Source organism: Endozoicomonas sp., assembly GCF_965196975.1.
In the GTDB taxonomy this organism is placed as follows: Bacteria; Pseudomonadota; Gammaproteobacteria; order Pseudomonadales; family Endozoicomonadaceae; genus Endozoicomonas.
The window spans coordinates 4,747,672-4,863,014 of record NZ_OZ239981.1 but is presented as its reverse complement, the minus strand read 5'-3'; the positions used below and the strand labels follow the sequence as shown (position 1 = coordinate 4,863,014).

At 46.4% G+C, this 115,343-nt stretch carries 113 protein-coding genes and 1 pseudogene (1 of these 114 running past the window's edge); 51 read left to right on the top strand and 63 right to left on the bottom strand.

Translation table 11 applies throughout. From position 1 onward, the window contains the following. Positions 1-215: 215 nt before the first annotated feature. Positions 216-620: an acyl-CoA thioesterase gene (locus ACOCLE_RS21860; protein ID WP_419534233.1), complete on the top strand. Its 405-nt coding sequence runs from the start codon at positions 216-218 to the stop codon at positions 618-620. Between the two features lie 30 nt (positions 621-650). On the opposite strand, the gene ACOCLE_RS21855 is transcribed toward ACOCLE_RS21860, so the two are convergent. Next, on the bottom strand, positions 651-1,049 hold the full coding sequence (locus tag ACOCLE_RS21855; protein WP_419534232.1) for a response regulator: 399 nt from the start codon (positions 1,047-1,049) through the stop codon (positions 651-653). Between the two features lie 108 nt (positions 1,050-1,157). Then, a complete protein-coding gene (locus tag ACOCLE_RS21850; RefSeq protein ID WP_419534231.1) occupies positions 1,158-1,820 on the bottom strand; it encodes a fumarylacetoacetate hydrolase family protein in 663 nt (220 codons plus the stop codon). Between the two features lie 243 nt (positions 1,821-2,063). Between ACOCLE_RS21850 and ACOCLE_RS21845 the strand changes: the two genes are divergently transcribed. The 4 genes from ACOCLE_RS21845 (at position 2,064) to ACOCLE_RS21830 (ending at position 4,849) form a co-directional block, all read left to right on the top strand. Next, complete coding sequence (locus ACOCLE_RS21845) at positions 2,064-2,324, top strand: DUF4404 family protein (RefSeq protein ID WP_419534230.1); 261 nt, start codon at positions 2,064-2,066, stop codon at positions 2,322-2,324. 322 nt (positions 2,325-2,646) lie between these two features. Further along, a complete protein-coding gene (serA, locus tag ACOCLE_RS21840) occupies positions 2,647-3,876 on the top strand; it encodes a phosphoglycerate dehydrogenase (RefSeq protein WP_419534229.1) in 1,230 nt (409 codons plus the stop codon). Between the two features lie 62 nt (positions 3,877-3,938). Continuing rightward, on the top strand, positions 3,939-4,418 hold the full coding sequence (locus ACOCLE_RS21835) for a CreA family protein (RefSeq protein ID WP_419534228.1): 480 nt from the start codon (positions 3,939-3,941) through the stop codon (positions 4,416-4,418). 56 nt (positions 4,419-4,474) lie between these two features. After that, a complete protein-coding gene (locus tag ACOCLE_RS21830; protein ID WP_419534227.1) occupies positions 4,475-4,849 on the top strand; it encodes a DUF5329 family protein in 375 nt (124 codons plus the stop codon). 36 nt (positions 4,850-4,885) lie between these two features. Here the strand turns inward: ACOCLE_RS21830 and ACOCLE_RS21825 are convergent, their stop codons facing one another. Together ACOCLE_RS21825 and ACOCLE_RS21820 are read right to left on the bottom strand one after the other, a co-directional pair. Further along, positions 4,886-5,320 (bottom strand): SDR family NAD(P)-dependent oxidoreductase, encoded by a 435-nt coding sequence (locus tag ACOCLE_RS21825; protein ID WP_419534226.1) that lies wholly within the window; start codon positions 5,318-5,320, stop codon positions 4,886-4,888. Then, positions 5,277-5,636, bottom strand: a complete 360-nt coding sequence (locus ACOCLE_RS21820; protein ID WP_419534225.1) for an SDR family oxidoreductase — start codon at positions 5,634-5,636, stop codon at positions 5,277-5,279. Before ACOCLE_RS21820 ends, ACOCLE_RS21825 begins: the two co-directional genes overlap by 44 nt. A gap of 153 nt (positions 5,637-5,789) precedes the next feature. Between ACOCLE_RS21820 and ACOCLE_RS21815 the strand changes: the two genes are divergently transcribed. Then, positions 5,790-6,224, top strand: coding sequence for a lysozyme inhibitor LprI family protein (locus ACOCLE_RS21815; RefSeq protein WP_419534224.1), 435 nt, complete (start codon positions 5,790-5,792; stop codon positions 6,222-6,224). A 30-nt stretch (positions 6,225-6,254) separates the two neighbouring features. Here the strand turns inward: ACOCLE_RS21815 and ACOCLE_RS21810 are convergent, their stop codons facing one another. Then, positions 6,255-7,442, bottom strand: coding sequence for a hypothetical protein (locus ACOCLE_RS21810; RefSeq protein WP_419534223.1), 1,188 nt, complete (start codon positions 7,440-7,442; stop codon positions 6,255-6,257). 134 nt (positions 7,443-7,576) lie between these two features. On the opposite strand from ACOCLE_RS21810, the gene ACOCLE_RS21805 reads away from it, so the two are divergent. Together ACOCLE_RS21805 and ACOCLE_RS21800 are read left to right on the top strand one after the other, a co-directional pair. Then, a complete protein-coding gene (locus ACOCLE_RS21805) occupies positions 7,577-7,942 on the top strand; it encodes a RidA family protein (protein WP_419534222.1) in 366 nt (121 codons plus the stop codon). A 202-nt stretch (positions 7,943-8,144) separates the two neighbouring features. Further along, complete coding sequence (locus tag ACOCLE_RS21800; protein WP_419534221.1) at positions 8,145-8,480, top strand: hypothetical protein; 336 nt, start codon at positions 8,145-8,147, stop codon at positions 8,478-8,480. Here the strand turns inward: ACOCLE_RS21800 and ACOCLE_RS21795 are convergent. After that, complete coding sequence (locus ACOCLE_RS21795; protein ID WP_419532972.1) at positions 8,475-9,755, bottom strand: ISKra4 family transposase; 1,281 nt, start codon at positions 9,753-9,755, stop codon at positions 8,475-8,477. The genes ACOCLE_RS21800 and ACOCLE_RS21795 overlap by 6 nt on opposite strands. Before the next feature lie 123 nt (positions 9,756-9,878). On the opposite strand from ACOCLE_RS21795, the gene ACOCLE_RS21790 reads away from it, so the two are divergent. From ACOCLE_RS21790 to gltS, 6 genes are all read left to right on the top strand, one after another. Beyond that, the gene (locus ACOCLE_RS21790; protein ID WP_419534220.1) at positions 9,879-10,646 is read left to right on the top strand and encodes a DUF2059 domain-containing protein; all 768 of its coding nucleotides are present in this window, start codon (positions 9,879-9,881) and stop codon (positions 10,644-10,646) included. An 85-nt stretch (positions 10,647-10,731) separates the two neighbouring features. Then, on the top strand, positions 10,732-11,148 hold the full coding sequence (locus ACOCLE_RS21785; RefSeq protein WP_419534219.1) for a VOC family protein: 417 nt from the start codon (positions 10,732-10,734) through the stop codon (positions 11,146-11,148). A gap of 135 nt (positions 11,149-11,283) precedes the next feature. Beyond that, entirely contained in the window at positions 11,284-11,769 is a 486-nt protein-coding gene (locus ACOCLE_RS21780; RefSeq protein WP_419534218.1) for a GNAT family N-acetyltransferase, read from the top strand. A gap of 85 nt (positions 11,770-11,854) precedes the next feature. Further along, positions 11,855-13,126 (top strand): exonuclease subunit SbcD, encoded by a 1,272-nt coding sequence (sbcD, locus tag ACOCLE_RS21775; RefSeq protein ID WP_419534217.1) that lies wholly within the window; start codon positions 11,855-11,857, stop codon positions 13,124-13,126. Continuing rightward, complete coding sequence (locus ACOCLE_RS21770) at positions 13,126-16,806, top strand: AAA family ATPase (protein WP_419534216.1); 3,681 nt, start codon at positions 13,126-13,128, stop codon at positions 16,804-16,806. Before sbcD ends, ACOCLE_RS21770 begins: the two co-directional genes overlap by 1 nt. A gap of 21 nt (positions 16,807-16,827) precedes the next feature. Continuing rightward, positions 16,828-18,054: a sodium/glutamate symporter gene (gltS, locus tag ACOCLE_RS21765; protein ID WP_419534215.1), complete on the top strand. Its 1,227-nt coding sequence runs from the start codon at positions 16,828-16,830 to the stop codon at positions 18,052-18,054. A gap of 30 nt (positions 18,055-18,084) precedes the next feature. Here gltS and ACOCLE_RS21760 read toward each other — a convergent pair whose 3' ends face one another. Next, positions 18,085-18,525 carry a hypothetical protein gene (locus ACOCLE_RS21760; protein ID WP_419534214.1) on the bottom strand — a complete coding sequence of 147 codons (441 nt, stop codon included), beginning with the start codon at positions 18,523-18,525 and terminating at the stop codon, positions 18,085-18,087. Between the two features lie 74 nt (positions 18,526-18,599). Between ACOCLE_RS21760 and tnpC (ACOCLE_RS21755) the strand changes: the two genes are divergently transcribed. Next, the gene (gene tnpC / locus ACOCLE_RS21755) at positions 18,600-20,105 is read left to right on the top strand and encodes an IS66 family transposase (protein ID WP_419532963.1); all 1,506 of its coding nucleotides are present in this window, start codon (positions 18,600-18,602) and stop codon (positions 20,103-20,105) included. On the opposite strand, the gene ACOCLE_RS21750 is transcribed toward tnpC (ACOCLE_RS21755), so the two are convergent. Beyond that, positions 20,072-21,253, bottom strand: coding sequence for a glutathione synthase (locus ACOCLE_RS21750; protein WP_419534213.1), 1,182 nt, complete (start codon positions 21,251-21,253; stop codon positions 20,072-20,074). The genes tnpC (ACOCLE_RS21755) and ACOCLE_RS21750 overlap by 34 nt on opposite strands. A 173-nt stretch (positions 21,254-21,426) precedes the next feature. Between ACOCLE_RS21750 and ACOCLE_RS21745 the strand changes: the two genes are divergently transcribed. After that, a complete protein-coding gene (locus ACOCLE_RS21745) occupies positions 21,427-21,780 on the top strand; it encodes a hypothetical protein (protein ID WP_419534212.1) in 354 nt (117 codons plus the stop codon). Between the two features lie 57 nt (positions 21,781-21,837). On the opposite strand, the gene ACOCLE_RS21740 is transcribed toward ACOCLE_RS21745, so the two are convergent. Then, positions 21,838-22,869: a permease gene (locus ACOCLE_RS21740; RefSeq protein ID WP_419537251.1), complete on the bottom strand. Its 1,032-nt coding sequence runs from the start codon at positions 22,867-22,869 to the stop codon at positions 21,838-21,840. Between the two features lie 486 nt (positions 22,870-23,355). Here ACOCLE_RS21740 and ACOCLE_RS21735 point away from each other — a divergent pair, with 486 nt between their 5' ends. After that, positions 23,356-23,739 carry a hypothetical protein gene (locus ACOCLE_RS21735; RefSeq protein ID WP_419534211.1) on the top strand — a complete coding sequence of 128 codons (384 nt, stop codon included), beginning with the start codon at positions 23,356-23,358 and terminating at the stop codon, positions 23,737-23,739. Between the two features lie 159 nt (positions 23,740-23,898). On the opposite strand, the gene arsB is transcribed toward ACOCLE_RS21735, so the two are convergent. Further along, a complete protein-coding gene (gene arsB, locus ACOCLE_RS21730; protein WP_419534210.1) occupies positions 23,899-24,930 on the bottom strand; it encodes an ACR3 family arsenite efflux transporter in 1,032 nt (343 codons plus the stop codon). A 289-nt stretch (positions 24,931-25,219) separates the two neighbouring features. Further along, positions 25,220-25,549, bottom strand: coding sequence for an ArsR/SmtB family transcription factor (locus ACOCLE_RS21725; RefSeq protein ID WP_419534209.1), 330 nt, complete (start codon positions 25,547-25,549; stop codon positions 25,220-25,222). Positions 25,550-25,701: 152 nt separating this feature from the next. Between ACOCLE_RS21725 and ACOCLE_RS21720 the strand changes: the two genes are divergently transcribed. Then, positions 25,702-26,199 carry a protein phosphatase gene (locus tag ACOCLE_RS21720; RefSeq protein ID WP_419534208.1) on the top strand — a complete coding sequence of 166 codons (498 nt, stop codon included), beginning with the start codon at positions 25,702-25,704 and terminating at the stop codon, positions 26,197-26,199. Positions 26,200-26,460: 261 nt separating this feature from the next. Here the strand turns inward: ACOCLE_RS21720 and ACOCLE_RS21715 are convergent, their stop codons facing one another. The 3 genes from ACOCLE_RS21715 to ACOCLE_RS21705 all read right to left on the bottom strand — a co-directional run bounded on the left by ACOCLE_RS21715 (position 26,461) and on the right by ACOCLE_RS21705 (position 28,671). Then, positions 26,461-27,645: an iron-containing alcohol dehydrogenase gene (locus tag ACOCLE_RS21715; protein ID WP_419534207.1), complete on the bottom strand. Its 1,185-nt coding sequence runs from the start codon at positions 27,643-27,645 to the stop codon at positions 26,461-26,463. Further along, positions 27,642-28,178, bottom strand: coding sequence for an SCP2 sterol-binding domain-containing protein (locus tag ACOCLE_RS21710; RefSeq protein WP_419534206.1), 537 nt, complete (start codon positions 28,176-28,178; stop codon positions 27,642-27,644). The genes ACOCLE_RS21715 and ACOCLE_RS21710 overlap by 4 nt, the downstream gene beginning before the upstream one ends. 112 nt (positions 28,179-28,290) lie before the next feature. Beyond that, positions 28,291-28,671: a DoxX family protein gene (locus ACOCLE_RS21705; protein WP_419534205.1), complete on the bottom strand. Its 381-nt coding sequence runs from the start codon at positions 28,669-28,671 to the stop codon at positions 28,291-28,293. 143 nt (positions 28,672-28,814) lie between these two features. Between ACOCLE_RS21705 and ahr the strand changes: the two genes are divergently transcribed. The 4 genes from ahr (at position 28,815) to poxB (ending at position 33,067) form a co-directional block, all read left to right on the top strand. Further along, positions 28,815-29,825 (top strand): NADPH-dependent aldehyde reductase Ahr, encoded by a 1,011-nt coding sequence (gene ahr, locus ACOCLE_RS21700; protein ID WP_419534204.1) that lies wholly within the window; start codon positions 28,815-28,817, stop codon positions 29,823-29,825. Next, positions 29,812-30,747, top strand: coding sequence for an NmrA family NAD(P)-binding protein (locus ACOCLE_RS21695; protein WP_419534203.1), 936 nt, complete (start codon positions 29,812-29,814; stop codon positions 30,745-30,747). Before ahr ends, ACOCLE_RS21695 begins: the two co-directional genes overlap by 14 nt. Positions 30,748-30,869: 122 nt before the next feature. Continuing rightward, the gene (locus tag ACOCLE_RS21690; protein WP_419534202.1) at positions 30,870-31,346 is read left to right on the top strand and encodes a hypothetical protein; all 477 of its coding nucleotides are present in this window, start codon (positions 30,870-30,872) and stop codon (positions 31,344-31,346) included. 2 nt (positions 31,347-31,348) lie between these two features. Further along, positions 31,349-33,067 carry a ubiquinone-dependent pyruvate dehydrogenase gene (gene poxB / locus ACOCLE_RS21685; RefSeq protein WP_419534201.1) on the top strand — a complete coding sequence of 573 codons (1,719 nt, stop codon included), beginning with the start codon at positions 31,349-31,351 and terminating at the stop codon, positions 33,065-33,067. Between the two features lie 7 nt (positions 33,068-33,074). Here poxB and ACOCLE_RS21680 read toward each other — a convergent pair whose 3' ends face one another. After that, on the bottom strand, positions 33,075-33,836 hold the full coding sequence (locus tag ACOCLE_RS21680) for a glutathione S-transferase family protein (protein WP_419534200.1): 762 nt from the start codon (positions 33,834-33,836) through the stop codon (positions 33,075-33,077). A 197-nt stretch (positions 33,837-34,033) separates the two neighbouring features. On the opposite strand from ACOCLE_RS21680, the gene tnpC (ACOCLE_RS21675) reads away from it, so the two are divergent. Beyond that, entirely contained in the window at positions 34,034-35,539 is a 1,506-nt protein-coding gene (gene tnpC, locus ACOCLE_RS21675) for an IS66 family transposase (RefSeq protein ID WP_419532963.1), read from the top strand. Positions 35,540-35,564: 25 nt separating this feature from the next. Here the strand turns inward: tnpC (ACOCLE_RS21675) and sigZ are convergent, their stop codons facing one another. The 5 genes from sigZ to ACOCLE_RS21650 form a co-directional block, all read right to left on the bottom strand. Further along, positions 35,565-36,125 carry an RNA polymerase sigma factor SigZ gene (gene sigZ / locus ACOCLE_RS21670; protein ID WP_419534199.1) on the bottom strand — a complete coding sequence of 187 codons (561 nt, stop codon included), beginning with the start codon at positions 36,123-36,125 and terminating at the stop codon, positions 35,565-35,567. 109 nt (positions 36,126-36,234) lie between these two features. Then, on the bottom strand, positions 36,235-37,305 hold the full coding sequence (locus ACOCLE_RS21665) for an SPFH domain-containing protein (protein WP_419534198.1): 1,071 nt from the start codon (positions 37,303-37,305) through the stop codon (positions 36,235-36,237). Between the two features lie 278 nt (positions 37,306-37,583). After that, a complete protein-coding gene (locus ACOCLE_RS21660) occupies positions 37,584-38,864 on the bottom strand; it encodes an ISKra4 family transposase (RefSeq protein WP_419532972.1) in 1,281 nt (426 codons plus the stop codon). A 566-nt stretch (positions 38,865-39,430) separates the two neighbouring features. Further along, positions 39,431-40,711 carry an ISKra4 family transposase gene (locus tag ACOCLE_RS21655; protein ID WP_419532972.1) on the bottom strand — a complete coding sequence of 427 codons (1,281 nt, stop codon included), beginning with the start codon at positions 40,709-40,711 and terminating at the stop codon, positions 39,431-39,433. A 137-nt stretch (positions 40,712-40,848) separates the two neighbouring features. Next, a complete protein-coding gene (locus tag ACOCLE_RS21650; RefSeq protein WP_419534197.1) occupies positions 40,849-41,829 on the bottom strand; it encodes a hypothetical protein in 981 nt (326 codons plus the stop codon). Positions 41,830-42,028: 199 nt separating this feature from the next. Here ACOCLE_RS21650 and ACOCLE_RS21645 point away from each other — a divergent pair, with 199 nt between their 5' ends. Continuing rightward, complete coding sequence (locus tag ACOCLE_RS21645) at positions 42,029-42,397, top strand: Lrp/AsnC family transcriptional regulator (RefSeq protein ID WP_419534196.1); 369 nt, start codon at positions 42,029-42,031, stop codon at positions 42,395-42,397. Positions 42,398-42,660: 263 nt separating this feature from the next. On the opposite strand, the gene glmS is transcribed toward ACOCLE_RS21645, so the two are convergent. Both glmS and glmU read right to left on the bottom strand, forming a co-directional pair. After that, on the bottom strand, positions 42,661-44,493 hold the full coding sequence (gene glmS, locus ACOCLE_RS21640; protein WP_419534195.1) for a glutamine--fructose-6-phosphate transaminase (isomerizing): 1,833 nt from the start codon (positions 44,491-44,493) through the stop codon (positions 42,661-42,663). A gap of 88 nt (positions 44,494-44,581) precedes the next feature. Next, the gene (gene glmU / locus ACOCLE_RS21635) at positions 44,582-45,958 is read right to left on the bottom strand and encodes a bifunctional UDP-N-acetylglucosamine diphosphorylase/glucosamine-1-phosphate N-acetyltransferase GlmU (RefSeq protein ID WP_419534194.1); all 1,377 of its coding nucleotides are present in this window, start codon (positions 45,956-45,958) and stop codon (positions 44,582-44,584) included. A gap of 374 nt (positions 45,959-46,332) precedes the next feature. On the opposite strand from glmU, the gene ACOCLE_RS21630 reads away from it, so the two are divergent. From ACOCLE_RS21630 to ACOCLE_RS21600, 7 genes are all read left to right on the top strand, one after another. Further along, a complete protein-coding gene (locus ACOCLE_RS21630; RefSeq protein WP_419534193.1) occupies positions 46,333-47,073 on the top strand; it encodes a TrmB family transcriptional regulator in 741 nt (246 codons plus the stop codon). 334 nt (positions 47,074-47,407) lie between these two features. Beyond that, positions 47,408-48,151: an outer membrane protein OmpK gene (locus ACOCLE_RS21625; RefSeq protein WP_419534192.1), complete on the top strand. Its 744-nt coding sequence runs from the start codon at positions 47,408-47,410 to the stop codon at positions 48,149-48,151. Positions 48,152-48,567: 416 nt separating this feature from the next. Next, positions 48,568-49,458 carry a hypothetical protein gene (locus tag ACOCLE_RS21620; RefSeq protein WP_419534191.1) on the top strand — a complete coding sequence of 297 codons (891 nt, stop codon included), beginning with the start codon at positions 48,568-48,570 and terminating at the stop codon, positions 49,456-49,458. Between the two features lie 236 nt (positions 49,459-49,694). After that, on the top strand, positions 49,695-50,999 hold the full coding sequence (locus ACOCLE_RS21615; protein WP_419534190.1) for an OprD family outer membrane porin: 1,305 nt from the start codon (positions 49,695-49,697) through the stop codon (positions 50,997-50,999). Positions 51,000-51,254: 255 nt separating this feature from the next. Then, complete coding sequence (locus ACOCLE_RS21610; RefSeq protein ID WP_419534189.1) at positions 51,255-51,896, top strand: DUF4377 domain-containing protein; 642 nt, start codon at positions 51,255-51,257, stop codon at positions 51,894-51,896. A 247-nt stretch (positions 51,897-52,143) separates the two neighbouring features. Further along, a complete protein-coding gene (locus tag ACOCLE_RS21605; RefSeq protein WP_419534188.1) occupies positions 52,144-53,631 on the top strand; it encodes an AAA family ATPase in 1,488 nt (495 codons plus the stop codon). A gap of 242 nt (positions 53,632-53,873) precedes the next feature. Continuing rightward, positions 53,874-55,385, top strand: coding sequence for an AAA family ATPase (locus ACOCLE_RS21600; RefSeq protein ID WP_419534187.1), 1,512 nt, complete (start codon positions 53,874-53,876; stop codon positions 55,383-55,385). 128 nt (positions 55,386-55,513) lie between these two features. Here ACOCLE_RS21600 and deoD read toward each other — a convergent pair whose 3' ends face one another. From deoD to deoC, 4 genes are all read right to left on the bottom strand, one after another. Then, the gene (deoD, locus tag ACOCLE_RS21595; protein WP_419537250.1) at positions 55,514-56,164 is read right to left on the bottom strand and encodes a purine-nucleoside phosphorylase; all 651 of its coding nucleotides are present in this window, start codon (positions 56,162-56,164) and stop codon (positions 55,514-55,516) included. Positions 56,165-56,322: 158 nt separating this feature from the next. Beyond that, a complete protein-coding gene (locus tag ACOCLE_RS21590) occupies positions 56,323-57,558 on the bottom strand; it encodes a phosphopentomutase (RefSeq protein WP_419534186.1) in 1,236 nt (411 codons plus the stop codon). A 23-nt stretch (positions 57,559-57,581) separates the two neighbouring features. Then, entirely contained in the window at positions 57,582-58,901 is a 1,320-nt protein-coding gene (gene deoA / locus ACOCLE_RS21585; protein WP_419534185.1) for a thymidine phosphorylase, read from the bottom strand. 1 nt (position 58,902) lies between these two features. Next, entirely contained in the window at positions 58,903-59,679 is a 777-nt protein-coding gene (gene deoC / locus ACOCLE_RS21580; RefSeq protein ID WP_419534184.1) for a deoxyribose-phosphate aldolase, read from the bottom strand. A gap of 747 nt (positions 59,680-60,426) precedes the next feature. On the opposite strand from deoC, the gene ACOCLE_RS21575 reads away from it, so the two are divergent. The 4 genes from ACOCLE_RS21575 (at position 60,427) to ACOCLE_RS21560 (ending at position 64,107) form a co-directional block, all read left to right on the top strand. Next, on the top strand, positions 60,427-61,593 hold the full coding sequence (locus tag ACOCLE_RS21575) for a glutamate decarboxylase (RefSeq protein WP_419534183.1): 1,167 nt from the start codon (positions 60,427-60,429) through the stop codon (positions 61,591-61,593). 51 nt (positions 61,594-61,644) lie between these two features. Continuing rightward, on the top strand, positions 61,645-61,821 hold the full coding sequence (locus ACOCLE_RS21570) for a hypothetical protein (protein WP_419534182.1): 177 nt from the start codon (positions 61,645-61,647) through the stop codon (positions 61,819-61,821). 122 nt (positions 61,822-61,943) lie between these two features. Continuing rightward, complete coding sequence (locus ACOCLE_RS21565; RefSeq protein ID WP_066015287.1) at positions 61,944-62,894, top strand: LysR substrate-binding domain-containing protein; 951 nt, start codon at positions 61,944-61,946, stop codon at positions 62,892-62,894. 343 nt (positions 62,895-63,237) lie between these two features. Next, the gene (locus ACOCLE_RS21560) at positions 63,238-64,107 is read left to right on the top strand and encodes a metallophosphoesterase (protein WP_419534181.1); all 870 of its coding nucleotides are present in this window, start codon (positions 63,238-63,240) and stop codon (positions 64,105-64,107) included. Between the two features lie 6 nt (positions 64,108-64,113). On the opposite strand, the gene ACOCLE_RS21555 is transcribed toward ACOCLE_RS21560, so the two are convergent. The 3 genes from ACOCLE_RS21555 to ACOCLE_RS21545 all read right to left on the bottom strand — a co-directional run bounded on the left by ACOCLE_RS21555 (position 64,114) and on the right by ACOCLE_RS21545 (position 67,203). After that, complete coding sequence (locus ACOCLE_RS21555; RefSeq protein ID WP_419534180.1) at positions 64,114-65,133, bottom strand: zinc-dependent alcohol dehydrogenase family protein; 1,020 nt, start codon at positions 65,131-65,133, stop codon at positions 64,114-64,116. Positions 65,134-65,293: 160 nt separating this feature from the next. Then, positions 65,294-66,511, bottom strand: a complete 1,218-nt coding sequence (locus ACOCLE_RS21550; RefSeq protein WP_419534179.1) for a BCCT family transporter — start codon at positions 66,509-66,511, stop codon at positions 65,294-65,296. Positions 66,512-66,630: 119 nt separating this feature from the next. Continuing rightward, on the bottom strand, positions 66,631-67,203 hold the full coding sequence (locus tag ACOCLE_RS21545; protein ID WP_419534178.1) for a GMC oxidoreductase: 573 nt from the start codon (positions 67,201-67,203) through the stop codon (positions 66,631-66,633). Between ACOCLE_RS21545 and ACOCLE_RS21540 the strand changes: the two genes are divergently transcribed. Beyond that, a complete protein-coding gene (locus ACOCLE_RS21540; protein WP_419532972.1) occupies positions 67,202-68,482 on the top strand; it encodes an ISKra4 family transposase in 1,281 nt (426 codons plus the stop codon). The genes ACOCLE_RS21545 and ACOCLE_RS21540 overlap by 2 nt on opposite strands. A 30-nt stretch (positions 68,483-68,512) precedes the next feature. Here the strand turns inward: ACOCLE_RS21540 and ACOCLE_RS21535 are convergent. Both ACOCLE_RS21535 and betB read right to left on the bottom strand, forming a co-directional pair. Then, positions 68,513-69,730, bottom strand: a pseudogene (locus tag ACOCLE_RS21535) (choline dehydrogenase); the annotation flags it as partial. Between the two features lie 19 nt (positions 69,731-69,749). Further along, a complete protein-coding gene (betB, locus tag ACOCLE_RS21530; RefSeq protein WP_419534177.1) occupies positions 69,750-71,204 on the bottom strand; it encodes a betaine-aldehyde dehydrogenase in 1,455 nt (484 codons plus the stop codon). Between the two features lie 519 nt (positions 71,205-71,723). Between betB and ACOCLE_RS21525 the strand changes: the two genes are divergently transcribed. The 4 genes from ACOCLE_RS21525 (at position 71,724) to ACOCLE_RS21510 (ending at position 75,008) form a co-directional block, all read left to right on the top strand. Next, positions 71,724-71,873: a hypothetical protein gene (locus tag ACOCLE_RS21525; protein WP_419534176.1), complete on the top strand. Its 150-nt coding sequence runs from the start codon at positions 71,724-71,726 to the stop codon at positions 71,871-71,873. Between the two features lie 33 nt (positions 71,874-71,906). Then, positions 71,907-72,371 (top strand): hypothetical protein, encoded by a 465-nt coding sequence (locus ACOCLE_RS21520; RefSeq protein ID WP_419534175.1) that lies wholly within the window; start codon positions 71,907-71,909, stop codon positions 72,369-72,371. 406 nt (positions 72,372-72,777) lie between these two features. Then, on the top strand, positions 72,778-74,058 hold the full coding sequence (locus tag ACOCLE_RS21515) for an ISKra4 family transposase (RefSeq protein ID WP_419532972.1): 1,281 nt from the start codon (positions 72,778-72,780) through the stop codon (positions 74,056-74,058). 71 nt (positions 74,059-74,129) lie between these two features. Next, positions 74,130-75,008, top strand: coding sequence for an SDR family NAD(P)-dependent oxidoreductase (locus ACOCLE_RS21510; RefSeq protein WP_419534174.1), 879 nt, complete (start codon positions 74,130-74,132; stop codon positions 75,006-75,008). A gap of 9 nt (positions 75,009-75,017) precedes the next feature. On the opposite strand, the gene ACOCLE_RS21505 is transcribed toward ACOCLE_RS21510, so the two are convergent. From ACOCLE_RS21505 to ACOCLE_RS21475, 7 genes are all read right to left on the bottom strand, one after another. After that, positions 75,018-75,473, bottom strand: coding sequence for a nucleoside deaminase (locus ACOCLE_RS21505; protein WP_419534173.1), 456 nt, complete (start codon positions 75,471-75,473; stop codon positions 75,018-75,020). Between the two features lie 569 nt (positions 75,474-76,042). Next, positions 76,043-77,323 (bottom strand): ISKra4 family transposase, encoded by a 1,281-nt coding sequence (locus ACOCLE_RS21500; protein ID WP_419532972.1) that lies wholly within the window; start codon positions 77,321-77,323, stop codon positions 76,043-76,045. Positions 77,324-77,387: 64 nt separating this feature from the next. Next, entirely contained in the window at positions 77,388-77,678 is a 291-nt protein-coding gene (locus ACOCLE_RS21495; RefSeq protein WP_419534172.1) for a hypothetical protein, read from the bottom strand. Between the two features lie 77 nt (positions 77,679-77,755). Next, entirely contained in the window at positions 77,756-79,036 is a 1,281-nt protein-coding gene (locus ACOCLE_RS21490) for an ISKra4 family transposase (protein ID WP_419532972.1), read from the bottom strand. Between the two features lie 68 nt (positions 79,037-79,104). After that, on the bottom strand, positions 79,105-80,304 hold the full coding sequence (locus ACOCLE_RS21485; protein WP_419534171.1) for a hypothetical protein: 1,200 nt from the start codon (positions 80,302-80,304) through the stop codon (positions 79,105-79,107). A gap of 57 nt (positions 80,305-80,361) precedes the next feature. After that, complete coding sequence (locus ACOCLE_RS21480; protein WP_419532972.1) at positions 80,362-81,642, bottom strand: ISKra4 family transposase; 1,281 nt, start codon at positions 81,640-81,642, stop codon at positions 80,362-80,364. Between the two features lie 64 nt (positions 81,643-81,706). Beyond that, positions 81,707-82,363, bottom strand: a complete 657-nt coding sequence (locus tag ACOCLE_RS21475) for a hypothetical protein (RefSeq protein ID WP_419534170.1) — start codon at positions 82,361-82,363, stop codon at positions 81,707-81,709. 282 nt (positions 82,364-82,645) lie between these two features. Here ACOCLE_RS21475 and tnpC (ACOCLE_RS21470) point away from each other — a divergent pair, with 282 nt between their 5' ends. Then, positions 82,646-84,151 carry an IS66 family transposase gene (gene tnpC / locus ACOCLE_RS21470; protein WP_419532963.1) on the top strand — a complete coding sequence of 502 codons (1,506 nt, stop codon included), beginning with the start codon at positions 82,646-82,648 and terminating at the stop codon, positions 84,149-84,151. On the opposite strand, the gene ACOCLE_RS21465 is transcribed toward tnpC (ACOCLE_RS21470), so the two are convergent. Both ACOCLE_RS21465 and ACOCLE_RS21460 read right to left on the bottom strand, forming a co-directional pair. Further along, entirely contained in the window at positions 84,152-84,922 is a 771-nt protein-coding gene (locus tag ACOCLE_RS21465) for a DMT family transporter (protein ID WP_419534169.1), read from the bottom strand. It lies immediately after the preceding gene. Positions 84,923-85,095: 173 nt separating this feature from the next. Beyond that, entirely contained in the window at positions 85,096-85,365 is a 270-nt protein-coding gene (locus tag ACOCLE_RS21460; protein WP_419534168.1) for a hypothetical protein, read from the bottom strand. 215 nt (positions 85,366-85,580) lie between these two features. Between ACOCLE_RS21460 and ACOCLE_RS21455 the strand changes: the two genes are divergently transcribed. Beyond that, positions 85,581-86,180, top strand: coding sequence for a glutathione S-transferase family protein (locus ACOCLE_RS21455; protein ID WP_419534167.1), 600 nt, complete (start codon positions 85,581-85,583; stop codon positions 86,178-86,180). Between the two features lie 544 nt (positions 86,181-86,724). Here ACOCLE_RS21455 and ACOCLE_RS21450 read toward each other — a convergent pair. From ACOCLE_RS21450 to ACOCLE_RS21440, 3 genes are all read right to left on the bottom strand, one after another. Further along, the gene (locus tag ACOCLE_RS21450; RefSeq protein ID WP_419534166.1) at positions 86,725-86,955 is read right to left on the bottom strand and encodes an IS66 family transposase; all 231 of its coding nucleotides are present in this window, start codon (positions 86,953-86,955) and stop codon (positions 86,725-86,727) included. Between the two features lie 304 nt (positions 86,956-87,259). Next, positions 87,260-88,150 carry an IS982 family transposase gene (locus ACOCLE_RS21445; protein ID WP_419533099.1) on the bottom strand — a complete coding sequence of 297 codons (891 nt, stop codon included), beginning with the start codon at positions 88,148-88,150 and terminating at the stop codon, positions 87,260-87,262. Between the two features lie 53 nt (positions 88,151-88,203). Beyond that, on the bottom strand, positions 88,204-89,487 hold the full coding sequence (locus ACOCLE_RS21440) for an IS66 family transposase (RefSeq protein ID WP_419534165.1): 1,284 nt from the start codon (positions 89,485-89,487) through the stop codon (positions 88,204-88,206). Positions 89,488-89,790: 303 nt separating this feature from the next. On the opposite strand from ACOCLE_RS21440, the gene ACOCLE_RS21435 reads away from it, so the two are divergent. Then, complete coding sequence (locus tag ACOCLE_RS21435) at positions 89,791-90,531, top strand: hypothetical protein (RefSeq protein WP_419534164.1); 741 nt, start codon at positions 89,791-89,793, stop codon at positions 90,529-90,531. Between the two features lie 40 nt (positions 90,532-90,571). Here ACOCLE_RS21435 and ACOCLE_RS21430 read toward each other — a convergent pair whose 3' ends face one another. Beyond that, positions 90,572-91,363, bottom strand: a complete 792-nt coding sequence (locus ACOCLE_RS21430) for a hypothetical protein (protein WP_419534163.1) — start codon at positions 91,361-91,363, stop codon at positions 90,572-90,574. Between the two features lie 161 nt (positions 91,364-91,524). Between ACOCLE_RS21430 and pyrF the strand changes: the two genes are divergently transcribed. Continuing rightward, the gene (gene pyrF / locus ACOCLE_RS21425) at positions 91,525-92,352 is read left to right on the top strand and encodes an orotidine-5'-phosphate decarboxylase (protein ID WP_419534162.1); all 828 of its coding nucleotides are present in this window, start codon (positions 91,525-91,527) and stop codon (positions 92,350-92,352) included. Between the two features lie 67 nt (positions 92,353-92,419). Here the strand turns inward: pyrF and tnpC (ACOCLE_RS21420) are convergent, their stop codons facing one another. Beyond that, on the bottom strand, positions 92,420-93,925 hold the full coding sequence (tnpC, locus tag ACOCLE_RS21420) for an IS66 family transposase (protein WP_419532963.1): 1,506 nt from the start codon (positions 93,923-93,925) through the stop codon (positions 92,420-92,422). Between the two features lie 178 nt (positions 93,926-94,103). On the opposite strand from tnpC (ACOCLE_RS21420), the gene ACOCLE_RS21415 reads away from it, so the two are divergent. Continuing rightward, positions 94,104-94,712 carry a hypothetical protein gene (locus ACOCLE_RS21415; protein ID WP_419534161.1) on the top strand — a complete coding sequence of 203 codons (609 nt, stop codon included), beginning with the start codon at positions 94,104-94,106 and terminating at the stop codon, positions 94,710-94,712. Between the two features lie 29 nt (positions 94,713-94,741). On the opposite strand, the gene ACOCLE_RS21410 is transcribed toward ACOCLE_RS21415, so the two are convergent. The 3 genes from ACOCLE_RS21410 to ACOCLE_RS21400 are packed head-to-tail and all read right to left on the bottom strand — an operon-like array spanning position 94,742 to position 98,019. Further along, positions 94,742-95,590, bottom strand: coding sequence for an ABC transporter ATP-binding protein (locus ACOCLE_RS21410; RefSeq protein ID WP_419534160.1), 849 nt, complete (start codon positions 95,588-95,590; stop codon positions 94,742-94,744). Positions 95,591-95,607: 17 nt separating this feature from the next. After that, positions 95,608-96,636 (bottom strand): ABC transporter permease, encoded by a 1,029-nt coding sequence (locus tag ACOCLE_RS21405; protein ID WP_419534159.1) that lies wholly within the window; start codon positions 96,634-96,636, stop codon positions 95,608-95,610. A gap of 42 nt (positions 96,637-96,678) precedes the next feature. After that, positions 96,679-98,019, bottom strand: coding sequence for a CmpA/NrtA family ABC transporter substrate-binding protein (locus ACOCLE_RS21400; protein ID WP_419537249.1), 1,341 nt, complete (start codon positions 98,017-98,019; stop codon positions 96,679-96,681). A gap of 491 nt (positions 98,020-98,510) precedes the next feature. Between ACOCLE_RS21400 and can the strand changes: the two genes are divergently transcribed. From can to ACOCLE_RS21380, 4 genes are all read left to right on the top strand, one after another. After that, positions 98,511-99,167, top strand: a complete 657-nt coding sequence (gene can, locus ACOCLE_RS21395) for a carbonate dehydratase (RefSeq protein ID WP_419534158.1) — start codon at positions 98,511-98,513, stop codon at positions 99,165-99,167. A gap of 115 nt (positions 99,168-99,282) precedes the next feature. Then, positions 99,283-99,741 carry a hypothetical protein gene (locus ACOCLE_RS21390; protein ID WP_419534157.1) on the top strand — a complete coding sequence of 153 codons (459 nt, stop codon included), beginning with the start codon at positions 99,283-99,285 and terminating at the stop codon, positions 99,739-99,741. A 58-nt stretch (positions 99,742-99,799) separates the two neighbouring features. Next, on the top strand, positions 99,800-100,198 hold the full coding sequence (locus ACOCLE_RS21385) for a hypothetical protein (protein WP_419534156.1): 399 nt from the start codon (positions 99,800-99,802) through the stop codon (positions 100,196-100,198). A gap of 110 nt (positions 100,199-100,308) precedes the next feature. Then, positions 100,309-100,842, top strand: a complete 534-nt coding sequence (locus ACOCLE_RS21380; protein ID WP_419534155.1) for a cytochrome b — start codon at positions 100,309-100,311, stop codon at positions 100,840-100,842. A 57-nt stretch (positions 100,843-100,899) separates the two neighbouring features. Here ACOCLE_RS21380 and ACOCLE_RS21375 read toward each other — a convergent pair whose 3' ends face one another. From ACOCLE_RS21375 to ACOCLE_RS21350, 6 genes are all read right to left on the bottom strand, one after another. Continuing rightward, positions 100,900-102,000 (bottom strand): extracellular solute-binding protein, encoded by a 1,101-nt coding sequence (locus tag ACOCLE_RS21375; protein ID WP_419534154.1) that lies wholly within the window; start codon positions 101,998-102,000, stop codon positions 100,900-100,902. A 96-nt stretch (positions 102,001-102,096) separates the two neighbouring features. Beyond that, entirely contained in the window at positions 102,097-103,134 is a 1,038-nt protein-coding gene (locus ACOCLE_RS21370; protein ID WP_419534153.1) for a histone deacetylase family protein, read from the bottom strand. A 119-nt stretch (positions 103,135-103,253) separates the two neighbouring features. Further along, positions 103,254-104,315 carry a Fic family protein gene (locus ACOCLE_RS21365; protein ID WP_419534152.1) on the bottom strand — a complete coding sequence of 354 codons (1,062 nt, stop codon included), beginning with the start codon at positions 104,313-104,315 and terminating at the stop codon, positions 103,254-103,256. Positions 104,316-104,584: 269 nt separating this feature from the next. Continuing rightward, positions 104,585-105,019 (bottom strand): hypothetical protein, encoded by a 435-nt coding sequence (locus ACOCLE_RS21360; protein ID WP_419534151.1) that lies wholly within the window; start codon positions 105,017-105,019, stop codon positions 104,585-104,587. A 46-nt stretch (positions 105,020-105,065) separates the two neighbouring features. Then, entirely contained in the window at positions 105,066-105,803 is a 738-nt protein-coding gene (truC, locus tag ACOCLE_RS21355; RefSeq protein WP_419534150.1) for a tRNA pseudouridine(65) synthase TruC, read from the bottom strand. A 70-nt stretch (positions 105,804-105,873) separates the two neighbouring features. After that, on the bottom strand, positions 105,874-106,761 hold the full coding sequence (locus ACOCLE_RS21350; RefSeq protein WP_419534149.1) for a DMT family transporter: 888 nt from the start codon (positions 106,759-106,761) through the stop codon (positions 105,874-105,876). Between the two features lie 395 nt (positions 106,762-107,156). Here ACOCLE_RS21350 and ACOCLE_RS21345 point away from each other — a divergent pair, with 395 nt between their 5' ends. Both ACOCLE_RS21345 and ACOCLE_RS21340 read left to right on the top strand, forming a co-directional pair. Continuing rightward, complete coding sequence (locus tag ACOCLE_RS21345) at positions 107,157-107,396, top strand: hypothetical protein (RefSeq protein WP_419534148.1); 240 nt, start codon at positions 107,157-107,159, stop codon at positions 107,394-107,396. 145 nt (positions 107,397-107,541) lie between these two features. Next, on the top strand, positions 107,542-108,408 hold the full coding sequence (locus ACOCLE_RS21340; protein ID WP_419534147.1) for a hypothetical protein: 867 nt from the start codon (positions 107,542-107,544) through the stop codon (positions 108,406-108,408). 14 nt (positions 108,409-108,422) lie between these two features. Here the strand turns inward: ACOCLE_RS21340 and ACOCLE_RS21335 are convergent, their stop codons facing one another. From ACOCLE_RS21335 to ACOCLE_RS21295, 9 genes are all read right to left on the bottom strand, one after another. After that, positions 108,423-108,767 carry a hypothetical protein gene (locus tag ACOCLE_RS21335; RefSeq protein ID WP_419534146.1) on the bottom strand — a complete coding sequence of 115 codons (345 nt, stop codon included), beginning with the start codon at positions 108,765-108,767 and terminating at the stop codon, positions 108,423-108,425. Positions 108,768-108,871: 104 nt separating this feature from the next. After that, complete coding sequence (gene yieH, locus ACOCLE_RS21330) at positions 108,872-109,498, bottom strand: 6-phosphogluconate phosphatase (RefSeq protein ID WP_419537248.1); 627 nt, start codon at positions 109,496-109,498, stop codon at positions 108,872-108,874. 104 nt (positions 109,499-109,602) lie between these two features. Further along, positions 109,603-110,568 (bottom strand): acetyl esterase, encoded by a 966-nt coding sequence (gene aes / locus ACOCLE_RS21325; protein ID WP_419534145.1) that lies wholly within the window; start codon positions 110,566-110,568, stop codon positions 109,603-109,605. Positions 110,569-110,735: 167 nt separating this feature from the next. Beyond that, positions 110,736-111,332, bottom strand: coding sequence for a carnitine operon protein CaiE (caiE, locus tag ACOCLE_RS21320; RefSeq protein WP_419534144.1), 597 nt, complete (start codon positions 111,330-111,332; stop codon positions 110,736-110,738). A 121-nt stretch (positions 111,333-111,453) separates the two neighbouring features. Next, the gene (locus ACOCLE_RS21315) at positions 111,454-111,741 is read right to left on the bottom strand and encodes a 4Fe-4S dicluster domain-containing protein (RefSeq protein WP_020582002.1); all 288 of its coding nucleotides are present in this window, start codon (positions 111,739-111,741) and stop codon (positions 111,454-111,456) included. Beyond that, positions 111,738-113,024, bottom strand: coding sequence for an FAD-dependent oxidoreductase (locus ACOCLE_RS21310; RefSeq protein WP_020582001.1), 1,287 nt, complete (start codon positions 113,022-113,024; stop codon positions 111,738-111,740). The genes ACOCLE_RS21315 and ACOCLE_RS21310 overlap by 4 nt, the downstream gene beginning before the upstream one ends. Before the next feature lie 78 nt (positions 113,025-113,102). Beyond that, a complete protein-coding gene (locus ACOCLE_RS21305; RefSeq protein ID WP_419534143.1) occupies positions 113,103-114,701 on the bottom strand; it encodes a sodium:solute symporter family protein in 1,599 nt (532 codons plus the stop codon). Further along, positions 114,698-114,895, bottom strand: coding sequence for a hypothetical protein (locus tag ACOCLE_RS21300; protein ID WP_419534142.1), 198 nt, complete (start codon positions 114,893-114,895; stop codon positions 114,698-114,700). The genes ACOCLE_RS21305 and ACOCLE_RS21300 overlap by 4 nt, the downstream gene beginning before the upstream one ends. A gap of 127 nt (positions 114,896-115,022) precedes the next feature. Then, positions 115,023-115,343: the 3' end of an FAD-binding protein gene (locus tag ACOCLE_RS21295; protein ID WP_419534141.1), read on the bottom strand. Its footprint extends 627 nt past the window's final position; the window shows 321 of its 948 coding nt (coding positions 628-948); its start codon lies off the right edge, out of view; the stop codon is at positions 115,023-115,025.

The following is a 115,343-nucleotide window of genomic DNA, read 5'->3' as shown; positions in this document are numbered from 1 at the left end:
AGTTGTGCAATGAAACTAATCACATAATAAATACTACAAGCCAGACTGGACCCACCTTTGACACATCAATAGTTATGAATCAGGTTCTCTAATTAAGAATATATTATTACTAATCGCTATCAAAAAAATGAAATAGAATCAAAAAAGAGATAAAATGCTTGGAAAAATACCTGTTCAGATACAAAAATAAAAAATACGCTTGGAGTACCCCTCTCATGAGTGCCAGCAGTGAAAGCCTTGATAATGCTCCTACCCCCCAGGGAGAGATGACTCTGAAAGTTCTGGCAGACCATCGCTCCGTTAATAGCAGTGGGGATGTATTCGCAGGCTGGGTGGCCATGCATCTTGACCAGGCAGGTGAAGTTTGCGCCCGTAAAGCCTCCAATGGTGCCAGAGTGGTGACCGTCAGTATTGGCAGTATGAATTTCCTTAGGCCAGTTCAAACCGGAGATTTAATCGGTTTCTTTACCCGTATCACCGAAATAGGAAAAACATCAATCAAGGTTGTCGTTGAGGGCTGGATAGAAAACCATCATGGTTGGGAGAAACTGACTGAAACCACTATGGTATTTGTTGCCATTGATCGCGGCGGAAGAACCCAGCGGGTCAGAAATGTCTAAATTAAAGACATATGCCCACAAGCAAGAAGGTCAGGAGCCCCTGATCTTCTCTGCCCACTCTGAAAGAATATTCTTCATCCGTTCGAGACTTACCGGCTTATCAATATAGTCGTTCATTCCCGCATCCAGGCATGCCTGCTCATCGGCAGCCATCGCCTTGGCGGTTAGTGCAATGATTGGGATATCAGCACAGTGACCACCGGAAGCCCTGATTTTCCGGGTTGTCTCATAGCCGTCCATTTCCGGCATCAGACAATCCATAAGAATCAGATCATATTGATCGTTTTTGAGGCTTTCAAGGCACTCAACACCATTGCCAACCACTGCATAGTGGCAACCGAGCTTCTCCAGAAGCTTGCCTGTCACCATCTGATTAACCGGATTATCCTCTGCTAATAATATATAAAGGTTGAGTTCAGTACCGGACATAGTCACCAGAATTCAATTCCAGAGTTACCTTATCTATATTCATATCTGAAATAATCATCAGGACTTTAGGGCCTGCTTGCTGCCAATGCTAAATTTTGCACCGACCCCTTAGATACATCGGGTTTGGGTAGAAAAGGTTCCAGTCATAGAAAGTTCCAGCTCATCACCGGGCTCAAGCGGCCCAACACCAGCGGGTGTCCCCGTCAGTACAATATCTCCCGGGAGTAAGGTGAAGTGCCTGCTGATATAACTTAATAGACCAGGAATTGAGGTCAGCATATGTTCAGTTGTCCCCTTCTGCCGAGGCTCTCCATTCACTGACAAGGCGAACTCAAGATTTTCTGTATTCTTAATATGCTCAACTGCCACAAACCCAGATAGAGGACAGCTGTTATCAAAAGCTTTAGCTACCTCCCAGGGCAGGCCTTTGGACTTTTGCTGAGCCTGTAGCTCACGAAGTGTCAAATCCAGACCAAGACCAATAGCCATGATAGCCTGATTGGCTTCATGTTCACTGGCATTGGTCAGCGGCTCCTTAATCAACAGACTCACCTCTGTCTCATGATGAACTTCACCACGGTTACGGGGCAATTGTATGGGCTGATCAAGATTTACCATTGCTGTGCTTGGCTTAATAAACAGCACTGGGTCATCAGGCAGTGGATTATTCAGCTCCTGAATATGAGCCGCGTAATTGCGTCCAACACAAACGACCTTTCCTACCGGAAGATCAATACGGTCGCCACTGATCCAGCGGTGCCTGTACTTCATAGTGCATCCCTTGTTAATTCAAATGATGAAACATCACATGCATGATGTAAGCCAGCATCATTCAACATTTATTATTGGTTTCACTGAGCCTGAAGCTTTTGCGGGGTTCAGAAAATCCTTACCAATCATATCATTCCCCTAATGGGCTATTGTCCCACGGCTCAAGTTGCAATAAAAGCATCTCACTTTTAATACACTGTAGTACTATCATAAAGACTGGCCGCACAGTGGAAGGAGCATAGTATGTCAGAAGAGCTGCGACTCAATATCCAGAGCCTTCATGATGTTCTTGAGGACTCACCCGTTGATGAATGTACAGCTGGAGCCTTGAAGCAGATAACTGAAGAAATCAAAATTGCTGTTGCTCAGGCAGAAGGGGATATTCCCATTCAGGGATATAACGATCAACTGGAGCAGGAAGCCATCCGCTTCAGTGAAGACCACCCAGCCCTTACGCAAGCCATACGGCAACTCATGATTACCCTCTCCAGCATGGGTATTTAAATACTGTCGTGTATACAGCTTACGTTCTAACACATCTGGTCGGTTTCACTGATGTTAAACCGACTACCCTTCCGAACTGTAATTACGAATTCATAGCCTTTTAGTAAGTACCATCACACACAGCCTATGCTATGATGTCCCGCCTGACGCAGCCGGGATCAACCTGTCATGCGACATGAAAACGATTGGCGGATATAAAAACAGCCATGAGTTGAAGCACTACTTGCCGGTACTCGCCTCCAAAAACAAGAAAGCAGCAGTGCTTCCACAGTAAAACAGCCTTGAGCCAGTCAGCCATGAGCTAACCAATAAAGAGACTGATATGCCCGAAATATCGCTGGATAAGAGCAAGATTCGTTTTCTCCTGTTGGAAGGTGTCCACCCATCTGCTGTCGATATTCTGAAAGCATCGGGTTATACCAATATCGACTATGTCACCACATCCCTGCCTCCTGAAGAGCTGAAAGAGCGAATCGCTGACGCTCGTTTTGTTGGTATCCGATCCCGGACACAGCTAACCGACGAGATTTTTGAGGCGGCAAAGAAACTCTGTGCTGTTGGCTGTTTCTGCATTGGTACAAATCAGGTAGAACTGCCCGCTGCGACAAGACGGGGCATTCCTGTTTTTAACGCACCTTATTCCAATACTCGCTCAGTGGCTGAGCTGGTTCTGGCAGAAGCCATCCTGCTTCTTCGCGGAATCCCTGAAAAAAATGCCTTGGCGCACCAGGGAGGCTGGCAGAAAACAGCCGCGAACTCCCATGAAATCCGGGGCAAAAAACTGGGTATTATCGGCTACGGAAATATTGGCAGTCAGCTCAGCATCATGGCTGAGTCCCTGGGTATGGAAGTCTATTTCTACGATGTAGTGACCAAGCTTTCCATGGGCAATGCTACCCAGGTCAATAATTTGAATACACTGCTTGGCATGTGTGACATTGTCAGCCTGCATGTTCCGGAAACCCGTGACACCCAATGGATGTTCGGTGAAGCACAGTTTGCCGCCATGAAGGACAACAGCATTCTGATCAACGCCTCCCGTGGCTCTGTAGTGGTTATTGAAGCACTGGCTGAGTATCTTAAGAATGGCAAACTGCTGGGGGCAGCCATTGACGTATTCCCGGAAGAGCCACGGGGTAACGATGATGAATTCATCAGCCCTCTGCGTGGCATGAAGAATGTCATCCTGACGCCCCATATTGGAGGCAGTACCCAGGAAGCACAGGAAAATATCGGCCGGGAGGTTGCGGAGAAGTTCATTATGTACAGCGATATTGGTACTACATTATCGTCTGTAAACTTCCCGGAAGTCGCCCTGCCTGCTCACCCCGGTAAGCACCGCCTTCTGCATATTCACCAGAATATTCCTGGTATTCTGGGCCAGATCAACCAGATACTTTCTGAAAACAGGATTAACATCAGTGGTCAGTATCTGCAGACCAATGAGTCCGTTGGTTACGTCGTTATCGATGTTGATGCTGAACACAGTGATATGGCCATGCAGAAGATAAGAGAGATCGAAGGCACCATCCGCTGCCGTGTTCTTTATTGATTCATGTCTGCAAATGCTCAGCCTGACTCTCAGGCTGAGCTCGCTATCTGACGGTTAAAAACATGCGTACGTTAGCTTCCGCCCTTTTCATCACACCGCTTCTGCTAACCGGCTGCTCAGACAATGAGGTAGGCGATGTCAGTCTGGGCCTTTTCACCACCAAGGATATCAAGATTGAAACCTTTACCGATCCGGTGGTTACCGGTGTCACCTGTCATATCTCACACGTAAAGGGGAATCTGGATCTGTCTGACCCTTCCGACATGGGTATCTCCTGCCGACAGACAGGGCCTATTACTCTGGATATGATCAACAACATCAATATGTCCAAGAGCGGTGAGGTGGTTTTTAAAACATCGAAAAGCATTCTCTGGAAGCATCTGAAAATACGGCGTATCTGGGATGAGAAAAACAAGACCCTGATCTACCTCAGCTATTCGACAAAAGAAACTGCCGGTAGTGCTAAACACTCCATGACTACCGTTCCTCTATGGGGCAACTCTGCCTGGGAACAGTTAAACAAGCCTGATACGCCTCAATAGCTGGAACCAGTTTCACATTCCCTATGGTTTCCACAGTTTTTGATAGTCACATCCAAATGAAAATTCTCAGTCTTCTGTTTATGTTCCTTACTCTTCCATACAGCATAGACAGAGCCTATGCCGTTTCCGTTTCCGTTTCCGTTTCCGTTTCCAGTGAAATAGATCACCTGATTGCTTATGTCACTGCATCCGATTGCAGCTTTATCAGAAATGGCAGTGTTCACCCCACCTCAGAAGCGGTTGAGCATATGAAAAAGAAGTATCAATACTTCAAGAAGAAGATTAACAGTGCAGAGCAATTTATCGAGCTGAGTGCCAGTAAGAGCACCATGTCTGGCAAGCCTTATTTTATAAAGTGTCCGGGAGCTAAACAGAAACAGTCCCGTATATGGCTACTGGAGGAATTACACCATTACCGGCAGAACAAATAATCTCAAGAAGAGTTCACCTGTCTAATAGGGCAGCTTCTAAACGTGCTCTCCACCATTGATATGAATCTCAGCTCCTGTCATATACGCCGCTTTTGAAGAACAGAGAAAATAGATCAAGGCAGCTACTTCTTCAGGCGTTCCTAGTCGCCGCAATGGTATCGACTGGACCAGATTTTCCGTACCAGGAGAGAGAATAGCAGTATCAATTTCACCTGGCGCAATAGCATTGACCCGAACACCTTTTGGTCCAAGATCAGCGGCCATCTCTCTGGTCAATGCAGCCAGCGCAGCTTTTGATGTTGCGTACGCAGGGCCGGCAAACAGATGAACCCGCGTTCCGGCAATGGAGGTCACATTGATAATGGAACCCTGTACCCTGGCCAGGGTATCAAGCAGCCCTTTGGCCAGAAGCAAAGGTGCAAAAAAATTAACCTGAAAAACCTGATGCCACAGGGCAGCTTCCGTTTCCACAAAACCAAGCCGCCCCCCCCTTGGCACTCTTAGGAGAAATCGCTGCGTTATTGACCAGCGCATCAAGAGCACCATGCTCGAGTAACTCCCTTATCTTTATTACTCCCTCTTTAACACCCTTTTCAGAAGCAAGGTCTATCTTCATATGATTTTCAGGACCTGACACCCAGGGACATTCCTCAGGAAAGTCATGCCGAGAGCAGGTAATCACGCGCCAGCCAGCCGCAGAAAAGGTTTTCACGGTTGCATGACCAATACCCCTGCTTGCACCAGTAAGCACCAGAGTTTTCCGTCTTTCCTCCGATTCACCAGACATCCAGCTGCACCTCTTCATTACAGGCGATTTCAGTCTAGTACACAGAGATAAGAGCCTTTCAAGTCATTGAGATCAAATTTAAAAGTTTCACCAATGCATAACAGAAGTCACTATATTATTTTTCAGTGAGCCAGACCGAAGAAACTTAACGCAATGAATACAAGCCAAACCATAGCGATCATGATCCGAATACTGATACTCCCCTTTCTCTTTACTACTGCGTTTGCTGATGATCCAACAGGTGGTTACTTTGAAGGCTATGAGTCTGACTGTTCAGAGATAAAAGAGCACGCTGAATCCAATGTCGTTAACTGCAATATGATCACTTTAAAAAAGGCAAACGAGGCACTGGATAATGTTTACAACGACCTGATAAAACAGGCAGATAAAGATCAGAAGACGTATCTGGAAGACATGCAGGCTGCGTGGGCAAGCATGAAAGAGGCCCAGTGTAACCTGGTGAAAACCTACTATGTTGGAGTGACCTATGACAAATGGGCATCACATTGTCAGGCAGTGATGACCATCAGGCGAGTTAAAGAGCTTGAACAACTTGGAACCGGTATTATGTGGGGTGTTTATGACTGAGCGGATCATGCTCAAATCAGTTTTATCCAGCTACCTCCTTTTCAACCGATCAAGCCTTCGCTCAAGCATCCCGGTCAATGTTTTATCGCGAAGAGATAATATTTCGTTCTTCGCCCTTCGGTCACCCTGAAGTGCATAGTCAATAAAGCCTTCATGTAAGTCGCCGGCAAAATCGGGATTTTTTGCCATGCCTCTTAGTACAGCACTTAATGCCCCCTGATACTTCCCTTGCTCAGCTGGCGTGATATTTGTTGCCGCTCTGTTTGCAACAACTGCCTTTAAGTCATTGATCGATGTAATCTGGGTAAACTGCCTGTGAAGTTCTCGATAAGAGCAATCGGGCTGAGGCTTGATGAATGGTGGGGTGTAGACCTTACCCTGCTTTAACAGGTCGTTTCGCTCAGCCATATGTGCAACATCAGCCTTTTCCCAACACATGATAGTGTGTGATGCCGTACTTTTATCTCTACTCAATGCCTGCTCTATAAATGAACGGTCGATCTGATGGGCTGTATCCGGGTTACTTGCCAGATTCATGACAGCTCTCTTAAGTGCACTCTGATAGCGCACATAATCCTGGGAAGATAGTCGCGATACCTGACCATCCGCAATAGCCTGCTTAAGATCCCGTGGAGAATAAGATGCTCTTAATTGATACTGAAGTTGCTGAAGTGTTCTCGGGGTACCTTTAAAGCCGGATAGAAAGCTCTGTTTATTATTGGACGGCAGCTTTCCTGGCCCACCCGGCCCGCCACCAGATCTCAGTTTTGCAGTCTGTGAACGATTTGTGTGATTACTTTGGGTGTTTTGTAAAGGTCCTGCATTCTGTGCGATTTTAGACTGTCGTGCCGGACGACCTATATTCTGGTGTCTTTGCTGACGCGCTTTTTGCTTTTGAACTAAAGCCGCTTTACTTGCTTTTTGCTTAGCGATCAGGTCTGTTTTCATTTGATTCAGGTCTTTAACTCCCTGAATAAACTGCTTTGCCTGTGCATACTGAGCATTACGACTTTGTACTGCTTTATTGTATTGCGCGGGCATCTTTTGAAGATGATGCATATGTCGCTTAGGCTGAGTAGCCATAACCGAGGTCCAGGGAGCGGGTTTAGTAGCTTTGTTCGATATGCCTCCAGAATGCCTTAAGTGGCTATAACCAGCATGCCCCTGATTATTAGTATTAGGAATCACAATTGCTCCCCCTCCATGGCTCAATTCCAATAAATTCCATTATTTATCTACCATAGCACTCTCTCTATAATTCTCTGGCCCCAGCAAGAGCAATAAATTGTTTTTCCTTGATTTGTCAATGAATTACAAACAAACCCATTGAACCATCCGTCAGGCAGGTAATCATGAAGATACACCGAATCAACCCTTGTAAACGCTGGTCAGATATTACCATCTTCAATGGCATCGCTCACTTTGTTGAAGTTGCCGATTCAGATACTAACGAAGACATTAAAGGACAGGTAAATCAGATATTTAGCCAGGCAGATCAGGCTCTGGAGAAGATCAACAGTGACCGGTCACGTAAATTATCCGTAACAATCTACATCACTGACTTTGCTAATTTACCGGCATTGAATGAGGTCTGGGACGCATGGTTCCCTGAAGGCTGTGCCCCCAGCAGAGCCTGCGTTAAAGCAGAGCTGGCAGACCCGGATTACCTTGTAGAAATGGCTTTTGTCGTAGCAGCAGGCGAAGGTTACCTGAGCTAACCATACTCTAGGGCTACCTTGGAGCGATTAACTATTACTCTAACGGATAGTCCTATTTTTTAGCGGTCGATCTAATCCATTGTTTTTAAATAATGTAATTGACCAACATCTCATTACTAAGAGCTGAAAGCCACTTCTTTGACACTTTGAAATAAACATCCAAAAGCCATTCCATGCAATAAACTAGAAGTAATATCAATCAATGGAGCTGTTAAACATGGAGTACCGTTTATTACCATTGATATTGCTAATACTCTCTATCAATATCTCTGCTGCACCACTTAACACGGAACAAGATACCCTTCGGCTATGCGAGAAATCAGTCAGCTTATTCAGTCCCGGAAAAGCCGCTGACTCCTTTGATATTCTGGCAAAACACTGGCTACTTCCCAAGCACGAAATCACAAACCTGGTGTACCAAACAGACTCCCAGCTCAATGCCATTGGTTATCGCTACGGGAAAACAATTGGAATTGACTACATCAGTACAGACCGAGCTGGCGATGGGTGCTCTCTCAATTTGATAACTGACTCATAGGTTAGCTTCAACCTTTCCAGTCATGAACTCAGACCAAAGTTGTTCCCAGCGCCCCTTACTCTGGATCAGTGCTCTTGTTGTCAAAAGCACTTCCGCTCCTGTTGCTTTCCACCTCATTCCAGAACCACATAATCGTTGCTTTACCAGAGTCTTACAAGCCGCTTCAGTAACTCCTGAACCTATTGGCCAATGGCGTTTAAGCGCCTGATGATAATTCATTAACTGGTGATTGTTTGTAAAATAGCTCACAGCTTTGTAGCGCTTCTCTGTCAGTGCGATTGTCTTTTTCGGGAGCTCGGCTGATTCAATTTCCTGAAGGATTTTTTTGGCTGCTCCACGCTTGTTTTTCAAACTATGTAGCCTGTCTTCAAGCCACTGGTGTCGCTTCGCCTTACTGGTTGGAAACAGTGCTTCCGCTGCTCCAGCTAAATATTCAGATGCATGATAAAAATCGAGTATCTGCCCAGAGGTATGTTGTTTCAAATAACTCCAGTTTTCTCTAGCCCCGTCAGCTACCCCGATGTATGTGGCATTTGGGTAGAGTCGTTTTAGATCTGCAATCTCCTCGTCGAGCTTGCTCATAAAGCTTTGTTTACCATACTCTGGCGAACTGGCTGTATATATCGTGTGGAGCCTGTCTCCATCTGCAGAATATAGGCTCAATGTCCCACACATGGCTTCCCTCCAGCCTTCTTCACAAAGCAGCATGCAGGTTCCATCCAGACCAATGGCTATTGTTTCAACAGGCTCTTTTAGTGGAGGAAGGTGGTAGTGAGTGTCTTGCTGGTCTTCAATTAATGCACCTACTCTGTCCGATAAATGCTTGATATAAGAATTTGAAAGCGTCCTTTGATGGTTGGTCTCAAAATCTTCTTTTACCGCAGGCGCTGGCATCTGGCTGTATTTCCAGGCGATAGACTTGGCAAATTTGGGGGTAGCTGAACCAATAATACCGGCACGAAGATCAAGTGCTGCCAGAGTACTGCCACCTCTGACACCCTGATATACGGAGCGCTCCAAAGGTATACGACCGTATAAGGTTTCATAGTGCTTAAGAACCTTTCCTTTGTAGTTCCACTTCTGCTGATTAACGACGATAGGTTCTTTATTGGGTGATTCAAATAGCCCCAATAACTCTTTTGTTCCAAGCTGCCCGGCTTCATTGAGTGCACGCTGTAAACTATCTTCAAGATTCAGCATGTTGCCTGAATCTATAGAAACTTCAATTTGCAAAACGATGCTTTTGGTAGAGCTGGAAATAACAGAAGCGGGCATGACAGTTAACTATTATGAGTGGTGTTCCCATAGTAGCTGTGAAAATAGAGCACTATTGTTTCAATCATTCAGAGAGAGCACCCCAGCTTACTGTTAAGTATAACCTGTTCACTGCTATCAACAGTGATTAGTGCAAATAATAAAAATCAACTGGAAAAACAGCTATTAATTGAATCACTCTACATTGATAGTCAGATGACCAAGCGTGCAACCTTTATGATTAATAATAAAAAGAAGAATTTATCAGATGGCCTAATCAGTTTCTATCAGGAAAAAACCGAGGAAGGTATCAAACTAAAGCCGATTGAAGAATCTCAAAAAAACATAATGAGTAATATCAACCAACATATGACAGTTGATGCTATTCGACTGGAGTTTACTGCAATCCTTCAAAACGAGCTGACCCTCAAAGAGCTGAAATCTCTTTTCAAGTGGTTCTCTTCTAGCGCAGGTAAAACATTCCTTAATGATGAGCTAAACAGCGTTCTCTCCGGTGGAGCTTCAGACCAACTTATGGCAGCCAATGCCGGTCACCCACAGCCCAGCCAGCAGTCATTGAGAAGTGCACAGCAACTTATAAAAGTTATGGGTGACAGCGACTCTTTTGTCCGTGACCTTGCACTCGATTTTCAAAACTCTTTTCAGGTGATTCTTCAAGAATTCCCTCAGGTAGACCAGCAGCTGCCACCCATAGATAAAATGACTGAAGTAATGGGAGCGGTAATGATCCCAGCCTATACACAAAAACTTGCAACACGCCTGCAATTAATGACTCCCCAGCAAAAAAATGAGTTACTTTCATTTGCCAAGAGTTCACCTGCATTGAAAAAATTCTATGCTGCAATGAGTCAGTCTTATATCAACGTAATTCAAAGAATGGTTAATAAATAATGTTCACCAGAGAATTACATTTTTTTCACAGCAAGTGCCAAATTAAGCTAGCTTGACTGCTTATTAGTCAAAAATGGTAATAGCTATGAATCCCTGTATCAATATGATTACGTTGGGTGTTCATGACTTCAAAGTCTCACTGGATTTTTATAAAAACGGTCTGGGTTTCCCGCATTATGCATATGAGGGAGAAGAAGAGGTTGCTTTCTTTGAACTGACAGGAACCTGGCTGAGTATTTATCCCATTCAGTTATTGGCAGCTGATGCGGGTATCACAACAACACCTCCCAAGTCTGAATTCAACGGAGTTACTATCTACCATAATGTTAAAACACCTGCGGAGGTTGAAACCATTTATCAAATGGCCATAAGTGCCGGTGCAAAAAAACTCAGGCAACCCGATCAGGCTGGCTGGGGAGGCTATACCGCCTACTTCAGTGATCCGGATGGTCATGTATGGGGGGTAATACATAACCCTTTTTTCTGGCCAGGTCCCGTGTAAAACAGTGATGAGCTACAAAAATGTCCCCTGCAAAAAATACTTCGGACAAAACAACCAGAATCGGGTAAAAAGAAATATTCCAAGATCATACTCACTGCCCCCATGTTTAGAAATATAACAACAGAAAGGCTGATATTGAGGCCATTTACCCTTGAAGATGCCAGCCGAATTCAGGCTCTTGCGGGAGACAGGCGCGTATCAGAAATGACAGCCAATATTCCCTACCCTTATCTGGATGGGATGGCTGAGTCATGGATACGAGAACACCGTCGGGAAATGAAAGAAGGACATGCTCTGGTCTACGCGATAACCATGCTGAGTTCGGGCGAACTGGCTGGTGCTATTAGCCTGACGGAAATAACCGGTCATGATGCTAACCTGGGTTACTGGCTTGGAGTACCTTACTGGGGAAAAGGTTACTGCACTGAAGCAGCAAGGCCATTCCTCAGATTTTGCTTCAGTGAACTCAAGCTTCCGATGATCTATGCCCGTCACCTTGTTGAGAATCAGGCGTCCCGCAGTATTATCCAGAAATGTGGCTTCCAATTCATAAGAGAGGTACACCCATCCGGGCAGGGGAAGTCACAAATTCTTAAGCATTATGAGCTGTACAACCCATAACCGGGCTCAGATCATTGGTCATAATCTACTTCTGGTGTAGTTTTCCTTTCTCATTTTTCACAAGCTTCCTGAAGCTTAGGTCATCATGCGTATTCTTCACACATCTGACTGGCACCTTGGCCAGCACTTTATGGGCAAAAGTCGTGAGTCAGAACATCAGGCCTTTCTGGACTGGCTGATCGAGCTGGTGAAAGAGCAGCATATTGATGCCCTGATTATTGCCGGAGATATCTTTGATACCGGTACACCACCGAGCTATGCACGAAGACTGTACAGCCGTTTTATTGTCAGCCTGCAAAATACGCCCTGTCAGCAGCTCGTGGTGATTGGCGGTAACCATGACTCAGTGGCCACACTGAATGAATCAAAAGAGCTGCTGGCCTGCCTGAATACCTTTGTGGTTGGTGGCGTCAGTAAAGAATCGCAAGACCAGGTTCTGGTTTTGAAAAACAGTCAGGGCGATCCTGGTGCCGTCATCTGTGCTATTCCTTTCGTCCGCCCCCGGGATGTTCTGGAAAGCCAGGCTGGAGAGTCGGGTGAAGACAAACAGCAGGCTCTTCAACAGGCGATTGCCACTCACTATCAGGCAATATACACAGAAGCTGAAAAACTGGCAGGAGACCAGCTTCCCATTATTGCAACAGGTCATTTGACGACAGTAGGCGGACAGCTGACCGAATCTGTTCGTGAGATTTATATCGGGACCCTGTCGGCATTTCCGGTATCCGCTTTTCCCAAAGCTCACTACATTGCACTCGGCCACCTGCATCGACCTCAAATCGTGGCAAAGCAGGAGCATATCCGCTATTCAGGCTCACCTATCCCGCTGAGTTTTGATGAAGCCGGCACCGACAAGCAAGTCATTATTGTCGACTTCAAGAAAAATGAGCTGAATAAAATTGAGTCCGTTATGGTGCCAGTCTTTAGACCCCTGATCAGCCTTAAAGGCTCGCTGGACAGCGTTGATCTGCAGCTGGCTACAGTGGCTGGTGAGAAACATCAGTCGGAGCTCAACCCATGGCTGGAGATTGAAATCACCACCGAAGCTTACCTTCATGACCTGCAAAGCCGGGTCGAACAGCTGATTCTTGCCAGAGAGGAGCTGTCTTCATTTGAACTGCTGAGAGTAAGAAGAAAACGGGAAAAGACAGCAGCATCATTAACGGTTGCTGACCAGGAGAGTCTGGCTGAGTTGAATGTTGAAGACGTATTCCAGCAACGACTTCAACAGGAAGAGCTTACGGACGAACAGTTACAGCAGCTGACCAGCGCTTTTCAGGAAGTACTCGAAAACGTGTTTGAAGCCGATAAAGAACCTCCCCTTCTGGCGCAGCATGATCAGGAGGACAATGCCTGATGAAAATCCTCAGTCTGCGCCTGAAAAACATTAATTCCCTCAGGGGCGAGTGGAAAATAGACTTCCAGAAGGAACCGTTTACCAACAGTGGTTTGTTTGCCATTACCGGCCCTACCGGCGCCGGAAAAACCACACTGCTGGATGCCATCTGCCTTGCCCTTTACCATCAGACTCCCCGCCTGACCACGATCTCAGCATCCGATAACGAACTGATGACACGGCACACCTCTGAGTCTCTCTCAGAAGTTGAGTTTGAAGTGAAAGGCAAAGCCTATCGTGCCTTCTGGTCGCAACGCAGGGCCAGAGGAAAGGCGGATGGCAAGTTACAGGCTCCACAGGTCGAGCTGGCCGACAGTGACGGTACGATTATTACCACTCGTATTAACGATAAATTGAAAAAAGTCAGTGAGCTGACCGGGCTGGACTTCGGGCGTTTCACCAAATCCATGATGCTCGCCCAGGGTGGCTTTGCTGCTTTTCTGGAAGCCAGCGCCAATGACCGGGCAGAACTGCTGGAAGAGCTGACAGGTACTGAGATCTATGGAGAGATCTCACGACGGGTCTTTGAGCGCATGCGTACCGAAGAGCAGAACCTCAGCCTGCTAAAAGCCAGAGCGGGAGGCATTGCTCTACTGAACGACAATCGACTGTCAGAGCTAAAAGAAGAACAGAATCAGCTGACCGAACAGCAACAGGAAACCAGCAACGAACGACTTTCCTTTACGCATCAGAAGCGCTGGCTGGAAGAGCTGACCAGCAGAGAACAGGAACAGGTTAAAGCCCGGGAGTCATTGAACCTTGCCATTCAACAGGGCGCAGAACACAGCGAGCAATTAAACCGTCTTGAGCAGTCCCTCCCTGCAATGGAACTTCTGCCGGGCTGGGAACGGCTGAACGAATATAAGCAAAAGTATCAACTGATACAAAAGACATTGGCTGACCATCAACAGGAAAAACTGACCACTGCTGAAAAGGCAGAAACAGCCCAGAAGCAGTATCAGATTCAGTTAAGTGCCTGGGAAAACCATCAACAGGAACAGGAGCAGACTGAATCTCTGCTGGTAGAGCAGATCATCCCCCTGGATTCCGACATACAGAGGCTTACTAACGAGCAACAGACCACCAAAGGCAAGCTGCTGGTGGCTGAGCAAGAACAGGAAGTACTGAAAAAAAATATTGCTGATGACCAGCAGACCCAGCAGCAACTGATTGACCAGCTTCAGGTGGCTAACCGCTACCTGGAACAAAATACACACCAGCAAAAGCTGGGAGAACTGCTGCCGGTATTACAAACCCTGTTTGAGCAGCGGGAGTCAGCCAGCCAGAGTGAACAACAATATATTCAAGCCATTCATACGTTGGAGCAGGAGAGTCAAAACCTAAACGCTCAACATCAGAAGCTGGAAGACCACATTCAGTCGCTGACCAGAGCAATCGAGCAACGCTCCATCCAGAATAAAACGCTGCTTGAGAACAAAGCAGCCATATTAAATGGCCAGGAAGAAGAGCAGCTTCAGGCAGCTCATCAACAGTGGAATGACCAGAACCCACTATGGCTGCACCTGAATAACCTTAACCAGCAATTTGTAAACTACACCGGTGATTTACAGAAAGAGCAGGACCTCCATATCAACCTGCAGCAATCGCTAGCGCAGCACACTAACAAAATTGAAGGGCTGAGAGCCGAGTACAGGAATGCCAAGCAGCACTGTCATGATCTAGAACAGCTGCTGACTCAGGAGCGGCAGATCACCAGCCTTAAGGAGTATCGGAATAAACTACAGGCGGGAGAAGCCTGCCCTCTTTGCGGTGCTAAAGAACATCCAGCGATTGAGCATTATCAGCAACTGAATATTTCAGACACCGAGCAACGGTTAAAAACCAGACAGCAAACGCTGGAGCAGCTACAGACTAAAGGAGAGAAGCTGAGCAAAGAGGCTGCGCGTATACAGGCACAGCTGGAATCTTCAGAACAGACCATTAACAGGCTGCAGAATCAGATTTCTCAGGTCACATCAGACTGGTCCGCTACCAGCAATGCACTGTCTCTTACATTCTCGATAAACAACACGGAAGAATATCAGAGCCTCTGTAAACGGTTTACAGAAAGTGGAGAGACCCGAAAAAAGCAGCTGGAAGAATTGAGTCAGTTCAATCGCAGTATTCAACTTGAGCAGCAGCAGCTGGATCAACTCAATAAAGACATTACCCAGCACAACCATCGACGGGATGTAAACCAGCATCAGAAAAACCAGACTGACCAGCAGCTGTCCGATAAACGCCAACAGCTTGAGCAGAGCAAACACACAAGCCAGATTTTGGAAGAAAAGATCAGGATCAGAATTCAACATGAGCTGCATCTTCAGGCACCAGTCCTTTCAGAGCAGCCAACATGGCTGAGTCAGCAGGAAAAAAACTGGCAGCAATGGCAAAACATCTCAACTGAGCAAAAAGTACTGAGTGAAAAAATTCAGGCCGCTACCCTGCAGCTCAGTAATAACCATCAAAATCAGCAAAAAGCCGACGAGCTCGTTCGTGAATTTCAGAAAACCCTGGATAACACCAACGCTCAGTTACAACACCAGCAACAGAAACGGCACGAGCTGTTTGGCCAGAAAATAGTGAATGAGGAGCGACAGCGACTCAAGTCACTGGTTGTTGAAGCCAAGGCACACTACCAGCAAAGCCAGAGCCAGTTGAAAGCGATTGATGAACAACTGGGTGAGCTGACCGGAATCATTCGTCAGCAGACCATTGAACAGGAAGCGTTGAGCGAAGGGCTGAAAGTCGCAGAGAAGACGTGGCAGACATTATTAAATGACAGTCCATTCCAGGACAGTGAACATTTCCAGAAAGCGTTGCTGGATAAAGAAGAAAGAAAGACGCTGACAGAACTCAAGCAATGTCTTGAACAGCAGTTGCATGAGGCAAAAGGCAAGGTTGCCTCGGCTGAAGCCAACCTGAAAGCACATATTGAACAACCAGCGACTAAACTGTCCTTGGATGAATTAACTGAAAAACTGACCGAGTTGGATAATCATATTCGTTTAATCAATCAACGACAGGGCGAAATTACTCAGGCACTGAAAGACGACGAAGAAAAACGTCTTGGCCAGGCAAGCCTCTTTAAGGATATTGCAGCACAAGAGCATCAATACCAGATTTGGGCTCAACTCAGTGGCCTGATTGGCTCCAGTAAAGGTGACAAGTTCCGTAAATTTGCCCAGGGTCTGACGCTGGATCATCTGATTCTTCTGGCCAACCGACAGCTTGAACAGCTCCATGCCCGCTATCTGCTCAATAGAAAGAGCAACGATGAACTCAGCCTTGAAGTTCTGGATACCTGGCAGGGTGACACAGCACGGGACATCAAAACCCTGTCTGGTGGCGAAAGCTTCCTGGTCAGTCTGGCACTGGCACTGGGGCTTTCGGACCTGGTCAGTCACAAAACCCGTATCGACTCGCTGTTTCTCGACGAAGGGTTTGGTACACTGGATCAGGAAACACTGGAAACCGCACTCAGCGCCTTGGATAGCCTGAATGCCAGTGGGAAGATGGTTGGTATCATCTCCCATATCGAGTCCCTGAAAGAACGGATTCCCACCCGGATAGAAGTGATAAAAGAAACCGGACTGGGTTATAGCAAATTGGATAGACGCTTTGCCTGTATCTGCGACTGATCACTTTTATTCTGAGGGTTTATGAATCAACTATTGACTGTTGGCGCTCTTGAGTCGTTTCTCATTGCCATATTTGTGCTGTTCCTGGGGCATTTTATCAATGCCCGAATTCCTGTATTGAAGAAGTTCAATATTCCTGAGCCCATTGTTGGTGGGCTGATCGTTGCAGCGGCTATTGCATGGCTCCATTTCAACGGTACCGAAGTTGAGTTCCACCTGCCCTTGCAGGACACCTTCATGCTGATGTTCTTTGCGACGGTTGGTCTGGCCGCCAGCTATACCCAGCTCATTAAGGGAGGGGCTAAGGTACTGGTTTTCCTCGGTGTGGCATCGGCCTACATCGTGCTGCAAAACGGCATAGGCATGTCATTGGCTACCATGCTGGGACTTGATCCTCTTATGGGATTGATTGCCGGTTCCATTACGCTTTCCGGTGGACATGGAACCGGTGCAGCCTGGTCTCAGACATTCCAGGAAGTCTACGGCATGAACAATGTACTGGAAATTGCCATGGCATCGGCAACATTCGGCCTGATCATGGGCGGTATTATCGGTAGCCCGGTAGCCCAGAGACTGGTGGATAAAAATGGCCTGAAATCCCAGTACGGCAATAGCAACAGAACCCACGATCAGTTTCCTGAGCTGGTAACGTACAACGAGAATGAAGAAGACAGTGTTACCTCAAAAAAGATGATTGAGTCACTGTTCATGATTCTGATCTGTGTGACCGGTGCTAAATATCTGGAAATCTGGGTCAATGGCTTTGAGATCAAATGGCTGATGATTCCTGATTTTGTCTATGCATTGTTTATTGGTGTCCTCATTACCAACACCTTGGAAGTCACCAAGGTGAAAAAGCTGGATATTGAAACCATTGATGTTCTGGGTACCGTTTCACTGGCTCTATTTCTTGCCATGGCCCTGATGAGCTTGAAGCTCTGGAACATTCTTGACCTGGCGATTCCATTCCTGATCATTCTGATGGTGCAGTCCGCCATGCTGGCAATATTTGCTTACGTTGTCACCTTCAGGGTGATGGGTAAAGACTACGATGCTGCCGTTATATCCAGTGGCCACTGCGGTTTTGGCCTGGGCGCAACCCCGACAGCGGTGATGAACATGGGCTCAGTGGTTAATCGCTTTGGCCCTTCCCCTCAGGGCTTTATGGTGGTGCCTATTGTCGGCGCTTTCTTTATTGATATTGTAAACCTGATTATTCTGCAGACCACGTTATCGATTTTTGGGTAGCAAGGACTATCCAAAAACTACGGCGGTTTCTTAAACCGCCAATTCTGAGCCATAAACCTCTATATCATGATCACTCATTGATACAGCCTGACTGAAGTGCGAGAAAGAAGTCAGCATTTTTAATAGCTCATCTCTTCTTGGTTTACTGCTTTCTGAATGCTCTTCACTGCTCCAAGCCGATAAAGGCTCCTCACTCACTTCCAGGCTGTCCAACCGATCTACAGGCAATCCGCTATATAGCAATTCATCGGTCTGAATCACCAACACAATGGCCGCCACTGATTTATTCGACAGCAAAGCAACACAACGGGCAAAGAGGCCTTCTACCGGCATAGGAACAGAATTACCGGATGGGTCAACCGTCACCTCATGGCTTGTTATGAAGCAAGCTACACCGTTTTCAAACCAGGCTTTTTGGCGATTGCTGGCGCGATGAAGCGCCTTTATTCCACCAACGTAACTATTCAGCACCCTTCATATAAATCTGGAATTTTCTGATTTTTCGACCATCATCTTATACTCAATTTTTCTAACAAATCTCCAGTATGGAACCAGACTTCCCAGCTACTCCGTTTACCGAAGCTCTCCTTAAAGAGAATGAAGAGCTTCGGACCGAGAATGCGCTTTTACGGGAACGTTGCAGCGAACTGGAAGAAAGGGTTAATAAAAACAGTCAAAACAGTAGTAAGCCACCATCGTCAGATGGTTATCAAAAGCCCAGTAAAAAAGGGAGTGATAAAGGTGATACATCTTCCAAAGAAGCCCCCTGCTCCTCACAGGAAACACCGAACCCCAAAAGCCTTAGACCATCTTCAGGCAATAAACCAGGTGGCCAGAAAGGTCATCAAGGCTCTTGTTTGAGACGTGTCGCCTTACCCGATTATGTCAGGCATCTGAAGGTTGAAAAATGTTGCTGTTGCCAGTCTTCGCTTATCGATATTAAACCCACCAAATACATTGAGCGACAGGTTTTTGATCCAGGTAGACCCGGAGAATTTGAAGTTACCGCGTACTGGGCAGACGTTAAAGTATGTCCTTGTGGTAAACGGAACACCGCTGAGTTTCCCCAAGGAGTGAAAGCCGCTGCTCAATACGGAGAAGTGACTCAGGCAATGGCTGTTCATTTAAACCAGTATCACTTCATCCCATATCACCGGGTGTCTGAGTATTTCAATACTATTTATTGCATGAGTGTCAGCGCAGGCTCTGTTGCCAATTTTGTTGCCTATACCCATGAGAACCTGGCCTCTACTGAGCAGAGTATCCGCGATGCTTTACAAGAAAGTCCGGTTGCAGGAGCGGATGAAACTGGCATGCGGGTTGACGGTTCACTGTGGTGGTTACACATTATGCGAGATGACCAATGGACGCTTTACTACCTCTCAGAAAGGCGAGGTTGTGAAGCAATGGATGCAATGGGCATCCTGCTGACTTTTGCAGGCATTCTGGTTCACGATCATTGGAAGTCCTACTTTGCCTATGCGGCAGTGCATGTGCTTTGTAATGCCCATCATCTGAGAGAGCTTCAGGGAGTTGTCGATAGGGATGCGAATAAGCTGGCTCTGCGGCTGATGAAATTGCTTACGCTCTCCTGGCACTTCTGCAAGAAATACAAAGCAGCCGGTCTGACTCAAATGCCTGGTGCAATACAGCTTCGCATTGAGACGATATACGACCAAATCCTTCAAAGGGCTCTCACGAAGGAAACCGCTTATATGGAAAAACAACGACAGGTGCTTGGACGTAAGAAGGTCAGGAATACCAAGGCCTACAACCTGTTCAAAAGGCTTATTGAGTTTAAGGTTGAAACGTTGCGCTTCATGTCGGACTTTTCAATTCCCTTCGATAACAATGGCAGTGAACGTGATGCCAGGATGGCCAAACTTAAGCAGAAGATCTCAGGCTGCTTCAGAAGCGAAGACGGAGGTACCATGTTTACCCGAATCCGAAGCTATTTATCATCTGCTAAAAAGCAGGGGTTGAACATATTTCAGGCGCTTCTTAAAGCGGTTCGAAATTACAACAATACGCCTTTGCTGGGTGCTGAATAGTTACGAATGTCATGACCAAATACACAGTGGCCGCCGCCCTCTCCCTGATTTTTCAACACCCAGTCTCTTGGGCTCTGATGCTCAAACCAGGCTGCAGACTGATCATCAACCGGCCTCATTTCTCCCAGGAAAGGCTTGATTCGACTGGCCTCATCCAGAGTCAGGCCAAACGCAGTCAGCTGTTCAACCGTCATTGAAGACAGCAACATCTGCACCCGCTTGCTGGTAGCCAACTGCTGACTGACCGTAGCGTTAACAGCAACCCGATGCTGCTCAATCATTACCCGAGTTTTCCCCAGTGCCTGGCAGCAGTGAACCTCTTCCAGATCATGGGCAACGTAATCGCAATGCTGGTAGCCGGCACGCAGATAAATAGCATCCACCCCACCAAGACCTTCCAGTAATAGCCGTTTATTGTTACCCGAAGATAGCTGGTCGTAGAGCTGTCGGAATGTCCTGCGAACCGTTTTCACACCCTCCTTCTGGATAGCTTCTTCCAGAAGATGCTGGTCATAGACATTATCTTCATCAGGCTGAACCACCATGAGAAATAGTGGCTGACCCGACTCCCCAGATTGGGCCCTAATGGTTTTGGCCGCTCCGGCAATGCCTTTGGCAAGATTTTCAATGCAATGATTTGGTACCAGCTCCATTGAATCCGTTTCTGACCAGCTCTGAAAAGCCGCGGGCCACTGATACTCAAGGTAATGATGTAATTCATGAGCCCGCTGCCCAAATGGCCCCATGCCAGCTGCAATACCGTTAAACTCGATCAGCTTGGGTCCATGTTCCGCATCATCCATAAAATCTGTTCTCATCAGCAGCATGGGAGTGCGCTCTGCTGGCTCAGAGCTGCGATGAATGGACTGGTGAAGTTCCAGCAAGCTGGCAAAAAAAGCATCTGCACTGCAAAGAGGTTCAATGGCCTCGATCAGAAATTCATGATTTTCAGAAACTCCATGAATCAGTTTACCCATCAGCGGAACAATAGCTTTCAGCAGCTCAAAGCGCTCACGCCGGATCAATGTGGGGGCAAAGCTGAAAGCACAGTGCATTGCCGACTCTTTCGAGGTTTTCAGCGCCATTCCATGCAGTAAAGACCACTCAATAGCATCCTGTACCGCAAAAGCAATCATGGTGTCTTTCATGGTTTTATTCCCGGAGGCATGAAAAGAGAAAGTGATGAATTATCCAGTAATTTAATACTAATCAAAGGAATAGATAATGAGAGATGGGCTTTAGAAGGGGAAATAGTTCAATTTCGACTTCCTCCCTGCCGATGCACCAGTTAGGGCTCATTAACAAACTCAGGTAAAAAGTCATGACTAATAGAAACAAGAAAATGATCAGAGTGTTAACCATTATTCTTTCTACAATCAGTCTTTCACAGGTATTTGCAGGGCCATCACCTAAAGCGGTAGAAGATTTTGAAAACAGCTTCAAACAATGTACAAAAAGCAACTCTATTATATCTTCAGGCCCTATGGGCTTGTCAGTTGAGCACCAGGTACTTGGACGGAATTCAGGAGGGTGTCAGGTTGAGATTCAACTTTCCAGCCCCGCCACTCCTGGCGAGCGGACCATCGTAAGATGCATCATGAACCCCAAAACACCTTATACTCATCAGGTTAGTGACCTTTTCAATAATGATTTCGAAGGTTGCTCCCAGCAATAATCCTTTTGCCTTCACGGCCAACGGCAGGCTCCCTGAAAAGAACCTGCCGGTCTTGCACTAGATAAAGGTCATGACCAGCCCCGCAGAGATTGCCATGGTGAAAATCACCACCAGGAAGGCAACAATCATCGGGTTACGGAACAGACTCTTCAGCAGAATCACCTCCGTCAGGCTGGCACCGGCACTACCGATAATCAACGCCATCAGGGCACCCATTCCCATACCTTTGGCAGCTAGAGCAGCAGCCAGGGGAATAACCGCTTCAGCTCGAATGTACAGAGGTACCCCAATGATCGCCGCGAATGGAATCGCCAGCGGATTATCCGGGCCTGCGTACTGGGCAATAAAGTCCGCAGGAATGAATCCATAAGTAAAGGCACCAATACCAACACCCAGCATCAGAATCGGGAAGATCTTCTTGAACTGGCTCCAGGTTTCATCCCAGATACGGCCCCAGCGATCATTACTCTTGGGCTTGCTGTCGCCACAGGCGGTTGCACAACCGGAAGCAGCCGGAGCTGGTTTGCTGTCACAACAGCCGCTGCTTTTTTCAGAAGAAGGGGCTTCTACTGCAGGCTTGGCATCGCAACAGCTGGCCTTTGGTGCAGGCTTACTGTCACAGCAACTGCCTACTTCAGTTTCACCGTATATCACATCTTTGCGAACGTAACGCTCAAAGCCCAGTTTCTCCAGAATGTAACCACCGGCGACAGAAACGGTCAGCGCAATAGCGAAGTATATGACCGTCACCTTCATACCAAAGGTTGCCAGCAACAGCCCCATAATAATCGGGTTCATCAGTGGCGAGGTAAACAGGAACGTGATCGTCGGACCAAACCCTGCCCGGGCTTTAAGAAGACCGGTCAGCATCGGAATGGTAGAGCAGCTGCAGAACGGTGTCAGCGCCCCCAGAAGGCCAGCTGAAACGTAGCCTTTACCACCCTTGGAACCGAGTATCTTTTGAATTTTCTCTGCTGGCATATACTCCAGGATCACGCCGATAATAAAGCTGACAATCAGGAACAGAATGGTCAGTTCACCAGCCAGAAAAACAAAGGTACCCAGTGCATCAACCAGATTCTGGGCCATATCAGCGCCAATACTGGATTCCAGTGCCGGTTTTATGACCGGACCGATAAAATCGGTTATCTGCTGCTGTATACTCATATCAATAATTCCAGAAAAATAGAAACATAAACTTAAAAAAATTTCCTCTTGCTGACCAGTCCGATCTTCTTATGTGGATAAGATCAGTGATCACTTCCTTTCATGCGATCATCAGCACGTAGCTTGTCGATGAGCGTATATTAGGTGAATGAAAAAATAGATTCAACTATAATTCTAAAAATATAGAAATGTTTATACCTACAGACTCGCGCAGCCCTTATTAGCAGGACGTCCATAATCCTGCTGGCCTCATGGAGGGATGGATTTAAAACATTCCATGTTGGTTTGGGATTGGCTATAACAGGCTGTCACTATCGAATTTTTATGGTGCTCCCTACTTGAACTCGACTGCATACATCATTGTCCCTTCTACACCAAGATCACACCTTAACAACAGAACCGGTGTTTATGACATTTTCATGCTGCCTTTGCTCTTATAAAGTTTTAGATAATTCCTACGAAATCCCCGATAGAGAACACTCATCCACACTGACCGATAGTCCACCTGCTCCACCAAATAGAGACCAAGATAATAAGCCACTAAACCAGACCGAACAGGCAAAATTCGCAACTTACCGGTTGACCCTTGCAGAGTGCAGCCAACTGACAAACTTAATAAACAAAGTCCATCAAGATGGCTTAGTATTTAATGACAATGAACTCAGCCTTTTTCGCACTCTGTCAATGCGTTATTGCAGCCATATTAAAGTTAAAGAAAAAGATAGAAACGCTTTTGAAGTTAGTGTGCAAGAGCTGGACGTCATCATCAAACTGAAGGCCCAACTCTCTTAAAGACTTCTTCCACCATCTAAAGTCGGTCATGCCCTGTCGACACTATATCAATGAAGTACATAGCCGGCTTCGTCATTTTTCTCATCTCCTTTTATATTCCCACGGGATTGGATGACTACCGAAGCTTATTGATCGGTAGTCGAGTAAACGGGAAGATAATTAAGCTGCGTGAGCAACCGGGAAACGATTGCGGGTACGATTTGCGTAAGCCACCAGCGCAAGCATGATAGGCACTTCAACCAAAACACCGACCACTGTTGCCAGTGCCGCTCCGGAGTTCAGACCAAACAAGCTGATCGCTACGGCGACTGCCAGCTCAAAGAAGTTGGATGCGCCAATCATCCCACCGGGAGCAGCAATACTGTGAGGTTCTTTCCACTTGTACATCCAGTAGTAGGCAATGGCGAAGATGAGTACGGTCTGAATAATTAATGGAATAGCGATCAGTACAATATCCACTGGATTGGCCAGGATCCGTGGAGCTTGAAAACCAAACAGCAGTACTACGGTCAGGATCAAACCAAGAATTGATAACGGTTTCACCCGTTGGCCAAAGGTTTGTAGCGCCTGCTCAGATCGCAGAGCTTTCCGAGTAAGCAAACCTGCCAGCAGGGGAATCACGATAAACAAAACCACGGAAAGAAAGAGCGTGCTCCAGGGTACGATGACATCCGTAACTCCCAGCAGGAAAGCAGCAATTGGAGCAAAAGCCACAACCATAATCAGATCATTAACCGCCACCTGAACCAGTGTGTAATTGGCATCCCCGCGGGTCAGCTGGCTCCAGACAAAAACCATCGCGGTACAGGGAGCAACCCCAAGCAGGATCATCCCGGCAATGTATTCATCACCCAGATCCGGAGAAATAAGGCCAGTAAAGCTGCCGAAGAGATAGCGAATAAACAGGATCGCCAGAAGCGCCATGGTAAATGGCTTTATCAACCAGTTGACGGTCAGCGTGACAATCAAACCTTTTGGGCGACGATGGATGTTTTTTACTGCAGTAAAATCGATCTGCATCATCATCGGATATATCATCAGCCAGATCAGCACCGCAATCACAAAATTAATGCTGGCGTACTCCCAGCTTCCCAGGATAGAGAAGATAGCTGGAAACAGTGTTCCACCGACCAACCCTGCAAGCATGGCCAGAGCCACCCAGACACTTAAATAACGTTCAAAAATACCCATGATTTGAACCTCTACAAGATATCGACAATCGTCGAAAAACGATAATAAAGCACAAAAAAAATCAAGATTCTCGTTCCCATGTTCAGCATGGGAACGAAGCAGATCATTTTGTGTTAATACCAATTCCGCCTTCTAAATATGCTATCGATTAAGCCATTTTGGACGGCTGGGCAATGCGGAATGACAAGTAATAGCGGGGCTATTGCGAGGAATTCCAACGAAGAACCAGCTGTGCAAAATAGCTGCGCAGTTCATGTTTAGAGGGTGGAATTGGTATAACTACACCTGGTTAAACACCACCGATGTCTGCCAGTAACTGCTGTACACGCTTGATGGCTTCCGGGCGAAGACTGAAACAGGTTTTGGGATGCTTCACTTCAGCGTTGACCAGCCCTGCTTCCCGCAGGATCCGAAGATGTTCTGAAACCGTGGACTGGGCAAGACCAAGCTGCCCTACTAAATCAGAACCCAGACACACCCGACCAGCGAGTATCCGTAACAACCTTACCCGTGCCGGATGCCCAATGGCTTTGGCATAAGCAGCCAACTCCTTCTCTTCAGACTCGTTAAACTGAAAATCAGTGAGACTTTGAAGGCACTCCGTCATTACTACACTCACTTGTACATCACATTAATCGTTAAATCACGATGAACGATACGCCTGTATTTTTCCCCTTGCAAGTACCCATGACAAAAATAATAAAATAGCAGTAATGTGTGCAATAAAATTGGTAATCTACCGTCTGCATTTCTGCAATATAGAGCATTCACATGTCCCCCCATCCTTTTGATATTCTGTCATTGCCAAATGGTTCAACCTTTATTTTCACGCCTTGCCCTGGCACCAAAACGGAAAATCTCTCTGACTCACTGAGCACGCTGAAAAAGGCAGGAACTGATGCTGTCGTCACCATGCTTCCGGATACTGAAATCAAAGCTCTTGATGTTGCCAGTCTTGGTCAAAAGGCTAAAAATTTTGGAATGCAGTGGTTTCAACTCCCGGTAGAAGATGACTGTGCACCGGAAGAAAGCTTTGAAGTCGCTTTTACAGAGGACAAAGCCCCACTGCTCGCTTTGATTGAGAAAAAGGCGACAATCGCCATTCACTGTAAGGGCGGCTCTGGACGCACTGGGCTGATGGCAGCAATACTTCTGCTGGAAAGCGGGATGCAATGGGAAGATGTAAAAACACTGGTTCAATCTATTCGGCCAAACGCCTTAACCTTGCCCGTCCATCTTGAATTTTTGCAGAAGCACTATGCTCTCTGAACAGAGATAAGCATAACGAGATAGACTCATTAAAGCTGGGTACCGGGTTTATCCCAGTACCCAGCAGGTTACAAAAGCTTTAGAGGCTGTCGCAAAAAGGCTGCACTTGCCAATACGGCGTTAAAAAATGGCTCAAAATGCTCATTTGCTACCTGTAAACTGCGCTTTCTTACTCATGGGCTACTGCTCAATAGAAATATCAGTACTAGGTTCTGTTGATATAAGACCTAACCCAGCACTGATACCTCTTTGAAATAACGGTCACCAGGCTGACTTCAAAAGCCCAAGCACCTGCTCATAACTGGCATCGACCCGATTATAGAGCAGTGCTCCATCGTCAATACTCATACGGGCAATGTCTTCCAGTTGCGACTCCTGAACCTTGCCACTTTCTGACAATGTTCTTGGAAGCTTTGTTTGCTCAAAGAGCTCATCCCGCATGGCTCTAATGTAGATAATGGTTTCAGCAGCCCGTCGCTCTTCAGGGATTTTGCTGTAAAAGTCAGCACCGGCCAAAGGAAGCAACAGTTCACCAATCGCCTTTTCGCACTCGGGAAGGTTGTATTCCAACACATAAGGCAGCATCAGGCTCATGCAGACTCCATGGGGAAGATGGGTTATCGCCCCCAGTGAATGTCCTATGGCATGAACCAGCCCAACCATGGAGTTGGAAAAGGCAATGCCTGCCATGGTTGCTGATTCCGCCAATTTTAATCGAACATCTTTACTGTCCGGTGTAGCAAGCACGCGAAGCAGGTTTTCCCGTATGCCTTTAATGGCTGCAACGGCATAGGCATCACTGAGCGGATTCTTGGCCGTACCAATAAACGCTTCAATTGCGTGAGTCATTGCATCCATGGCCGTTGCTGCTGTGATATGCGGAGGCAACGTCAAGGTCATCCGGGGATCAAGAACCGCTACATCGGGCATCAGGAATGAAGAACCATAAGGCACTTTACGACCACTGGCATCATCGCGAATCACCGCAACCTTGGTCACCTCTGAGCCAGTACCCGCTGTGGTCGGTAGAATAAATAACGGCTTTAGTCGTTTAGTAAGAGCACCAACACCACTGTATGACAGAAGGTCATTGCCACCTTCAGACACAAGAATGTTGACCGCCTTCGATGTATCAATCACCGACCCACCACCAATAGCAATAATCCCATCCGCGCCGTTTTCACGATAAAACTGAGTGATGGCAGATACGACACTGGTTGATGAGTCTGGCGGCACCTCACTGTAAATACCCGCCATCGGAACCTCACCAACCACCAGAGCCCGCTTAACAGGCTCAATCAAACCGGCGTTAAGCACCCCCGCATCGGTGATAATCAATGGCTTCTTAACCCCAAGGCTGGCCAGCTCATAGGGGATATGCTCCAGAGCTTCATTTCCTGAAACGATTTTTACCGGATTGAAGAACTCATAGTAACTACGGCTCATCGCACAAACACCCCCATAACAAAACCAGCAAACACGCCCAAGTAGATTTGCAATGCACCCAGCAGCTTTTCTTTTACTGAAATGTCCGGGTAATGGCGCATGATTTTACGGCCGATAAACTTTGGCAGCGTGACCACTTCAAGCCGTTCAAAACAGCGAACCAGCTTCATGGAAGCGGGAAGGTCTCCATCAACCACCATTCTCTCTCGAGCAAAGGCCTCAGTTGTGCCTTCCTGAAAAGAGAGCGTGCTGAAGGCATGAGCAAGATGCTTGAATTGAATATCCACATCGGGCTTAGCCGCACTGTTTTTACGACCCGGTTTTATACGCCCGTCACTTTTCTTCATATATAAAGAAGGGCCACGAGGCATAACACTCATGGAGAAGGTAAAACCATCGGGTAATGATGCGATTTCCTTTTGAATCAGCTGGTCAGTTCGGCAGGCCTTAGCCAGCCCATGACCAATAAAGGCCAGCATAAAACGGACATACAAACGTTTTATACGCCAGAGAAAGGGAAGAGATGGAGACACCCGATACTCCTGCCAGCGAACCGCCGGACAATAATTATTATTGTTATTCCGGAGCGATATTATCCAAAAATGCTTATTACTTCACTATCACAAGCCTGATGAGCGTATAAATTTAATAAATATTGCGTACCAGTGACATGAAAACCTCCCAGTCAGTACTTAACAAATAACCGGTAAGTAGAAGGGTCACCATGGCTGGAACTCCATCCTTCCAGGTATCAAATATCAAATGACAGATAATAGCCCCTGACGATGTTGTAAAGATGGCCAGGGCTCCTATTACACTTATGTAAGAGCCCTGAAACCATACAGCAATCGCACCAAACAGTTCAGCCAGTCCAACAAGAAACATTATCTGGCGATTAAAGCCATACTTCACAAACATCCCCAGCTGGATAGTGAAAACCTTCTTTTGCCAGCCAAGAATTTTTATTGAACTTGCCAGTAGGAAAAATAGAGATAAAAGACTAATAACCAGTGTTTTGATGCTCATAGAGGACAACAGTTTTTATGAAAGTCAGAGGTCTCTTATTAAATAGAACGCAATTACTTGATGATCAACCTGCTCTCAAAGTGTCTATCCTTATGAAGTTGGTTTTTTGGCAAAACTCGGAGTATTAACAGAGAGAGCAAAAAATGATCACTGCTTACGCAGCCCGTCAGCCTGGCGCAGAATTACAGCCCTTTGAGTATAAACCTGAACCTCTGAACAACAATGAAGTTGAAATAGAGGTTACCCACTGTGGTATCTGCCACAGCGACCTGAGCATGTGGAAAGATGATTGGGGAATGACTCAGTACCCTTTTGTTCCTGGCCATGAAGTTGCTGGTCATATAAGTGCGGTTGGTGAGGAGGTAACCTGGCTTGCTCCCGGAGACCGGGTTGGTCTTGGCTGGCACTCTGGCTACTGCCAGCACTGCCACAACTGTCTGTCCGGTGATCATAATCTCTGCCCGGAATCACAGGGAACTATTGTTGGCCGTCATGGAGGCTTTGCCAATAAAGTCCGTGCACAGGCGATCAGCGTCGTAAAACTGCCAGACAGCATCAGTAATGAAGTCGCTGGCCCATTATTCTGCGGGGGTATTACAGTATTTAATCCGATGGTGCAGTTTAACCTGTCTCCCACCAGCAAGGTTGCCGTTATCGGTATCGGTGGCCTTGGCCATATGGCGGTGAAATTTCTCAACGCCTGGGGCTGTGAAGTGACCGCGTTTACCAGCTCAGAAAGCAAGCGTACAGAAGCCCTGACCCTCGGAGCCCATAAAACACTCAACTCCAGAGACAGCAACGAGCTGAAAGCCGCTGCAAACCAGTTTGACCTTATTCTATCGACCGTCAATGTTGGTCTGGACTGGGAAGGCTACCTGGCAACCTTGAACAGTAAAGGCCGTCTCCACTTTCTTGGAGCAACCCTTGAGCCACTGCAGATGAATGTTTTCAGTTTGATCATGAGCCAGCGCAGTGTGTCTGGCTCGCCGGTAGGTAGCCCGGCAACCATTGCCAGAATGCTTGAGTTTGCTGCACATCACAGCATCCAGCCTGAAGTTGAACTGTTTGAAATGAGTGATGTGAATAAGGCAATGAAGTTTTTGGAAGAAGGGCACCCCCATTATCGAGTGGTATTAAGAAATGACTTCAAGTAACCGCGTTGCAGTTATCGGTGCTACCGGTCAGTTTGGCCATCCTTTGACTTTAAATCTCGCCTCCGAAGGCGCCGACGTTTTGGCCATATCCCGGGCACCTTCAGCACAGAATGAGCAGAAGCTTGAAACCCTTAAGAGCGCCGGCTGCGAGCTTGGCTTCTGCTCAGATCCGTCCGATGAAGCAGCACTGACCCGGTTATTTGATGGCTGCACAACGGTGGTGATGGTGACCCGAGGCCTTCCCGAGAGCATTCGAACCAATGACCCTCTTTACCTCAATGCTGCCAAAAAAGCGGGTGTACGGCGTTTTGTTCCCAACGAGTTTGGCTGCCATACCCTTGGCTTGGAAACCGGCATCAGCGAACTGTTTGATGCAAAGAAAGCCATGCAGTCAAAAATAGAAGCAGCGGGGCTGAAAAAAACACTGATCTATCCCGGCCTGAACTCTGATTACTGCTTGCCCAACTACCGTTTTTTTAATGAGATTACGACGTTCGGAAATCTGGACTTACCCATCACCACTCATCATATCAGCGATATTGGCGTTATTGCTGCCAAAGCCATACTTGATGAACGCACAGAAGGGAAAGCAGTTCAGCTGTATCACAACCGGTTAACTCAGCAGAAGATGCTGGATCTTCTGGGGGAAAGCTGGCCTGAGCATGACTTTCCTGTGAAGCACATCAGCACGGAATCGATTCTGCATGATATGAAAGAGGGCTCTAATGCCATCACCGCCAAAGCTGGAATGGAGACTGATCGTGAACGTGCCCAGATTAATTACGTTTGTTATGTCAGTGGTGAGTTGACCAATATTAATAACCCGGAAACGCTGAATGCGTCAGAGCTTTACCCTGACTATGTCTATCGCACACCAAAAGAAATGCTAAGTGATCCGCATTTTGTCTTTGGTCAGGTTTAAAGACCTCCTGGCTATCAAAGATGCTAATCAAGTCCCATGAAATATTTAGTAAGTCATACCATGGCATATCTTTCCTTTTTCGTCATTTACCCAGTTCTGAAAAATGGTTCCATGCGTTAGTTATGTTCTGGGTGATATGGCAACTGGCAACCTCTCTAGGCATGCATATTCATGGCAATACATTAGCTCCCCAATTCACCACCATTGATAAACTGCACATATACGGCGGTGCTGCACTTTTTCTACCCGCTGTTATCTTTTTCGTCATTGCCATTCACCGACGCCAAGTTGCTGACTTGTACCCCTGGCTGAAAGGCAATTTAAGCCAGTTGAAAGAAGACGTAGAAACACTGGTATCACTCAAACTTCCGGAAGCCTCTCCTGGTGGCCTGGCTGCAACCATCGAAGGGCTTGGGCTGCTGGCCTTATTACTGGCGGTAATCACCGGCTTACTCTGGTTTATAACCATAACCTGTATCTCACCAACAGCCCCTTCACTGCTTGAGATTCATAAAACCAGCGTTGGTGCCATTGAGTGGTATTTCTATGGGCATGGATTCTTTGCCCTTTTGCACTTGCTGAGTTGGTGGCGAGGATAACCATGAACATTGCTCAATATACCGTTAAGTTGTTTCGACAAGTGGGTATCCAGCGGATCTGGGGAATTACCGGAGATTCGCTCAATGGCCTGGCAGACAGCCTGAGGGCAGATGGTGAAATAGAATGGATTGGTGTTCGCCACGAAGAGGTGGCTGCATTTGCAGCTGGAGCCGAAGCTGAGATTTCGGGCCAACTGGCAGTGTGTGCCGGCTCCTGTGGTCCGGGCAATATGCACTTGATTAATGGCCTGTACAACTGCTTTCGCAATAACGTCCCTGTTCTTGCCATTGCTGCAGATATCCCCTCATCAGAACTGGGTACCCATTATTTTCAGGAGACCGATCCCAAGCAGTTATTTGCCGGCTGCAGTATATTCTGTGAAAAGATAACGACTCCCGACCAAATGCCTCAGGTCATGGAAACAGCCATTCGTCAGGCCATTTTAAAACGGAGTGTCAGCGTTATTATTTTGCCGGGTGATGTGGCATTGAAACCCATGCCAAAAAACTCGGTCATTAAATGGCAACCACCTGAACCTGCATCAATCGAACCCTGTATACAGTCCATAAAACTGGCGGCTGACCTACTGAATGGACTCGAAAAAGTCACACTGTTATGCGGTGCTGGCTGCAAAGGTGCTCATGATGTCGTGATAGCCCTGGCTGAAAAACTCAACGCTCCCATTGTTCATGCCCTCAGGGGAAAAGAATTTATCGAATACGATAATCCTTATGATGTGGGTATGACCGGTCTTATCGGTTTTGAGTCCGGCTATCAGGCCATGGACAATGCAGATGTCCTGCTGTTGCTGGGAACAGGTTTTCCTTACCGGCACTTTTATCCACAGGGAACAAAGATCATTCAAATTGATCGAGTTCCTGAGGCCATTGGCCGTCACACTCAGGTTGACCTGGGCATTGTCAGTGAAGTCATTCCAGCGCTAAAAGCATTGATTCCACAAATCCATAAAAAATCAGACGACGAATTTCTACAATGGTGCCAGGAGCATTACCAGTCATCCCGGGAAAAGCTGGATGCACAGGCTGCCACTAAACCCAAGAGTAAACGTATTCATCCCCAGACGCTGGCCAGTCTGATCAGCAGGAAAGCTGCAGATAATGCCATTTTCACCTGTGATGTGGGTACACCAACTCTCTGGTCCGCACGCTATATCCAAACCAATGGAAAGCGCAGGCTGATCGGCTCATTTAACCATGGCTCCATGGCCAATGCCCTGGCCCAGGCTATTGGTGCACAGATACTGGATAGGCAGAGGCAGGTTATTGCGTTCTGTGGTGATGGCGGATTTTCAATGCTGATGGGGGATCTGCTAACGCTACAACCCTACCAGCTTCCCATAAAAATCGCCGTATTGAATAACAGCTCACTGGGATTCGTGGATCTGGAAATGAAGTCAGCTGGCTTTGTATCCGATGCCACCACATTGAAAAACCCCAGTTTTGCGGCCATTGCATCGGCCTGTGGCATCCACAGCTACACCGTTAACATACCAGCAGAACTGCCCGATGCCCTGGATAGTTGGCTAAACGACACAGGACCATCGCTTCTGGAGGTCATCACCGACCGCCATGAAATCAGCATGCCACCCAAAATGGAGCTTGCTTATGGTAAAGGCTTTAGCCTCTACGCCCTTAAGGCGGTTTTAAATGGCTACGGTGATGAATTAATTGAGCTGGCCAAGGTGAATTTGTTCCGGTAGATGGCCTTTAACAACGACAACCTGTACCAATATCCATATTGCTGGCCTCACCCAGTTCACAACAACCGGTTTCCTGGCATCTCTCTTCCAGATTCAGAGCACTGCAACTACAATCATTCTTGCAGCGCCCCAGGAATGTTTTTTCAGATAAATAGAAATCACTGAACTTTTCTAAAAAGTCTTTCGATACGGTTTTTTCAGCCAAACCGGTTTCCAGAAGCGCTTCCTGCCAAGCCTGAACTTTTGGATATCCAGCCAGGAAATCATAGCCGCTCTTCTCTCGAATGATCTGAGCTCGATGTAACAGTGGCAGCCAGGCCAGATCAACCATACTCAGCGTATCGCTGTTGAAAAACCGGTACTCCCCAAGCACTTTCTCAACTTTCGCGAATGCCGTTGTCAGCTTCTCGGCCCGCTCCTTCAGAGTCTGGCCATCTTTACTGCTCTGTGCCCCGCATTGAGGAAGGTAATTTTTGGTACCCAGGTAACTCCAGGCTCTATTCAGCGCTTTCTGTTCAGCACTTAACCCTTCCTGCAGAACCGGATAGGCATCCTCCAGATACTCTGCAATGGCATCGGACTCAAACAGAGCAGTACCATTTTCCGTAATCATGACTGGAACCTGTCCATTGGGAGAGATCTCCAGAAACCATTGAGGCTTATCACTCAAGCTAATGTATTCCACTTGATAAGGCAGGTTCTTGGCTTCCAGCATGGCGGTGATGCGCTGAACGAATGGACAAATCGTAAAGCTGATGACTTTCAACATGGATAACACCTCTATATCAGGCAGTAGCCAGCTAACCTGGCCACTTTAATTTGCTCTTGCCTATAGAGACGTGCGTTGTTGTAAAAGGACGCAAATTATTTTTATTTTGTAACTATTCAGCACCCTTCATATAAATCTGGAATTTTCTGATTTTTCGACCATCATCTTATACTCAATTTTTCTAACAAATCTCCAGTATGGAACCAGACTTCCCAGCTACTCCGTTTACCGAAGCTCTCCTTAAAGAGAATGAAGAGCTTCGGACCGAGAATGCGCTTTTACGGGAACGTTGCAGCGAACTGGAAGAAAGGGTTAATAAAAACAGTCAAAACAGTAGTAAGCCACCATCGTCAGATGGTTATCAAAAGCCCAGTAAAAAAGGGAGTGATAAAGGTGATACATCTTCCAAAGAAGCCCCCTGCTCCTCACAGGAAACACCGAACCCCAAAAGCCTTAGACCATCTTCAGGCAATAAACCAGGTGGCCAGAAAGGTCATCAAGGCTCTTGTTTGAGACGTGTCGCCTTACCCGATTATGTCAGGCATCTGAAGGTTGAAAAATGTTGCTGTTGCCAGTCTTCGCTTATCGATATTAAACCCACCAAATACATTGAGCGACAGGTTTTTGATCCAGGTAGACCCGGAGAATTTGAAGTTACCGCGTACTGGGCAGACGTTAAAGTATGTCCTTGTGGTAAACGGAACACCGCTGAGTTTCCCCAAGGAGTGAAAGCCGCTGCTCAATACGGAGAAGTGACTCAGGCAATGGCTGTTCATTTAAACCAGTATCACTTCATCCCATATCACCGGGTGTCTGAGTATTTCAATACTATTTATTGCATGAGTGTCAGCGCAGGCTCTGTTGCCAATTTTGTTGCCTATACCCATGAGAACCTGGCCTCTACTGAGCAGAGTATCCGCGATGCTTTACAAGAAAGTCCGGTTGCAGGAGCGGATGAAACTGGCATGCGGGTTGACGGTTCACTGTGGTGGTTACACATTATGCGAGATGACCAATGGACGCTTTACTACCTCTCAGAAAGGCGAGGTTGTGAAGCAATGGATGCAATGGGCATCCTGCTGACTTTTGCAGGCATTCTGGTTCACGATCATTGGAAGTCCTACTTTGCCTATGCGGCAGTGCATGTGCTTTGTAATGCCCATCATCTGAGAGAGCTTCAGGGAGTTGTCGATAGGGATGCGAATAAGCTGGCTCTGCGGCTGATGAAATTGCTTACGCTCTCCTGGCACTTCTGCAAGAAATACAAAGCAGCCGGTCTGACTCAAATGCCTGGTGCAATACAGCTTCGCATTGAGACGATATACGACCAAATCCTTCAAAGGGCTCTCACGAAGGAAACCGCTTATATGGAAAAACAACGACAGGTGCTTGGACGTAAGAAGGTCAGGAATACCAAGGCCTACAACCTGTTCAAAAGGCTTATTGAGTTTAAGGTTGAAACGTTGCGCTTCATGTCGGACTTTTCAATTCCCTTCGATAACAATGGCAGTGAACGTGATGCCAGGATGGCCAAACTTAAGCAGAAGATCTCAGGCTGCTTCAGAAGCGAAGACGGAGGTACCATGTTTACCCGAATCCGAAGCTATTTATCATCTGCTAAAAAGCAGGGGTTGAACATATTTCAGGCGCTTCTTAAAGCGGTTCGAAATTACAACAATACGCCTTTGCTGGGTGCTGAATAGTTACTTTATTTTTTCTGTCGAGCGGTCAGGTGTCATTGTCTGGCAAGCAGTCTATTTGACAATTTCCGGAGGCCCTGGGCTTATAGTCCACTACCCCTCCACGCCCAACCTCAATATCACAACATGCTGTGTAGCGTTCTCGTAAGAGTACTCTCCCTCTCTGTATACGACTTTTAGCGCCAGACAGTGACAGGCCCAGCTCTAGCGCAACCTGCTTCTGACTCATACCCTCCAGCTCTGACATCATCAGTGGCACCCGGTACTTTTCCGGTAGATCATCCATCATTGGCTTTATACACCAGGCCAGCTCTTGGTGAACCTGCTCGGCTTCATCCTCTTCGGGGGCTTCAAGAAATTCCGGGAGCTCCTCTACAGGGTATTGCCTACGGTAATGATCGACCACGGTGTTATGAGCAATGCGATAAAGCCAGCTGCCTACACTCTCTTCAGACTTTAACCGATGAAGCTGAGTATGAGCCTTGATATATACATCCTGCAAAATATCCTCAACCACAGACTGATCATTTACCTGCTTAGCAATGTAGTGCTTTAACCGAGCTTTATACTCTTGCCAGTGAGTCTCCATGGGAACCTCGAAAAGAGCTGGAGGGGTAAGATGTGGAGTTATTCAAGCATCAGCTGACTGTTTATTACACTCAGATAAACCATTATTTATGAACATGTGGTATCAGCTGCTACATATCTTTAATACCCTCTCTAATTTCTTTACCATCAATAAAGCCTGGATATACTGATTTAGGAATCTGCTCACCAAAATAGATTAGTTTGGCATTATCATTTTGCCAAAATGCCTCAGCCTGTTTTAACTGAACATACAATGGGGTAATCAGCTCTTTATTTGCCTCCGCTTCACGCATTGTGGCTTCTGCCTTGGCCTCACCTTGGGTTTTCAATACATAAGCATCCACCTCGCCCTGCTGACGGGTAACACGGCTGTTTGCCTCGCCATCCTCTATGAGCTTATGAACTCTGACTGCGACCCTGATCTTCTCACGCTCCATCTCATTTTTTTCTTCTGCCAGTTTCTTTTCATTCTCAATATCAGCAATCAATTTTTCCAGCTCAGCTCTTCTTTTCCGCTCCAGCTGTTCGGTCTCAGCTTCTTTCAGACGTCGAAGTTGTTGTTGTGAGGCAGCAGCAAGTCGACTTTTTTCCTCAACAATAACCTCATAATTTCTTCTGATATTTTCAGGTAACTCAGGCTTTGAAACTACGACTTTATTTATTCGAAGATTAGATTCACTTTTTTCCTGCTCTTCAATAAGATGATGATATAAGTAATCATTAATGGTAGGGAAATTATCTATATAAACTTCCTGTGCTGTCATTGTCGTACAGAGCTCGGTAATTGCCTGAATAGTAGGTTCTGTTATTAAATAATGATCATAGTTTTCACCAAAATTACTCACAATATTCATGACATCCTTCTCACGCAGCTGGTTATAGACAGCAACTCGAGGAAACGTAATTGTCAGACCATCTTTAGTTCCACAAGGTATATTCTCAATAATGTCAATCTGTGGTCTGACATTAACTAAAATACCCTGAATAAATGGCCAGCCCCAAATGATATGTACACCTGGCTTATAGGTTTTTTTATAAAACCCGCCAAGATAAAGTATGCCAACGGCTCCTTCAGGAATCGTTAGAAGCGGACTTAAGCCCCAAGGCTGCGCAACGTCTTCTCCAAAAGCGTTACAACTAAAAATCAGGACAAGTATAAACCCTGCTAACTTCTCTCTCATTTAAACCACCTAAACTACAGATGCATTGATATATGCATACATGGAAATAGTTTGCGTTATTGTAAGTAGCATTCTAGAACAGTCAGAATTTCTGGATATTAATATTTGGCCTACCTGAAGAAGGTCAGACAGTTTCGTAAGTCAGGCGTAAAATTAATGATGTTCAGGTGAACGCTGAGCTAATGGGGAATAAGATAACGATAGCAGTTCAGGCTGTGTTAAAAATATGGATATCTAACTGAATCAAAATAGGGTGCTCTCTCAATTTGATAACTGACTCATAGGTTAGCTTCAACCTTTCCAGTCATGAACTCAGACCAAAGTTGTTCCCAGCGCCCCTTACTCTGGATCAGTGCTCTTGTTGTCAAAAGCACTTCCGCTCCTGTTGCTTTCCACCTCATTCCAGAACCACATAATCGTTGCTTTACCAGAGTCTTACAAGCCGCTTCAGTAACTCCTGAACCTATTGGCCAATGGCGTTTAAGCGCCTGATGATAATTCATTAACTGGTGATTGTTTGTAAAATAGCTCACAGCTTTGTAGCGCTTCTCTGTCAGTGCGATTGTCTTTTTCGGGAGCTCGGCTGATTCAATTTCCTGAAGGATTTTTTTGGCTGCTCCACGCTTGTTTTTCAAACTATGTAGCCTGTCTTCAAGCCACTGGTGTCGCTTCGCCTTACTGGTTGGAAACAGTGCTTCCGCTGCTCCAGCTAAATATTCAGATGCATGATAAAAATCGAGTATCTGCCCAGAGGTATGTTGTTTCAAATAACTCCAGTTTTCTCTAGCCCCGTCAGCTACCCCGATGTATGTGGCATTTGGGTAGAGTCGTTTTAGATCTGCAATCTCCTCGTCGAGCTTGCTCATAAAGCTTTGTTTACCATACTCTGGCGAACTGGCTGTATATATCGTGTGGAGCCTGTCTCCATCTGCAGAATATAGGCTCAATGTCCCACACATGGCTTCCCTCCAGCCTTCTTCACAAAGCAGCATGCAGGTTCCATCCAGACCAATGGCTATTGTTTCAACAGGCTCTTTTAGTGGAGGAAGGTGGTAGTGAGTGTCTTGCTGGTCTTCAATTAATGCACCTACTCTGTCCGATAAATGCTTGATATAAGAATTTGAAAGCGTCCTTTGATGGTTGGTCTCAAAATCTTCTTTTACCGCAGGCGCTGGCATCTGGCTGTATTTCCAGGCGATAGACTTGGCAAATTTGGGGGTAGCTGAACCAATAATACCGGCACGAAGATCAAGTGCTGCCAGAGTACTGCCACCTCTGACACCCTGATATACGGAGCGCTCCAAAGGTATACGACCGTATAAGGTTTCATAGTGCTTAAGAACCTTTCCTTTGTAGTTCCACTTCTGCTGATTAACGACGATAGGTTCTTTATTGGGTGATTCAAATAGCCCCAATAACTCTTTTGTTCCAAGCTGCCCGGCTTCATTGAGTGCACGCTGTAAACTATCTTCAAGATTCAGCATGTTGCCTGAATCTATAGAAACTTCAATTTGCAAAACGATGCTTTTGGTAGAGCTGGAAATAACAGAAGCGGGCATGACAGTTAACTATTATGAGTGGTGTTCCCATAGTAGCTGTGAAAATAGAGCACTATTGTTTCAATCATTCAGAGAGAGCACCCTCAAAATAAGTGAGCTATTGAAATAATGACACAGTATAAAAACTGGATGCCAATAGGTGTTTCCAGACTGGCCATATGAGTAAAAAAAGTCGTCGACTTTGAGTTAAGCGCATTGGTAATAAATACCCTCTTTGAAAGTGGACAATGCGCTGATTGATCCGGGCATATGCCCATTTCCCAGATCGCTCCTAATTTTGAAAGCCTTCCAAACAATATAAATCAGATAGGCTATCCCAAGCATTTCATAATGAAATAAATCAGATAGGCTATCCCAAGCATTTCATAATGAAATAAAACAGAGTCGACATTGATATAATGACTGCAAACCCTTCTCTCCTGCTATAGAAGGTGCGATTTCTGGTGACCATAACAAAGTCTGCATCAGGACTGACCGCCATAAAACGAGCAATCATGGCTACTGACATAAGATAAGATATGTAGTCTTACAAATGCATTGGGTGCTCTCTCAATTTGATAACTGACTCATAGGTTAGCTTCAACCTTTCCAGTCATGAACTCAGACCAAAGTTGTTCCCAGCGCCCCTTACTCTGGATCAGTGCTCTTGTTGTCAAAAGCACTTCCGCTCCTGTTGCTTTCCACCTCATTCCAGAACCACATAATCGTTGCTTTACCAGAGTCTTACAAGCCGCTTCAGTAACTCCTGAACCTATTGGCCAATGGCGTTTAAGCGCCTGATGATAATTCATTAACTGGTGATTGTTTGTAAAATAGCTCACAGCTTTGTAGCGCTTCTCTGTCAGTGCGATTGTCTTTTTCGGGAGCTCGGCTGATTCAATTTCCTGAAGGATTTTTTTGGCTGCTCCACGCTTGTTTTTCAAACTATGTAGCCTGTCTTCAAGCCACTGGTGTCGCTTCGCCTTACTGGTTGGAAACAGTGCTTCCGCTGCTCCAGCTAAATATTCAGATGCATGATAAAAATCGAGTATCTGCCCAGAGGTATGTTGTTTCAAATAACTCCAGTTTTCTCTAGCCCCGTCAGCTACCCCGATGTATGTGGCATTTGGGTAGAGTCGTTTTAGATCTGCAATCTCCTCGTCGAGCTTGCTCATAAAGCTTTGTTTACCATACTCTGGCGAACTGGCTGTATATATCGTGTGGAGCCTGTCTCCATCTGCAGAATATAGGCTCAATGTCCCACACATGGCTTCCCTCCAGCCTTCTTCACAAAGCAGCATGCAGGTTCCATCCAGACCAATGGCTATTGTTTCAACAGGCTCTTTTAGTGGAGGAAGGTGGTAGTGAGTGTCTTGCTGGTCTTCAATTAATGCACCTACTCTGTCCGATAAATGCTTGATATAAGAATTTGAAAGCGTCCTTTGATGGTTGGTCTCAAAATCTTCTTTTACCGCAGGCGCTGGCATCTGGCTGTATTTCCAGGCGATAGACTTGGCAAATTTGGGGGTAGCTGAACCAATAATACCGGCACGAAGATCAAGTGCTGCCAGAGTACTGCCACCTCTGACACCCTGATATACGGAGCGCTCCAAAGGTATACGACCGTATAAGGTTTCATAGTGCTTAAGAACCTTTCCTTTGTAGTTCCACTTCTGCTGATTAACGACGATAGGTTCTTTATTGGGTGATTCAAATAGCCCCAATAACTCTTTTGTTCCAAGCTGCCCGGCTTCATTGAGTGCACGCTGTAAACTATCTTCAAGATTCAGCATGTTGCCTGAATCTATAGAAACTTCAATTTGCAAAACGATGCTTTTGGTAGAGCTGGAAATAACAGAAGCGGGCATGACAGTTAACTATTATGAGTGGTGTTCCCATAGTAGCTGTGAAAATAGAGCACTATTGTTTCAATCATTCAGAGAGAGCACCCAATGCATTGCTTCCAACATTCGTTCCCTTAACGTTTAAATAGCTGATACAGCAATCAACCAGCAACCGAACGATAAAAATATTTCTGATACTTATCGACCACAAAAACCCGCATACAAAACGATATTATTGAAACCAGCAGAATTGAAAAAATCATGCGTCCCCAGAGGATAGCGCTGAGGTCGGCGCCCATCAGCAGTATCAGCAGGGTATCTTCAATCACACTGTGCAGCAGGTTGAGTAACATGATGGCACAGAAGATATCCCTGGGCTGAATGTGCCCATTTCGCGCCTCCTGTATTAATAACCCACCACCATAGGAGAGCCCAAGAGTCACACCAACAATGGTCAGGCTGGTTGCCTCCCGGCTGATGCCAAGAAACCTCAATAGTGGACTGAGCGCCATGGTCATCAATGCTTCAATACCTAACAACTTCAGAATACGCAGTACCAGCATGAGCGCCGTCAGGATCAGATAAATCATGGCCAGGTTTTTTATCTGAGCCATTGCCCAGTCCATAAGGCCAATCTCTAAGCCACTGTCGTTTTGCTGCAGCAGCATGCTCGCTTCCTGCTGCGACAGCCCTGTTATCTCATAAAAATGGTAGAGCAACAGCCCAAAGAGAAAGCTGGCACCAATCCTGACCAGCGTGGTCACCCAAAGTGACACACCCGCCTTTCTGGAGATAGCTCCCTCCACCGGCAGGGAGTGAGCGAGCAACATCATGCTGCCAATCACCGATACCTGGGCAACACTCAGCTCCATATTTAAATTAATCAGTACCAACAGGCCGCTGTAAATGTTAACCAGCAACGTGGTCGCCCAGACCAGCCCCAGTTCACTGGGCAGACCAACGGCGGACATGACCGGATCCAATAACTGGCTCAGATAAACGATACCACCCGCCTCCTCGAGGACCTTCAGCACAAGGATGGTGGGAATCATAATCCGAAACAGAGTCCAGCTGACGCTGATACTGTCCTGAAAAACCTGCTTAAAAAATAGAAAGAGCCGCCCCATATATCCTGCCTGCATCCTTAAGGTTTTATGGGTTAAATGTACTAAAGCCCAAATTTATTTTATTAAGACATTAAACATTAAAGTCATTATAAATTTCTTATTTTATTTAAATCTGGAAATTTTATTGCTTTATAAACCTGATTTTATTAATCCTGTATTTTCAAGCCCGCCTCACTATACAATTCTTCAACCACACCAACCGATATCACCACCCATGAGCCTTGATCGAATCGATAGAAGAATCCTCACGGTGCTGCAGGACAACAACCGCTTAACCAATGTTGAGTTGGCCGAACAGATCGGGCTCTCACCACCAGCCTGCCTGAAAAGGGTCAAGCAGTTGCGGGAGTCAGGTGTGATCATTGGTGATGTATCGCTGGTTAACCCTGAGCTATCAGGGAATAAGATGACGATGCTCGTCTCGGTTGAGATGGAGAGGGACCGGAAAGATATCTATGCCCAGTTTCAAAACTCCATCAACAGAGCTCCAGAAGTTATCGAGTGTTATCAGACCACAGGCAGCTATGACTTCGTACTCATCGTGTGTGTCAGAGATATTCAGGCATACGAAGCGTTTCTGTAGCGAGTGCTGAGAGCAGACCCAAATATTCGAAAGTTCCAGAGTTCGGTGTCCATCAGGCGCATCAAATACTCTACCGCTATTGATATACCGCAGGCTTAGAGTTACGTCCCAAGGTGCCCAGATGATTTGTGTTCAATGGATCGGGAGATGAGTTCTTCAAAGGGGCTTTTAGCCCTTGAGGTTGGGTGTTGTAATTATAAAAGCGACTGTCAATGCAAGAATAAGGGGCAACAGTAAAAGCCTGTTGCCACTAAATACATAAATTATTCTACCGTCACGCTTTTGGCCAGGTTACGCGGCTGATCCACATCGGTACCCTTAATGATCGCCACATAATAAGAGAGCAACTGCAGGGGAATGGTGTAAAGAATTGGGGCAATCACTTCTGGAGCTTCTTCCACTGGCAATACCCTGACACCTTCGGTCTCAGCCAGGTTCGCCTGTTTATCTGCAAAGACAAACAGTTGGCCGCCCCTTGCCCGAACCTCTTCCATGTTGGACTTCAGCTTTTCCAGCAGATCGTTGTTCGGCGCCACCACAATCACCGGCATATCGTTATCGATCAGAGCCAATGGGCCATGCTTCAGTTCACCGGCAGCATAAGCTTCCGCATGAATATAGGAAATCTCTTTAAGCTTCAGAGCCCCTTCCATGGCAATGGGATACTGGGTACCACGACCCAGAAACAGACTGTGATGCTTATCGGCAAAGGCTTCCGCCATGGCTTCAATATCATCACTCAGCGCCAGTGTACTCTTCAGGGTATGAGGCAGATTCCGAAGTGCTGACACAACACTGGATTCCTGTTCCGGTGTCATACCGGTATGACGGCCAATCGCCGTCACCAGCATCAGCAATGCCGTTAGCTGGGTAGTAAATGCCTTGGTTGATGCTACACCAATCTCTGCACCCGCACGGGTCATCATGGCGATATCCGATTCCCGCACCATTGAAGAGCCAGGTACGTTACAGATACTCAGTGAAGCCATATAGCCCAGTTCTTTCGCCAGTTTCAATGCAGCCAGCGTATCGGCTGTCTCACCGGACTGGGAAATGGTGACAAACAGACAGTCCTCAGGCACAAAGAACTTCCGGTAGCGGAATTCAGAGGCAATCTCAACACGGCAGGGAATGCCCGCCAGTTCCTCAAACCAGTAGCGAGCCACCATACCAGCATGATAACTGGTACCACAGGCAACAATTTGAACGGCACGGGTTTTATTGAGGATCTCCTGGCCTTCCTTACCGAGGATATCGAGATTCAGCTGATGTTCACCCAGGCGACCTTCCAGAGTATTCGCAATGGCTTCCGGCTGCTCATGGATCTCTTTCAGCATGTAATGGCGATATGGGCCTTTATCTCCGGCATCATGCTCAACATCACTCTCCCGGGCATCGCGTTCAACCGGATTTCCCGAAGCATCAAGAACCGAAACCTTTGTGCGGGTCACTTCTGCCACATCCCCTTCTTCAAGGAACATGAAACGGCGGGTAACCGGGAAGAGAGCCAGCTGATCAGAAGCAATAAAGTGTTCACCAATACCGAGGCCAATCACCAGTGGGCTTCCGGAGCGGGCGACGACAAGACGTTCATTGTCGTTGCAGTCCATCACCACCATGCCATAGGCACCTTCCAGCCTGGTTACTGCTTTCTGTACAGCTTCCAGAAGGGAGTCGCTGTTCTTGAGTTCAAGGCTAACCAGATGAGCGATGACTTCCGTATCAGTATCCGAGGTAAAGACATAGCCTTCACCCTGAAGAAAAACTCGTAATGCTTCATGGTTTTCAATAATGCCATTATGAACAACAGCTATGTGATCTTCAGATACATGTGGGTGGGCATTACGCTCATTGGGTTCACCATGGGTGGCCCAGCGGGTATGGGCTATGCCGGTACCACCTTGAAGCGGGTTTTGGGAAACCGCATCAGCCAGTTCAGATACCTTGCCGGTACGCCTTTCTCTCTTGAGTTCACCATTGGCATCAATGATGGCGATACCTGCTGAATCATAGCCCCGGTATTCCAGGCGGCGAAGCCCTTCCAGCAGAATATCTGCCACATCCCTTTGCGCTACAGCACCAACAATCCCACACATAGTCGTTCGATCCCTTAGGTCATCATAAACATTGCCAGAATCATCAGGGAGCAGATGACCGAGTCATTCCCTCCCTTACTGGCGAATATCAGTCTTCTTTTACCGGGCGCTGCCAGCCTTCGATATTGCGCTGCTTTCCACGGGCCACGGCCAGCTGCTCATCGGGGATATCTTTGGTAATGGTGGAACCAGCGCCTGTCGTTGCACCTCGACCAATCGTCACAGGAGCAACCAGCGAACTGTTGCTGCCAATAAAAGCGCCATCGCCTATAACGGTCTTGAATTTATTAACACCGTCGTAATTGCAGGTAATGGTGCCGGCACCAACATTAACCTCATCTCCTACTTCGGAGTCGCCCACATAGCTGAGGTGATTGACCTTACTGCCTTTGCCAATAACGGTTTTCTTGATTTCTACAAAATTGCCAACCCTTGCTTTTTCCTTAAGCTCGGTTCCCGGTCTCAAACGGGCAAACGGACCAACCTCACACCCTGCAGCAACGACAGCATCTTCAAGAATGGAGTGCGCTTTGATAATGGCGCCTTCCCCAATGACGGAGTTGCGAATAACACAACCAGGCTCGATATATACGTTATCTGCCAGCTCAACCCTGCCTTCAAGAACCACATTGATATCCAGAGTAATGTCATGGCCAGTCTTAACGTCACCACGAATATCCAGACGTCGTGGGTCAATGATCGTGACACCGTTAACCATCAGGTTATTGGCCAGCTGCTGTTGACGGGCCCGTTCCAGCTCCATCAGCTGCACGCGGCTGTTAACACCTTCAACTTCAATAGGGATCTGTGGTTGAACATGAATAACCGGGGTATCTTCTGCCACGGCCATCGAGACAATATCCGTGAGATAGAACTCATGCTGGACATTCTCATTCTTCAGGCCGTTCACCCAACCACTCACCTTATTGCCGGGAATGGCCATGATGCCGGTATTCACTTCATTAATGGCAAGCTGCTCAGGGGTAGCGTCCTTGTCTTCAACAATGGCCTGAATGTTGCCAAATCCATCACGGATAATTCGGCCATAGCCGGAAGGGTTAGCCAGGTTAATGGTGAGTAGACCCAGGCGTTCGCCATTACTGGCCGCCAGGAGTGACTGTAAGGAAGAAGAGTGAATCAGGGGAACGTCACCATACAGCACCAGCACCACATCAGCCCCCTGGCAGCCCGGAAGTGCCTGCTGCACAGCATGGCCAGTACCCAGCTGCTCTTCCTGAACCACCCAGTTCAGGTCGTAATGACCCAGTGCTGCTTTTACCTGTTCTGCCCCATGGCCAATCACTACATGAATCTTTCCCTCACCCACCTTTCTCTGGGTATGCTGGGCACTGAGGATAACGTGCTCCAGCATAGGCTTGCCAGCAATGCGATGAAGCACTTTTGGCAGTTTTGATTTCATACGGCTGCCCTGGCCGGCAGCAAGAATAACGTTATCAGCTCTCATGGTAGCCTCGGTCTACAAAGTGCCCCTGCAGGAGCATCTGCTTTTTAACTGTTTCGTCTGGTAACGCAAAAACAAAAGCGACATCAGGTAACAAGCCTGATCAATCAGAGTTTTCTTTGGGAGAAAAATACCAGAACAGAGATCATGTCTTTCTGAAATGTCAGGAATATTTAACCATTGGAGTCATTGGAGAAGTCTGATCATTGTCCAACAACTAACTCCTGAATAGCCGAAAATCTACATTACATCACTAGATTAATGACGACGCACGAAAAGACAACCCTAATTGTCATAAATTTATTGACAATAAGTTGTCGCACAAAATAAGTCAGCCGATTATTCTAAAAGCCTATGATGAACAAACAGTCCTGACCATGAACCTTGACACTCTGGAAAACCTTGGCCTCAGCCAACGGGAAATCAGCACTTATCTTGCTCTTTTAAAACTGGGATCAGCATCGATCCGGGATATTGCTGCTCAGACCGGGATCAACCGGGGTACCACTTATGAAACCTTGAAAGACCTGGCTGGTAAAGGAGTTGTCAGCTATTTTCCCAAAGGAAAGCGTCGTATTTTTTCCGCAGAGCCACCGGAAAAACTTCTGGAGCTGGCAGAAGAAAAACGTCAATCTCTGGATGCCACGATTGAAGAGATGAAGATCCGGCTGATTCCACAGCTGAATCATTTGAAGCCAGATTTCAGTGCAGGCAATGTGCGTTTCTATGAAGGTGACAGTGGCATTGAATTTGTGCTCAAAGATATCCTCAACACAGTTGCCCAGCAGAAAGACCGAGAATACAGTGTGTTCTCCTCCAAGCTGATTCGACAGCATCTTTACCGCCCTTTTCCCAACTACACACAGCAACGCATCCGAAAGAATATTAAGGTGCGGGTGATTGCCATTGGTGAAGGAGGGGAAGACGCTGAGCTGTCTGAACGCAAGTGGATTGATGCCAAGGGGCGTATGTATGCCAGCTATATTGCTATATACCCACCTAAAGTCGCAATGATTTCACTGGGCTCCAGAAATTACCCCGTAGCGGTTGTGCTGGACTCCCCTGAAATTGCCGCAGCTCAGCAGATTATCTTTGAGACACTATGGAGTACACTTTAAGGACGTTCTCATTGAGATGTGAGGCTAGTTGACCACAAAAGGGGGCGATCCATCGTTTGCCCCATTCTGATTTACAAGACAGCTGACAAGAAGTGATCCGATTCTTTTCTATACTTGTCGCACACTGGATCAGTGTTTGCACCAGGCTTCACTGGATCCTCCTCCCCTTCTTTTTCATTCCTCTCTACTCAATCTGGTGAGTAAGAAATGGAGTCTGATCGTGAACAACTACTGCCTGAAATTATGCTGCCTGATCAGTGCAATAACACTTTCCTCCTTGGCCATAGCCACAGACTATAACGACGGTATCCCTCCTAGTAACGACTTCAAATGGATGAATCTGAATCTGATGTATGCCTATAAGGAGCTACCAAGGCCCAAGAATACATCCAATGACGGACATGACTACCTGGAGCTGGAGTTTGGTGGGCGCTCAGGCATCCTTGATATTTATGGATATGTTGATGTTTTCAACCTGACCAATCGAGACAACAGCGACAAGAAAGGCCAGCCCAAAATGTTTATGAAGTTCGCCCCCCGGCTTTCCCTGAAGGGTCTATTCAATAACCTGCCATGGGGGCCTGTTTCTGATATCTATCTGGCTACACTGTTCAACTGGGGTGGGGGTGGAGCCACCAACTATGATGAGAATGATGTTGGTGTGCCGAGTGAAGATACCAACAACTCATTCTGGGGAATTGGCTCTGATATTCAGGTTCCATGGTTTGGCAAGATGGGGCTTAACCTTTATGGACTTTATGATCTGAATAAGAAGGACTGGAATGGGCTGCAGATATCCACCAACTGGTTTACTCCCTTCTTCACATTCAATAATGGAAGCTTTATCTCTTATCAGGGCTACATTGACTATCAGTTTGGTGCTAAAGATACCTTTGCGGGCAATTCACAGGCAAAGCATGGGGGAGCCATGTTTAATGGCCTCTATTGGCACTTTGACAAATTCGCCCTTGGCTATGGCCTGAAACTCTACTCCGATATTTATCTGGTCAAAAATAATGCAAATGGAATGAAATCTTCGGGAGCCAGTCATTACTTTGCCATTACTTATAAATTCTAAGGTACTCGTAGTTGTGAAAAATTGATTCCCTAACAACAAACCATTTGATACTTAAAATAAATTCACAAACAAAAGAGCATGGATGCCAGACTCAAATGATGGATTTTACTTTGACTAAATAAGATTGCTCTTAGGTAAATGGCTTTAATATCAAAAAATCATGCCATGTTATTTTACAATTCGCATAGATTAGAATTAACGTTAGCAACGATCACAAATGCAAAAATGTTATTTTAAGTCAAACTTTTGCTTACAAAATGCTTTCAGGATAATTAATCCTCAAAGACACTCGTACCAAAGCACAAATGTTATATTACCAGTAACTTTTTCCGGAAGTTTAATTTATGCACTTGAGATCAGTGTGCCCAAGAAACACACAGTACAGATTCTGGCTAAAACTGATTGCCAAAGCCTCAATGATATCTGCTGCAGTGACTCTTGCTTACTTCTGGACAACTTCTGAAATTCAGCAGTCGACCTATATCCCCAATAAGACATACAAACTGACCATTCTGAACACAAATGAATTCAACCTTGACACTACAAGTGATTACAAAGTGATTAATCAGGGGTTGAATCATCGGCAGGAGCTCATTAAGAAGATACGAAGGGAGGTGAGTGCAGAAGGAGGTAAGTTATTACTACTTTCCGGTGGGGAGCTGAGTACTGATGATGATATTCTCAATCTGAAGCAGCTGAATCAGTTGGGATATAATGCGATGACTGTCAGTCCATTGCTATTTGATGAGCCTATCAATACGATCCGGCTTCAAGAAGCTGCGGCAGATTTTCCATTTTTGTCTGCCAACCTTTACGAATCAGAAACTGGCAGACCTGTCTTCGATGCTTACGCGCTGTTCGATTTCGATGGACTGCGAATTGCGGTAATGGGAATTACAGGACAGGGGAGTTTTAGCGATGGTATCTCGGAGTATCGACGCGGAATAGAGTTAATGGATCCGGTGCTGGCCACTTCAGAGCTTATCCCCTATCTTAGAAGACAGGCAGATATAGTGATCGTTGCAACCCATGCTATCCACTACCCAAAGCCTGAAAAAACTGACACTAAGACCAGCCTTCCCATATCCAACCTGGAAGGCATTGATCTTCTGGTCGGAAATAGTACCTTAGCACCTAATAGCAAAATCCAAGGTTCTGAGAGCAGCGCTGCTTTAAATACCACGCCACTCTATCCCTCCATTCGCAGAATCGACCTAGAGTTTCGTAATGGAGAATTGAAAAAGACAAATTCCATACAAATTAATATGATCACTAAAATGGAACCTAAAGAAAATATTAATTTCTAATTGTTTTTTTAAACTGAAAATAGCCAGAAAATAGCTATATGGCTATACATAAGACACTGACAATTGGTTTATATTAAGTTCTAATTTCATTCTATCGGTTAATTTCTCTCAGCCTCTGATACAGCATCTATACTTGCCTCACTCAATCACCTTTATTGATTAAGCAGGTATTAACATTGTCCAGTTTCAAGCCCTCCTTATTGTCATACGCTGTCGCACTTTTCAGTCTACCCGTTATGGCGAGTGGCAGTTATGATTCATTTATCAGTGATGCCAAAATTGATGGCAAAGTTCAGACCGTATTTTTCAATGATGAAAATACTACAACTAATGAAACCTCTGGTGCATGGACGGGTGCTGTCTGGTTGAATGCACAAACCGGCTATCTTGCAGACTTCGTCAGCGTTGGTGGTTCTGCCTATCGGGTTGCCAAGCTGGATATGAAAAGTGGTAATACCAAAGACTTTTCATGGGAAAATGCCTCCAGTGACTTGCTAAACCGTCAAAATGAAGGCTTTGGTAAACTGGGCCAGATATGGGTTGATTTCAAACTACCTGAGAACTACGAAGGCATCTCTGCGGACGTTAAAATTGGTCGCCAGCTGGTTGAAACAGGTCTTATCACAATATCGGGTTCCCGCTCTGTTCCCAGTGCCTGGCAAGGGGTTGATGCGAATGTAGAAATGGATGGTTTTAAAGGCAAGATTGCCTGGCTGAATGAAGTTTCCAAGAGGACTCAGTCAGGCTTCCATCATATCGTCAATGAAGAAGGTAAAAAGATTGACTGGGTAATGGGTATGCAGCTGGGCTATACCTTTGAACTGTCGAACCAGCGCAGCCTTGAACTCCAATATCGTAATGGCCTTGCTGACAACTACCTTAATGCCCATAACGGTAATGTCTGGTTCAAAATGCCGCTTTACGATGGTTCAGAGCTGACGTTAGGCGGTATGTATTTCTATGCCAAACAGGATGGAGATCTCTGGGGAACAAGTGAGAAGAATGGCTCGTTTGAAAACAAGGCGGAGTCAGGTAATCTGAATGCAACCCTGAACAGCGGCTCATGGACGCTCAATGCAGCCTTTAACTACACCAAAGCGAATACAGCTTCCAGTGCAGAAAGCAATGGCCACCATGCCATAGGCTATTACAACTACTACTTTGGCGATAATACACAGGGAGTCTGGGATGTCCCAACTTCAGCCATCGTATCTGACTTTAACTTCAATAAAGAGAAAGCATGGCTGATTGGGGCAGAATATGACTTCAGTTCAGTAGGTATTGAAGGTCTCTCCCTAGGTTACACATTCTTCTATGGCTCCGGCATGAAAGCCAAACTGCTAAATGGCGATGAAAAGGACGTAGCAGAACACGAGCATGACCTGACCATGAAATACAACTTCTCTCATTGGGGAATGAAAGGACTGGACTTCAAACTTCACTATGGCTACTACAAAAACGATGAAGGATTCCGCCAAGCTGCAGGTATGCCTGAGGCAAAAAACCTGCGAGCCTGGTTAAGTTACAACTTTGCCATTTAATTCGATCTTCCACTGGTCAATCTCTTCAAGCAGCTCTTATGAGCTGCTTTCTTTATTCTGCTGCTTCAATCCAATGTTTTGAGTTTGCTGACACTCTTTTTATAGCTAAAAGGCACTATAATTAGCGAGAATTTGTTCTAGTACCCCATCCTACACAAGTCCACCTTGCGTATGACTGCTTTTCGAATCACTGAACATATCAAATGCAGGCAGACGGGGTACTAGGTCCTAATCGGTAGCCTGCCGGAGTTATCAATGAAAATCGCTCAGTTTGGGGTTGTGGTTATGTCTGTACTTCTGACCGCCTGTAACGCACTACCTGAAGGTCGATGGCAGGAAAGCAGCCCTGCAGAAGAAACCTCACCCATTACTCTGGATATCAAAAAAGACCGTATTGCTGCCGATGCCGGGTGCAACCGCCTGATGGGTTCAGTAAAAATGTACGGAGACCAGCTGGTTGTTGAGCAACTCGCCAGTACACTGATGATGTGTCATGGTGAAGGCGCCAAAAAGGAAGAAGCCTTAAAACAGCTTTTGGGTAATAAACCCAGAGTTCAGATGTCTGGAGATCAACTGATACTCAGTACCAATACCTCCAGCTATATCTTCAAAAAGCAGCCCAATATGGAAGATGGAGTGACTCGCTTTATTTATGTTGCACCGGAAAAAACACACTGTACTGGCGTAGGACCTATGGAATGTCTACAAATTCGTGAATCAGAAGATGAACCCTGGAACTTATTTTATGGGAATATTGAAGGTTTTGATTTCAAACCAGGTACAGCCTACCGCCTGCGAATTAAAGAGTTTGATGTACCAAACCCTCCTGCCGATGCCTCCAGCAAACGATGGATACTGGATTTGATCGTAGAGCAGGAATGGGTTGGTGCTCAGTAGAGAATAAAAGCTTTCCAGCCAGCCCTAGGCTTCATTTCGCTGGCTGGATAATACCTGCGTTAATTCGAATGAAAAATGATATAGATTCAATGAGAATACCATATCTCATAAGAAATAAAGCACTCGATTAAGGTTCGGCTTAAATTCCATTGATACTCAAAAAACAATAATATGGTACCAGGGAACCATTTAATCATTAGTTTGTCAAAAAGGAGTTATGACAAGATAGAAAATCAAGGAAGTTAGTATGAAATATCCCCGCAACCCTCTGATCTTTATAATTATATTTTCCATAACAATCTTTAACTCCATGAATGTAAGCGCAGATGGAGGGATCGATAACTGGGCTCAAATAAAAGCGATACGAAATTACCTGTCCGAGAATCAATTTTTTGAGAATCTTGACTTTAGTAAGGAAGATAGCTTTCAATCTTCCACTGTACAGGAGCAGATTGAAACAGGAAGAGCAGCTACTCAAAAGGCGTTGGCACAAATGTCTTCTTACTATGCCATTGAGAGTTTAGGGAGACATGGTCTATTTATAGGAACCCCAGGGGTAATTCTCGCTGGCACTGCTTTATCATTCCCGGCAATCGCACCATTTATTGGAATAGCAGCAGCAGGCATGGGTAGCATTGGGATCATAGTAGTGTCGAGTGCAGCGGGACAAGTATATTATACCTTTAAGCCACCCCGGTTACCTGAAGCAGATTTAATTATTGAGTATGGTGCCAAAAGGCACCTATTCGATAATGCCACTCGTACCTATATCGAACAGTCTTTATTCTACCGATTCTGGCAGACCGAGCATCCAGAGCAATATGACAAACTAATTAAAGTTATGGATAAGGCTCTTCGTATGCCATTATACGCCAAGCGGTTATCTTATCATCCTGAAATAGTGACTGACCGGCTTCACCATTTTTCTTCAAGCCTGACAGAACGCCTGCAGCAATTTGTTTTCTCTGAAATAACCTACCAGAGAATGAAAACGAAATTGGACATTCACTATCCGGTGTACTTTCAAGGTGAGCCAGGTACCGGTAAAACATTTGCAGCAAAGAATATTGCAAACGCTATGGGTACAAACCTTGCCACAGTTACACTGGATGGAGCCTCAATTGAAGATATCGTCGGTACATCGTTTGATAGCCTTGATGCCAAGCCAGGTCGAATTCTTGAAGCGATGATTGCAAATACCGACTCAATACAGGGTTTGAATCATCATAATCAAGTGTTACTCATTGATGAATTTGACCGCCTGCTAGTTAATGATGATAAAAGCTCTCAAGATGTTATTGCCTTCTTTCTTAAGATACTTGATCCAAATCATCGATTTTTCTACAGTCCATATCTTAAGGCCTATGTTCACCTGCCAGACACCATTATTCTTGCTGGAAACTCAGACATACAAGAAAGAAGCCATCAACAGGCTCAATTACAGGCAATGTCCTCAAGGCTTGACCATATTATCTTTGATGGTTTTTCCACCGATACTAAGCTTGAAATGGCGTTACACCACTTGATACCAAAAATGGAAAAGAGTTATCAATCCATTGATGAGTCGCTAGAGCAATTTTCATTAGAGGCTTCTGACCTGGAGAGAATTGAGCAATTTATTGCCGAAGACAATGACCCAGGACTGAGAAGTCTTGAGAAGTTTATTAGCTGGCTATTTGAACGTAAAATGCACAGCCTTGGTCTGGCCGAATTTAAAAATGCAGCTGGAGGTTAACAAGGCACTTAAGGTACAAGCCAGAGATTATCCGGCTTGTACCTTATGAGATATAGCCCAAGAAACAATATTTCATTAAAGCTATAAACAATTAAATAACAGGAATAATTAACAAACACACAAGAATGGGTTTATTACAAATAAATTTCACTCTAATAACACTATTTCAACTCTATAAATTTAACTACCTTCCATAATATCCACTACATTATTGATAATCTAATCCCAATAAAAAATCTCTCATGAAATTACGGCTAGCCAATATACTATGGCTCAATCTTGTGCTGATAACTACAACAGGCTTCGCCAATCAGGGCATGACAAGTAGCCTTAGCGAAGATCAGCAACAACTTAACTATATTCGAGATTATATGGCAACTAACCGAATATTTGACCGACTGGAATTTCTTTCAAATGAGGTAAGCTTCAAAAGAGCTAATATTCTTAATAAGATTCGGCAAGGCCAGCATGTATCTACTGAAATTCTATGGTGGATTCAAAGAGAGTACCCTCTGTATACAATACAACAGCACTTAACAGCCTATTCAATACCGATAGCATTACTGGTTTGGCACAGACATTCTTTACTGGATTTACTCACGACAATGAACTCTGAATTGAGAATGATACTCACCGTATTCTCAGCGGTTCATGCAAAGCTTATCGTAGATCCCATATCGACAGTCAGTTCTCAGCTTTACTATAGCGCTCTGCCGCCTTCCATTCCTGAAGCCGACCTGATTCACACTTATGGTTCCAAGAAAAACCTTCTTGATAGAGCAACACAGCGTTATATTGAAGATGAACTGTTTTACACCTTTTGGCAGAGCCCCAGTAGTGAAGGCATTACCCGCTTACACAAAATCCTTGATAAAGCTCTGAGACTCCCTTTTTACACAAAGCCACTCATCTACGACAAATCAAAAATCACTGAGGCTCTGAAACATTTTTCAGGTGAGCTTATTGAGCGCTTAAATCGTTTTGCCTTGGCTGAAATTACATTCCAGAAAATGGATGGACACCCTCAGGGACACTACCCAGCCTACTTCCAGGGAGCCCCCGGAACCGGAAAAAGTTACGCAGCAAAGCAACTGGCCCTGGCAATGGGTACCAATCTGGCGGTCATTACTCTTGATGGTGCCACCATTGATGACATGACGGGTACTCCCTTTGAAAGTTTTGATGGTAAAGCAGGTAGACTGGTCGATGCGATCATAGCCAACACCGTTTCAAGTAAAGACATTAACCATAGAAATCAGGTTCTGTTTGTTGATGAATTTGACATGCTGTTATTAAAAAGTGATAAGCAGGCAGAAGAGATCATTGGTTTTCTTTTAAAGTTACTCGACCCAGCGCACCGTTCCTTTTACAACCCTTACCTGAAAACCAACATCCGTCTACCGGATACTGTAATTCTTGCCGGGAATTCAGACATTCACGAACTGAGTAAAAAAATACCTCAGCTGGAAGCAATGGCTTCTCGCTTGGATAAAGTCGTATTTGAAGGGTTTTCTGCCGATGCCAAAAGAGATATTGCCTTTGAGTCCATGATTCCACAGCTCGAAGAAGGCTACCGGTCTACAAGTGAAGACTTAAAAAACTTCTCCTTAACGGAACTCGAAAAGGCACAGATTGATGCGTTCATTCTTCAGGATAATGATCCTGGCCTGAGAACTCTTGAAAAATACATTAATGAAGTTTTTGAGATGAAGCTGCAGGTTCTGGTGGATTCCAGCATGAAGGATGAGTTGTAGGACCTTTGATTCCTTCTGTAGCCTTGATCATCTGCAGAGTGCTTTGTTGAACCATAGAGAACACATAGGAAAAGAAAAGCGTTATTTCGTGCCCTTTGTGATCTCTGTGGTTCAATATAAACGCTTAATTACAGCAATGATTTCAGAGCAACTTCAACCATCTCATTGAACGTTGACTGGCGATCTTCCGGAGGCAGTGCTTCACCGGTACGGATATGGTCACTGACAGTACAGATTGCCAGACCCTGTGCTCCAAACTCAGCACAAACGCCGTACAGGCCAGCTGCTTCCATCTCTACACCCAGTACGCCGTATTTTTCCATAGTGTCGAACATGGATGGGTCCGGATTGTAGAAAAGATCTGCGGAGAACAGGTTGCCCACTTTAACAGGCAGGCTCATGGTACGGGCAGAGTTAACGGCATTTTCCAGAAGCCCATAGTCTGCGATCGCAGCAAAGTCATGATCCTTGAAACGCATGCGATTCACTTTGGAGTCAGTGCAGGCGCCCATACCGATCACAATGTCACGCACCTGAACGTCCTTGGAAATAGCACCGCAAGAGCCAACGCGGATCAGGCTCTTTACACCGTACTCAGTAATCAGCTCTTTGTAATAAATAGACGCCGAAGGAATACCCATACCTGAGCCCATGACAGACACTCTGACGCCCTGGTAGGTACCGGTGAAGCCCAGCATGTTGCGCACATCCGTTACCTGTTCGGCACCTTCCAGGAAGGTTTCTGCAATATGCTTGGCCCGCAAAGGATCACCAGGCATCAGGCAGACATCAGCAAAGGCTCTAGGCTTGGCATTAATATGAGGTGTCACAGTTAAATCCTCGTTCTCGATAAAACACGACGATCAAAACGCATCAAAGAAAGAAGACTCCTTGATGCGGATAGCTGGCTATGGCCAAAAATCAGGGCCTGTAGGACTTAGCCTTGCTCAAAGATCTCAGGCAGAAATGATGTGCCATAGTCCATAGGCTCCAGTCCAAAGTAACTGGCTAGGGTCTGTCCGATATCGGCAAAGGTTTCCCGCTGACCCAGGGCACATGGAATCAGCTTTTTGCTGAATACCAGAACAGGAATGTGTTCACGGGTATGATCCGTTCCTGGCCAGGTTGGATCGCAACCATGGTCTGCAGTGATAATCAGAAGATCATCATCGCCCATGTAATAAAACAGGTCGGGCAGCATGGCATCCAGCTGCTCCAGCGCTCCAGCGTAACCAGCTACATCCCGGCGGTGACCAAATGAAGAGTCAAAATCCACAAAATTCGTGAAGACTATCGTTCGATCGCCCGCTTCAATCAATGCTTCGCGGGTTGCTTCAAAGAGGGCAGGAATACCAGTTGCCTTTACCTTTTTGGTAATCCCCTGATTGGCAAAGATGTCAGCAATCTTGCCAATACTGACAACTTCACCACCACTGGCCACCAGTTTATCCAGTACCGTAGGCGCTGGAGGCAGTACAGAAAAGTCCCGACGGTTACCCGTACGCTGGAAGTCTCCTGCGTCATCACCAATGAATGGGCGGGCAATCACACGTCCGATGTTATATGGCTCCAGAATCTCACGGGCAATCAGACAGACTTCAATCAGACGATCCAGCCCAAACGTTTCTTCGTGGCAGGCAATCTGAAAGACACTGTCAGCGGATGTATAGACAATCGGCTTGCCGGTTCTCATGTGCTCTTCACCCAGCGCTTCCAGAATACTGGTTCCAGAGGCATGACAGTTACCGAGCACCCCCGGAAGTTTGGCCTTTTCGATCAACTCATCCAGCAGTTCCTGCGGGAAGCTGTTTTTCTCATCGCGAAAATAGCCCCAGTCAAACAGAACCGGAACGCCTGCCATTTCCCAGTGACCACTGGGTGTATCCTTACCACTGGAGAGTTCTTTGGCGTAGCCATAAGCACCGATAATCGGCATATCATTGACCATGCCTTTGGGAAATTCACCACAGGCATCCCTTGACGCGTGTACCAGACCAAGGCTGGACAGCTCCGGTAGGGTTAACGGTCCTTTTCGACCAATATCTGCGTCGCCATCGGCACAAGCCTGGGCAATATGTCCAATTGTATTGGAGCCAACATCGCCAAATTTATCAGCGTCTTCAGTGGCTCCAATACCGAATGAATCCATCACAAGGATAATGGCACGTTTCATTCGCTACTCCTGACCTGCCATGGTTATGACAGTTTTTTGTATACCAGAGAATGGGGCTGCGGTGCCTGTTCAGCAACAGTGAGAGCACCGCGAAGCATATCTGCTGCCTGATTCCATGAAGCTTCTGTACTGGCATGGAGCATGGCAATCGGCTGCGAAGGATCAACCCTGTCACCCAGCCGGCAAATTTCAGTGAAGCCTACTCCATAATCAATCGTATCAGAAGCGACTTTTCGCCCTCCACCCAACTGCACCACGGCCATCCCCACTTCCCGGGTGTTCATAGCGGCAAGATAACCCTCTGTCTCTATGTACACGGGCTTAACGATGGCAGCAATGGGCAGGTAATTACTATATCGTTCGACAAAATCGGACGGGCCACCCAGACCATGCACCATCCTGCCGAAAACCTCAGCCGCCTGACCATTATCCAGTACTGACTGCAGTTTTTCACGGGCCTGCTCAACACCGGCAGCCAGACCTCCGGATACCAGCAGTTCTGCTGATTGAGCCATGGTAATGTCCAGCAGACGCTCATTGCGATATTCACCGGTGAGGAATTGCACGGCTTCTCGAACCTCAACTGCATTTCCTGCAGAGGAAGCAAGGCACTGGTTCATATCCGTCAGCAATGCCGTCGTTTTCACACCGGCTCCATTGGCTACCTGAACGATACTCTGTGCCAGCTCCACCGATTGCTCGAAAGTTGGCATAAAGGCACCGCTGCCTACCTTTACATCCATCACCAGGGCATCCAGCCCTTCCGCCAGTTTTTTCGAGAGAATGGATGCGGTGATCATGGCAATGGATTCGACCGTAGCCGTCACATCGCGGACACCATAAATGCGTTTGTCCGCAGGTGCCAGCTCTCCGGTCTGGCCGACAATGGCGACACCGGTTTCTTTGACTACTTTGCGAAACAGTAATTCTGAGGCGCTGGTGGTATAGCCGGGAATACTGTCCAGTTTGTCCAGTGTGCCCCCGGTATGCCCAAGACCACGACCTGAAATCATGGGTACAAAACCACCGCAGGCCGCAATCATGGGACCAAGCATTAGACTGACGACATCGCCAACACCACCGGTGGAGTGTTTATCCAATATGGGCCCGGGGAGATGGTCTGACGACCAGTCCATCACCTCTCCGGAATCGCGCATGGCGCAGGTCAGGGCGATGCGCTCATCAATATTCATCCCCTGAAAGTACACGGCCATGGCGAGAGCACCGATCTGACCTTCCGACACCGAGTTATCCGTAACACCTGCAATGAAACTGCGAATCTCCTGCTCGCTGAGCGCCTCACCTTCCCGCTTACGACGAATAACTTCCTGTGGAAGAAACATATCAGTACCCTTCTTTGCTGGCTTCACCCTGTTTCAGACCAAGGGCAATCAGCAGATTACCCAGCAGGCTGCTGGCACCAAACCGATAGTGACGACGGTTTACCCAGCCATCACCCATAATGTCATCCGCCAGGTCCAGGTGTAATGCAGCGTCTTCTGCGGTTTTTATACCACCAGCAGGCTTGAAGCCAACCTGAGTGTTGCCACTGTCACGGATTGCTTCCAGCATGATGCGGGCTGATTCCGGGGTCGCATTGACCGGCACCTTACCAGTGGAGGTTTTAATGAAGTCAGCTCCGGCAGCGATGGAGATTTCACTGGCCTTGCGAATCAGGGCAGGATCTTTCAGTTCACCGGTTTCAATAATCACTTTCAACAGGACATTAGCACCACAGGCATCTTTGCAACGGCGAACCAGTTCAGCACCGACTTCTTCATTGCCAGCCATCAGAGCACGGTATGGGAATACCACGTCAACTTCATCAGCACCATAGGCAACCGCAGCCCTGGTTTCTGCGACAGCGATATCAATATCATCACCACCGGCAGGGAAATTGGTTACCGTGGCAATCGTAACGTCATTGAGGCCAAGGGAGTTGAGCGTTTTGCGGGCAATTGGGATGAAACGGGGGTAAATGCAGACAGCAGCCGTGTTGCCGGCTTCTGTGTGAGCCTGATGACAGAGTTCAATGATTTTCTCTGGCGTATCATCATCATTCAGGGATGTAAGATCCATCAATTGCAGAGCCTGACGGCTACGGGCATTAAGATCGGTCATGGGGCAACCCCTCTGGATAAATTGGCAATGACTGGTAGTTGAGAATAGCAATGAACGGAAAGCATCTCTTTCTGTTCATTGGTCAGTGGCCTGAGTTAATAGTATACCAACCCGTGGCCCAAACCCTTCCATGAATAACCTGTTAGACCATATATATCAGATAGCCAGATACGCTATTTCATAGTGAGTTGAGTTCAGAAAAGCTGGGATGACGGGTATTTTCGACAGATACAAAAAACCCCTGTAACAAGACAGGGGTTTTTGCTGATCATCCACCTGAGTCTGCAGGGCATACTGCAGTCTCATTCGTCCATTGCTGAAGCATCGATCTATTGGAACAGGCAACGGTAATAGATCGCGCGTATCTCAGCCAGCCATACTGGTTCCCGCCAGTATCGCCATGGAACGACGGACGAATACTATCGACTCAAAACATCACGGTACATCAACAAAATCAGGATGCCCATTCTATGATTTTGAACGATTTCAATACCCCTCACTATTACTCCTTTTTTCTGGAAGCAGCTCTCCCCATCAAAGCGACAATTCCTGTCTATACTCCAGAAAGCTTCTTGATGCACGGCCTGACATATCAGGCACTACATTCTGCATCCTGTCTATTCCTGAAGACCTCTGAAGTGTTGGTGTTTGTACGAGTGATAACATGGCCTTCACCGATCGATTTCACAAGCGCTCACAACACCAGCATTCAGAAGGTACATGCCACCATGTCCCGGAGCGTACATCATGCCTCTGCATTACCACGATGATATTCTGGATAACCTGGTCGACGATGTTTATGCATCGTCCGATCTTTCCATCAGCATGCCCAAATATAAAATGCCGGAGAAGCAGCAGGAGCCAAGACATGCTTTTCAGGTGGTTCATGACGAACTCATGCTGGATGGTAACTCTCGCCAGAATCTCGCCACATTCTGCCAGACATGGGTCGATGAAGAAGTACACAAAATCATGGATGAGTGTGTCGACAAAAACATGATCGACAAGGACGAATACCCACAGACCGCCGAGCTGGAAAGCCGCTGCGTTCATATGCTGGCCGACCTGTGGAACTCTCCGGATGCCATGAATACGTTGGGCTGCTCCACAACAGGGTCCAGTGAAGCAGCCATGCTGGGTGGAATGGCATTAAAATGGCGCTGGCGGGAAAAAATGAAGCAACAGGGAAAGCCAACAGACAAGCCCAACCTGATCTGCGGCCCGGTACAGGTCTGCTGGCATAAGTTTGCCCGTTACTGGGATATCGAGCTCAGGGAAATCCCTATGGAAGGAGATCGGTTGATCATGAGCCCAGAGGAAGTGATCAAACGTTGTGATGAAAACACGATTGGTGTCGTACCAACTCTGGGGGTCACGTTTACCTGTCAATACGAACCCGTTGAAGCCGTCAGTAAGGCACTGGATAAACTCCAACAGGACACCGGTCTGGATATTCCCATACACGTTGATGCGGCGAGTGGTGGCTTTCTGGCTCCATTCTGCGAACCCAATCTTCTGTGGGACTTCAGGTTGCCACGGGTTAAATCCATCAATGCGTCAGGGCATAAATTTGGCCTTGCCCCCCTCGGAGTTGGCTGGGTTGTATGGCGCGACAAGGAGGACCTACCCGAGGATCTGATTTTCCGCGTAAACTATCTTGGCGGTAACATGCCAACCTTTGCTCTGAATTTTTCCCGGCCTGGCGGACAGATTGCCGCACAGTACTATATTTTCCTGAGACTCGGGAAAGAAGGTTATCGTCGTATACAACAGGCTTGCTATGAAACCGCTCAATACCTTAGCAAAGAGATCGAAAAGCTGGGCGTGTTTGACATTATTTATAATGGCAAGGGCGGCATACCGGCCATGAGCTGGTCTTTGAAAAAAGGGTTAAACCCCGGGTTCAATCTTTAAGACCTTTCGGATCGCATCCGCAGCCGGGGCTGGCAGATCGCCGCCTATTCCATGCCAGCAAACCGTGAAGACCTTGTCATCATGCGCATTCTGGTTCGTCATGGGTTTACCCATGATCTGGCCGACCTGCTGGTTGATGATCTGAAACGTTGCCTTGATTACTTTGAGAAACATCCGGTTCAAGAGCCTGGAAATGCCGAGGACTCTTCTGGCTATAACCACAATTAACCTGCCCTGCCCCGCACACTCCTGATGAGCAGGAGTGTGCAGATAATGAAAAAATCTGAAAAGAACCAGCGCTGATCAGGTATTATTGCCAACCTTATCTACTCAACCCATAACAGCCTTCTATGATTCCAACGGAAACGCTACAGATTGTTCGGGCAGTCGCCCATTTTCGTAACTTTACAGCGGCCGCGAAGCATCTGCATAAAGTGCCTTCGGCAATCAGCTACACCGTTCGTAAACTGGAAGACCGCCTGGGTGTGCAGTTGTTCCTTCGTGACAGCAAGCGCGTCGAATTGACACCGGCGGGTGAGCACTTTATTGAGCACACCGACAAGCTGCTTGCCGCACTGGAGGAACTCGAAGACAGTACACGACAATTAGCAACTGGATGGGAGCAGGAACTGCGTATCGCCCTGGATAACGTGGTAAACCAGGGAAAGGTCTATGACCTGATTCAGGATCTTCAGGCTGTACGCCCTGAGGCAGGTCTGGTCATCAATACCGAGGTCTACAACGGTTCCTGGGATTCATTGTTCCATGGGCGTTGTCAGGTCGTGATTGGCGCCCCTCAGGATATCCCGGAAGCGATTCTTAACCAAGATCGTTTTGCCTGGCGTTCAATGGGCAATATGACCTGGGATTTTGTCGTCTCCCCGGATCACCCATTGGCCAAACGTAAAGAGCCGCTCTCCATGGAAGAATTGCAGGAGTACCGCTCCATCTGCATACAGGATACCTCACGATTCTTCCGTCATGGCTACAACCTGCTTCTGGAAAACCAGCAGGTACTTCTGGTTCCCAGTTTCCGGGCAGCCATTGAGTGTCTGTTAAGAGGACTTGGAGCAACTATTTTGCCAAGCCATTTTGCCAAACCTTATATCGCAGAAGGGCTTCTAGTGCGTAAAGACGTTGTTAACCTGCACTATAATGATGGCTGTCTGCTTGCCTGGAATCAGGAAAATATGGGACAGGGTCTGAAGTGGGTTCTGGACTGGCTGGGCTCTGAAACCTGGCTGAATAAAGTCTGGCTGCAATACGATGAGAAAATGCCAATGGGCTATCACGTGCCCTGAGTAAGCCCTGTGAATCACAAGGGGTTAAAGATATGCAAAGCCCTTTGTGATTCAACGAACGGAACGCAGTTATCTGCAATTACTTAAATACCGGCTCCAGATCAACGAATAAGTAATACCAATCGTGCTTTCTAACTCCCGTGATGAGCATGAAGATTTGCCCCTTAAGACAAGGCGGCGTGAGGAGTCATAGCCTAAGCTATGGCGACGATCGCCAACGCAGGATTAAGACTCAAATCTTCAGCGCAATAGAGAGTTTGAAAGTTCGATTGGTATGATCTAATACGATTCGCTCATCCGACTATCCTTTCCTGTTTTCTGAAACTCAGAAGGATCGTTTGTTATGATCGTCCAGTCACGGTGTTTTGGAGCTCTACTCTGCATGCTGGCCAGCTTTCATGCCTTTGGTGAAATGGTAAAACTGTCTCTCCACTCTGACCTTCATCAAGAGTTTGTGCCCTTCGATCAAAAAGAGCTCGTTACCGTTCCCGAAGCCGACATCATTATCCTTGCCGGAGATATCGATAGTGGAACAGACAGTGTTGATTACGCCGAATCCGTAGCAATAAAAAATGACGCCCCCGTTATTCTGATTGCTGGTAATCATGAATACTATGGCCATGATCTGCATACCTTAAAGGGGCAGCTGCAGGAGAGAGCAAGTCAAACACCAAATGTCTTTTTTCTGGAAAGAAACCGCATCGACTTAAAAGGTGTTCGTTTTCTTGGCTGCACCTTATGGTCTTCGTTTGACCTCTTTGAAGAAAACACGGCTTATGCTCAACAAATCGCTGAGAAAAGAATCAGTGATTTTCAGAGCATTCATGTGGGGAACAGGCTGATAACAGCCGCAGACCAGATGGATGAAAATAAGGCATGCCTTCAATGGCTCGAAATTGAGCTGGCCTCCCCATTTTCAGGCCCAACCGTGGTCATCACACACTTTGCTCCAGTACCTGAATGTATAGAACCCAAATGGGTGGGTTCTGAGCTGGCCCCTTACTTTATCAACCGTCTGAATGACATGATCTGGAAATGGCAACCAGACTACTGGTTCTATGGCCACACTCACAGCAACATTAATCAGACTCTGGGGAAAACCCGCATCATGGCCAATCAAAAAGGGCATGATTATCATACCCCCGACGATTACCAGCCAGAGCTGATTATCCCACTGCCTGTAAGCCGCACACAGCCATCTTATGAGGGATAAATGGAATCAATCCATGGTAAGAATAATCTTGCCAACGGCCTGCCTTGATTCAAGATGGCGGTGGGCATCAGCCACCTGCCAGATAGTAAAGGAGTGAGGATCAATCAGTGGTTTAATCACACCTTTATCCACCAGTTGAGCGACTTCCGTCAGGATCCGACCATGTGCCGACCTGTTGATACCATTAAAAAGGGGGACCAACATCAGAACACCGTGCAGACTCAAGCTTTTCATCAGCACCGGAAACGTATCTTCCACCGGCAGGTTGACAGCCACGTCACCATAAAAACGAACGGCCTCGAAGCTGTTTTTGATGTTCTCGCCGACAACGGTATCAAACACTTTGTCATAGCCTACACCACCGGCAAATTGTCGTACGTATTCCTGAACCGATGTATCCATCACATTAATCAGGTGATCAGCTCCAAGACCAGCCGCAACATCCAGCGTTCTTGGTTTGGTGGTTGCTGTTACGGTTGCACCAAAATGTCGGGCCAGCTGAATGGCAATATGACCCACACCACCTGTCGCACCATGAATCAGCACCCGATCTCCTTTAGTGACCTTCAACTTGTCATGTAGCCCTTCCCAGGCCGTTATGGAAACCAGCGGCAAAGCTGCCGCTTCGCCCATTGACAGTGACTCAGGTTTTTTTGCCATCAACTCTGCATCGACCAGCATATAGTCAGCCAGAGCACCATTCTGCCCTGCAACACCACCGGCACATCCATACACCTCATCGCCTGGCTTAAACCCTGAGACGCCGTCACCTACCTCATGAACAACACCAGCAACATCACCATGAAGTATGTCTGGACGGTTCTCCGACCATGGATTTTCTGAAGAGCGCAGCATCACATCCAGCGGGTTAACACTGCTTGCCTTGACTTCTATGACCATATGCCCCGGTTTGGCCGCAGGGACTGGGTACTCAGTACACTCAAACACATCGGCGGAACCAATCTGTTTCACCACCATTGCCTTCATAGCAAACACTCTCTGGCTATCAGAAAAAACAAAGGGCATTGAGTGATATAAGTTAGCTGAGGAGATCAAAAGGAGTTGAGAATTTATTGGTATGTATTTATTTCGTTTACTTACAACTGTTCGAGCTCCTGGGAAAGCGATTGGTCACCCATCCATAAAAAGAATACCTAATCCATTATGAATAGATGACCAAGGAGTATCAGTTCGCCATTTCAATCTTACCGTAGTCCACAGACTCTTTTTCTCCACTGGCTTTTATCTGCATAACTGGCTTGAGCCTGGTGAGCACAATGTAGCCAAAGCAGGCAAAGAACAGGCCAATCACCAGAGCGCCTACCCACTGAATCTCAAGAAAATCCAGTTTAAACAACAGTGTCAGTACACTCATGGCAGCAATATTACCCAGGATATATGTCCACTTGCCGAAACGCGCTACCGTCAGATTCAGGTTATCCGTGTACAGCCTGATCAAAGAGTCCAGTGAATTAATAACAAAGGTGATACCAACAAACACCATGGCAAGGTTGTAGAAGCCTGTCGTTTCCAACCCGTTCGAATGATAGTAGTAAAGAACCGAGAACCAGATACCAACGGGAATAGACGGTATAACCAGCATAGCCGCCAACAATTGCCAGGTCGTTAATCCACCGACAAAACGGGAAGTAAATTGGCCAATCATGATGCTCCAGGAGAACCACCAGAGCAGATAAAACTCATGGTAATCATTAATAGGCAGGACAAACTGATGAATATTTCCAAAGTAGCTTCCCAGCAGTGCAACTGTTTTCACCATTTCTCCCGCACTGCCTTCCGTTGAGGTCACGGCCCCCAGCCACATCACAGCGATCAGCCCCAGAAACAGAATAGTTGTTGAAACACTCAGAAACCGGACATACCGCAGACTGGTACTGGAATAAACAGCAATAGCAATGGCAATAAATACGATCAAGTAGAAGGAAGCAACAATCGTTTCACCGTCTCCAACCTCTGGCAGATACCAGGGCAGGTTGGCCAGCAACAGATACGAAGTAAACGCACAGGTACCGATAATGACAATATTATTGATGACCTTAACCAAAGGCAGCTCAAAGAATCCAACCTTAGGCTCGATCACACAAAAATAGAAACACGTCAGGAAATAAAAAGCCCAGATCAGAAAGCCCCAGAACCCAAACTCAATAGCCAGTGGGTTGGCAAACCCATACTCAGGGCTCGCCTGCAAATCGGCATACCCCCCAAACTCGGTCAATGGGAACATGATCAGCCCCACATCAAGGCCGGAGGTGAACAGAATGGCGATAAAGGTCAGGGTTCGTACAGGGGTGTTACCGATACATCGGACATTACCCCAACGAAGCAGGACGAACGCCACCGCGAGAAAGGTAAACAGTATGCCGGCTGATAACCAGGCAGTCATAAGCATCTCCAGAGTTAATCTGTTTTTATTTATTTTTAGAATGCCGTGAACAGCCCCTGTTAGAATTAATCTTTCAGGCTGTCCACCGTTTGGCTGGTTATCCTTCTCCAGCCGCGAAATTAAATTACCGCACGCTCTGGACTGCCCGAGCGCTGTCGTTCTTTCCAGTTTTCATCCATCCCAACCACCGCATCAGATGGGCTGAGCGACTCTTTGCCCCGAATCATATCTGCAGCCTTTTCCGCCACCATAATGGTTGGAGCATTGAGGTTTCCATTAGGAATCGTTGGGAAAATGGATGAGTCAATAACACGTAGTCGCTCTATACCCCTGACTCGAGTTTCAGGGTCAACCACGGCCAGTTCATCACTGCCCATACGGCATGAGCAGGAAGGGTGATAGGCACTTTCAACAGCACTGCGAACAAACGCATCGATTTCAGCATCAGTCTGCACACCATGACCTGGCTGAATCTCATCCCCCCGAAATGGGTCAAAGGCCGGCTGGTTGATAATTTCACGGGTCAGACGCACACAATCGCGAAAACCTTCCCGGTCTGATTCATGCTCAAGATAGTTAAATTGAATCTCAGGGCTGTCGGTTGGATGGGTGCTCTCTCTGAATGATTGAAACAATAGTGCTCTATTTTCACAGCTACTATGGGAACACCACTCATAATAGTTAACTGTCATGCCCGCTTCTGTTATTTCCAGCTCTACCAAAAGCATCGTTTTGCAAATTGAAGTTTCTATAGATTCAGGCAACATGCTGAATCTTGAAGATAGTTTACAGCGTGCACTCAATGAAGCCGGGCAGCTTGGAACAAAAGAGTTATTGGGGCTATTTGAATCACCCAATAAAGAACCTATCGTCGTTAATCAGCAGAAGTGGAACTACAAAGGAAAGGTTCTTAAGCACTATGAAACCTTATACGGTCGTATACCTTTGGAGCGCTCCGTATATCAGGGTGTCAGAGGTGGCAGTACTCTGGCAGCACTTGATCTTCGTGCCGGTATTATTGGTTCAGCTACCCCCAAATTTGCCAAGTCTATCGCCTGGAAATACAGCCAGATGCCAGCGCCTGCGGTAAAAGAAGATTTTGAGACCAACCATCAAAGGACGCTTTCAAATTCTTATATCAAGCATTTATCGGACAGAGTAGGTGCATTAATTGAAGACCAGCAAGACACTCACTACCACCTTCCTCCACTAAAAGAGCCTGTTGAAACAATAGCCATTGGTCTGGATGGAACCTGCATGCTGCTTTGTGAAGAAGGCTGGAGGGAAGCCATGTGTGGGACATTGAGCCTATATTCTGCAGATGGAGACAGGCTCCACACGATATATACAGCCAGTTCGCCAGAGTATGGTAAACAAAGCTTTATGAGCAAGCTCGACGAGGAGATTGCAGATCTAAAACGACTCTACCCAAATGCCACATACATCGGGGTAGCTGACGGGGCTAGAGAAAACTGGAGTTATTTGAAACAACATACCTCTGGGCAGATACTCGATTTTTATCATGCATCTGAATATTTAGCTGGAGCAGCGGAAGCACTGTTTCCAACCAGTAAGGCGAAGCGACACCAGTGGCTTGAAGACAGGCTACATAGTTTGAAAAACAAGCGTGGAGCAGCCAAAAAAATCCTTCAGGAAATTGAATCAGCCGAGCTCCCGAAAAAGACAATCGCACTGACAGAGAAGCGCTACAAAGCTGTGAGCTATTTTACAAACAATCACCAGTTAATGAATTATCATCAGGCGCTTAAACGCCATTGGCCAATAGGTTCAGGAGTTACTGAAGCGGCTTGTAAGACTCTGGTAAAGCAACGATTATGTGGTTCTGGAATGAGGTGGAAAGCAACAGGAGCGGAAGTGCTTTTGACAACAAGAGCACTGATCCAGAGTAAGGGGCGCTGGGAACAACTTTGGTCTGAGTTCATGACTGGAAAGGTTGAAGCTAACCTATGAGTCAGTTATCAAATTGAGAGAGCACCCGGTTGGATTACTGCTTTTTGCCCGAACCCATCCGCGGCTCTTCGGTTTGTTATGACCGATATGAACCTGGAAACCATGACCATCAAAAGCACTTCTGCCGTCATAACGCATGGCGGCAGGCAGAAAGTGGTACTGCAGATCGGGCCACTCAACACCTGCTTTGGAGCGGATAAAACCACAGGACTCAAAGTGATTCGTAGCGCCAAGCCCTTTACGATCCAGCAGCCAGCGGGCACCAATCAACCCCTTGCTGAACCAGTTCAGCTTGCCATTCAGGGTAATAGGCTGCTCACATTTGAACTGGAAATAAAACTCCAGATGATCCTGCAGGTTCTCTCCTACACCCGGCAGCTCATGCTGCAATTCAATACCCGCCTCAGCTAATACAGTCTTTGAGCCAATACCGGATAACTGCAGAATATGTGGTGAGCCAACCGAGCCGGCAGCCAGGATCACTTCCTTATCGGCCTTTACCTCCTGAACCCTGCCCTTTCGCTCATAACGGATACCAACTGCCACTTTGTTTTCCAGCAGCACTTTATGAACCAGGGCATGGGTGATCACCGTCAGGTTTGAACGCTGCATGGCAGGCCGAAGATAGGCATTAGCAGTAGACCATCGACGTCCATTCTTCACCGTCATGTGCATGGGACCAAACCCTTCCTGCTGACGGCCATTGTAATCATCGGTAGAAAAGTAGCCGGCCTCTACACCCGCATCGACAAAGACCTGATAAAGGGGATTTTTCATCTCGTTGCCGTTGTTCACCCCCAGCGGGCCGCTATCCCCACGATAATCATCACCGCCAAACGCCCAGGTTTCCGCTTTCCTGAAATAAGGCAGGCAGTGTGCATAGCTCCAGCCTTCGGCTCCATGGCTCTGCCATTCATCAAAGTCCCGCGCATGACCACGTACGTAGACCATGCCGTTAATGGATGACGAGCCCCCCAGTACTTTGCCTCGGGGACAGTGCATACGACGGTTGTCTAAGAAAGGCTCAGGTTCAGTTTCAAACTGCCAGGCAAATTTATCGGTATTCATTGGGATGGAGAGCGCAGTCGGCATTTGAATAAACAGGCTGCGGTCACTTCCCCCGTTCTCCAACAGCAGAACATTAACGGCAGGGTCTTCCGTCAAACGGTTCGCCAGCACACAGCCTGCCGAACCCGCACCAACAATGATGTAATCGTACTTAGAAATAGTATTCGATGATGTGGACATAAATAGCTCTGTCTTTTTATTAAAATGGGCTTTCCAGTGGCGTCATGCCCACATAGACAGACTTCAGCTGAGTGTAGTGGCGAAGGGTCTCCACGCCATTCTCACGGCCAATACCGGACAATTTGTACCCACCCACAGGCATCTCCGCCGGCGATAGTCCGTAGCTGTTAATCCAGCAGATTCCGGCCTCCAGTTGCCGGGTAACCCGATGGGCACGCCGGATATCCCGGGTATAGACACCCGCGGCCAGACCGTAAGTGGTGTTATTGGCCCTCTGTAACACCTCTGACTCATCGTCAAATACCAGCAGCGACATGACTGGCCCAAAAATCTCCTGACGTACAATGGTCATATCATCATGGCAGTCGGTAAAAATGGTTGGTGCTACAAAATAACCACCGGACGCGTTTTCAGGCGACAATGATTTACCACCCTCAAGCAGGGTTGCCCCTTCATCCAGTCCAGCCTTGATAAAGTCCAGTACCACTCGATGATGCTTCTCGGAAATCAGGGCTCCGAAATTGGTAGCAGGGTCCATTGGATCACCAGCCACAATATTATTGCGGGTACGAGTCAGCAGCTTTTCAACAAACGCGTCATAAACCGAACGATGCACAAATACTCTGGTTCCATTGGTACAGATTTCTCCCTGGGTGTAAAAATTACCCAGCATCGCCGCAGATACTGCTTCGTCCAGGTCTGCATCTTCAAAAATAATCAGGGGAGATTTACCACCAAGTTCCATGGTGACTTCTTTCAGAGAAGAGGCTGCAGCAGACATGACTTGTCTGCCGGTATTCACTTCCCCAGTGAACGACACTTTTGAGATATCAGGATGCCCGGTCAGCCACTTGCCAACCTCGGCATCCCCCAGCACAACATTGAACACACCTGCCGGCACACCCGCTTCAATAAAAATTTCGGCCAGCTTAAGGGCACCATGTGGCGTCTCTTCTGAAGGCTTGAAGATCATGCTGTTACCACAGGCCAGTGCAGGAGCAGACTTCCAGCAGGCAATCTGCAGGGGGTAATTCCAGGCCCCAATACCAGCACAGATCCCCAACGGCTCGCGGCGGGTATAATAAAAATCATCACCCAGGCTTTGCTGGTTGCCCTCGATGGCAGGAGCAAGTCCGGCAAAAAATTCAATTGAGTCAGCACCGGTAACGACATCCACAACCGATGCTTCCTGCCAGGGCTTACCGGTATCTTCCACCTCAATAGCCGCCAGCTGATCATTTCGCTCTCTTAACAGGGCTACCGCTTTTTGCAGAATACGACTGCGTTCCATGCCAGTCATGGCCGACCACTGTTCAAATCCCCGGCGGGCACTGCTGATAGCTGCCAGTCTGATCGCCTCATCAGCCAGTTCAGCCTGATAAACAACTTTTCCAGTCGCGGGATTAATAACCTGAAATGTCTCACCGCTACTGTTACTGCAATAGTCGCCATCCACAAAGTTTCTGAGGCGCATCAAGTTTCTCCGTACTACTTCGTCTTGTTTTAAAAAAGCTGTTCAACCAGAGAGTTATCAATAGAGACCGACTCACTGCGAAATCCTATTTATAAAAAAACACAGGTAAGAATGACTAAACACCCAAACGCTGCACTGGAGGCTTTGGGTAGATAGATCTGGCAGGAGCAGCGGCCTGAGAGCCATGGATTTGACAAGATGAAACCATGAACAAAATCTATCAAAGGACAAGCATTGATAGATAAATAAAACACTCACTTTCAGCACATTCTTGTTATTCAACAGCCAATTGATTAGAAGTCTAACCAACATGACATTACACATCAATACAAAAACATTGAATAAAATCATCAAAATACAGCAAAATCACAACCAAAGTTAACAAATTTTAAATCAGCCACAGAAAATACTTTAGACCACTAACTAATTCTCTGCTGAGATCTTCCATGCGAGAGCAGGCACTGCTTATTGATGGCAAAGAAGCCCTTGAGAAAAGAGGGAACCCATAAGAAGGGGTGTATGACTTGGAAGCTCATCAAGCAAGGGAGCATGTATCCTGCTGATTTTTATCAATTGACTGTTTATTTTCGAGTAATCGCCCTGATTTCCTGGCTGGTCAGCAATACTGGCCGCTTTGTTAGACAATCTTTTGCAAAATCAATGATATAAAAGACTGAAAATGACTTACAGGGGAGTAAAGCCATGGAATCGATCAAGCCAGTTTTCGGTCAGCAGGAGTTAACCATACAGGATCTAAGCCAGGATATGATTGGCCTGGAGAGCATGGACAGCATCGACAACCCTCTGGGTTGCCATGACAGCGCTCTCGTGCAGATTGAGATGTACAGCCGGATGATCTGCTATGGCATCAATAATCCCTTCCCACACTCACGTCAGCATCTGGCCTTTGCTCTGATTGGTATTAAAAGCTTACTCAGTCAGATCAGTCTGGCTGAACTGGTAATAGGCAGCTCGGAAATTAAAGAAACACCAGTCAAACAGGTACGTCCGGATATCCTGCACATGGAAAAGCTCGATCAGTTATTAGACTGCCCGATGATTGCCAGCAGCCTGCCCACACTGAGAGAAGCGCTGCGATTTGTTCACAGCAGAGACCAGCAGGAAATTTACAACATTCTTAAGCGTAAGCTGAAAGGGGAAAGCTAATGCTGTCAGGGGCAGGCTTCTGCCCCTCGGGCATTCTTTAGTTCATACAGGGACAGATACGCAGGACATAAACAAGCCCACTCTTTTAATTACCGCACTCTCCATCCAATTATAACTAAATCACAATTTTTCTATGTCGTTTAGATAAAAACAAAGAATCTTAAAGTGGATATTCTCGTCAATATAAGTAACTCATTTCTTCAACCTACTATAAGCTCTCTTATGTTAAACCTACCGTATAAATTCAGTACTTAAAAAAACAAGGTGTTAACACAACCTTTTTATTACTGTGTTAGAGTTGCCAACGGATTAAGCTAGAGAAGGGGTGCTCTCTCTGAATGATTGAAACAATAGTGCTCTATTTTCACAGCTACTATGGGAACACCACTCATAATAGTTAACTGTCATGCCCGCTTCTGTTATTTCCAGCTCTACCAAAAGCATCGTTTTGCAAATTGAAGTTTCTATAGATTCAGGCAACATGCTGAATCTTGAAGATAGTTTACAGCGTGCACTCAATGAAGCCGGGCAGCTTGGAACAAAAGAGTTATTGGGGCTATTTGAATCACCCAATAAAGAACCTATCGTCGTTAATCAGCAGAAGTGGAACTACAAAGGAAAGGTTCTTAAGCACTATGAAACCTTATACGGTCGTATACCTTTGGAGCGCTCCGTATATCAGGGTGTCAGAGGTGGCAGTACTCTGGCAGCACTTGATCTTCGTGCCGGTATTATTGGTTCAGCTACCCCCAAATTTGCCAAGTCTATCGCCTGGAAATACAGCCAGATGCCAGCGCCTGCGGTAAAAGAAGATTTTGAGACCAACCATCAAAGGACGCTTTCAAATTCTTATATCAAGCATTTATCGGACAGAGTAGGTGCATTAATTGAAGACCAGCAAGACACTCACTACCACCTTCCTCCACTAAAAGAGCCTGTTGAAACAATAGCCATTGGTCTGGATGGAACCTGCATGCTGCTTTGTGAAGAAGGCTGGAGGGAAGCCATGTGTGGGACATTGAGCCTATATTCTGCAGATGGAGACAGGCTCCACACGATATATACAGCCAGTTCGCCAGAGTATGGTAAACAAAGCTTTATGAGCAAGCTCGACGAGGAGATTGCAGATCTAAAACGACTCTACCCAAATGCCACATACATCGGGGTAGCTGACGGGGCTAGAGAAAACTGGAGTTATTTGAAACAACATACCTCTGGGCAGATACTCGATTTTTATCATGCATCTGAATATTTAGCTGGAGCAGCGGAAGCACTGTTTCCAACCAGTAAGGCGAAGCGACACCAGTGGCTTGAAGACAGGCTACATAGTTTGAAAAACAAGCGTGGAGCAGCCAAAAAAATCCTTCAGGAAATTGAATCAGCCGAGCTCCCGAAAAAGACAATCGCACTGACAGAGAAGCGCTACAAAGCTGTGAGCTATTTTACAAACAATCACCAGTTAATGAATTATCATCAGGCGCTTAAACGCCATTGGCCAATAGGTTCAGGAGTTACTGAAGCGGCTTGTAAGACTCTGGTAAAGCAACGATTATGTGGTTCTGGAATGAGGTGGAAAGCAACAGGAGCGGAAGTGCTTTTGACAACAAGAGCACTGATCCAGAGTAAGGGGCGCTGGGAACAACTTTGGTCTGAGTTCATGACTGGAAAGGTTGAAGCTAACCTATGAGTCAGTTATCAAATTGAGAGAGCACCCTAGAGAAGTTTCTCTATAACGGAAGATATTCGAAAAATGAAGGGATGGGAAAAGTGAAAAAAAAGAAATACGCGCTTATTACCGGGGCAACCAGTGGTATCGGTATTCCAACAGCTATTGGAGTTGCAAAGCGTGGTTATCACACCACTTTGATCTGCCGTAATTCAGAAAAAGGCGAGTCACTGAAACAGCGGATTGCGGCAGAAACGGGTAATCATGACATTGATATCATTCTTGCAGATCTGACCTCTCTGGAAGACGTCAGTAAGGCAAGCCAGTGTTATATCGATTCAGGCAAACCACTTCACCTGCTTATCAATAACGCAGGTATTATTAATACGACCCATGAGACGACTCAAGATGACTATGAGGCGATGTTTGCTGTTAACTATCTTAGTGTTTTCTTGCTGACAACCCAACTTCTTCCTTTACTTAAAAGCTCTGGCAATCAAACAGACAACAATAGCCGGATTATTAATGTCAGCTCTGAAGGCTATAAGATGGCAAAGCGCATCGATTTTGAAAACATCAATGCCGAGAAGGGATTTAAAACTTTCCCGGTTTATGGCCACTCAAAGCTAGCCCTCATGCTGTTCAACCTTGAGCTTGCAGAACAGCTCTCCAACCACCCTGTAAACACTTACACCGTTCACCCTGGCGCAGTAAATACCAATCTTGGCTCTGGTGACAATACAATCCTGAGTCGTTTTTTATTCCCAATATTTCGGCCATTTTTAAAGTCACCAGAACAAGGCGCAGCAACGACTTTGTATCTAGCCTTTGAGCCGAAAGTTGATGGGCATAATGGTTTTTACTTTGCTAACTCGAAGGTCAGAAAAGTAGGAAAGCAGGCCAATGATAGTGCCCAAGCCAAAACCTTATGGAGCTGGACTGATAACCGACTGTCTGAGTTTTATAATTGACGAATTGGATCATGAAGGGTGTGGCCAGAATTCCATTATCAATTCTGAAGCCAGCTCTTCTTCAACTGGGCCAACAGCTTCAATGATGGGATGACATTGATTAAAAATATCCTGGCAATTCACACTAATGGATTGTCCGGCAATCTGCTGGAGGGCTTTTCCACTGCAGCCAAACACAACTCTTGATACTCCCGCCCAGTAAATGGCCCCAGAGCACATTGCACAAGGCTCAGAGCTGGCATAGAGAACACTCTTTTTCAATACCTCCTGAGACAATTCTCTACCTGCGCGACGAATAACGTTCATGACAGAATGGCAGGTAATATCGTTATCAGTTAACACGCTGTTTTCAGCTTCTACAAGAATCCTGCCTTTATGAGCAAGCAGTGCATAAAATGGTAATTGTTTATTTTCTACCGCCTCTTTTGCACGTTGGATGACATAACCAATAAGTTCTTTATCCAAAATCATCAACTGATACCTCTGGTATCTTAAAACCAGTCAATATATTTTAGCTCGGATAGTTGATTAAAGTGCTAACCACCCTCACTTTTGATTCAAAAGGTGACATCATTAGCTCTTGCTTCCGTAGTTCCTTGGCATATTTTTCTGTTCCGGAAGTAACTCACTCCTGAGTTCCATTAGAGGTTTACCTATATTTCTACCCTCTCCAGAGAACCTTAGGGCATGATATATATTCGTGAGGCGGCAACATACTCTTACCTTGAACTGATGGCATAAGTTATGCCCATTAAGGTCTTGCATTTCAATTGCCGTCACACACTCTCTGACCCTTTCTACTATAGCTATCACTTCATCAGGCTCAATCATTCTGTGAGAAACGGAGTGACTGATATCCATGGACATGGTATTAGCAATTGATATCAGGAACATACATGTAGAATACCTCTGAAGAATTAACCAGGATTTATCAGACTGATCAGAGAGCAGTACATCACCATTATTCAAAAGTAACCAGCCCAAACGATCAAAAAGTATATTTTGCCGGGTGCTCTCTCAATTTGATAACTGACTCATAGGTTAGCTTCAACCTTTCCAGTCATGAACTCAGACCAAAGTTGTTCCCAGCGCCCCTTACTCTGGATCAGTGCTCTTGTTGTCAAAAGCACTTCCGCTCCTGTTGCTTTCCACCTCATTCCAGAACCACATAATCGTTGCTTTACCAGAGTCTTACAAGCCGCTTCAGTAACTCCTGAACCTATTGGCCAATGGCGTTTAAGCGCCTGATGATAATTCATTAACTGGTGATTGTTTGTAAAATAGCTCACAGCTTTGTAGCGCTTCTCTGTCAGTGCGATTGTCTTTTTCGGGAGCTCGGCTGATTCAATTTCCTGAAGGATTTTTTTGGCTGCTCCACGCTTGTTTTTCAAACTATGTAGCCTGTCTTCAAGCCACTGGTGTCGCTTCGCCTTACTGGTTGGAAACAGTGCTTCCGCTGCTCCAGCTAAATATTCAGATGCATGATAAAAATCGAGTATCTGCCCAGAGGTATGTTGTTTCAAATAACTCCAGTTTTCTCTAGCCCCGTCAGCTACCCCGATGTATGTGGCATTTGGGTAGAGTCGTTTTAGATCTGCAATCTCCTCGTCGAGCTTGCTCATAAAGCTTTGTTTACCATACTCTGGCGAACTGGCTGTATATATCGTGTGGAGCCTGTCTCCATCTGCAGAATATAGGCTCAATGTCCCACACATGGCTTCCCTCCAGCCTTCTTCACAAAGCAGCATGCAGGTTCCATCCAGACCAATGGCTATTGTTTCAACAGGCTCTTTTAGTGGAGGAAGGTGGTAGTGAGTGTCTTGCTGGTCTTCAATTAATGCACCTACTCTGTCCGATAAATGCTTGATATAAGAATTTGAAAGCGTCCTTTGATGGTTGGTCTCAAAATCTTCTTTTACCGCAGGCGCTGGCATCTGGCTGTATTTCCAGGCGATAGACTTGGCAAATTTGGGGGTAGCTGAACCAATAATACCGGCACGAAGATCAAGTGCTGCCAGAGTACTGCCACCTCTGACACCCTGATATACGGAGCGCTCCAAAGGTATACGACCGTATAAGGTTTCATAGTGCTTAAGAACCTTTCCTTTGTAGTTCCACTTCTGCTGATTAACGACGATAGGTTCTTTATTGGGTGATTCAAATAGCCCCAATAACTCTTTTGTTCCAAGCTGCCCGGCTTCATTGAGTGCACGCTGTAAACTATCTTCAAGATTCAGCATGTTGCCTGAATCTATAGAAACTTCAATTTGCAAAACGATGCTTTTGGTAGAGCTGGAAATAACAGAAGCGGGCATGACAGTTAACTATTATGAGTGGTGTTCCCATAGTAGCTGTGAAAATAGAGCACTATTGTTTCAATCATTCAGAGAGAGCACCCGATTCAGGTATTCTTTGAAATACTTCAATTGCATCAGAAAACATTCTCTGCTCTTGGAGAACCCAACCTTTCATCCAAATCAACCGGTCACAAGTATGATGACAGGTCTCCATAAATTTCAAGGCTCTTTCTGCCCCATGAGAAAGATAAATGGCAGCAGCAACGACAGACTGGTAAAGAGCATTATCTCGCGTTTGCTTTATGATATCCTTTATATTATTGTCCATTTGAGCAGTTGGACTCATTCGATCATAGTTATAAACTGCTTCCATTAGTAATGCGGAAAGGACCAGGATAGACTCCCTTCTAACCCACCCCTTTTGGGTGCTCTCTCAATTTGATAACTGACTCATAGGTTAGCTTCAACCTTTCCAGTCATGAACTCAGACCAAAGTTGTTCCCAGCGCCCCTTACTCTGGATCAGTGCTCTTGTTGTCAAAAGCACTTCCGCTCCTGTTGCTTTCCACCTCATTCCAGAACCACATAATCGTTGCTTTACCAGAGTCTTACAAGCCGCTTCAGTAACTCCTGAACCTATTGGCCAATGGCGTTTAAGCGCCTGATGATAATTCATTAACTGGTGATTGTTTGTAAAATAGCTCACAGCTTTGTAGCGCTTCTCTGTCAGTGCGATTGTCTTTTTCGGGAGCTCGGCTGATTCAATTTCCTGAAGGATTTTTTTGGCTGCTCCACGCTTGTTTTTCAAACTATGTAGCCTGTCTTCAAGCCACTGGTGTCGCTTCGCCTTACTGGTTGGAAACAGTGCTTCCGCTGCTCCAGCTAAATATTCAGATGCATGATAAAAATCGAGTATCTGCCCAGAGGTATGTTGTTTCAAATAACTCCAGTTTTCTCTAGCCCCGTCAGCTACCCCGATGTATGTGGCATTTGGGTAGAGTCGTTTTAGATCTGCAATCTCCTCGTCGAGCTTGCTCATAAAGCTTTGTTTACCATACTCTGGCGAACTGGCTGTATATATCGTGTGGAGCCTGTCTCCATCTGCAGAATATAGGCTCAATGTCCCACACATGGCTTCCCTCCAGCCTTCTTCACAAAGCAGCATGCAGGTTCCATCCAGACCAATGGCTATTGTTTCAACAGGCTCTTTTAGTGGAGGAAGGTGGTAGTGAGTGTCTTGCTGGTCTTCAATTAATGCACCTACTCTGTCCGATAAATGCTTGATATAAGAATTTGAAAGCGTCCTTTGATGGTTGGTCTCAAAATCTTCTTTTACCGCAGGCGCTGGCATCTGGCTGTATTTCCAGGCGATAGACTTGGCAAATTTGGGGGTAGCTGAACCAATAATACCGGCACGAAGATCAAGTGCTGCCAGAGTACTGCCACCTCTGACACCCTGATATACGGAGCGCTCCAAAGGTATACGACCGTATAAGGTTTCATAGTGCTTAAGAACCTTTCCTTTGTAGTTCCACTTCTGCTGATTAACGACGATAGGTTCTTTATTGGGTGATTCAAATAGCCCCAATAACTCTTTTGTTCCAAGCTGCCCGGCTTCATTGAGTGCACGCTGTAAACTATCTTCAAGATTCAGCATGTTGCCTGAATCTATAGAAACTTCAATTTGCAAAACGATGCTTTTGGTAGAGCTGGAAATAACAGAAGCGGGCATGACAGTTAACTATTATGAGTGGTGTTCCCATAGTAGCTGTGAAAATAGAGCACTATTGTTTCAATCATTCAGAGAGAGCACCCCCCCTTTTTATGAAAAAACTCACTTACCATACTTGAAATTAACTCATGAGATAAATACTTTTGATAATGTCTGATCTCAAGACTGGCGTTATACGTCAAAAGTTTCATAGCTATATCTGGCAACAATACATCGTCACACCCTCTAAATCCTTTTACAAAGTCCAATTTGAACCCCATAAGATGGAGCATATAGAATGTTCTGGAGTAATAATCTCCTGAACGAGCGGATATAACCATCGAGTTTGCACTGGAGAAATCTACACCACCAAGTAACTGCTGGTCAGGTGGCATTATCCTTATCAGCAACATATGAATGTATTTTTTAAGCTCTTCACACTCAGGCCGATTAGCAATTGACAAAAGGCGAGAGGCAACTTCTTTAATTCCATCCTCATGCTTTCTAAATGCAATAGTATCTGTGTAGTTGATAAGCTCAATCAATAGCTTTTCCCGTTCTAAAACAGATAGTTCTGTTTTATCATGAACACAGATTTCAATTAGTTTGATCAGCTGCGACAGGCTTATATGCACAATTCTATTATTTACTTCCTGTTGATCAAGAGACCCATAACTGAAGCTTCCCGAAGTCAGTAGATAGAATCTGAAAAAATCAGAAAATTGAACACTTTCTCCCTCAAACTGTTTCTTTATAAATACTTCGTGCAGATACATAAATCCCCCCCTGAGACTCAGGGGGTAATCATAATAACCTCCAACAAGCATCACCCTGTCAGGGTGCAAGTTTCTTCCTGTAAGGGTAGAATGACGTTCTCTTAAGCTCCTGAAGGCATCATTATAGAATAGTTTACAGTGCCTTATCATAAGACATAGAACTCTATCAGCCTGATCATCAACTCTTATAGGCTGATCTGGTTTCATACGTCTGAATATAGCTTTAGCATGATATAGTGACCTGGCAATTAACTCGACCATTACCATTACAGAATAAAAATCATCCCTGTTTTTTTTAAAAGCAATTACTTGTTCTAATAAAAAAATAAAACCACTAAAATTTTCCACAATCTTTGATAGATTGATACTACTTAACCGGCTTTTGGACAAACGATTTGGATTAATCATTGGCAACATGAAAAACTGAAAAATATGAAAATCAGCATGATCAGCTAACTCATTAATTGCTGAAATAGCTAACTCAGCTACTGCTCTATAGCCATCGTCATCCATAGAAGAGAGTTCTTCTAAAACTCTTGCCTGGGGTGCTCTCTCAATTTGATAACTGACTCATAGGTTAGCTTCAACCTTTCCAGTCATGAACTCAGACCAAAGTTGTTCCCAGCGCCCCTTACTCTGGATCAGTGCTCTTGTTGTCAAAAGCACTTCCGCTCCTGTTGCTTTCCACCTCATTCCAGAACCACATAATCGTTGCTTTACCAGAGTCTTACAAGCCGCTTCAGTAACTCCTGAACCTATTGGCCAATGGCGTTTAAGCGCCTGATGATAATTCATTAACTGGTGATTGTTTGTAAAATAGCTCACAGCTTTGTAGCGCTTCTCTGTCAGTGCGATTGTCTTTTTCGGGAGCTCGGCTGATTCAATTTCCTGAAGGATTTTTTTGGCTGCTCCACGCTTGTTTTTCAAACTATGTAGCCTGTCTTCAAGCCACTGGTGTCGCTTCGCCTTACTGGTTGGAAACAGTGCTTCCGCTGCTCCAGCTAAATATTCAGATGCATGATAAAAATCGAGTATCTGCCCAGAGGTATGTTGTTTCAAATAACTCCAGTTTTCTCTAGCCCCGTCAGCTACCCCGATGTATGTGGCATTTGGGTAGAGTCGTTTTAGATCTGCAATCTCCTCGTCGAGCTTGCTCATAAAGCTTTGTTTACCATACTCTGGCGAACTGGCTGTATATATCGTGTGGAGCCTGTCTCCATCTGCAGAATATAGGCTCAATGTCCCACACATGGCTTCCCTCCAGCCTTCTTCACAAAGCAGCATGCAGGTTCCATCCAGACCAATGGCTATTGTTTCAACAGGCTCTTTTAGTGGAGGAAGGTGGTAGTGAGTGTCTTGCTGGTCTTCAATTAATGCACCTACTCTGTCCGATAAATGCTTGATATAAGAATTTGAAAGCGTCCTTTGATGGTTGGTCTCAAAATCTTCTTTTACCGCAGGCGCTGGCATCTGGCTGTATTTCCAGGCGATAGACTTGGCAAATTTGGGGGTAGCTGAACCAATAATACCGGCACGAAGATCAAGTGCTGCCAGAGTACTGCCACCTCTGACACCCTGATATACGGAGCGCTCCAAAGGTATACGACCGTATAAGGTTTCATAGTGCTTAAGAACCTTTCCTTTGTAGTTCCACTTCTGCTGATTAACGACGATAGGTTCTTTATTGGGTGATTCAAATAGCCCCAATAACTCTTTTGTTCCAAGCTGCCCGGCTTCATTGAGTGCACGCTGTAAACTATCTTCAAGATTCAGCATGTTGCCTGAATCTATAGAAACTTCAATTTGCAAAACGATGCTTTTGGTAGAGCTGGAAATAACAGAAGCGGGCATGACAGTTAACTATTATGAGTGGTGTTCCCATAGTAGCTGTGAAAATAGAGCACTATTGTTTCAATCATTCAGAGAGAGCACCCCTTGCCTGTAACTTTGAGACACTAAAAAAGATATGATAAAACTTTCTCATTAAAACTTCCTGCGAATCTCCAGTTCTGGATCCATCAAAGAAACGAAATATTCTTACCAGACACCAAGAGAGTACGCTACAAGTATTCTCAACCACAGATTCTGATCTATATTTCTTAATGGATAACTCACCAAGTAATTGATCAAATTCTTTTTGGGTTTCTACTTTTCCACCTGGTCCAACATGAACACTATCGAGCAATCTGTTCAATTTTTTCCCAGGAAAATCCGGCTTGCTTTCAGAGAAAAAGCGTTGGTGATTAGATAATATATCTCGAAGGCTCTTACCGCCGGTAGCAAAAGGAAGAAGTGCACGCCAAACACTACTGATTGATAGAGCAGCATTATTTGAAAGATCTTCTGAGCTGTACATTATTACAGCAGACCTTTCCTCAATTGAGGTTGACTGGTGATGACTGGCTCCATGAGATGAATTTTTTACCATTACTTCGGGCAGACCATCTACCATGCGTACATGTGGTGAAGTCTTTTTTTGATCATCATGCTTAAAATTGCCACCTATTATTTCCAGCATGTCATCGATACTTTCAAGATGATATACCGTAAATCCCGATAGTATGGAGTCCATATGATCCTTTCATTCATTCTGTCTGTTTAAATGGTTGCAACACTAACAATGAAATAGTGTTCTAATCATTAAGACAGCTTTTACTACTTTTTATTCCCAAAGCAATGTAATTGCCAATAAGAACGACTACAACGCCCAATAAGCTCAGAGTTGTCCATTGATAGCCTTCAAACATGGTCGCAATAAATAAAGCGTAACTATTCAGCACCCTTCATATAAATCTGGAATTTTCTGATTTTTCGACCATCATCTTATACTCAATTTTTCTAACAAATCTCCAGTATGGAACCAGACTTCCCAGCTACTCCGTTTACCGAAGCTCTCCTTAAAGAGAATGAAGAGCTTCGGACCGAGAATGCGCTTTTACGGGAACGTTGCAGCGAACTGGAAGAAAGGGTTAATAAAAACAGTCAAAACAGTAGTAAGCCACCATCGTCAGATGGTTATCAAAAGCCCAGTAAAAAAGGGAGTGATAAAGGTGATACATCTTCCAAAGAAGCCCCCTGCTCCTCACAGGAAACACCGAACCCCAAAAGCCTTAGACCATCTTCAGGCAATAAACCAGGTGGCCAGAAAGGTCATCAAGGCTCTTGTTTGAGACGTGTCGCCTTACCCGATTATGTCAGGCATCTGAAGGTTGAAAAATGTTGCTGTTGCCAGTCTTCGCTTATCGATATTAAACCCACCAAATACATTGAGCGACAGGTTTTTGATCCAGGTAGACCCGGAGAATTTGAAGTTACCGCGTACTGGGCAGACGTTAAAGTATGTCCTTGTGGTAAACGGAACACCGCTGAGTTTCCCCAAGGAGTGAAAGCCGCTGCTCAATACGGAGAAGTGACTCAGGCAATGGCTGTTCATTTAAACCAGTATCACTTCATCCCATATCACCGGGTGTCTGAGTATTTCAATACTATTTATTGCATGAGTGTCAGCGCAGGCTCTGTTGCCAATTTTGTTGCCTATACCCATGAGAACCTGGCCTCTACTGAGCAGAGTATCCGCGATGCTTTACAAGAAAGTCCGGTTGCAGGAGCGGATGAAACTGGCATGCGGGTTGACGGTTCACTGTGGTGGTTACACATTATGCGAGATGACCAATGGACGCTTTACTACCTCTCAGAAAGGCGAGGTTGTGAAGCAATGGATGCAATGGGCATCCTGCTGACTTTTGCAGGCATTCTGGTTCACGATCATTGGAAGTCCTACTTTGCCTATGCGGCAGTGCATGTGCTTTGTAATGCCCATCATCTGAGAGAGCTTCAGGGAGTTGTCGATAGGGATGCGAATAAGCTGGCTCTGCGGCTGATGAAATTGCTTACGCTCTCCTGGCACTTCTGCAAGAAATACAAAGCAGCCGGTCTGACTCAAATGCCTGGTGCAATACAGCTTCGCATTGAGACGATATACGACCAAATCCTTCAAAGGGCTCTCACGAAGGAAACCGCTTATATGGAAAAACAACGACAGGTGCTTGGACGTAAGAAGGTCAGGAATACCAAGGCCTACAACCTGTTCAAAAGGCTTATTGAGTTTAAGGTTGAAACGTTGCGCTTCATGTCGGACTTTTCAATTCCCTTCGATAACAATGGCAGTGAACGTGATGCCAGGATGGCCAAACTTAAGCAGAAGATCTCAGGCTGCTTCAGAAGCGAAGACGGAGGTACCATGTTTACCCGAATCCGAAGCTATTTATCATCTGCTAAAAAGCAGGGGTTGAACATATTTCAGGCGCTTCTTAAAGCGGTTCGAAATTACAACAATACGCCTTTGCTGGGTGCTGAATAGTTACAATAAAGCAATGATTGGATAAATAATATCTACATAGGCTGTGCGATCAGCACCGATGCGTCCAATCAGGGCAACATAGGAGGTCATTGCCATGATCGACCCGAACAAAGCAAGGTACAGCAGAGAAAACACATAAGGCTTGCTCCATTGGAACGATGGTAGTTTTCCCAGGGAAAGAGCAAAAGCTGCAGTAAACAGTGAGCTATACATCATCGCTGTCATTACTACAGGCAATAGAGGAAGCCCACTTTTTTTATTGATTTCACATATCAGACTGCCAATTGAAAAAAAGATACAGCCAACAAATGCCATCGTAATACCCTTCATCAAATCAGTGGTCAGACTAGTCGCTAGCTCAGGCAGAAAGACCATCACGATTCCCAGAGAGCCAAGCATTCCACCAATAACTACAGGCAAACGGACCGGGTTCCCCAGCCAGAAGTGACCAATGATGACATTGAGATAGAGCATGCTGGTACACACCAGCGCAGACTGTGCACTGTTAATATAGAGCTCACTGAGATACACCAGCCAGTAAGAAATACCGCAAAAGCAAATACCCTGTAGAAATATTCTGAGGTGTTGTCGTGGCGTGAATTGAACAGGCACCCGCTGCAGGAAGCAGATCGCCATTAAAATGAGTCCAGCCAGAAGAAAGCGATAACTGATAGACCATAGCGGATCAACGTCACCCAACTGAAAGGTAATGGCATACCAGGTTGAGCCCCATACAAATGAGCACAGGCTAAACAGCAGGATATTCTGCATTTTGTCTCACCGTTCTTTTCCAAAAAAAGTAAAGCAAGAGCCGTATATTGCAAAATAGCCTCAAACTCTCAGGCAACAACCCTGTTTTTTGTGCTGGATTAACCGATACGGCTCATTAATTAGAATCAGGAAGAGACAAAAATAGCTGATGTTTAAAAAGGGCAGTGCTTTTTTTAAAGGTCTTCAGCCCACGGCATTTCTGGCAAAGCATCCAGATTATTATTGTACCTCTGTACATTGAATGCCGCCTGATGATTGACCACATCCACCAGCTCTACACAGAGAGCACATGCAATGTACTGAACCGCCTCCTCCCTATCAACACCTTCCAGCATCAGCCGCATCAACGTCTCTTTTACTCTTGGGGGGTTATTTTCTGCCAGCTGGTTTTCAACTATTTCAATAACCGCCTCACCATCCATCAAGTCATCGCTATCAACCATTACCATAAACCCCAGTACGTCTTTCAAAAGCACTCATTCTATCGGTGGATGAATCTAAATGCTCACTTAATATAAAAAATACGTCGTCTATATATACAACAATAACCCCAAGAGCTTCCTCTTTCTCATCTCAGCCAACCATAAAATGTACTTGCGTCGTCTTTAAAGAAAGAGTACGAATGTCGGATTAAATTTTGGCAAACAGGAGGAAGCCTGTGTACAAAGTTTACGGAGACGCCCAGTCCGGCAACTGCTATAAAATTAAACTGCTGATGAGCCACCTGAATATTGACTGCGAGTGGGAACACATCAATATCCTTGGTGGTGGAACGCATACTGATGAGTTCCTGGCCATGAACCCCAACGGTAAGATTCCTGTCATGGAGTTGCCAGATGGGAATTACCTGTGGGAATCCAATGCCATCCTGAACTACCTGGCTGACGGCACAGACTACCTGCCTTCAGACCCTTTCCTAAGGGCAAAAGTTCTCCAGTGGCAGTTTTTTGAGCAATACAGCCACGAGCCATATATCGCTACAGCCCGGTTTATCGTGAAGTACCTGGGCAGGCCCAAGAAACATGAAGCAACACTTCAGGCAAAGAAGGCCAGCGGTTACAAGGCACTGCAGGTTATGGAAACTCACCTGGAGCACAATGACTGGCTGGTTGGTGATCAGATGACCATTGCCGATATCTGCCTTTACGGCTATACGCACGTTGCTCCAGAGGGAGGATATGGCCTGACTGACTTTCCTTTTATCATGGCCTGGCTTAAGCGGGTAAGGGAACACCCAAAGCATGTGAAGATGGGCTGAGCCTTCTTTTCCTCTAATACTCACCAGTAGTAATGATCTCCTGCTTCAAGCCTTCCCACACAAAGCAGGAGATACCTTAATCATATGTTCAAAAAAACAATATTTATGCAACTAATTCAGGAACTACGTGCCCCTGATATAGTCCATAGGACTTTAAGATCGACTTTTTAAAACTGTTGGATTCTTCGCTGTAGATAAAATTTTACTCACACATACCTTTTCTTTTGAATAAATCGTAATTATTTAAAAAATATCAGGAGTTGTTCATAGTGAACCCTGCTTTAGCATCATCGGCAGCGTATAAACCAGGTGCAGAACTCTTGCCGGCCTCCCAAGGTACTGAAGAGGCGCTTTCAGGAAGAATGAGAGTAAAAATAGTACCCCCGGAAGAACTAGCCAAAACCCACTTACCTCAACCCGAGTTAAACGCAGAGCTTTCCCCCATCAAGGATCAGAAAGATCTGAATGAGCGGCTCATTCACTACATGGAAGAGATGTGTAGTGATCATAATAATAGAGTTGCTATTATTAAGAACTACAGTAACTATTCAGCACCCAGCAAAGGCGTATTGTTGTAATTTCGAACCGCTTTAAGAAGCGCCTGAAATATGTTCAACCCCTGCTTTTTAGCAGATGATAAATAGCTTCGGATTCGGGTAAACATGGTACCTCCGTCTTCGCTTCTGAAGCAGCCTGAGATCTTCTGCTTAAGTTTGGCCATCCTGGCATCACGTTCACTGCCATTGTTATCGAAGGGAATTGAAAAGTCCGACATGAAGCGCAACGTTTCAACCTTAAACTCAATAAGCCTTTACGCGATGTGCGACTTTGTCTGAAACTATCTCAAATTACTAGCCCGGATATTTCATAAACTGCCCCGAATCTCGGGCAGGACTTTGTCGCCCTAAGGGATTTTGTGAGGGAGTGCCGTACCGGGGAGTACGGTCGACCGAGCAAAACTCCCCTAGGGCGGCAAAGGACAAGCGAGAACGGGAGCACGTTTATGAAATATCCGGGCTAGCATGATGGTAAGTCCAAGTTGTATCTTCAAAATCACGCAATTATTTGCTTTCCGTTTTTTAATCTTCGGAAATAAGGTTCTCAAACTGTATTGCAGGACGACCAGCAATTATATTCAGATAAGAACCAATATTATGTGCCAGTAACTTCCGAGCGATACGTGATGTCATATGCCATCTATCTCGACAATGGCACTTTTCTATTTCAAAGCGCTCTGTCAATTGACCTATCACTGTTTCTATTCTCCGTCGTACCCGTAATACCAGCTTTACAAACGACTTCGGACGTTCATCTTGCATGTTTTTTCTCAGTGGCGTCTGAAGATCAATACCTAATTCCTGACAATCAGCTTTAAACTCAGGCCTTATATAGCCCTTATCGCCAAGCAAGAGGCCAGAAATGGTCTCGAGCATGTCATAGGCTGCATCACGCTCATCTACGTTCGCTGCGGTCAGAGTAAAACCCACAGGAATCCCTCGTGCTTCAACCAGCAAATGCCCCTGAAAGCCATAGAACTTCTTGTCCTTGGAAGCGCAGTAACCATAACCAGCCTCAGCTTTAAAGATACGGCTCTGTGGTGCACGGGTTCTGACGACAACATCAATCGGAAAACCATCGATTAAATGGATATCTGCATTATCTGCATGCATCATCTGGACTATACGAATTTGCAGTCGTTGTTTCACATGCCATAAGTTGGCGGCCTGTTTGACAAATGCCGAGCGTGAAGGAATGTCAGGAAACAGGTGTCGCCAGTGTCGGGTAAAATACTTCCAAATCTCAGTGTCCTTATGATGCCCAAGCCATTCACCGACAACTTCCATGGTGATCGCTTCACTATCAGTGAGCTTTGGTGGAAACCCTCGAAGTCGCAGTGGTACAGGAAAAAGCTCTTTTACCAAATCGTCGATCAAGCAGTAGACTGTAGTGATAAACTCTTCAACGGGCATGACTGAAACCTTCTTTGCTTTCTACTGCTTTTAATAGCAGAAAGCAGGATCAGTCATGTCTCCTTATGCAAACCTAAAAGTCGCACATGGCGTAGCCTTTTGAACAGGTTGTAGGCCTTGGTATTCCTGACCTTCTTACGTCCAAGCACCTGTCGTTGTTTTTCCATATAAGCGGTTTCCTTCGTGAGAGCCCTTTGAAGGATTTGGTCGTATATCGTCTCAATGCGAAGCTGTATTGCACCAGGCATTTGAGTCAGACCGGCTGCTTTGTATTTCTTGCAGAAGTGCCAGGAGAGCGTAAGCAATTTCATCAGCCGCAGAGCCAGCTTATTCGCATCCCTATCGACAACTCCCTGAAGCTCTCTCAGATGATGGGCATTACAAAGCACATGCACTGCCGCATAGGCAAAGTAGGACTTCCAATGATCGTGAACCAGAATGCCTGCAAAAGTCAGCAGGATGCCCATTGCATCCATTGCTTCACAACCTCGCCTTTCTGAGAGGTAGTAAAGCGTCCATTGGTCATCTCGCATAATGTGTAACCACCACAGTGAACCGTCAACCCGCATGCCAGTTTCATCCGCTCCTGCAACCGGACTTTCTTGTAAAGCATCGCGGATACTCTGCTCAGTAGAGGCCAGGTTCTCATGGGTATAGGCAACAAAATTGGCAACAGAGCCTGCGCTGACACTCATGCAATAAATAGTATTGAAATACTCAGACACCCGGTGATATGGGATGAAGTGATACTGGTTTAAATGAACAGCCATTGCCTGAGTCACTTCTCCGTATTGAGCAGCGGCTTTCACTCCTTGGGGAAACTCAGCGGTGTTCCGTTTACCACAAGGACATACTTTAACGTCTGCCCAGTACGCGGTAACTTCAAATTCTCCGGGTCTACCTGGATCAAAAACCTGTCGCTCAATGTATTTGGTGGGTTTAATATCGATAAGCGAAGACTGGCAACAGCAACATTTTTCAACCTTCAGATGCCTGACATAATCGGGTAAGGCGACACGTCTCAAACAAGAGCCTTGATGACCTTTCTGGCCACCTGGTTTATTGCCTGAAGATGGTCTAAGGCTTTTGGGGTTCGGTGTTTCCTGTGAGGAGCAGGGGGCTTCTTTGGAAGATGTATCACCTTTATCACTCCCTTTTTTACTGGGCTTTTGATAACCATCTGACGATGGTGGCTTACTACTGTTTTGACTGTTTTTATTAACCCTTTCTTCCAGTTCGCTGCAACGTTCCCGTAAAAGCGCATTCTCGGTCCGAAGCTCTTCATTCTCTTTAAGGAGAGCTTCGGTAAACGGAGTAGCTGGGAAGTCTGGTTCCATACTGGAGATTTGTTAGAAAAATTGAGTATAAGATGATGGTCGAAAAATCAGAAAATTCCAGATTTATATGAAGGGTGCTGAATAGTTACGAACTACATAAGTACAGGAGAAAACAGGGAGGACGCTTCCCCCTGTTTAAAAAGGGGGTTTTATTATGGCAATGAGTACTTCGACTTCCTAGAGCAGGCAGAACAAAATCCTAGACTTGAATTCTTCTTTAAAGAGGAAAGTTTTGTCTATGGCTACCCACCTACTGTGCTCAATACTAATAATGCTTCAGTCGATCAGGCAAAACCAGAAAAAATGATGGACCGTACAGTAGTAGACTTTCCATATAGAGGGAACACAACAAGACATACCTGCTATACACTGAACTCCAACGCCTACTCTCCCAGTCAGATATTGGATGAATGGCCGTCAAACTTCTGCTTTATGAGCTGTGGCCAGTTAATCCATTTTGCTGCATATCGTGTTATGAGCGATGTTTGGGGAAAAGCCCAATTTGATACATTTTTTCCAACCGGAAGCTTTCGTCTAACCACAACGCTAAATAACGCATTTGATCCTGTATCTGCTTTTTTCAAGCCGTATGATATAAGGCAGGATCAAGGATTTATTGCTGGACAATGTTACCACTTTACAAACCACCCTAGTTACAGATATAGAGACCTTTCTGGTGACAGTGGCTCCTGGAATGTTGTGTGTTCAGACGCAACTCCCGGTAATGAAAAATTTATTGGTCTTGGCCTGCCATTAAACTGCACGAAGCTGGATTTAAAACAGGCATTAGTTAGTGACTATAATTCTCCCCCTTACAATGAACGAGTTTTTTCACCAGTAAGAAGAGATATGGAATTAAGAAAAATTAGGAAAGTGCAAGCTAGTCATATACAAGATTACGGATCACAAGTACCAGAAACTATAACTTTAGATGAGCTAGACCAATCGGGGGCTGGGCTTGATCGTTCCTATTCGTTCGAGTTGTCATTAGATTTATTAAGGAACGAAGGCTATAAAATGAAATTAAGAGACAACCTTGCCTAAATTTATTAAGCTTTCATTACTCATAAAATAGTAAAGAGCGCTATTCTATAATTCTCTCTGATGGAAATCCTTGTACGATCGCTCTGAATACGGGCCACTTTAAAACGGTAAGCTCTTGCTCCAAACGAGTACGAAAAAGATCAGCATCCGCACTCAATGATGCGATCTCTTCCTCCGTCAGGTATGCACTGAACTGATACTCCTGATCTCCGGAATCCTTTGTATTCTGGAGATAAAGCCGGGTTTTTCTTTTCTGCTCAATTAAGGGCTTACCATACCCATGGGCAATCGCTTGAAGATCAGTAAACCGCTCATAGCTTCTAACCCAGTCAGCCCATTTACTGCTTGATAGTCTGCTCTCATAAGAGCGATACCTTAACCCCAGCTGTAGAAGTTCCAGTAACGACATTTTCTGATAGTGCTGCGCATGAGCCAGTTCATGAGCCAGCAAGCCTGAAATAGCTAACTGCTCATCAGCTTTATGATCAGTTGATACGAATAGTGAATAGTTTAAATGGACCCTTGCACCGGCGACCTTCAGTAAATAATTGAAGATAGGGGTGGTGCTGCCTAAGCGATCCGTTTTTCTAAGGATATACATCTGTGTATACGGCCCAAGCTTATAAGCTCTGGTTATGTTGTCTTGAATATCCACCAGCTCTGCATAATGCCTGTTGATGGTGTCGTGTTGATCAGGAGCCAAATCGACGGCCTGAGTCAGAATGACAGTACCTTTTTCCTGCGATATACAGCCTGACAACAAAAATACCATTAGAACCCATAACCGATAGGCCTTCTTATCATCACGATTTACCTTGATGGTCGCAAACATCCGTTGCCCTAAACAATGTGTCGGTAGTTCTCACTGTTATCGGGTTTATGTGGAATAGCCTTACCTGGCCGATCAACAACGGCGCTCCCAAAGCATGTAAAAGATAACGGATACTGCTAGACTCCCCGCTCAGCACTTTTTACATAACGCTGAGGTTAAAAATGGGGTTTCTTGATCGGGTTCAGGCTGCCATGGAGAAAAATAACTCTCTGTTGTGCGTAGGCCTTGATCCTTCACCCGAGCGCTTTCCTGCATCGATTCAGGTGATGGAAAAGCCTATCTTTGAATTCAATAAAGCCATTATTGATGCTACTGCTGATCTGGTTTGCGCTTATAAGCCTCAGGCTGCCTATTACCATGCCTGTGGTGCAGAAGATCAGCTGGCCATGACGATTGATTACATTCGTACTCAATACCCTGATATCCCGGTTATTCTCGACTCGAAACGTGGTGATATTGGTAGTACTGCCAGCCAGTACGCCATTGAAGCCTTTGAGCGTTATAAGGCCGATGCGGTCACCGTCAACCCCTACATGGGAATTGATACTATAGAGCCATTCTCAAGCTATGCGGATAAAGGAACTGTAGTTCTTTGCCGTACCTCAAACCCTGGTGCAGCAGCTATTCAGAACCTGTCGGTCCAACAGGACAGTGGTGAGCCAGCCATGCTGTATGAAGTCATTGCTAAGATGTGTCAGGAGCAGTGGAATCAGAATAACAACATCCTGCTGGTTGTTGGTGCAACAAACCCAACGGAGTTAAAGCGTATTCGGGAAATTACCGGAGACATGACGTTTCTGGTGCCAGGTCTTGGTGCTCAAGGTGGTGATGTTGAAGCAACCGTAAAAAATGGCCTCAACAGCGAAGGCAAGGGAATTATCGTGAACTCATCCCGTGGCATTATTTATGCCAGTGATGACGATGACTTTGCCGAGGCAGCAAGAAATGCAGCTATCGAATTACGAGATCAAGTAAACCTCTATAGGTAGTCTCTGCCTGAAGCTATTAACGAAAGTCGTTAATAGCTTCAGGCAATTTAGCAAAAATTATTCGTAACTATTCAGCACCCAGCAAAGGCGTATTGTTGTAATTTCGAACCGCTTTAAGAAGCGCCTGAAATATGTTCAACCCCTGCTTTTTAGCAGATGATAAATAGCTTCGGATTCGGGTAAACATGGTACCTCCGTCTTCGCTTCTGAAGCAGCCTGAGATCTTCTGCTTAAGTTTGGCCATCCTGGCATCACGTTCACTGCCATTGTTATCGAAGGGAATTGAAAAGTCCGACATGAAGCGCAACGTTTCAACCTTAAACTCAATAAGCCTTTTGAACAGGTTGTAGGCCTTGGTATTCCTGACCTTCTTACGTCCAAGCACCTGTCGTTGTTTTTCCATATAAGCGGTTTCCTTCGTGAGAGCCCTTTGAAGGATTTGGTCGTATATCGTCTCAATGCGAAGCTGTATTGCACCAGGCATTTGAGTCAGACCGGCTGCTTTGTATTTCTTGCAGAAGTGCCAGGAGAGCGTAAGCAATTTCATCAGCCGCAGAGCCAGCTTATTCGCATCCCTATCGACAACTCCCTGAAGCTCTCTCAGATGATGGGCATTACAAAGCACATGCACTGCCGCATAGGCAAAGTAGGACTTCCAATGATCGTGAACCAGAATGCCTGCAAAAGTCAGCAGGATGCCCATTGCATCCATTGCTTCACAACCTCGCCTTTCTGAGAGGTAGTAAAGCGTCCATTGGTCATCTCGCATAATGTGTAACCACCACAGTGAACCGTCAACCCGCATGCCAGTTTCATCCGCTCCTGCAACCGGACTTTCTTGTAAAGCATCGCGGATACTCTGCTCAGTAGAGGCCAGGTTCTCATGGGTATAGGCAACAAAATTGGCAACAGAGCCTGCGCTGACACTCATGCAATAAATAGTATTGAAATACTCAGACACCCGGTGATATGGGATGAAGTGATACTGGTTTAAATGAACAGCCATTGCCTGAGTCACTTCTCCGTATTGAGCAGCGGCTTTCACTCCTTGGGGAAACTCAGCGGTGTTCCGTTTACCACAAGGACATACTTTAACGTCTGCCCAGTACGCGGTAACTTCAAATTCTCCGGGTCTACCTGGATCAAAAACCTGTCGCTCAATGTATTTGGTGGGTTTAATATCGATAAGCGAAGACTGGCAACAGCAACATTTTTCAACCTTCAGATGCCTGACATAATCGGGTAAGGCGACACGTCTCAAACAAGAGCCTTGATGACCTTTCTGGCCACCTGGTTTATTGCCTGAAGATGGTCTAAGGCTTTTGGGGTTCGGTGTTTCCTGTGAGGAGCAGGGGGCTTCTTTGGAAGATGTATCACCTTTATCACTCCCTTTTTTACTGGGCTTTTGATAACCATCTGACGATGGTGGCTTACTACTGTTTTGACTGTTTTTATTAACCCTTTCTTCCAGTTCGCTGCAACGTTCCCGTAAAAGCGCATTCTCGGTCCGAAGCTCTTCATTCTCTTTAAGGAGAGCTTCGGTAAACGGAGTAGCTGGGAAGTCTGGTTCCATACTGGAGATTTGTTAGAAAAATTGAGTATAAGATGATGGTCGAAAAATCAGAAAATTCCAGATTTATATGAAGGGTGCTGAATAGTTACAATTATTCTATAAACAGTATGAACCCAACCCAATGGTTGATGTCTCTTCAATGGATAACTTCTTTAACCTTCCTTGAAAAGGTTGTTCCATGGAAAGATCATCATCCCCACCACCACCTGCTGTTTCCGCTGAAAAACCTAAAACATACCCACTAGATACAGAGAGCGAAACAGAAGTACGAGCTCTAAATCGGAGCATGCGGGCGGAAACATCCGAAAGGAAGATTCCTGATTACACAGATAACAAACACCTCATTCATCCAAAGGATGTAACATCTGTTAAAATAGCTGTTTATAATAAGCCTGAGCAGTCAAAAGAAGAGCATCCTGAGCAGAAAACATTTACAGACAGACGTGCATTCTTCGAACAACTAGGACAAAACCCAGCTGTACAAGTAAACACCAAAAAGGACAGACCTCACCCTTCATCAATCGCAGAGTACGAAACGGGTAAACTCAGCAACTCAAGCAAGTGGATGGCGAACCCTTTCAGTACAACCCCACACTTTGTTCAACCAAACCAAAGATTGGCAACACCTGAAGAGGGGGCATCATTGCCTGACAAATGTCAGCAGCTACCTCTTGATGCAGGCCCTTCGATGCAAGGCCATGCTTCGACTCAGTCTGAAGTAAGATTTCAGCAAGAGCAGGACTTACAAAAAGCTATTGATGATCTTAACGAATACCTTAAAAAGTGAGCCTCTAATCAGGTAAAAACTCATGCAATTTATGCGGCTTCATGCTGCCTGCTATCCTTCACCTTTTTCTTGGTTCTGGGTTTAACAATGGGTTCAACCTTCCTTTGTTTCTCATAAAGGAACTTCAAAACTTCTGAGCGCAGTTGTGTATATTCCGAATCCTGTGCCAGCTCCAGTCGATCGCGTGGTCTCTCCAGATTGATCTCAAGAATCTCTCCCACCGTGGCGGCGGGACCATTGCTCATCATCACGATACGGTCAGATAACAGAACAGCCTCATCCACATCATGAGTGATCATGATCACGGTGTTATTCAGCTCCTGCTGGATTTCCATCAGAGAGTCCTGCATATGAGCCCGGGTGAGGGCATCCAGAGCACCAAACGGTTCATCCATTAACAGAATTTCCGGCTGCATGGCCAGTGCCCGGGCAATTCCCACCCTCTGTTTCATACCACCACTGATCTCATCCGGGCGCTTATGCATGGCGTGATCCATATGCACCAGCTGAAGATTATGCTCAATCCACTCTTTGGTCTCTGTCTTGTTTTTTGAACGACCAAATACCTGTTTCACCGCCAGCTCAACATTCTGATAAGCCGTCAACCAGGGAAGGAGAGAATGATTCTGAAACACCACTGCTCGATCAGGACCAGGCTCGGAAACCTCCCGACCGTTTAAAATCACGCCACCACTGCTGGCCTGCAGAAGCCCCGCCACGATATTCAACACCGTTGACTTTCCACACCCCGAGTGACCAATCAGAGAGACAAACTCCCCTTTGGCTATTTTCAGGTCAACACCTTTGAGGGCGGTAAAAGGGCCTTTCGGTGTATCAAAGACCATATCGATATGACTGATATCCAGCAGTGTACTCATGAATTGGGTTCCCTTTATTAATGACTGACCTTTGATTTATCCCAGGAGACAAACCGTTGAATCTGCAGCATGGTTCGATCAAGGCCAAAACCAATCACACCAATCACGATGACGGCAACCATAATGCGCGCCAGAGAGTTGGAACTCCCATTCTGAAACTCATCCCAGACGAACTTACCCAGCCCCGGATTCTGAGCCAGCATTTCTGCAGCAATCAGCACCATCCAAGCCACCCCAAGGGAGAGTCGCATACCGGTAAAAATCATGGGCACCGATGCAGGTAGAACAATTTTCTGAACGTGTTTCAGTGCAGGCAGTCGCAACACACGACTGACGTTTACCAAATCACGGTCCAGTGAAGACACACCGACTGAGGTATTAATCACCATTGGCCAGAGACAGCAAAGCATGACGATGATCATCGAATTTAAAAAAGACTTGGCTACCAGGGGATCAGGGCTGATATATAGAGCACTGACAACCATGGTCACCAGCGGCAGCCAAGCCAGGGGAGAAACCGGTTTGAATATCTGAATGATCGGATTCACCGCCGCATTCAGTGTTTTATTAAGGCCAATGGCAATGCCAAGAGGTATCGCAATTAGAGCCGCCAGCAGAAACCCACTCATCACAGTTACCAGGCTGGTAGCGATCTGATCGAGAAAGGTTTCCTTGCCGGTATAGGCCCGTATTTTCGGAACGTAGTCAGGATCTTTGGCAACGCGGGCAGCATTACGTTTCTCCTGCCGCTCATAGAATGCTTCTGCCTTTTCCCGCTCGGTTATATGCTCCTGGTAGAGAGAGCCAAACTGCTCCCATACAACGGTAGGTCCGGGAAATTTGCCCAACGAGGTATCAATATTCCGGGCAGCTCCAGACCAGATCAGTAGGAACGCAACGATACCGATAATGGGCATCAGTACCGTGCTGAACACCTTCCCGGAATTCATCGCGCCTTTCGCGCTCAGCCCGGCAAGAAAAGACAGTGACGATGACTTGCTTTGTTCACCATTCACTGGCTGACTGACAACCGTGGCATCGGTCATAATCCACTCTCCTTCACTTTCTCTTTAAGAAAGGCAACAGGATCAAATCCTGTCACCCTGCTTCAGACCGATGGTGAACTGATTGATGTAGTCGTTTGGTTTTTTGCCGTTGTAGACCAGGTTATCGATAAAGTGGGTCTGTGGGTCACGGAAACCATCTTCTGACTCGAAGTCCGGGAAGTCTTGCAGCTTGACCAGTGCTTCATCCACCAGAGACAGTGCCGCTTTTTCATAGATGTCCGGACGGTACACCTTGGCAGCCAGCGCCTTGTACCACTCATCGCTCTTGTCTTCTGAAATCTGTCCCCAGCGACGCATCTGGGTGAGATACCAGATTGCATCCGAGTAATATGGGTAGGTAGCGTTGTAGCGGAAGAAGACATTGAAATCTTCTACAGGTCGTTTGTCGCCTTTCTCATACTCAAAGGTACCTGTCATGCTATTTGCGATGACTTCGTAGTCAGCACCAACATAGTTGGATTGCGAAAGGATTTTGACTGCCTCAGGTCGATTGGCATTATCATTGGCATCCAGCCATTGAGCTGCGCGAATCAGGGCTCGTGTCAGACGGATGGTGGTATTGGGGTACTTTTTATAGAACTCCTCGGTAATCCCAAACACCTTCTCGGGATTGTTTTTCCAGATCTCATAATCGGTCACCACAGGCACACCAATGTTCTTGAAGACCGCCTGCTGGTTCCAGGGTTCGCCCACGCAGTAGCCATAGATGGTGCCAGCCTCCATCGTGGATGGCATCTGTGGTGGTGGAGTGACGGATAAAAGGGCATCGGCATCTATCTGCCCAGACGTATCCCCTTTATGTGGTGCATAAAATCCGGGGTGAATACCTCCTGCTGCCAGCCAGTAGCGAAGTTCATAATTGTGGGTAGAGACTGGAAAAACCATACCCATATTAAACGGCTTCCCTTCAGACTGGTATTTTTCAACCACCGGTTTCAGGGCATCCGCTTTAATCGGGTGCTGAGGTCGGCCATCGGCCATCTTGGGAATATTGGGCTTCATTTGATCCCAGATTTCATTGGAAACCGTAATCCCGTTACCATTCAGATCCATGGAGAATGGCGTAATGATATTGGCTTTGGTACCAAAGCCCATGGTGGCAGCCAGAGGCTGTCCAGCCAGCATATGGGCACCATCAAGACGCCCATCAATCACACCATCAAGCAGCACTTTCCAGTTTGCCTGAGCTTCAATCGTGACGTAGAGCCCTTCATCTTCAAAAAAGCCCTTCTCATAAGCAATGGCAATGGGCGCCATATCCGTCAGCTTGATAAAGCCAATGGTCAGTTCTTCTTTTTCCGGATAGCCAAGTTCAACATCTGCCCTGACACTGGCTTGCCCGGTAACAGCACTCACCCCCATGACCGCACTGATGGCAGCAACCTTGCTTAACCTGGAAACCTGCTGAACCGATGCCTTCTTAAAAGGCTTAAACCACGTCATTATTCCCCTCCCCCGTATAACCGGCCTCTCTACGTTGAGCTGGAGTAACCGTAATCAGGCATCACTCTTTTCCGGTATCAGCCAACGCACAGAGATGTACTGCCAGGGAGTCAGCAGAAAACGTGCCAGATAACAGAAAATCTGATAACCAACTGAATTTAAAAGCATTAGCTTATTCTGACTGACAAATACCTTACCTGTTTTCAGAGAGTAAAAAGCAATCAGAGATAGCAATGAGGGTGCAGCTACATCAGGCAGGTCACAGGGTCTGCACCAATCTGGCACGCTACCAAGTCATCATCTGACTCATTTCCCGGTTACAAACCTCTTACATTAGAGTGCTGGTCTTGCCGAAGTGGAGTTGCTATAACGTTCTCCAGTTATGGAACAGGAATATGGATCTGGAAACTATGTCTAGTTTGGAAAACCTCCTCGAAAACAATAACCAGTGGTCCAAGTCCATTCGTGAAGAAAAGCCCGGTTTTTTTGAAAAACTCTCTGAACAGCAGGCGCCCAAGTACCTCTGGATCGGATGTGCAGATAGCCGGGTACCTGCCAACGAAATCGTTGGCCTCCTTCCGGGCGAACTTTTTGTACACCGAAACGTTGCTAATGTGGTGGTCCATACCGACCTGAACTGCCTGTCCGTGCTTCAATACGCTGTTGACTACCTGAAGGTGGAGCACATTATTGTGACAGGGCATTACGGTTGCGGCGGTGTGCGCGAAGCCATGAACAACTCAAAGCTGGGATTGATCGATAACTGGCTGAGGCACGTTCAGGACGTTAAAAAGAAGCACACTGACCTACTTGAGAATGCCGGCAGTGATGATGAGCAGTTCCAGAGAATGTGTGAGCTTAACGTTCTTGAGCAGGTGCTGAACGTGTGCCAGACAACCATCGTTCAGGACGCCTGGGATCGTGGCCAGAAACTGACCGTAAACAGCTGGGTTTATGGTTTGAAAGACGGTCTCGTGCGGGATCTTGGCTTAAGCGTTGGCTCAAATGAAGACATTGACGCCAAGTACCCGGCAGCTCTTGATAAAATTGCTCATAAGTCAGGTTAATCATTCCCTCTGTATGGCCTGTCCATGGTTTGCTTCGACAGGCTATCAGAACTAACGTCTTTAATTTACCCGTCTATACTTTCCTTCCATTTAATGTAAGTGGAAGTGCCCTTTTATGCTGATCGCCAGCCGTAGAGCATCCCTGCTTCTTTCCAGTTTTCTGATTACCGGTGCTGTTGCTGCAGTAGAGGCTAGTAAGGTAGGAGAGCCAGAAGGGTTCTGGATACTTGAAAACAGAGACCCTGAAAAGCCCTATGGTGGGCTCAAACTTAATCGACCTAACGCCTTCTCTCTTCTGGTGTTTGACAGTAACTGCCAACTGTACAAGGTGGAAGGTAAGATACGCCGAAGAGCACACTCTTGGGAGCTGAAGAACCACGCAGACCACAGTAACGTGTTCATTCTGACCAGAGAATCACAAAAACTCAGGCTGGTCGATACAGAAGGTCAGGAAATGCTGTTTACTGCAGCTTCTGAGGCCGAACTGGAACAGGAGTTGAAAATGGCCAGAAGTCAGCAATGCGCACTGTCCACGCTAAAGAGTGATCCTAACCATGACCCCTTTGATGTGTAGAATGTCCCTCTCTATCAGAACATTCTGTTATGCACTGGCTCCGTTACTGGTAGCCCTGATGCTGTTTGTCCAGACAAGTCATGCGGAAGACCTTTCAGAGAAAACGCCCAAAGCCGCCAGCTTTAATAATTTTTACCTGGTGACATGGGACACCAAGTCCATTACCAACCGAAAGAAATTTGACAAACTGCTTTCAGAGCAAGCGGGCAGTCTACTCAAGCTCTGGAAAGCGGGTAAAATTGAAAATGTTTATATTGATCCCAAGCCAACCGATCAGGAAGGTCAGCGAGTTGGAACTGTCGCATTTTTTGTTCGAGCAACATCTCCCGAAGCAGCAAAAGCGATTCTGGCCGACATGCCGTTTGTGAAAAACAAAGTGGCCAGCTACCAGCTTAAGGAAGTCGGTGCCTTCTGGCTTGGCCGTCCGGAAGATCTTGGTATTGGCGCAACCGACTAATAACCTTGCATTTGATACGCTTTGATACAACCTCAATATGAATAGCTGTAGCGCAAAAACACTATAATAAATTACGATACGGCATTATCTAAAAAAAACAGGGCAAACCGATGAGCAACTCTGATAAATACCCCATACTTATGCGCCTGATGCACTGGACTGTTGGTCTTTTGATCCTGGGAATCATCGGTGCTGGCTGGTATATGGTCGGTCTAGAAGACAACGTCAGCTATAAATACGATATTTACCACTGGCATAAGTCCTTCGGTGTTCTGGTGATCTTCCTGTTGTTTGCCCGTCTGGTGATTCGCTGGGCCAGCAAGGTTCCAGAACTACCTGACAGTATGCCCGCTTATCAGAGAAAGCTGGGAACACTGGTGCATTGGCTCCTCTATCTCTTTATGTTCCTCGTACCAGTAAGCGGATACCTGATGTCTGATGCGGGCGGCCGTGATGTGCCACTGTTTAATCTGGTCATGCCCAGCTTTCTGGAAAAGAACCCTGAGCTGGCAGGCCGGCTCCATGATATGCACGTAGTCATCCCCTACGTTCTGTTGGGTATTGTGGTATTGCACACTCTGGCTGCCATCAAGCATCGTTACTTCGATAAGCCTGAGCATGATGTGCTTCGTCGAATGCTCTGAGCAATTCAATATATTAAAAAGGCCCTCAATTGAGGGCCTTTTTATTGACTACGTATCTCAGCTTTTATTTGCAGTTTTCGCCCTGTTCCAGGCTCGGGTTACCGTACGGACAATTTTCTTGTCCGGAGACTTCACCACAAACAGAGAGTTCAGCCGCGCTTCTGATGGATAGATGCCATCATTATTGCGCATCACGTCATCCACCAATGGGGTCGCCTTGCGGTTGGCATTGGCATAAGCCACATAGTTACTGATGTCAGCAGTTACCTGGGGCTCCAGAATATAATTCAGGAACTGGTAAGCACTCTCCTTGTTCATGGCGTCTTTTGGCATGGCAAGAACGTCATACCATACGGTCGCACCTTCTTTTGGAATGTAATAACGAATATTAATCCCGTCTTTTTTACCCAGCTCAGAGGCCTGCAGAGTGCCGCCAGAGTAGGCAATCGCAGCACAGATTTCACCACTGGCCAGACCATCCACAAACTGGGAAGAACTGAAATAGCGAATGTGGGGAACAATTTTGGCCAGGTGATCACCGGCAGCCTGCCAATCTTTTGGGTTCTTGCTGTTTGGGTCTTTGCCCTGATAAACCATAATGGAAGCCAGAACATCCATAGGATCGTCAAGAATGGCAATGCCGCAAGAGGACAGCTTTTCTGCATTCTCAGGATTAAGAATCAGGTCCCAGCTATCCAGAGGAGCATCGTCACCCAGCACCGCTTTCACTTTCTCAACGTTATAACCGATACCTGAAGTCCCCCACATGTAGGGAATGGTATAACGGTTACCCGGATCGAAGGCTTCCAGTTTTTCCATCAGAATGGGATCCAGGTTCTGCCAGTTAGGAATACGACTTTTATCCAGCTCCTCGTAAACCCCAGCTTTAATCTGATTCGGTACAAAATAACTGGATGGAACCACTACATCGAAGCCTGAACGACCCGCCAGCAGCTTACCCTCCAGCATTTCATTGCTGTCATAAAGACTATAAGTGACGTTTATACCGGTAGATTTCTCAAAGTCAGATACCGTATTTTCGGCAATATAGTGAGACCAGTTATAAACATTCAGTTGTGGCTTCTCTTCTGCATGGCCAGTGGAGATGGCAGAGATGGAAACCGCTACAGACAACAACCCGGAAATCAATGCTTTCAACAATCATTACTCCTGTTGAAAGTTAAGAGTGATACAGTCCTTTGACTGCCCCATAAAAAAGGCCACTGAAGTCAGCAGCCATTATTTAAAGCCCTTTCAGGCTTCGTACTTTTGAAACCCTTCAAGCACATTGGCAGTGTTCGTGCCCAGGGCATCAACAGCGTACCCACCCTCAAAAATAAATTGAGTCGGTAAACCCAGTTCCGCAATCAAGCGGCCCATTGTTGTGTAATTGTCCGACTTCAGTTTGAAAAACGAGATAGGATCCTGCTCGTAGCTGTCCAGACCCAGAGATACCAGCAGAACATCAGGCTTAAACGCAGCAATCTTATCCAGTGCTTTCTGCAGAGCCGGTTCATAGTCAGACCAGTGGCTGTTCAGGGCCAGAGGCAGGTTCAGGTTAAAGCCTTTACCATCACCTTCTCCCGTTTCTTCCTGATAGCCCAGAAAATAAGGGTAGTCCCAGGCAGGATCGGCATGAACGGATGTGAAGAGCACGTCTGCCCGATCGTAGAAAATCGACTGTGTGCCATTGCCGTGATGGTAATCCACATCAAGAATGGCAACTCGCTGACCGCCGTTGTCCAGATAGGCCTGAGCAGCAATAGCGGCATTGTTCAGATAGCAATAGCCACCCATTTGATCCTGACTGGCATGGTGCCCGGGTGGACGACACAGACTAAAGACAGAGCGTTCACCTTGCTGAATCAACTGCTGGCCGGAAAGTGCGCACTCGACCGAGGCCCAGATCGCCTGCCAGCTACCCTCAACAAGGGCTGCGGTCAGGTCTGAGGAGTAATAGCCCAGCTTCCCTTCAATATGCTCTGGACAGACAGAACGAAACCGTCTGACCGGAAGGCAGTAAGGCATCGCCTGAGTGCTTTCGGGAAATTCTGCCTGCCACAGAGACCAGGCCTGCTGAAGAAAATTCACATACTCCCGGGTATGAACCCGTGCAGCCAGATCAACCGTAAAGTGATTCGGAGCAATGACCGGCCCAAGATTTCTGGCCGTAATATGCTTTAGAACAATCCCGGTTCGCTCAGCGACCTCAAAGCTGGGTACCAGTTCACCACTGAGTACTTCCTGAATATTGCAGTGAAGCGCCTGCTGCTCAGAGTAGATAGTGATCATTTCTATAGAAAGAACCTGATTGGTAAGTCAAAAAGCAGGCCATCCTATAGAAATCTGCAGACCAGGTATACACGCATAAATACGTCGCCAGACACTGCAAATACTGGCAGCAGAGAGCTTCATGCAACGGTCAGTCGGTTGCATTTTTGCCACTGGGCGCCACGCCCCTTTCCAACTGGCTCCAGCAGTCCTTCAGACCGCATCTGCTGAACCACTTTTTTGACCAGCTCCCGGCTGACGGTCGGTATCTGCAGACAAATATCAGCAATGGAAAAAGCATGACTGGTCTGCTCAATGGCCATCTTCACCAGCTGTGATTTAGGCGCGCGACTCCCCTGCCACTGCAGAGTATGAATTTTATCTTCAAGCTCATCGTAAGCACGAATCAGGGTATTCAGGAAAAAATCGATCCATGGCATCGGGTTGTGTTGCCCTTCATGCCAGCCTTTGACACTTAGCTGTAACGCTCTTTTATAGGCCTGCTCATGTCGTACCAGCACACGCTCAAGGCTGATTAGCTGGGCAACCTGATAGCCATTAAGTGCCAGCATCATCGCCATAATCAGCCAGGCTATTCGGGCATTGCCATCGCTGAAAGGATGTATACAGAGAAAGTCCAATACGACTGCGGGTATCAGTAACAGAGGCTCAACCTGTAGCTGAAGCCCTTCATGGTAATAGGCAACCATTTCCTCCATTGCACCGGCAATCGCCGTGGCTGGCATAGTTCGATATAAAACACCGATTCTCTGACCTTTGCTGTCCCGCTCGACAATTTCTTTATTGGTAACCCGCCAGCGCCCTCCTTCATGGGGCACGTGGGCATATAACATGGCATGCAGCTGGCGGATAAGGCTAACTGACAAGGTCATGTGTTCACCGGGTTCAACCACAATTTCCAGACCATCCCGGTAGCCAGCAACCTGCCTCTCAACCGGTGCGGTCGGTCGGTATTCCTTATGCACCAGCTTACGAACCAGCTCTCTGGAAGCAACAATGCCATCCAGACGACTGCTGTATTCCACCGATTCCAGTACCGCAACCTGACGAAGCGTATCCAGAACCTCTGGTTGCTGACGGATAGTCACCAGCTGCCGGCCTCTGAATTCTCCCAGTTGCCTGAACAGACCCAGCTGATAACTGCTGAAGGCATAACCGGATAAATGCTGCAGTGTTTTCATACGTAATTCGATTAAAAATATAATAGGTATTTATCGGGCACAAAAATGAGAACCAAAACACAGCGTCAATTAATACCCATAAAATTCAGAAATTTAAGAAAACTCCAAGAATAGGATATTTTTTGGACAATTTTTAATCAAACTCGTAAAAACACCTATCCATTAATGGGACAGATGTAAAACATGCGCTTCAAGGGAATGTCTAAAGAAAGAGAAAGGTGTCCCGCAAAGTCGTCAAACTGACTTTGCGAGAAGAGATGAATTGATGATTAAAACTGACAGACCTGCACACACATTAATACACAGGCCATCGCCTCAGGGTCATTACGACAGGCGGATGCGCAGGGATTAAATTCTCCCCCCAGCTCTGTACAGGTTTCTTCTGCCATGAACTCACACTCCTGGTGTTCTTCCAGCCAGCGGCTCCCTTCGGAAGAGATGCAGGCCAGAACATTCTCAGGTCCAGTCGCCGTGATCTGGGCAGGAATAGAGCGGGTCATGCGAACATCTGTCAGGACACCCGCTTTGCTCAATTCCATAACCTGCTGCATAACAGGATCGGGGGTCATGGTTGAACCGGTGAACTGACGAGTTACTTCAACTTCCGAATTTTCAGCCACTACATCCTGAGACTCCTGAGTTGAAGCACAGCCTGCCAACAAGAGTGCCAGTGAAACCAGCATTCCAGAAATAACTTTTTTCATTGAACTATCTCAATCGGATAAAAAAGGATATTTATTCACTGCCTTCTTATATTGTCCAGCCAAATCGCGCCAAAAGTTGATCAAACACAATATCTACAGGGGCATATAAGGAGAGGGGCTGCCCTGTAACCGGATGACGCATCTCCATTCTGGAACAATGAAGCAATAAACGGTCGGCACCAAAATGTTCAGCGAAGTATCGGTTATGGTTTCCCTTACCGTGTTTGGCATCACCAATAATTGGGTGGGCAATATGCTTCATATGCCGACGAATCTGATGTTTACGCCCAGTTATGGGCTTAGTCTCCACCAGTGAATAGCGACTGCAGGGGTAGCGATCAATTGCAATTGGCAGCTCAACGATTGCCAGTCGGCGATACTCGGTCACAGCTTCCTGCGCGGGTTTATCCTTACGGGCTTTTCGGTCGGCTATTTTATCCAGCTTTTCCTTCAGTGGATAATCAATAACACCAGATTCAGGCGCATAGCCCCGAACGATGGCAAGATACGTTTTACGGATCAGGCCTTCCGTAAACTGCACACCCGACAGTTTGGCAACTTCGGATGACAGGGCAAAAACAAGCACACCCGATGTGGGCTTATCCAGTCGATGAAGGGGAAACACATGTTGACCTATCTGATCCCTCAACAGCTGAATGGCAAACCGGGTTTCATGACGATCAATCATGGAGCGGTGAACCAGCAGGCCGGAGGGTTTATTGATGGCCACCAGCCATTGGTCCCGATAGATAATATCAAGGGTTTCAGCAGGCGCTTCGATCATGCCTTTGTCCACTCACTTCCAAATTCAAAAAAGCGGAGGATAAAGACAATCAAAGCGCATGGCTATTGAATCAACAAGGCTGACTCTTTTCTTTGGACAAACTGCCAACCGTAATTGCACCAAGAATAACCACACCTCCTGCCAGTGTTCTTACAGAAGGGATTTCTGAGAGAAGAAGCGCTGCCAGCACAATGCCATAAACTGGCTCAAGACAGGTCACCAGACTCACCAACTGGGCTTTCAGATAACGGAGGCTGCTTAAAAACAGCATTAACGGAATTGTCGTACAGAGAATACCGAGCGTAAGGAACTCTGGCCAATACTCAAGCATCGTAAAAACACCTGCCTTTGGCATTATAAGAGCGGTAGTAATAACAGCCCCAATATTCTGTAGACAAGTCAGTGCCATCGCATCCGTTTTCTGAATACGGTTTCTATTAGCCAGAGAAAGGATGGCAAACAAAAAGGCGCTGAAGATCCCCCATGCCAGCCCCTGTACAGTCCCTGACACCCCTTCTCCTAATAAAGAGCCGAAAGACGAAAGGGGGAAGATGACAAAAAGACCGATTACGACCCCACTGGCAGTCAATACATCCAGCATACGTAATCGCTCTTTAAACAGCACAGGCTCAAGCAACGTTACAAATACTGGAAATGATGAAAATGCCAGCAAACCAATGGCTACCGACGAAACCTGAATGGCCTGAAAGAAAGTCATCCAGTGTATAGACAGAATACCACCCAGCGCCATATTGACTGGCCACTGACGGGGTACAAACATCTGTCGAACTTCCCCCTTAAAGGTTAGAACTAACAGGAGAATGGCACTTCCAATCAGTGTTCTTCCCAGAACAATCCAGCCAGGATCGATAGGCAGTAATTTGCCAAACAGCCCTGAAAGACCAAACAACAAAATGGCGATATGAAGCCTGAATAAAGCCTGTCGGCTATTGTCCATTACTTTCCCTTACGTCTCGAACAGGAACAGGCTGCACAAGTAAACAGAAATACTGTATGAGCAGCCATTGAAAACAGGGAGGAAGAATAACTGAATAATCAGAAAAGTGTTGAAATTATGACACTTCTGGCCAGATAAGGAACACTTCTTGATGTGATGGTTACAGCATCCTGAATATGTGCAATAGACTGAAACAACAAATAAAATTGATGAAAACCTGATTAAATCAAATAATTAAAAAAACAATAGATTAATTAGTTATTTCTTATTGTCATTAATAATCACTTCGAACTTTCATTTTCTTGTTATTTTCCCACTATACAACTTCACTATTAATTAAACCCTTAATAAAAATGGGTTGGAATTAATTCGCCGAGTTTCCATGGAGAACAATAATGAAAAAGACACTTTTTGCTATCGCAACTTCTTCAGTCATTCTTTTTAGCGCTAATGCTTCAGCTGATCTGGACTACGCTGCTCAGGCCATGGAAAGACATGGTATGGAAAAGCCAGTGTCAATGCCTATGATGGACGTTTTCAGTGCCAGAGCATCACTGGACTCTATCGTTGTACCTACTGCTTATGAAAAGCTGCAGGCAAGGATGGAAGAGCTTTCTGAAAGAAGAGGAAACTAATACTTCCTCTTTGAAAACAAATGGTTGTGATAGTCGTTAATCACAACCATCACTTCCTACCTCTCTATATTCAGTCCCTTCAACCAAACGCTTTTGTTTCACTGGTCTAAACTTCATCTCTCTCAGCCAAATCAAGTGCGGAGCTATGTCATTAGTCGTTAACTTTCTCAATGAATTCAGGGACTGTCTGCTCAATGGCAGTGAAGATCAGGTTCTGGAACTGAATATGCCTGATGACATCACAGGCTGGGGTATCACCGAAAGTGATGATTACAACCGTCTGGATGATTTGCATAAGCGGTCAGGGCGCTATTTTAAAGAGCGGGAGTCCATCGATATTCAGCTGGATCCACTCGATAGCTTCGGAAACGGTAAAGCCATGATGGTCGCCTGCCGCTTTAAACGTGATATTCAATTCAAGAATGGTTTAAGGCTGAAAGATGATGACTTGAGGCTAACATTTTACCTTGTTGAACATCAGGGCAAACTGAAAATCCGTCATGGCCACCTCAGCAAAGCCTGGCCGGAGGCAACCCAATTCCCGGTCGACCCTGTCCCCCAAAGACCTCAACCCGAGCCTACTGGTCATTCAGCAAGACTGGACTCTGTCAGTATCGCCCCATTCCTTGATGCTTTGAACAGCCGGGTCAGTTACAGTGAATCCGTTGATATGGATGGGCTTGAGTCTCTTCAGCACCCAAGCCAGAGCAGGGTTTACTTCCCAATTCAGGGAAACACAGAACTTCGTGGAACCCGACAGTACACTCAGTACCTTCACGCACTTGCCGAAAAATACGCCAACCCGTTACTTAAATACCATCACCCGGTTGCCTTTCAGGATCAGTCTCTAGTCTGTCTATCGGCTTATGCCGAGTCATCCTGTCTGGATAAGATTACCGGAGAAAAAATCAGTGTCTCACCACTTCGGGTTACTTACATACTTCAAGAGCATGAAGGCCAGTGGTTATGCCGACACAGCCACTGGTCATTACCTCATCCCGATGTCGTTTGATAATGGCCTTTTCTTTAGACCAAGTCAGCAACATCAGCTCTTAGCAGCGGTTCCTTACCAAGATCAAAGCCAGCAACCGCAATATGCAGGGTAAACAGTTGCTTCAGAGTGGCAAAGTCTCTCGACTTAGGCCACTTGTCTTCATCCTCAGTCCACACAGAGAACTCATTCTCAAGAATTGAGCGTGCTTCCTCACTGACGCCATCAACCAGACTCTCTTCAGATTCATGCTCATCAAAAAGATAAGCGCCACCTTCAAAGTCCCACGTCTCAGGAAGCTCAACATTCAGGCTTTTCACCCAATCAATGAACTCTGCTTTTGGCTTCAAGGTAATGACACAGCGGTTAATAAACTTCATTCTTCGCCTGTTTAATCAATCGTTAAAAGTAGTGTGATCAGTATATAACTTACTATAAGTCGGCAGATTAGCACTCTTTTAAGAAAGCAGGGCAGGAAAGTCGACTATGCATTCTCCGGTAAAAACGATGAGCTCGTTATCAGGTCTGCCAAGTCAGTCATATCACAAAACCGTATCACCAGAGGATGATCAACCGGTTCAGCATGCTCATCCCTGCAGTAATGAAAAACAGGAATACCAGCATTGATGCCTGCCATCACGCCAGGTACGGAATCTTCCACCAGTACACAGTTTGCCAGATTAACCCCCATGCCTTTGGCCGCATAAGCCAGTAATCCCGGATCGGGCTTCCAGCAATTGGCATCAAAGGCACTGAACAGTTTTCCCTCAAATCGTGGCAGCAATCCAGTCAGCCCGAGGGTATGTTCCATCTTGCTCGCTGGGCCATTGGACGCTACGCATACGGGCAACCGGATCTTCTCCAGCATCTGGGGAACACCTTCCACCGGCATCAGATGCTTATCGAACAACTGACGTAATTCCTCCCGATACTCTTTCTCCAGCTCATCCAGATCCAGAGACAGGTGATAATCACCGCAGATGGCCGTCAGGATCTCCACCATCTTCCCGCCTTTGTATTTGATCAGACACTCTTCCAGCGTGACTTGAGCACCATAGCGGGAAAACACATTGACCAGTCCCTGGTTACACAGAATCTCACTATCAACCAGTGTTCCATCACAGTCGAAGATTACACACTCGATGTTATTAATAGTTCACTCCCCATACTGCAAAAGCCCTTCAATGGAAAAACAGACGCTATTGCAGGAAATTATTACTGATACTTCAGACATTGAAGAAAATAGTTAACCCCGTCAGACAATGCCTGATTGGATGCGTTCATCACTTTTGAGTAATGAAGAAAAGCATGAAGGGTTCCCGGGTACATTTTGTATTCACACTCTATTCCATGACTTTCGAAGATTTTATAAAGTGCTTCACTGTCATCCAGAAGAGGATCAAATTCGCTGGACGCGATAAAACTGGGAGGAATATTTTCAGATAAGTTATTGTTGAACAGGCAGTAGTAAGCAGCGTCTATCTCCTTATCACTGTTCAGATACATCTCCTGATAATACTCTAGATCTTCTTTCGTCAAACCATCCCACTCACCGCCGTACAGTTTTCGAGAACAAGAGTCTTTAAGGCCGTAGAGTCCATAATAAAGCAACAGGCATTTGATATACCCGATATCCATTCCAGCATCACGTTGCCAGAGATAACTGGCCAGTGACAGATAAGCTCCAGCAGAGTCTCCGGCATACCCCATGTTTTCACAATCGATGCCATGTTCATGACCATGCTTCAGAAAAAACTGACTTACGGCAACACACTCTTCGATGGCTTGAGGATATTTCGCTTCAGGTGACAGGGTATAATCAATACCAATCACAACGGCTCCGGATGCTTCAGCCAGAATCCGCATAATTCGGTCATGGGTATTCATGCTGCCCACAATAAAACCGCCACCATGAATATAAATCAGTGCCGGTGATTGTAATCTTTGGGTTGGGTAGTAGAGCCTTGTTCTTACATGACCGCCTTCATATTCGACATCCAGCTCGTTGATTTCATGCATTTGCGGGCCGCCTTCATTCCAGAAAGCCCGACCTTTCTCATAGTCGCTGCGCATCTGCTGCAGCGGGTCACAGCATATTTCCTGCCCTGATACTTGTGGCGCACAGTGCAGAGCGGCTGTCATCTCTTCAGACAACCGACTCAAAACATCAACTTTATTCATTCGGAGATTCTGTGGGTTGTATAAGCTTTTGGACCAATGACAACCAGTCTGGCCATACTGCAGGGACTTATTGTTGAACCACAAAGAGAGTGAAGAAGCGCTTTTCTTTTCTCTTGTGATCTCTGTGGTTCAATCTTTACCCCATGAAAGGGAGTACATGATAATGATCAGGCAGAAATTTTAGGCTTCACATCGGTGGTACCCATCAGCCGGGGTCGGTTCAACTCCATTTCAACCAGTGGCATCACCTCTTTCATGGTTTTGCCAGAGCGGATGGCCAGATCCTGATACTCTTTGGTATTCAAGCCTTTCCAGTGCATATCCTGATCAGACACCTGACGAATCGGTTTGGCCGGTGAACCAACCAAAAGCTGTCTTGCTTCACCCTGAAAGCCAGCTTTCACAAAACTCATGGCCGCTACAATGCTCTCTTCCCCGATCACAGCACCGTCCATTACTACCGAGTTCATGCCAACCAGTGCATTTCGACGGATGACACAACCGTGAAGAATAGCGCCATGGCCGATATGTCCATCACGTTCGACAACCGTGTCCATATCGCAGTAGCCATGCATCACACAGCCATCCTGAAGGTTGGCACCCTCCTCCAGAATCAAGCGACCATAGTCGCCTCTCAGACTGGCAACAGGGCCAATATAAACACCCGGCCCGACAATCACATCACCAATCAATACCGCGGTTGGATGGACATAGGCAGTAGGGTCTACCACCGGCACCAGTCCTTCAAACTCATAACAGGGCATTACGATAACTCCCTTAAAAAAACGCTGCCCGTCACCCGCTGCCCGCTTCCCGTATAAGCGAAGGTTATCCTGGCTTTTGCGGGCGACAGGCAGCGGGAGGCGCGTAGCGTTTTAAAATTACTCAGCCGTAGCGGAACTCAATACCAAAGGTACCCTGTGGGTAGTGCCATTTTTTGATAATGGTGTCACCACAGAGAATACGACAGGTACCACACTCCAGGCAGCCAGCGGAGTCAAAATGGATATTGCCATTTTCGTCACGCTTATAAAGGCCAGCAGGGCAGGCAGCTTCCAGCTTGGCAAATTCTGCCGGATCCGGATTCTCGACCAGTTCGATATGCGGATTACCTTCATCAACAAAGAATTTGTTAATGCCCAGCTTTACATCAACATTGACCTTCTCGCTCATAGCGCAGTCGCTCCCTTGAAGCCATCTTTGATCAGGTTCATGAAACCGGCCTGCTTCAGGTGAGGCATCACAATTTTCCGCAGTGGAGCAGAAGTGCCGTTCATGGTGTAAAGGTCTTTCATGATGCCGGTCATCATGGTTGGATACTGGTTAAACATTCTTGGGTTATCCAGGAAGCCGGGAACCTTCTTATAGAGCTGAAGGTCTTTCATCACAAAGCTGTTATCCAGCGTTGTTTTGTAGGAAGCCAGGCCTGCTTCACTGAAGTCGCCCGCCTCTTTAGCCTTGATGATGGCATTGGCAGCCGCTTCACCGGAGGCAATGGCCAGATCCATTCCCCGAATGGTAAAGCCAATATTCAGACAGAGACCTGCGGCATCACCGGCAATCAGAACGCCATCACCCACCATCTTCGGCACCATGTCATAACCACCTTCCGGTACAACGTGGGCAGAGTACTCAACGGTCTTACCACCAGCGATCAGCGGCTTAACGGTTGGATGATTTTTGAAGTCTTCCATCATCTGAGGAATGCTTTTGCTGACCTTGTCGATGTTATGCAGACCAAACACCAGCCCCAGAGAAACGCTGTCTTCATTGGTGTACAGGAAGCCACCACCCATCTGGCCATCAGAAGGTGAGCCAACAAACAGCCAGGCAGCACCTTCATTATCCATGCAGCCAAAACGATCGTTGATCTGCTGGCGGCTCAGCTCAATGACTTCCTTAACACCCACACCGGTGTTGTGTGCATTTACACCGGTCACCATGCCCAGCTTCTGGCCCAGCATGGAGTTCACGCCATCGGCAAGAAGCACGACATCGGCTTCCATCTCTTCGCCACCGGCAATAACACCGCAGACCTTACCGTCGCGAACAATCAGGTCATCAACATGAACACCCGGAACAATGCTGGCACCTTCAGATTCAGCTTGCTCTGCCAGCCACTGATCAAACTTTGAACGCAACACAGCATAAGAGCGACTGCCTGGATCTGCGGCTTCAGGGCTTGCATAGTCAAGCGTCACACTGCTGCTGCCATCCATAAAAGAGACTTTTTCATGGACAATGCAGCGCTCAACTGGTGCTTCTTCAGCAAAGTTGGGGAAGATTTTCTCGATACTGTGGGCATAAAGACGACCACCGGTCACATTCTTTGACCCTGGAAAATTACCCCGTTCAATGACCAGTGTTTCCAGACCGGCCTTGGCTAACAGGTACGCACTGATGCAACCGGCAAGTCCTGCCCCGACAATGATTACATCAAATTTATCTTCGGACATGGTGTCCCCTCACTTCTAACGATATGCACCTGACAGTGCAATTCCATTTATTGATGAAACTTATCTGGGCCAAACCGCTCATTGATTCACAAGCGCGTTATATGGGATCGCCCAGTAATAAATAAGAAAGGTCGAAACCAATACCCCGGCAGCCACCATAATCCACCCGTAGTAGCGACTTCTGACATACTCTGCCGCCACCGTTTCTGATGCGGGTATCTGGTGAATTTTGTCCTGGTAAGTAATCTCTTCGATGGTCTTGGTCTGGCCTTTTGAGCCCCAGATACCCAGCACAATGCTGATGGCTACGCCAATAAAGAAAGGATCAAAAAGATTAACCAATGGCACGCCGGCCAGCTCTTTAAGCAGCTTAGCGACCATATACCCAAAGAAACCGCCCGCCATGGCCAGGTAAGCGCCACGTTCTGTCAACTTCTTACTCCAGACACTGGCAAAAGCAACGTAACCCCAGGATGCCGCGATGATCGTGCTGGCAAACCAGGCAATGACACGGATACTGGCCATATCCATACTGGCAATCATCAGTGACAGCAAACTGACCAGCAGCATCATCCCACGGGTAAAGCGAAGCTGTGATTTCTCACTGGCAAACTTGATATTCAGAATATCGCTGGACAGACTGAAGCCCACCACCGACAGGAAAGTACATGCAGAGGTAAGGCCCGCCGTCAGAATACCCGCGAGCAGAGCTACACCCACCAGCGGAGGCATCAGTTCCATAGCCGCCCAGATCATGACCTTTTCAGGCTGATCCATCGCTGGATTCACAGGAATGACACTGATGGACATCAGGTACAGGTAGAGCAGAAAAATTACCGTCAGCAGCGCCATCATCACACTGGAGCGTAGAATCACATGTTCATTTCGCGCCATCAGATTTCGACCCGCCTGCCATGGGCTGACGGCGACGGTTACCAGCCAGATAATCCCCATGGTGATGCCGTAAAACACCATATCAAACTCGGAGCCACCACGAGGGTTACCGTGGTAATCCAGCAGTCCCGGTGGCGTTTCTGGATTACGGGCCAGCGTATCAAGCAGATTCTCAAGACCACCTGCGGCTTCAAATACATAAGGCCCGGCAAAAATCGTGATGCCCAGGAAGAACAGGCACATAACGGTGTCTGTTAATACGCTTCCACGAGCACCGGAATAGAAGGTAAACAGGGTAATGCCGACCCAGGCAATCAAAAGACAGGTTACACGACTGTAACCAGTTAATGTTTCCATCAGCAGGCCGGTGCCCTGTAGAACACTGATCAGATAAGCGAACAGGGAGGCTACCGTAATCATGGCAGCAAGCCGGCGAATACGAAAACTGTTAAACCGATGAGAAAAATAGGTGGGCATGGTATTAACCATAGCCCTGCGAATATAGCGACCAAAAAACAGGCCACCGATCACATACCCTCCGGCACAGAGCGTATTCAGTAAAAGCATGGTGGTAATGTTGCCACCGTAGCTGAAAGCGGTATCCCCCATAAACCCATTAGTACTGAGCATGGAGGCAAATAAGGTGCAGGTAATGAATAACGTGGGAGCATTGCGACCGCAGACATAATAATCATCAATGCCTTTAACCTTCATTCCGGCGTATGCACCAATCAACACGAATACAACAATGCTGACAAGAACGCCGGCGGCATAAATACTCATAACCCACTTCCCACAGGTGCGCCCGGTAATGCTTCCGGTGCTGTCACAGATGTTTCTTCAATATTGTTACTATCAATGCTTTGCTGATTGTTAGAATTGCGTCTTTTTTGCTCAAGATATAAGACTCTATTCATCAACAGGCCAACACCTGACAGAAAGCTGCCAATAAACAATGAAAAAATGATTTCACCCATGATTGAACGTCTCCCTGCCAGTTATAAGAGCGCTTTCCGCAACCCGCTGGCCGCTTCCCGTAAAAACATGTGTCTTATCATTTTCGGGAAGTGGCCAGCGGAGAGCGGACGGCGAATCAGCTGATGCTTATTTCTCGCCAAACGCAGCAGTCAGTGCTGGCACGATCTTGTAAAGATCGCCAACAATGCCGTAGTCCGCGTATTGGAAGATCGGAGCATTTTTGTCCTTGTTCACTGCAACAATCACCTGGGCACTGTTGGCAGCAACCATGTGCTGGATCTGACCGGAAATACCCAGTGCCAGATACAGTTCTGGTTTTGGCATCACACCGGAGATACCCACATAACGCTCCTGCTCCAGCCACTTCTCGCTCTCAGCGATCGGACGGGAACAACCCAGCTCAGCATCAATGGCAGCACCCAGGGCTTCCGCCATGGCGATATCTTC

Bases quoted from the DNA above. Each gene is read 5' to 3' on its own strand.
- can (WP_419534158.1), top strand. From the start codon at position 98,511: ATGTCTAGTTTGGAAAACCTCCTCGAAAACAATAACCAGTGGTCCAAG.
- tnpC (WP_419532963.1), bottom strand. From the start codon at position 93,925: ATGGAACCAGACTTCCCAGCTACTCCGTTTACCGAAGCTCTCCTTAAA.
- ACOCLE_RS21735 (WP_419534211.1), top strand. From the start codon at position 23,356: ATGACATTTTCATGCTGCCTTTGCTCTTATAAAGTTTTAGATAATTCC.
- ACOCLE_RS21515 (WP_419532972.1), top strand. From the start codon at position 72,778: ATGCCCGCTTCTGTTATTTCCAGCTCTACCAAAAGCATCGTTTTGCAA.
- ACOCLE_RS21680 (WP_419534200.1), bottom strand. From the start codon at position 33,836: ATGTTGAAAGTCATCAGCTTTACGATTTGTCCATTCGTTCAGCGCATC.
- ACOCLE_RS21390 (WP_419534157.1), top strand. From the start codon at position 99,283: ATGCTGATCGCCAGCCGTAGAGCATCCCTGCTTCTTTCCAGTTTTCTG.
- ACOCLE_RS21855 (WP_419534232.1), bottom strand. From the start codon at position 1,049: ATGTCCGGTACTGAACTCAACCTTTATATATTATTAGCAGAGGATAAT.
- ACOCLE_RS21705 (WP_419534205.1), bottom strand. From the start codon at position 28,671: ATGAGCATCAAAACACTGGTTATTAGTCTTTTATCTCTATTTTTCCTA.
- ACOCLE_RS21495 (WP_419534172.1), bottom strand. From the start codon at position 77,678: ATGGAAGCAGTTTATAACTATGATCGAATGAGTCCAACTGCTCAAATG.
- glmS (WP_419534195.1), bottom strand. From the start codon at position 44,493: ATGTGTGGGATTGTTGGTGCTGTAGCGCAAAGGGATGTGGCAGATATT.
- ACOCLE_RS21475 (WP_419534170.1), bottom strand. From the start codon at position 82,363: ATGGACTCCATACTATCGGGATTTACGGTATATCATCTTGAAAGTATC.
- ACOCLE_RS21820 (WP_419534225.1), bottom strand. From the start codon at position 5,636: ATGTCTGGTGAATCGGAGGAAAGACGGAAAACTCTGGTGCTTACTGGT.
- ACOCLE_RS21565 (WP_066015287.1), top strand. From the start codon at position 61,944: ATGATTCCAACGGAAACGCTACAGATTGTTCGGGCAGTCGCCCATTTT.
- ACOCLE_RS21410 (WP_419534160.1), bottom strand. From the start codon at position 95,590: ATGAGTACACTGCTGGATATCAGTCATATCGATATGGTCTTTGATACA.
- ACOCLE_RS21300 (WP_419534142.1), bottom strand. From the start codon at position 114,895: ATGGGTGAAATCATTTTTTCATTGTTTATTGGCAGCTTTCTGTCAGGT.
- ACOCLE_RS21860 (WP_419534233.1), top strand. From the start codon at position 216: ATGAGTGCCAGCAGTGAAAGCCTTGATAATGCTCCTACCCCCCAGGGA.
- ACOCLE_RS21555 (WP_419534180.1), bottom strand. From the start codon at position 65,133: ATGCCCTTTGTTTTTTCTGATAGCCAGAGAGTGTTTGCTATGAAGGCA.
- ACOCLE_RS21665 (WP_419534198.1), bottom strand. From the start codon at position 37,305: ATGAGAGAGAAGTTAGCAGGGTTTATACTTGTCCTGATTTTTAGTTGT.
- ACOCLE_RS21305 (WP_419534143.1), bottom strand. From the start codon at position 114,701: ATGAGTATTTATGCCGCCGGCGTTCTTGTCAGCATTGTTGTATTCGTG.
- ACOCLE_RS21830 (WP_419534227.1), top strand. From the start codon at position 4,475: ATGAAAATTCTCAGTCTTCTGTTTATGTTCCTTACTCTTCCATACAGC.
- gltS (WP_419534215.1), top strand. From the start codon at position 16,828: ATGAATCAACTATTGACTGTTGGCGCTCTTGAGTCGTTTCTCATTGCC.
- ACOCLE_RS21465 (WP_419534169.1), bottom strand. From the start codon at position 84,922: ATGCAGAATATCCTGCTGTTTAGCCTGTGCTCATTTGTATGGGGCTCA.
- ACOCLE_RS21690 (WP_419534202.1), top strand. From the start codon at position 30,870: ATGTTCTGGGTGATATGGCAACTGGCAACCTCTCTAGGCATGCATATT.
- ACOCLE_RS21845 (WP_419534230.1), top strand. From the start codon at position 2,064: ATGTCAGAAGAGCTGCGACTCAATATCCAGAGCCTTCATGATGTTCTT.
- ACOCLE_RS21590 (WP_419534186.1), bottom strand. From the start codon at position 57,558: ATGAAACGTGCCATTATCCTTGTGATGGATTCATTCGGTATTGGAGCC.
- ACOCLE_RS21605 (WP_419534188.1), top strand. From the start codon at position 52,144: ATGAAATATCCCCGCAACCCTCTGATCTTTATAATTATATTTTCCATA.
- ACOCLE_RS21380 (WP_419534155.1), top strand. From the start codon at position 100,309: ATGAGCAACTCTGATAAATACCCCATACTTATGCGCCTGATGCACTGG.
- ACOCLE_RS21770 (WP_419534216.1), top strand. From the start codon at position 13,126: ATGAAAATCCTCAGTCTGCGCCTGAAAAACATTAATTCCCTCAGGGGC.
- ACOCLE_RS21570 (WP_419534182.1), top strand. From the start codon at position 61,645: ATGCCAGCAAACCGTGAAGACCTTGTCATCATGCGCATTCTGGTTCGT.
- ACOCLE_RS21360 (WP_419534151.1), bottom strand. From the start codon at position 105,019: ATGAAAAAAGTTATTTCTGGAATGCTGGTTTCACTGGCACTCTTGTTG.
- ACOCLE_RS21545 (WP_419534178.1), bottom strand. From the start codon at position 67,203: ATGACAGTTAACTATTATGAGTGGTGTTCCCATAGTAGCTGTGAAAAT.
- ACOCLE_RS21655 (WP_419532972.1), bottom strand. From the start codon at position 40,711: ATGCCCGCTTCTGTTATTTCCAGCTCTACCAAAAGCATCGTTTTGCAA.
- ACOCLE_RS21540 (WP_419532972.1), top strand. From the start codon at position 67,202: ATGCCCGCTTCTGTTATTTCCAGCTCTACCAAAAGCATCGTTTTGCAA.
- deoA (WP_419534185.1), bottom strand. From the start codon at position 58,901: ATGTTTCTTCCACAGGAAGTTATTCGTCGTAAGCGGGAAGGTGAGGCG.
- ACOCLE_RS21485 (WP_419534171.1), bottom strand. From the start codon at position 80,304: ATGGATGACGATGGCTATAGAGCAGTAGCTGAGTTAGCTATTTCAGCA.
- ACOCLE_RS21835 (WP_419534228.1), top strand. From the start codon at position 3,939: ATGCGTACGTTAGCTTCCGCCCTTTTCATCACACCGCTTCTGCTAACC.
- ACOCLE_RS21785 (WP_419534219.1), top strand. From the start codon at position 10,732: ATGAATCCCTGTATCAATATGATTACGTTGGGTGTTCATGACTTCAAA.
- sbcD (WP_419534217.1), top strand. From the start codon at position 11,855: ATGCGTATTCTTCACACATCTGACTGGCACCTTGGCCAGCACTTTATG.
- ACOCLE_RS21405 (WP_419534159.1), bottom strand. From the start codon at position 96,636: ATGACCGATGCCACGGTTGTCAGTCAGCCAGTGAATGGTGAACAAAGC.
- ACOCLE_RS21615 (WP_419534190.1), top strand. From the start codon at position 49,695: ATGGCGAGTGGCAGTTATGATTCATTTATCAGTGATGCCAAAATTGAT.
- caiE (WP_419534144.1), bottom strand. From the start codon at position 111,332: ATGCCCTGTTATGAGTTTGAAGGACTGGTGCCGGTGGTAGACCCTACT.
- aes (WP_419534145.1), bottom strand. From the start codon at position 110,568: ATGAATAAAGTTGATGTTTTGAGTCGGTTGTCTGAAGAGATGACAGCC.
- deoC (WP_419534184.1), bottom strand. From the start codon at position 59,679: ATGACCGATCTTAATGCCCGTAGCCGTCAGGCTCTGCAATTGATGGAT.
- ACOCLE_RS21715 (WP_419534207.1), bottom strand. From the start codon at position 27,645: ATGAGCCGTAGTTACTATGAGTTCTTCAATCCGGTAAAAATCGTTTCA.
- ACOCLE_RS21370 (WP_419534153.1), bottom strand. From the start codon at position 103,134: ATGATCACTATCTACTCTGAGCAGCAGGCGCTTCACTGCAATATTCAG.
- ACOCLE_RS21445 (WP_419533099.1), bottom strand. From the start codon at position 88,150: ATGCCCGTTGAAGAGTTTATCACTACAGTCTACTGCTTGATCGACGAT.
- ACOCLE_RS21720 (WP_419534208.1), top strand. From the start codon at position 25,702: ATGTCCCCCCATCCTTTTGATATTCTGTCATTGCCAAATGGTTCAACC.
- tnpC (WP_419532963.1), top strand. From the start codon at position 82,646: ATGGAACCAGACTTCCCAGCTACTCCGTTTACCGAAGCTCTCCTTAAA.
- serA (WP_419534229.1), top strand. From the start codon at position 2,647: ATGCCCGAAATATCGCTGGATAAGAGCAAGATTCGTTTTCTCCTGTTG.
- ACOCLE_RS21500 (WP_419532972.1), bottom strand. From the start codon at position 77,323: ATGCCCGCTTCTGTTATTTCCAGCTCTACCAAAAGCATCGTTTTGCAA.
- glmU (WP_419534194.1), bottom strand. From the start codon at position 45,958: ATGAGAGCTGATAACGTTATTCTTGCTGCCGGCCAGGGCAGCCGTATG.
- ACOCLE_RS21310 (WP_020582001.1), bottom strand. From the start codon at position 113,024: ATGTCCGAAGATAAATTTGATGTAATCATTGTCGGGGCAGGACTTGCC.
- ACOCLE_RS21430 (WP_419534163.1), bottom strand. From the start codon at position 91,363: ATGTTTGCGACCATCAAGGTAAATCGTGATGATAAGAAGGCCTATCGG.
- ACOCLE_RS21440 (WP_419534165.1), bottom strand. From the start codon at position 89,487: ATGGAACCAGACTTCCCAGCTACTCCGTTTACCGAAGCTCTCCTTAAA.
- ACOCLE_RS21630 (WP_419534193.1), top strand. From the start codon at position 46,333: ATGAACCTTGACACTCTGGAAAACCTTGGCCTCAGCCAACGGGAAATC.
- tnpC (WP_419532963.1), top strand. From the start codon at position 34,034: ATGGAACCAGACTTCCCAGCTACTCCGTTTACCGAAGCTCTCCTTAAA.
- ACOCLE_RS21525 (WP_419534176.1), top strand. From the start codon at position 71,724: ATGACTTGGAAGCTCATCAAGCAAGGGAGCATGTATCCTGCTGATTTT.
- ACOCLE_RS21740 (WP_419537251.1), bottom strand. From the start codon at position 22,869: ATGGCCCAGAATCTGGTTGATGCACTGGGTACCTTTGTTTTTCTGGCT.
- ACOCLE_RS21645 (WP_419534196.1), top strand. From the start codon at position 42,029: ATGAGCCTTGATCGAATCGATAGAAGAATCCTCACGGTGCTGCAGGAC.
- deoD (WP_419537250.1), bottom strand. From the start codon at position 56,164: ATGCCTGGTGATCCTTTGCGGGCCAAGCATATTGCAGAAACCTTCCTG.
- ACOCLE_RS21435 (WP_419534164.1), top strand. From the start codon at position 89,791: ATGATGGACCGTACAGTAGTAGACTTTCCATATAGAGGGAACACAACA.
- sigZ (WP_419534199.1), bottom strand. From the start codon at position 36,125: ATGGAGACTCACTGGCAAGAGTATAAAGCTCGGTTAAAGCACTACATT.
- ACOCLE_RS21450 (WP_419534166.1), bottom strand. From the start codon at position 86,955: ATGTCGGACTTTTCAATTCCCTTCGATAACAATGGCAGTGAACGTGAT.
- ACOCLE_RS21805 (WP_419534222.1), top strand. From the start codon at position 7,577: ATGAAGATACACCGAATCAACCCTTGTAAACGCTGGTCAGATATTACC.
- ACOCLE_RS21350 (WP_419534149.1), bottom strand. From the start codon at position 106,761: ATGGACAATAGCCGACAGGCTTTATTCAGGCTTCATATCGCCATTTTG.
- ACOCLE_RS21695 (WP_419534203.1), top strand. From the start codon at position 29,812: ATGACTTCAAGTAACCGCGTTGCAGTTATCGGTGCTACCGGTCAGTTT.
- ACOCLE_RS21815 (WP_419534224.1), top strand. From the start codon at position 5,790: ATGAATACAAGCCAAACCATAGCGATCATGATCCGAATACTGATACTC.
- ACOCLE_RS21850 (WP_419534231.1), bottom strand. From the start codon at position 1,820: ATGAAGTACAGGCACCGCTGGATCAGTGGCGACCGTATTGATCTTCCG.
- ACOCLE_RS21600 (WP_419534187.1), top strand. From the start codon at position 53,874: ATGAAATTACGGCTAGCCAATATACTATGGCTCAATCTTGTGCTGATA.
- ACOCLE_RS21490 (WP_419532972.1), bottom strand. From the start codon at position 79,036: ATGCCCGCTTCTGTTATTTCCAGCTCTACCAAAAGCATCGTTTTGCAA.
- ACOCLE_RS21365 (WP_419534152.1), bottom strand. From the start codon at position 104,315: ATGAAAACACTGCAGCATTTATCCGGTTATGCCTTCAGCAGTTATCAG.
- ACOCLE_RS21625 (WP_419534192.1), top strand. From the start codon at position 47,408: ATGAATCTGAATCTGATGTATGCCTATAAGGAGCTACCAAGGCCCAAG.
- ACOCLE_RS21800 (WP_419534221.1), top strand. From the start codon at position 8,145: ATGGAGCTGTTAAACATGGAGTACCGTTTATTACCATTGATATTGCTA.
- ACOCLE_RS21415 (WP_419534161.1), top strand. From the start codon at position 94,104: ATGGAAAGATCATCATCCCCACCACCACCTGCTGTTTCCGCTGAAAAA.
- arsB (WP_419534210.1), bottom strand. From the start codon at position 24,930: ATGGGTATTTTTGAACGTTATTTAAGTGTCTGGGTGGCTCTGGCCATG.
- ACOCLE_RS21520 (WP_419534175.1), top strand. From the start codon at position 71,907: ATGGAATCGATCAAGCCAGTTTTCGGTCAGCAGGAGTTAACCATACAG.
- ACOCLE_RS21650 (WP_419534197.1), bottom strand. From the start codon at position 41,829: ATGCAGGCAGGATATATGGGGCGGCTCTTTCTATTTTTTAAGCAGGTT.
- ACOCLE_RS21550 (WP_419534179.1), bottom strand. From the start codon at position 66,511: ATGACTGCCTGGTTATCAGCCGGCATACTGTTTACCTTTCTCGCGGTG.
- ACOCLE_RS21610 (WP_419534189.1), top strand. From the start codon at position 51,255: ATGAAAATCGCTCAGTTTGGGGTTGTGGTTATGTCTGTACTTCTGACC.
- ACOCLE_RS21620 (WP_419534191.1), top strand. From the start codon at position 48,568: ATGATATCTGCTGCAGTGACTCTTGCTTACTTCTGGACAACTTCTGAA.
- ACOCLE_RS21575 (WP_419534183.1), top strand. From the start codon at position 60,427: ATGCCTCTGCATTACCACGATGATATTCTGGATAACCTGGTCGACGAT.
- betB (WP_419534177.1), bottom strand. From the start codon at position 71,204: ATGCGCCTCAGAAACTTTGTGGATGGCGACTATTGCAGTAACAGTAGC.
- ACOCLE_RS21315 (WP_020582002.1), bottom strand. From the start codon at position 111,741: ATGAGCGAGAAGGTCAATGTTGATGTAAAGCTGGGCATTAACAAATTC.
- truC (WP_419534150.1), bottom strand. From the start codon at position 105,803: ATGATCGAAGCGCCTGCTGAAACCCTTGATATTATCTATCGGGACCAA.
- ACOCLE_RS21560 (WP_419534181.1), top strand. From the start codon at position 63,238: ATGATCGTCCAGTCACGGTGTTTTGGAGCTCTACTCTGCATGCTGGCC.
- ACOCLE_RS21795 (WP_419532972.1), bottom strand. From the start codon at position 9,755: ATGCCCGCTTCTGTTATTTCCAGCTCTACCAAAAGCATCGTTTTGCAA.
- ACOCLE_RS21510 (WP_419534174.1), top strand. From the start codon at position 74,130: ATGGGAAAAGTGAAAAAAAAGAAATACGCGCTTATTACCGGGGCAACC.
- ACOCLE_RS21335 (WP_419534146.1), bottom strand. From the start codon at position 108,767: ATGAAGTTTATTAACCGCTGTGTCATTACCTTGAAGCCAAAAGCAGAG.
- ACOCLE_RS21340 (WP_419534147.1), top strand. From the start codon at position 107,542: ATGTCATTAGTCGTTAACTTTCTCAATGAATTCAGGGACTGTCTGCTC.
- ACOCLE_RS21400 (WP_419537249.1), bottom strand. From the start codon at position 98,019: ATGGGGGTGAGTGCTGTTACCGGGCAAGCCAGTGTCAGGGCAGATGTT.
- ACOCLE_RS21345 (WP_419534148.1), top strand. From the start codon at position 107,157: ATGAAAAAGACACTTTTTGCTATCGCAACTTCTTCAGTCATTCTTTTT.
- ACOCLE_RS21750 (WP_419534213.1), bottom strand. From the start codon at position 21,253: ATGAAAGACACCATGATTGCTTTTGCGGTACAGGATGCTATTGAGTGG.
- ACOCLE_RS21745 (WP_419534212.1), top strand. From the start codon at position 21,427: ATGACTAATAGAAACAAGAAAATGATCAGAGTGTTAACCATTATTCTT.
- ACOCLE_RS21385 (WP_419534156.1), top strand. From the start codon at position 99,800: ATGCTGTTTGTCCAGACAAGTCATGCGGAAGACCTTTCAGAGAAAACG.
- pyrF (WP_419534162.1), top strand. From the start codon at position 91,525: ATGGGGTTTCTTGATCGGGTTCAGGCTGCCATGGAGAAAAATAACTCT.
- poxB (WP_419534201.1), top strand. From the start codon at position 31,349: ATGAACATTGCTCAATATACCGTTAAGTTGTTTCGACAAGTGGGTATC.
- ahr (WP_419534204.1), top strand. From the start codon at position 28,815: ATGATCACTGCTTACGCAGCCCGTCAGCCTGGCGCAGAATTACAGCCC.
- ACOCLE_RS21460 (WP_419534168.1), bottom strand. From the start codon at position 85,365: ATGGTTGATAGCGATGACTTGATGGATGGTGAGGCGGTTATTGAAATA.
- tnpC (WP_419532963.1), top strand. From the start codon at position 18,600: ATGGAACCAGACTTCCCAGCTACTCCGTTTACCGAAGCTCTCCTTAAA.
- ACOCLE_RS21660 (WP_419532972.1), bottom strand. From the start codon at position 38,864: ATGCCCGCTTCTGTTATTTCCAGCTCTACCAAAAGCATCGTTTTGCAA.
- ACOCLE_RS21480 (WP_419532972.1), bottom strand. From the start codon at position 81,642: ATGCCCGCTTCTGTTATTTCCAGCTCTACCAAAAGCATCGTTTTGCAA.